At 35.6% G+C, this 115343-nt stretch carries 64 protein-coding genes (1 of these 64 only partly in view); 27 read left to right on the top strand and 37 right to left on the bottom strand.

Going from position 1 to position 115343, the window contains the following annotated elements; all coding sequences use genetic code 11:
* From ABID42_RS16875 to ABID42_RS16845, 7 genes are all read right to left on the bottom strand, one after another.
* Nucleotides 1–55 carry the beginning of a helix-turn-helix transcriptional regulator gene (locus tag ABID42_RS16875; RefSeq protein ID WP_367284675.1) on the bottom strand. It extends 170 nt beyond the left edge of the window, so 55 of the gene's 225 nt are visible here — the first part of the coding sequence; the start codon lies at nt 53–55; its stop codon lies off the left edge, out of view.
* Nucleotides 56–218: 163 nt separating this feature from the next.
* Nucleotides 219–1871: a RagB/SusD family nutrient uptake outer membrane protein gene (locus ABID42_RS16870; protein WP_367284674.1), complete on the bottom strand. Its 1653-nt coding sequence runs from the start codon at nt 1869–1871 to the stop codon at nt 219–221.
* Between the two features lie 20 nt (nt 1872–1891).
* A complete protein-coding gene (locus ABID42_RS16865; protein ID WP_367284673.1) occupies nt 1892–4915 on the bottom strand; it encodes a SusC/RagA family TonB-linked outer membrane protein in 3024 nt (1007 codons plus the stop codon).
* A gap of 35 nt (nt 4916–4950) precedes the next feature.
* On the bottom strand, nt 4951–6612 hold the full coding sequence (locus tag ABID42_RS16860; protein ID WP_367284672.1) for a RagB/SusD family nutrient uptake outer membrane protein: 1662 nt from the start codon (nt 6610–6612) through the stop codon (nt 4951–4953).
* 11 nt (nt 6613–6623) lie between these two features.
* The gene (locus ABID42_RS16855; RefSeq protein ID WP_367284671.1) at nt 6624–10055 is read right to left on the bottom strand and encodes a SusC/RagA family TonB-linked outer membrane protein; all 3432 of its coding nucleotides are present in this window, start codon (nt 10053–10055) and stop codon (nt 6624–6626) included.
* Between the two features lie 91 nt (nt 10056–10146).
* Nucleotides 10147–11142, bottom strand: coding sequence for a FecR family protein (locus ABID42_RS16850; protein ID WP_367284670.1), 996 nt, complete (start codon nt 11140–11142; stop codon nt 10147–10149).
* Nucleotides 11143–11201: 59 nt separating this feature from the next.
* Nucleotides 11202–11867, bottom strand: coding sequence for an RNA polymerase sigma-70 factor (locus tag ABID42_RS16845; protein WP_367284669.1), 666 nt, complete (start codon nt 11865–11867; stop codon nt 11202–11204).
* 906 nt (nt 11868–12773) lie between these two features.
* Here ABID42_RS16845 and ABID42_RS16840 point away from each other — a divergent pair.
* The 5 genes from ABID42_RS16840 (at nt 12774) to ABID42_RS16820 (ending at nt 21933) form a co-directional block, all read left to right on the top strand.
* The gene (locus tag ABID42_RS16840; protein WP_367284668.1) at nt 12774–13406 is read left to right on the top strand and encodes an RNA polymerase sigma factor; all 633 of its coding nucleotides are present in this window, start codon (nt 12774–12776) and stop codon (nt 13404–13406) included.
* A gap of 155 nt (nt 13407–13561) precedes the next feature.
* The gene (locus ABID42_RS16835) at nt 13562–14554 is read left to right on the top strand and encodes a FecR family protein (RefSeq protein WP_367284667.1); all 993 of its coding nucleotides are present in this window, start codon (nt 13562–13564) and stop codon (nt 14552–14554) included.
* A 221-nt stretch (nt 14555–14775) separates the two neighbouring features.
* Nucleotides 14776–18207, top strand: a complete 3432-nt coding sequence (locus ABID42_RS16830; protein WP_367284666.1) for a SusC/RagA family TonB-linked outer membrane protein — start codon at nt 14776–14778, stop codon at nt 18205–18207.
* A 32-nt stretch (nt 18208–18239) separates the two neighbouring features.
* Complete coding sequence (locus ABID42_RS16825; RefSeq protein WP_367284665.1) at nt 18240–19862, top strand: RagB/SusD family nutrient uptake outer membrane protein; 1623 nt, start codon at nt 18240–18242, stop codon at nt 19860–19862.
* 145 nt (nt 19863–20007) lie between these two features.
* Nucleotides 20008–21933 carry a heparinase II/III domain-containing protein gene (locus ABID42_RS16820; protein WP_367284664.1) on the top strand — a complete coding sequence of 642 codons (1926 nt, stop codon included), beginning with the start codon at nt 20008–20010 and terminating at the stop codon, nt 21931–21933.
* Nucleotides 21934–22790: 857 nt separating this feature from the next.
* Here ABID42_RS16820 and ABID42_RS16815 read toward each other — a convergent pair.
* From ABID42_RS16815 to ABID42_RS16800, 4 genes are read right to left on the bottom strand one after another with little or no spacing between them, the layout of a single operon-like run.
* A complete protein-coding gene (locus ABID42_RS16815) occupies nt 22791–24143 on the bottom strand; it encodes a DUF3526 domain-containing protein (RefSeq protein ID WP_367284663.1) in 1353 nt (450 codons plus the stop codon).
* 1 nt (nt 24144) lies between these two features.
* A complete protein-coding gene (locus ABID42_RS16810; protein WP_367284662.1) occupies nt 24145–25593 on the bottom strand; it encodes an ABC transporter permease in 1449 nt (482 codons plus the stop codon).
* 6 nt (nt 25594–25599) lie between these two features.
* Entirely contained in the window at nt 25600–28050 is a 2451-nt protein-coding gene (locus tag ABID42_RS16805) for a TonB-dependent receptor domain-containing protein (RefSeq protein WP_367284661.1), read from the bottom strand.
* A 20-nt stretch (nt 28051–28070) separates the two neighbouring features.
* A complete protein-coding gene (locus tag ABID42_RS16800) occupies nt 28071–28766 on the bottom strand; it encodes an ABC transporter ATP-binding protein (protein ID WP_367284660.1) in 696 nt (231 codons plus the stop codon).
* Nucleotides 28767–29199: 433 nt separating this feature from the next.
* Between ABID42_RS16800 and ABID42_RS16795 the strand changes: the two genes are divergently transcribed.
* The 3 genes from ABID42_RS16795 to ABID42_RS16785 all read left to right on the top strand — a co-directional run bounded on the left by ABID42_RS16795 (nt 29200) and on the right by ABID42_RS16785 (nt 33556).
* Nucleotides 29200–30699, top strand: a complete 1500-nt coding sequence (locus ABID42_RS16795) for an ankyrin repeat domain-containing protein (RefSeq protein ID WP_367284659.1) — start codon at nt 29200–29202, stop codon at nt 30697–30699.
* Between the two features lie 161 nt (nt 30700–30860).
* Nucleotides 30861–31352: a DUF2271 domain-containing protein gene (locus ABID42_RS16790; RefSeq protein WP_367284658.1), complete on the top strand. Its 492-nt coding sequence runs from the start codon at nt 30861–30863 to the stop codon at nt 31350–31352.
* Between the two features lie 14 nt (nt 31353–31366).
* A complete protein-coding gene (locus ABID42_RS16785) occupies nt 31367–33556 on the top strand; it encodes a PepSY domain-containing protein (protein ID WP_367284657.1) in 2190 nt (729 codons plus the stop codon).
* 348 nt (nt 33557–33904) lie between these two features.
* Here ABID42_RS16785 and ABID42_RS16780 read toward each other — a convergent pair whose 3' ends face one another.
* Entirely contained in the window at nt 33905–34894 is a 990-nt protein-coding gene (locus tag ABID42_RS16780; RefSeq protein WP_367284656.1) for an FAD:protein FMN transferase, read from the bottom strand.
* Nucleotides 34895–35142: 248 nt separating this feature from the next.
* Here ABID42_RS16780 and ABID42_RS16775 point away from each other — a divergent pair, with 248 nt between their 5' ends.
* Complete coding sequence (locus ABID42_RS16775) at nt 35143–36474, top strand: amidohydrolase (RefSeq protein WP_367284655.1); 1332 nt, start codon at nt 35143–35145, stop codon at nt 36472–36474.
* Nucleotides 36475–36574: 100 nt separating this feature from the next.
* Here ABID42_RS16775 and ABID42_RS16770 read toward each other — a convergent pair whose 3' ends face one another.
* From ABID42_RS16770 to ABID42_RS16745, 6 genes are all read right to left on the bottom strand, one after another.
* On the bottom strand, nt 36575–38077 hold the full coding sequence (locus ABID42_RS16770; RefSeq protein ID WP_367284654.1) for a SusD/RagB family nutrient-binding outer membrane lipoprotein: 1503 nt from the start codon (nt 38075–38077) through the stop codon (nt 36575–36577).
* An 11-nt stretch (nt 38078–38088) separates the two neighbouring features.
* Complete coding sequence (locus ABID42_RS16765) at nt 38089–41130, bottom strand: SusC/RagA family TonB-linked outer membrane protein (protein WP_367284653.1); 3042 nt, start codon at nt 41128–41130, stop codon at nt 38089–38091.
* A 340-nt stretch (nt 41131–41470) separates the two neighbouring features.
* Nucleotides 41471–41770, bottom strand: a complete 300-nt coding sequence (locus tag ABID42_RS16760) for an AtuA-related protein (protein WP_323689319.1) — start codon at nt 41768–41770, stop codon at nt 41471–41473.
* A complete protein-coding gene (locus ABID42_RS16755) occupies nt 41767–43098 on the bottom strand; it encodes an acyclic terpene utilization AtuA family protein (RefSeq protein WP_367284707.1) in 1332 nt (443 codons plus the stop codon). Before ABID42_RS16755 ends, ABID42_RS16760 begins: the two co-directional genes overlap by 4 nt.
* Nucleotides 43099–43100: 2 nt before the next feature.
* Nucleotides 43101–44396 carry a CitMHS family transporter gene (locus ABID42_RS16750; protein WP_367284706.1) on the bottom strand — a complete coding sequence of 432 codons (1296 nt, stop codon included), beginning with the start codon at nt 44394–44396 and terminating at the stop codon, nt 43101–43103.
* A 15-nt stretch (nt 44397–44411) separates the two neighbouring features.
* Nucleotides 44412–45440 (bottom strand): alpha/beta hydrolase, encoded by a 1029-nt coding sequence (locus ABID42_RS16745; protein ID WP_367284652.1) that lies wholly within the window; start codon nt 45438–45440, stop codon nt 44412–44414.
* A 396-nt stretch (nt 45441–45836) separates the two neighbouring features.
* On the opposite strand from ABID42_RS16745, the gene ABID42_RS16740 reads away from it, so the two are divergent.
* From ABID42_RS16740 to ABID42_RS16705, 8 genes are all read left to right on the top strand, one after another.
* Nucleotides 45837–46442, top strand: coding sequence for an RNA polymerase sigma factor (locus ABID42_RS16740; protein ID WP_367284651.1), 606 nt, complete (start codon nt 45837–45839; stop codon nt 46440–46442).
* A 290-nt stretch (nt 46443–46732) separates the two neighbouring features.
* The gene (locus tag ABID42_RS16735; protein ID WP_367284650.1) at nt 46733–47743 is read left to right on the top strand and encodes a FecR family protein; all 1011 of its coding nucleotides are present in this window, start codon (nt 46733–46735) and stop codon (nt 47741–47743) included.
* A gap of 6 nt (nt 47744–47749) precedes the next feature.
* A complete protein-coding gene (locus ABID42_RS16730) occupies nt 47750–51340 on the top strand; it encodes a SusC/RagA family TonB-linked outer membrane protein (RefSeq protein ID WP_367284649.1) in 3591 nt (1196 codons plus the stop codon).
* Nucleotides 51340–52737 (top strand): RagB/SusD family nutrient uptake outer membrane protein, encoded by a 1398-nt coding sequence (locus ABID42_RS16725; RefSeq protein ID WP_367284648.1) that lies wholly within the window; start codon nt 51340–51342, stop codon nt 52735–52737. The genes ABID42_RS16730 and ABID42_RS16725 overlap by 1 nt, the downstream gene beginning before the upstream one ends.
* Before the next feature lie 50 nt (nt 52738–52787).
* Nucleotides 52788–53987 (top strand): aspartyl protease family protein, encoded by a 1200-nt coding sequence (locus tag ABID42_RS16720; RefSeq protein ID WP_367284647.1) that lies wholly within the window; start codon nt 52788–52790, stop codon nt 53985–53987.
* 17 nt (nt 53988–54004) lie between these two features.
* Nucleotides 54005–55981 (top strand): TlpA family protein disulfide reductase, encoded by a 1977-nt coding sequence (locus ABID42_RS16715; protein ID WP_367284646.1) that lies wholly within the window; start codon nt 54005–54007, stop codon nt 55979–55981.
* Nucleotides 55982–55983: 2 nt separating this feature from the next.
* Nucleotides 55984–57066, top strand: a complete 1083-nt coding sequence (locus ABID42_RS16710) for an alpha/beta hydrolase family protein (RefSeq protein WP_367284645.1) — start codon at nt 55984–55986, stop codon at nt 57064–57066.
* A gap of 21 nt (nt 57067–57087) precedes the next feature.
* Complete coding sequence (locus ABID42_RS16705; protein WP_367284644.1) at nt 57088–59124, top strand: protein-disulfide reductase DsbD family protein; 2037 nt, start codon at nt 57088–57090, stop codon at nt 59122–59124.
* Nucleotides 59125–59219: 95 nt separating this feature from the next.
* Here the strand turns inward: ABID42_RS16705 and ABID42_RS16700 are convergent, their stop codons facing one another.
* The 4 genes from ABID42_RS16700 to ABID42_RS16685 form a co-directional block, all read right to left on the bottom strand.
* Nucleotides 59220–59873: a GDSL-type esterase/lipase family protein gene (locus ABID42_RS16700; RefSeq protein ID WP_367284643.1), complete on the bottom strand. Its 654-nt coding sequence runs from the start codon at nt 59871–59873 to the stop codon at nt 59220–59222.
* 36 nt (nt 59874–59909) lie between these two features.
* Nucleotides 59910–61352: a glycoside hydrolase family 30 protein gene (locus tag ABID42_RS16695; protein ID WP_367284642.1), complete on the bottom strand. Its 1443-nt coding sequence runs from the start codon at nt 61350–61352 to the stop codon at nt 59910–59912.
* A gap of 120 nt (nt 61353–61472) precedes the next feature.
* Complete coding sequence (locus tag ABID42_RS16690) at nt 61473–62981, bottom strand: RagB/SusD family nutrient uptake outer membrane protein (protein WP_367284641.1); 1509 nt, start codon at nt 62979–62981, stop codon at nt 61473–61475.
* 17 nt (nt 62982–62998) lie between these two features.
* Nucleotides 62999–66118, bottom strand: coding sequence for a SusC/RagA family TonB-linked outer membrane protein (locus ABID42_RS16685; RefSeq protein ID WP_367284640.1), 3120 nt, complete (start codon nt 66116–66118; stop codon nt 62999–63001).
* A gap of 314 nt (nt 66119–66432) precedes the next feature.
* Between ABID42_RS16685 and ABID42_RS16680 the strand changes: the two genes are divergently transcribed.
* Nucleotides 66433–69354: a triple tyrosine motif-containing protein gene (locus ABID42_RS16680; protein WP_367284639.1), complete on the top strand. Its 2922-nt coding sequence runs from the start codon at nt 66433–66435 to the stop codon at nt 69352–69354.
* Nucleotides 69355–69518: 164 nt separating this feature from the next.
* On the opposite strand, the gene ABID42_RS16675 is transcribed toward ABID42_RS16680, so the two are convergent.
* The 4 genes from ABID42_RS16675 to ABID42_RS16660 form a co-directional block, all read right to left on the bottom strand.
* On the bottom strand, nt 69519–71336 hold the full coding sequence (locus tag ABID42_RS16675) for a RagB/SusD family nutrient uptake outer membrane protein (protein WP_367284638.1): 1818 nt from the start codon (nt 71334–71336) through the stop codon (nt 69519–69521).
* A gap of 13 nt (nt 71337–71349) precedes the next feature.
* Complete coding sequence (locus ABID42_RS16670) at nt 71350–74700, bottom strand: TonB-dependent receptor (RefSeq protein WP_367284637.1); 3351 nt, start codon at nt 74698–74700, stop codon at nt 71350–71352.
* A 193-nt stretch (nt 74701–74893) separates the two neighbouring features.
* On the bottom strand, nt 74894–76000 hold the full coding sequence (locus tag ABID42_RS16665) for a FecR family protein (protein ID WP_367284636.1): 1107 nt from the start codon (nt 75998–76000) through the stop codon (nt 74894–74896).
* Nucleotides 76001–76094: 94 nt separating this feature from the next.
* The gene (locus ABID42_RS16660) at nt 76095–76682 is read right to left on the bottom strand and encodes an RNA polymerase sigma factor (protein ID WP_367284635.1); all 588 of its coding nucleotides are present in this window, start codon (nt 76680–76682) and stop codon (nt 76095–76097) included.
* A 346-nt stretch (nt 76683–77028) separates the two neighbouring features.
* Here ABID42_RS16660 and ABID42_RS16655 point away from each other — a divergent pair, with 346 nt between their 5' ends.
* From ABID42_RS16655 to ABID42_RS16635, 5 genes are all read left to right on the top strand, one after another.
* Nucleotides 77029–78684 carry a glycoside hydrolase family 28 protein gene (locus ABID42_RS16655; RefSeq protein WP_367284634.1) on the top strand — a complete coding sequence of 552 codons (1656 nt, stop codon included), beginning with the start codon at nt 77029–77031 and terminating at the stop codon, nt 78682–78684.
* Nucleotides 78685–78709: 25 nt separating this feature from the next.
* Complete coding sequence (locus ABID42_RS16650; RefSeq protein ID WP_367284633.1) at nt 78710–79735, top strand: pectinesterase family protein; 1026 nt, start codon at nt 78710–78712, stop codon at nt 79733–79735.
* A 90-nt stretch (nt 79736–79825) separates the two neighbouring features.
* A complete protein-coding gene (locus tag ABID42_RS16645; protein WP_435521479.1) occupies nt 79826–81469 on the top strand; it encodes a glycoside hydrolase family 43 protein in 1644 nt (547 codons plus the stop codon).
* 56 nt (nt 81470–81525) lie between these two features.
* Nucleotides 81526–82758 (top strand): glycoside hydrolase family 88/105 protein, encoded by a 1233-nt coding sequence (locus ABID42_RS16640; protein WP_367284632.1) that lies wholly within the window; start codon nt 81526–81528, stop codon nt 82756–82758.
* 293 nt (nt 82759–83051) lie between these two features.
* Nucleotides 83052–83744: a PAS domain-containing protein gene (locus ABID42_RS16635; RefSeq protein WP_367284631.1), complete on the top strand. Its 693-nt coding sequence runs from the start codon at nt 83052–83054 to the stop codon at nt 83742–83744.
* Between the two features lie 69 nt (nt 83745–83813).
* Here the strand turns inward: ABID42_RS16635 and ABID42_RS16630 are convergent, their stop codons facing one another.
* Complete coding sequence (locus ABID42_RS16630) at nt 83814–85112, bottom strand: ATP-binding protein (RefSeq protein WP_367284630.1); 1299 nt, start codon at nt 85110–85112, stop codon at nt 83814–83816.
* A 763-nt stretch (nt 85113–85875) separates the two neighbouring features.
* On the opposite strand from ABID42_RS16630, the gene ABID42_RS16625 reads away from it, so the two are divergent.
* The 4 genes from ABID42_RS16625 (at nt 85876) to ABID42_RS16610 (ending at nt 90279) form a co-directional block, all read left to right on the top strand.
* Nucleotides 85876–86565, top strand: a complete 690-nt coding sequence (locus tag ABID42_RS16625; protein WP_323689295.1) for a hydrolase — start codon at nt 85876–85878, stop codon at nt 86563–86565.
* 87 nt (nt 86566–86652) lie between these two features.
* On the top strand, nt 86653–88428 hold the full coding sequence (locus ABID42_RS16620; protein ID WP_367284629.1) for an amidohydrolase: 1776 nt from the start codon (nt 86653–86655) through the stop codon (nt 88426–88428).
* Between the two features lie 2 nt (nt 88429–88430).
* Nucleotides 88431–89801, top strand: coding sequence for an alginate export family protein (locus ABID42_RS16615; protein WP_367284628.1), 1371 nt, complete (start codon nt 88431–88433; stop codon nt 89799–89801).
* A gap of 34 nt (nt 89802–89835) precedes the next feature.
* Nucleotides 89836–90279 carry a DMT family transporter gene (locus tag ABID42_RS16610; protein ID WP_367284627.1) on the top strand — a complete coding sequence of 148 codons (444 nt, stop codon included), beginning with the start codon at nt 89836–89838 and terminating at the stop codon, nt 90277–90279.
* 5 nt (nt 90280–90284) lie between these two features.
* Here ABID42_RS16610 and ABID42_RS16605 read toward each other — a convergent pair whose 3' ends face one another.
* The 10 genes from ABID42_RS16605 to ABID42_RS16560 all read right to left on the bottom strand — a co-directional run bounded on the left by ABID42_RS16605 (nt 90285) and on the right by ABID42_RS16560 (nt 115191).
* Nucleotides 90285–91835 carry a glucuronyl esterase domain-containing protein gene (locus ABID42_RS16605; protein WP_367284626.1) on the bottom strand — a complete coding sequence of 517 codons (1551 nt, stop codon included), beginning with the start codon at nt 91833–91835 and terminating at the stop codon, nt 90285–90287.
* A 33-nt stretch (nt 91836–91868) separates the two neighbouring features.
* Nucleotides 91869–93785 (bottom strand): sialate O-acetylesterase, encoded by a 1917-nt coding sequence (locus tag ABID42_RS16600; protein ID WP_367284625.1) that lies wholly within the window; start codon nt 93783–93785, stop codon nt 91869–91871.
* A gap of 46 nt (nt 93786–93831) precedes the next feature.
* Complete coding sequence (locus ABID42_RS16595; protein WP_435521482.1) at nt 93832–96408, bottom strand: glycosyl hydrolase 115 family protein; 2577 nt, start codon at nt 96406–96408, stop codon at nt 93832–93834.
* Nucleotides 96409–96633: 225 nt separating this feature from the next.
* Nucleotides 96634–99366 carry a beta-galactosidase GalB gene (galB, locus tag ABID42_RS16590; protein ID WP_367284623.1) on the bottom strand — a complete coding sequence of 911 codons (2733 nt, stop codon included), beginning with the start codon at nt 99364–99366 and terminating at the stop codon, nt 96634–96636.
* Nucleotides 99367–99436: 70 nt separating this feature from the next.
* Nucleotides 99437–100738 (bottom strand): glycoside hydrolase, encoded by a 1302-nt coding sequence (locus ABID42_RS16585; protein WP_367284622.1) that lies wholly within the window; start codon nt 100736–100738, stop codon nt 99437–99439.
* A gap of 140 nt (nt 100739–100878) precedes the next feature.
* On the bottom strand, nt 100879–102564 hold the full coding sequence (locus tag ABID42_RS16580; protein ID WP_367284621.1) for a RagB/SusD family nutrient uptake outer membrane protein: 1686 nt from the start codon (nt 102562–102564) through the stop codon (nt 100879–100881).
* Between the two features lie 12 nt (nt 102565–102576).
* A complete protein-coding gene (locus ABID42_RS16575) occupies nt 102577–105570 on the bottom strand; it encodes a SusC/RagA family TonB-linked outer membrane protein (protein ID WP_367284620.1) in 2994 nt (997 codons plus the stop codon).
* 442 nt (nt 105571–106012) lie between these two features.
* Nucleotides 106013–110131, bottom strand: coding sequence for a hybrid sensor histidine kinase/response regulator transcription factor (locus ABID42_RS16570; RefSeq protein WP_367284619.1), 4119 nt, complete (start codon nt 110129–110131; stop codon nt 106013–106015).
* A gap of 296 nt (nt 110132–110427) precedes the next feature.
* Nucleotides 110428–111432: an RES family NAD+ phosphorylase gene (locus ABID42_RS16565; protein ID WP_367284618.1), complete on the bottom strand. Its 1005-nt coding sequence runs from the start codon at nt 111430–111432 to the stop codon at nt 110428–110430.
* A gap of 102 nt (nt 111433–111534) precedes the next feature.
* Nucleotides 111535–115191, bottom strand: coding sequence for a family 78 glycoside hydrolase catalytic domain (locus ABID42_RS16560; protein ID WP_367284617.1), 3657 nt, complete (start codon nt 115189–115191; stop codon nt 111535–111537).
* Nucleotides 115192–115343: the final 152 nt, after the last annotated feature.

The raw sequence follows: 115343 nt of genomic DNA, 5'->3' as shown, positions 1-115343 counted from the left end.
CTTGCCGAGTGAAATCTACATTCGGATAATTTTCTTCTAATGTTATGGGTTTCATAATTTGAAAGTTTAAAGTAAAATCTATGAATACTGAGTAAATGATTTTAGTTTAGAATAAGGACAATTGTTTCTCGCTACTGTTCACAAGAGTTCTATAACTATTATGTATATACGCAATCATTAAGAAAGAAGTCTTCTTTTTCTTCATCAAGAAACATTATTCAATATCCCACATTCTGAATTAAAGCAGGTTGACGGTTTATATCATTTTGAGAAAAAGGGAAAAGATAGTTTTTTTCAGTAAAAACTCTTTGTTCCACTTGGAAACGAGTATAAGTAAATGTCCCAGTATTTGTTTTGATGATGCTCATTCCTGTAACGGGTTTATTGAGCAAGTCACCTTGTTTCCATCGACGAATATCATAGAAACGATGTCCTTCAAAACATAATTCTACTCTCCGTTCATTTTGAATTCTATCACGCATTTGCTCTTTTGTCAATCCAGCTGGCAAGGCGGGCATTCCGATTCCCGTGCGCTGACGAACAAGGTTTACATATTTATACACATCAGCCACTGGCCCTTTCGATTCATTCAAAGCTTCAGCATAATTTAATAGTATTTCAGCATATCGAAAAACTACCCAAGGACGGCGGGCACTGGTATTCGTAGCTTGATTCCAAGTAACGGCTTCGCTCAAAAACTTACGCATATAATAACCCGTTTTGGTAGCATTAACGTTTTTATTCAATCCGTCTGCCCCATCTACAAAAGTTTCTACAGCTCGATTTTTAAATAAACGACCATTATAATTTACCACTAATGCCAGTCTTGGGTCACGCAAAGTATATGGATTATTAGGATTATAACCAGCAGTGGGATCTGTAATTGGTTTTCCGTTGGTCATTTCAAAAGCATCTACAAATTCTTGCGTGGGGTTTGTTCGTCCTTTTGCTCCATCAAAACTAATGGGAGCATTGTTAATTTCAATATCATTTCTATTAGATGCCTGTGTAGCGAAAATTACTTCATTATTATAAGCTGCCGCACCAAAATTAAAAATATTGATATAAGGAGTAATTAATGAATGACGGTTTGAATCAATAACTGCTTTGGCAGCATTGGCGGCTAAATCCCATTTATTGACATCGTTGTTCGTATTAAATAATGGACTCGCAGCATACAATAACAAACGAGACTTTAATGCTAATACGGCCATTTTTGTTGCCCTCCCACGGTTGGCGGCACTCCAAGACTGAGTCCAACTAGGTAGCATTACCGCAGCAGAGTCGCAGTCTTTAACTATTTGGTCAACACATTCTTGATAAGTATTACGAGGTAAATTTAAATCTTCTTCCCTAGAAAAAACTCTGGTTGCCAACGGAATGGCCCCAAAACGTCTCACTAATTCAAAATGAAACATGGCTCTTAAAAAGAACGCTTCTCCTCTTAATCTTTTTACATCATTCGCCAAAGTAAGACCATCTTGTGGAATAATAACAGCCGTTGGAGCTTTCACCAGAAATAGATTTACTTTTCTGAGTCCTTCGTACATTTCACTATAAACATTATTGATGGTTCGGGCAGCGCCCCAAGTACCATTATTAAAAATATTGATTGACGAATTGACATTAGAATTAACCGCTTCGTCGGAAGCTGCCGCAAGCATTGCCCCATCTCCATCTAAATCAAAACCCGATGGAATGGTAAAGTAAGCATTATTTAGAAATCCTCTGGCATAACTATCATTTCCCCAGACTTGGTCTTCGGTAATATTGCCCTCAGTGATACTTCCGTCTTGTAAAAAATCATTATTACAAGCCATAAGAATGGCTGAAAACAATAACAAACAGTATTTTAATATGATATTTTTCATTTTCTGATGACGTAAAATGGTTAAAAGTTTGCCGTTATTCCAGCCGAATAGGTTTTTAAATAAGGATAATTTGAACCATATCCTGACGTTGGAATTTCTGGGTCGATGGGTAAATTATCGACATCACTAAATGTTAGCAAATTGAAACCACTGATATAAAAACGACAAGATTTTAAGTGCATTTTTTGAGCTAAATTTGTCGGCAAAGTATAACCAATTTCAGCAGTTTTTAACCTGAGAAAATCTCCTGATTTTAACCAATACGTTGAACTAGCAGTGTTATTCCCTCTGTCTGCAATACTTAATCTTGGATAAAGAACATTGATATTCATGACATTCCAAGCATCTGGACTAAACTGATTAATATAACCTGTTGAAGCAGAACCAGCATTGACTAAATCATTGATTTGAATTGTTCTACCGTTAATACCTTGAAATTGCAAGGAAACATCAACGCCAGCACATGAAACAATCGCACCAAATCCATAATAAGCATTTGGTATATCTGAAAAATCTGTCATGGTAAAATCTAGGTTATCAATCACACCATCTTCATTAATATCTTTATAGCGAATATCACCCGGTTTTACTGTACCTGATAGTTTCTGTTTAGGTGCTACATCTATTTCAGCCTGATTTTGGAAAAGTCCATCAGCAATCAAAAATCTTCTGATAAAAGCACCACTTTGTAGTACTCCGCCAATGCTATAGCCCAACTGTTTTTGATAGTTTGGCAAACCGGCTTCTTCATTAATCGCCAAAATTTTACTTTGTGATTTTGTATAATTAGCATTCAATTTTACATTGACTTTACCGAAAGTTTTATTATATCCTACAGTCAATTCAAAACCTTTGTATTGTGCAATGCCATCGTTTACGCTCACGGTAGATTGCCCTAAAATATTGGGTAAAATTGCTGTTGTGAGTAAATCTGTTCTTTGTTCGCTGAAACAATCAAAAGATGCAAATAATGCTTTTTTAAACATTCTTGTATCAAAACCAATGCTCGTTTTTTTTGCTTTTTCCCAAGTTAAATTAGCATTGCCAAGCTCTACTTCAGTAGTGTTTGAAACGGCATTATAGCCCGTTCCGAAAACATATTGCGAACCACCTCTTGAAAAATAATCACGGTAAGCATATCGCCTAGCATTAAGTCCGTCATTTCCAACTACACCATAAGAAGCTCTAATTTTTAAATAATCTAAGAAAGTAAAATCTTTTAACAAATGTTCTTCCGAAATAATCCAACCTACAGAAAGCGCTGGAAACCAACCAAAACGTTTATTTGGAGCAAAATTTTGTGATCCAGCATAAGTGGCGACGAAATCGGCTAAATATCGTTGTTTATAACTGTAAGACAGCCTGTTGGCATAAGTAACTTTTGTATTATCCAAACGAGTCGGCTGTGCGCTTACTCCTCTTTGCATTCTTGAAGAAACTTTAAAATCATGTTCTCCAAAGCTACGATCGTAGTCTAAACCTGCCCATAATTCATTGTTTCTTAAATTGCCAGTAAAGGTTGTCGCTTTATAAGTAAGTGGTGCTTTGTTTCCAAATCGTGTTGATGTGCCAGTCGGTGAAAATTCATATACTTCATAAGCCTGACTAAAACCCGATTGAAACAATCCCGTAATATCATAAGTATAAAAAACATTAGCGGATAACCCTTTGGTGATTTTATCTAATTTCTGGCGAACACTCAAAGTAGCCAAAAGAGTACGATAAAGATCATTATTATTTCCTTCTTCATTTAACATCGCCAAAGGATTTGCTCTGAACAAGGAACTGCCACCATAAGTACCATCTGCATTTAGCAATGGAAAAGCATTAGAAGGTGTATTATAAATGGTAGAAAGAAATGTAGCATTTCCAGCAGTTGGATATTGTAAATTCTCTACTCTTCCACCAACATCTAAAGTAACATCTAGGGTTTTATTCAGGAGAATATTTAAGTTCGTTCTGAAATTATAACGTTTATAATTAGTGTTTGAATTATATTTTTCATTGTTAGCATTTTGGTACAATCCGTCTTGATTATAATAACTTAGCAAAGTAAAATATCTGACAAAAGCATTCCCACCGCTCACTGTCAGCACATATCGCTGAACTGGTGCTGATGGCTTGATAAATTGTTCTACAAAATTATTGTTCGGGTATCTGAATAAATCTGTACCTGCCTGATAACCATCTAAAGTGGCTTGATCGTATCGAGGAGATAAACCTTCATTACTCAGTGCCTGATTGTATAAAGTAGCATAATTGAACGAGTTCAATGGTTTGGTGATATGCTGAGGATTTTGAATGCCACCTTGCATATCAAAGGAAATTTTAGTGGCCGATGGACTTCCTCTTTTGGTCGTTACATAAACTACTCCGTTTGCTCCTTTCATACCATACCACGATAACGAGGCGGCATCTTTTAACACGCTAATGCCTTCAATTTCATTCAAATCCATGTTTACGAAATCACGCTCAACACCATCTACCAACACCAGAGGTTCTTGATTACTGTTGTACGAAGAACGCCCTCTTACCAAAAGTGTGGCATCATCTGTTCCGGGTCTTGTTCCTGTTTGTTTGATGTATAAACCAGCTAAACGCCCCGACAACACATTTGTTAAAGTTGACAAAGGTAATTGTGGTAATTCATTGCCTTTAATCGTGCTGATAGACGCTGAAATATTTCGCTTTTTTCTTACACCAAAAGGGATAAATACTTGGTCATTATCACCAGCATCAATTAAACTCAAATTCATTACGATACTTGCCCCAGTAAGTTCACTCGCATTTTTTTGGACTTCATTGAATCCTTCTTTCTTGAAGACAATGACATCATTTGAAGTACATTTAATCGAAAATTTACCTGCTGCATCCGTCATCACACCTAATCTTTTTTCTTGAACAAGAATAGTAACACCAGCAATCGGCTTATTTGCTTTATCTACCAGTACACCGCTTGCATCTATATCAATACTTTGTGTGTAGCTGATAAAACCCGCACAAACAAAGTAAATGAATACGATAATTGTATAATGTAATTTCATTTTGCTTTTCTTAAAATTAATATTTTGCTTAACACTTACCACCCACTATTTTGAATCAAAATGCCTTTACTTTTATAAATTTCAGAGCGAGGAATTGGGTAACGGTGCATATAATCTAAATACACTTTTTGCATACTTGCAGGCAATAGCTCACGAGTATATGTGAATGTTCCATTTGGATTTCGCACAACATTCATTCCGTACATGGGTTGAGCCACAATTTCAGGTCCAACTTTCCAACGCATAATATCGTACCATCTAAAATCTTCAAATGCTAATTCAACGGCTCTTTCATTTCTGATGCGTTGACGCATTTGGTCTTTTGTTAAACCTGTTGGCAAAGGAGGCATAGCGACGCTCGTCCTTGCCCTAATTTGGTTGATAGCTGCATAGACACTTGCATCAGGCCCTGTTGCCTCATTTTGTGCTTCGGCATAATTCAATAATATTTCGGCGTATCTGAAGAAAACAAAATTGAGGAGTGCTGTTCCTGTTACATTTCTAACATAAGGTTCTGGCCACATTTTGCGACAATAATACCTTGTAGCTGTATAAGTAACATTTCCTGACAAGTAATCTTTCCCACCACTCCACATTTCCATTTTCCTGCCTTGCCAAGGTAAATCATTATATAATACGTTGGCCGCCAAACGTGGGTCACGATTAGCATAAGGAAGTTGAGGGTTATAACCAGAAGTTGGGTCAGCAATTGGTTTTCCTGTCGTTTTCATTTCATATAAATCCACATGATTTTGTGTAGGATTTAATTGTCCTTGCGCACCACCCGAACCCGGAGACATGGCATAATCTAATAAAAAACCATCAATAGCTCTTGGACCACGCACTTTTATCATGATGTATTCTGGCGATGATGGTACATTCAAAATATCTGCATAGGTAGCTTGCAAAGAATAGGCATTTAAATCCATCACCGTTTTCGCTGCTACCGCTGCTTTTTGCCATTTTGTTAAATCGTTGGATTCATTATTTAGTTTACTTGCTGCAAATAATAGTAATCTTGAACGTAGTGCCATTGAAGCACCCAAAGTGGCACGACCAACATTTGAAAGGTTATATTCTGTAGGTAAAAGCTTATCTGCATTATCTAAATCCTTCAAAATGAAGTTTACACATTCTTCATAGGTATTTCTCGGAAAATCAATATTTTCATTTACATCGTAAACCCTATCTGCAATAGGAACTCCACCAAAGCGTTTTATCAATTCAAAATACAAAAATGCACGAATGAAGTACATTTCTCCTTTGATTCTTTCGGGGGATTGGTTGACAGTCCAAGGCACATTATCAATCACAGAAAGCATTTTATTGGTAACTCTAATACCCGCATAACTTCTTGCCCAAATATCACCAATATCATTTAGCGAAGCCCCTCCCCTTTCATAATGGTCATGATATGTCCCATTGGTTAATGTTCTGATTGATACTTCGTTATTTCCAGAAACTGCTTCGTCGGCTGCTTGTCCAGTAATACCTCTATGAGTATTAAAACGAGCATATTCATCTACCAAATGATTATAGGCATTATCGGCAAATTGCGCTGCTAAAATGGGGTCTGAAAAGATTTTTTCTTCAGTAAGGTTTACGCTGGGTGCTCTATCCAGAAAATCGTCGTTGCAAGAAACGAGTGTCAACATTCCTAAAATGAGTGTACAAATTTTATATCTTAAATCTTTCATGGCTAGTTTTTTTACAATTGGACGTTAACCCCAACATTGAAAATACGAGGTGTTGGATAGATAGATTGTTTCGAAAAATCTGTATTCGACAAGTTGATATTTTCGGGGTCGAGATACATTTTATATTTTGTCCATGTATAAAGGTTTTGTCCCGAAACAAACACTCTTAATCCACTTACTTTTTGCTTTAATATTGCCTGAGGAACATTCCACGAAAGTTCAATATTCCTTAGTTTCAAATAAGAGGCATCCTGTAAAATAAAATCGTTTAGTCGATAACTAATGTAGGCATTTCCTCTTGAATGTAAAGCTGGCCAAGTAGCAGTTGAAGCCGTTTCTGGCGTCCATCTTCCTTGTTGAAATTCATACATTTGCTGCCCATTATTTTGTTCAGATAAAATAACATCTGAACTCACATTACGTACTCCTTGCAATAAAATCGACAAAGTAATGCCTCTATAACCAATATTTGGAGCAAAACTATAAATGTACTCTGGCGTTCTTGAATAGCCAATCGGTGCCACATCATCAGCATCAATTTTACCATCGTTATTATAATCTTTATATTTTAAATCACCCGGAATTACCTTTCCTAAAGTATTGACTGGAGAATTACTGATGTCTTCTTGCGATTTATAAAAACCATCAGTTACAAAACCGAAAAACTGCCCAACAGGTTTTCCTTCTTGTTTTAAATAGTCAGGTCGTCCAGGAGGTTCATCACGACTAATAATTTTGTTGCGAGCAAAAGAAAGCTGAGTGATAAGCCCATAAGTTACTGGACCATTCCTGTGCTGATAATTCAATTCTATTTCATAACCTTTATTATACACTTTACCAATATTCAAAGCTGGATATGTAAGTCCATAGGTTTGTAAACCTGAAGAACGATTGGTTAAAATATCTACTCTGTTTTCATCAAAAATATCTACTGTAGCGTTCAAAGCATTATTAAATAAATTTGCTTCAAAACCAATATTTCTTTTTGTTCCCTTTTCCCAAGTAACATCTGGGTTTCCGAATGATGTTGGCACTACAACTTGATAATTTACCAAAGAAGTTGGCAAACCAAATTGTACACCCGTTCCCGGTCTGGAATATGCCGGATCTGTTGAAATTCCACCTGTGATTACCGAATAATTATTTAAGAATAAAAATCTTGAATTCAATTTATCATTCCCGACAACTCCATAAGAACCTCTGATTTTAAGGTTTGAAATCCATGATATATCTTTCAAAAAGTTTTCGTTACTTAATGTCCAACCTGCCGAAACAGCAGGGAAAAAACCATATTGTTTGCCAATAGCAAATTGTTCTGAACCATTGTAAGCTGCATTAAATTCAGCAAAGTATTTTCGATTATAATTATAGGTTATTCTACTAACTACACCTTGTGAGGCTCTGGGCGGAGCATTCAAGCCAGTGCCTTGTTCATTTATTACTTGACGAGTAAAAAGAGCAAGCCCAGTAACATTATGTTTATTGAAACTCCTATCATAATTTAAACCTGTTTGAAGATTTGAAGTAATTAATCCACTGTAAGACGTAATCAAACCGCTCAAAGGTTCATCCCTTGGTCTATCGGGCGACAATGATATTGCTTTCGTTTTTCTATCTACCACGTAAGCCGCCCAAGTAGCATTTCTTCTGACGATATTGGAGAAATAAGAATCATACCCAAATACGATTTTGATAGATAATCCCTTTGTAAGTGCATCTAATTTATAGTTTAAATTGAAAGTACTTTCAAGTGTATTACTTTCATCATCACGTGTTCCCCAGCGAGTAATTACTGCTAATGGATTCCAGATATTTGTTCCTACATTTGGGTTTTGTGCGATTTGCCCGTCGGGAGTCATTACTGGATATGCAAACGAAGGCGTTTGTAAAACCCTTGAAATCATAGCCTCGATATTATCGTAAGAAAATGAAGAAGAAGCTAATCCAGCAGGTTGGTAACGCTCTCCTAATTTTCCACCCAAACGTACACCTACTTGCAGATTTTTACTTAATGAAAAATCTATATTTGAACGAAAATTATAGCGTGAATAAGAAGGAGTTGAGCTAAAACCATAAGGAGAATCCAACTTTTTAAAAATACCATCTTCAAACAAATAACCCACAGAAACAAAGTACTTTACGATTTTAGTACCGCCACTAATATTGATATTGTGTTGCGTTTGTGAGTAAGATTTTCTCGTTAAATAATCGAACCAATTTATATCTGGATAACCATAAGGGTCTGAACCATCTTTGAATTTTTGTAATTCATCGGCTGTCCAAGTTTCGGCTAAGCCATCGTTTCGGTTAGCCTCATTTATCAAAAAGGCGTTATCATAGGCGTTCATTGCTTTAGGAATTCCAGTGTAAGTTTGTAAACTAATATTACCGCTATAGTTTATACGTGGCTTTCCTTCTTGACCACTTTTGGTCGTAATTACAATTACTCCGTTAGCTCCTTTTATCCCAAAAACAGCCGTTGAGGCAGCATCTTTCAATACCGAAATGGTTTCTATTTCGTTTGGGTCAATATCACCAAATCCTGAACGTTCTACGCCATCTACCACCACAATTGCTGCATTATTATTGTAAGTAGCTGAACCTCTAATCGTGATTAATGCTTCGTTATTCCCGGGCTGTCCACTTCTTTGAACAGCTGATAGGCCTGTCAGCCGACCCACTAAACTATTGGTAACGTTTGAATTGGGAGATTTAAGAATCTCTTTGCCTGTTACTGTTGTGATTGCTCCTGTTACTGATACTTTTTTTTGCGTTCCAAATCCAATCACAACAACTTCTTCCAAAGCTTTTGCACTTGACTGTAGCGTAACATTCAATTCAGAACGGCTACCAACAGAAACTTCACGCCTTTCATATCCTAAATAACTGAAAATCAATATTGTATTTTTTTCAGGAACGTTCAAAACATATTCTCCATTTGCATTCGTCATTGTTCCCTGTCTAGCGTTTTTTAGCATAATGTTTACGCCAAGTAAAGCCTCTCCCGTTTTTTCATCTGATACTTTTCCTTTCACCATTATTCCCGACTCAGTAGCATCAAGAATGTTATTTTTGGCGGGTGTGTTTACTGCTAGTTTTACTTCAACAGACGCATCTGTTTCGGTTGGAACAACGACACTTGAACTATTGATTTCTTTATTGATGGTATTAGTTTTTTCTACTTCATTTTGCGTTATTAAGTACGTATCTTTTCTTAGTTTTTTGAAACTTAATCCAGTTTTTTGTAAGACAATCGTTAAGTTTTTTTCAATTGATATTTTAGGGTTAAAAGGCTCTGCATTTTTGTTGGCAACGGCTTTGTCTTCAAATACAATTTCAACTTTATAATATTTTTGAAGCTCCAATAGAATACTTTTTAAGTTGGAAGGGGTCTTTTTATTAACTGCTGGTTGAGTCTGTACTTCATAAGCAAATACCTGCATAAATTTAGACAAAGGAAATAGCGATATCATAAAGACTATCACAGTCCATCGCTTAAAAAATAGTACTTTTATTTTCATTATCTTGAGATTATTATTTGTTTGTCAACACTTTCCCTTGTTCTGTTTCAATAATTTTCAGACTAAGTACTTCAGAGAAAACCTGTAGTAATTCGTCGGCAGATTGGGCTTTAAATGTTCCACTAATTGTTCTTGAGGCGATTTCTTCATTTAAAATAATGTATTCTACTCCAAAATTTTCGTTCAATAGCGCTACAATTTCTCTGACAGAAGTACCATTAAAAACAAAGCGTTGTGTTTTCCAAGCCGAGTAAGCTTGCGGTTCAGGCGTTTTCTCTAAGGCTATTTTACCTTGTTGATTAAGCGTCACTAAATCACCGGGTTTCATTAATAATTGTTCTATTTTTGAGCCAGAAGCATAATCTATTCTAATTTTACCTCTATTTAAAACTACTTTAGTGCCTCTTTTTCGGGCAAAAACAGAAAACTCTGTCCCTAATACTTCAATCTGAAATTGGTCTGACGTTTTCACGATAAAACGTTTATTATCAAACGTATGCGTCACTGAAAACTCTGCTTCACCTTGCAAGGTTACTTCTCTAACTCCATTATCAAAACCCCAACGTGGCACTTTTAAAATTGAATTGGCATTTAACGAAACATGACTCCCGTCTTCTAACAAAAAAGAAGACACTTCTGCATAATTTGTTTTGTAGGTTTTAAAAAGAATATAGTCTTTCATTAGCCAAACGCTTCCAATTATCACCAGTACCGATGCAGCAATGGCCAAAATACTACTGAAAGTATTTGTTTTACTTTGCTTAGAAGGAATAACCATTTGGCTATCATCCGATACCGAACTATCCATCTTATTAATAAGCTTATGAAATGCGCCCTGAGTATTTGGCGTAAACTGAGGTGAACGTAATTCCCATTCTAGTAGCCATTCGTGAAATATTTCAATATTTTCAGGAGTACAAAGCCATTCTTCCACTGCCTGATTTTCAAGTGCTGTGGCTCTCCCAGATAAATATTCAAAAACGATATACTTGGTAATTGATGTGTTCATAGTATTGATTTTTCAGATATTACGATTAAGACTTTTAAAATGAAAAAAGCCCTTATCGCTTAATAAAAAATAGGTATTAATACAGATAGTAGCCAATCTTTATGCAAAGCACTCCTTAAAAACTTAAGCGCTTTTGACATGTGAACCTCTACTGTACGAGGTGAAATATTAAGTTCATCTGCGATTTCTTGGTATCGTTTATTTTCAAATCTATTCAATAAAAATACCTTCTGACATTGGTTGGGCAATTGACCAATCACTTCGTTAACACGCATGAAAAGCTGATTAAAATGCACTTCGGCATCAGGAAGTGGCATACTATTTTTAAGCGTATTCTCTGTATTGGCATCCATCAAATCATTTTTGCCAAACTCTTTTTTAAGATGAGAAAACGCCTCATTTCTCACCGCTGTAAAAAGATAGCTTACAAAAGATGTTTTTATATTTAAATGAGCTTCTGTTTTATAGAACTGATAGAAAACCTCACTTACTAAATCTTCCGCTATTTGCTTTGAATACACAAATCGAACAGCATGACTACAAAGTGGGGCATAATATTTTTGAAAAAGAAGTTCAAACGCCTTTCGAGAGTCTTCCTCAAAAGCATTCCTTAACATGGTATCAAAACTGATGATTTTCATAGAATTATTACTTTCCTTCGAAAAAATCGGTTTTAATGCCTTTCTGTCTATTCCATTCTGCTTTATGAGTAAAGGTTTCGCCATTGATTTGTCTATAATAATTTTAATATTTTTTATTCTTTTGTTAAGACTATAATTAGTATTTTTCCCCTTACTCTAATTTTGTATTTTTTTAAAATTTATTTTATCTACCTTATTTTCATACAACTGTATGCTTATTTGTAACTATAATTATAATATTTATAAATATAGTTCAAACAACTATAAAAAAAGAATGTTCTGATGGAAGATACGATTCGCTTGGCAAAGCCCTTGATACAAAAAATAGCTAATTTAATAGATAACTATCTATAGATGAAGAAAGGATACGCTAGGGTTATAAATAGATGCTTTAACAAAAAGCTGGTTTAGAAGTTGCTCCTGCCAGAGGCAGAAAAGGTGGTCTTCGCCAAGGCATGGCTAAAGAAGCAGAACAAAAAAGCAATATTAGTCGAAACTTATTATAAAGAAGGCAAAATGCGTGTAAACCAATTTGACTTAGAAATCGGTGTTTATAAAATGACGCTTTATAAATATTTGAGATATCCGAAAGTGGAAATCAGCAGCTATGACAAAACTATTAATTTAGTTTGAAAAGTAAGATTTTCAGTAAAATCTTACAAGAACCTCTTGTTAAGTATTCGTTCCTTTTTTGATATTGTTCGATATAATAATTATATGTCAAAAAAACACATTATTTTTTTTGAAAACGGACATTTTTTGTAACTATTCTGAGAGAATAAAACAGAGATTCCAAATCTTTTTAAATCTTACTTTCAAGCTACTTTCTAAGTATTTTTATACTATTAATTATTTTTATACAGTATTTTTTAAAATAATCTTACTTTAGGTTCGTAAGCTGTTATTTTGAAGCTTCTTTTTGAAGATTATCGTGACAGAAAATAGTTTATTGTTAATACTTATCCAATTAGAATAAATAGGAAACTCTTCGTGACTAACGCAAGAATAAATATTACAAAAAATCAAAAGCTGACCAAAGAGCAAGAAACTTTGCTATGGAAAGACTTAATCAACGGAGATAAAAAAGCTTTTGAAAGTCTCTATAAGCATTTTTTTAAAGCGTTGATAAATTACGGCTATAGAATTACGCCAGATGAAAATCTGATTGAAGATTCTATCCAAGAAGTATTTATCTATCTTTGGAACAATAAATCTCGTCTTACTGAAGTAAATGAGGTAAAGTTCTATTTATTTCGTTCGCTGAAAAATAGAATTATTAGAGATTTGCAGAAAGACATTTTCGATAAATCCGAAAATATTGATACTTATCTTGATTTTTTAATAAGTCTTTCAGAAGAACAAAAAACCATTGATTCTGAAAATGACAATGCAGAATTAAATGCTTTGAAAAAAGCAATTGAACATCTTCCACAACGCCAGCAAGAAGTTATAAACTTAAAATATTATCATGATTTTAGTCTTGAGCAAATCGCTCAACTAATGGAAATGAATAGACAATCTGTCAGTAACCTTCTTTTCCGTTCTTATGCATCTTTAAGAGCAATTCTTAAAAACTGGGTAATGATGTTATTTTTTTTAAAATATTTTCTGTTAGGTGAGTAATTCATCTGCAACTTCGTATCTGTATTGATAAAGCACACTATAGCTATATCAAGATGGAATATAATTTTTTTCAGACCAAAGATTTCATACAAGAGGATTCATTTATTAAATGGGTGAAGTATGGTGAAAATGACTCATTTTGGCTTGAATTTCAGTTGAATTATCCTGAAAAATCTCAAATGATTGAAGAGGCTATTCGCTTTATTAGACAAGTTGATGAAGTTGAAAGCCAAAAATTTCCTAATATTGACCAATCAAAGGTATGGACAATCATCAATGAAAATATTGATGAACAAGAGCATTTCACGCATGAAGTTCCATCTCATAATATCTTCTTAAATTGGCGTATCCTCAATTGGGTAGCTGCGGCGCTTCTTGTTATTGGTTTAGGATTTGGCATTTGGTATCCAATCAATGATAAAGAAGTAAGTTATCAAGACTTAATTGCGACTGCTGAAAAACAAAATATTTTAATCGAAAAGATAAATCACTCTACAAATCCACTTGTAGTAAAGCTTGAAGATGGTAGCGTAATTACTTTAGCAAAGAATGCTAAATTGAGCTACCCTCAGCACTTTGATACACAAAAAAGACAAGTATTTTTAAGTGGGGAAGCTTTTTTTGAAATTACTAAAAACCCCAATAAACCCTTTTATGTTTATGCTAATGAAGTCGTAACCAAAGTATTAGGAACCAGCTTCATCATTAAAGCTTTTGAAAATGCTCCACGCATTTTTGTGACGGTGAAAACTGGACGAGTTTCAGTCTTTCATCAACATAAAATAAGCTTAACCGACCCAGAAGAAAAAGGATTAATTATTACACCAAATCAACAAGCTATTTTTTCAAGAAAAGAAGAACGCTTAGAAAAAACATTAAGCGAAAACCCTATTCTCATTCAAAATTTATCGGAAATAAGGGTTCAAAGCTTTGAAGACAGACCTGTCGCAGAAGTATTGAAGGTAATAGAAAAAGCTTATGGCATCACTATTATTTATGATGAGGAAGTCCTTTCACATTGTATCATCACGACTACTCTCACGGATGAATCTTTATTTAATAAACTAGACATCATGTGCAAAACGATTGGCGCCAGCTACAAAGTGGTTGATGCACAGGTGGTTATACAGTCTAATGGTTGTCAGTAATTTCAACAATAATTAGCTTAATTAAGAAATCTCTTTAACATTTTAAACACAAACTATGGTTTAAACCCAGCTTACTTAATGTAAAAATCGGGGAAAAGTGCGGCAACACCTAACCCCGATAATCTTAGCCATTGCAGGGAAAGCAATGGCATGCTAACGCTTTTAAAAAAACACTCAAAACTATGACAAAAAGTCGTACAAAACAAAAGATTTTCTCAATTATGAAAATCAACTTCATTCAACTGGTCATTGCAGGAATCTTAGCAGGAAATGCTTGTGCAACACCAGTAAAAGCCCAAGAACAATTACAAAAAAAAGTGACGCTCTCACTTAAAAAAAGTAATTTCCGTACATTACTAAAAACGATAGAGCGTCAAACGGACGTTTTCTTTTCGTTTCAAAAAGATTTATTATCTAATAATGAATTGATAACGGTAGAAATCAAGAATGAGAAACTGGAAGATGTACTCAAAAAAGTCTTGATTCCAAGAAGTATAGCTTACGAAACAGTGGGAGATCGACAAATTATCCTGACTCGAACCAAAAATACAGGCTATCAAGAAATACCGATGACTCAACCTCTAAAATTTCCTGAAGCTGAAAGTAATAACATACTTGGTGAAATATCAGTTTCAGGTGTTGTTACAGACGAAAATGGACAAGGCTTGCCAGGAGTTAATATTGCTATCAAAGGGACAAACAGAGGTGTTAATTCAACTGCCAATGGAAGTTTTAAAATTTCCGTACCAAATACAGATGCAGTTTTGATCTTTTCTTTTGTTGGTTATATTAGTCAAGAAATAGAGGTTGGAAGCAAAAATACCATTAATGTTTCTTTAAAAACTGATGATAGAGCTTTGGACGAAGTTGTGGTAGTTGGTTACGGAACCCAGAAAAAGGCAAATTTAACAGGTGCTGTTTCGACCATTGACTCTAAGTTAATTGAAAATAGACCCGTTTCTAATGTGGCAAATGCTTTACAAGGCGTAGCTTCTGGTTTAATAGTTACACGTGGTTCTGGTCAACCTGGAAACGAAGGTATTGGTATTCAGATTCGTGGTGCTACTTCTGCTAATGGTAACGTTGACCCTTTAATTTTAGTAGATGGGGTAACGGTATCAAGTTTTACTCTTCAAACATTAAACCCTAACGATATTGAAAGTATTAGTGTATTAAAAGATGCTGCTGCCGCTGCCATTTATGGTGCTCAAGCTGCTGGTGGAGTACTGTTAATTACTACAAAGAAAGGTAAATCAGGCAAAACAATTTTTGAATATTCTAATCAAATAGGTGTTGATTGGGCATTGAATGTACCAGAACGGCTATCACTTTTAGACGAAGCTGAGTATGCCAACCTTGCCAGAAAAAATGCTAAAACTGCTCCTGAATATACTGAAGAAGACCTTCAAAGAATAAGAGATGGCATTCCTTATGTAGTTAACCCATCCGACACAACAAGGTATATTTTTTACAATCAAGAAAATCAGATAAATAGTGTTGTAAGAAAATATACCCCAATGCAAACCCATAATTTTTCAGCAAAAGGTGGAACAGAAAAAACTAATTATTTAGTTTCTTTTGGCTATTATGGAAAACAAGGATTATTCAAAGTTGGTCCTGATAGACTAGACAGATATAATCTTCGTGTAAACTTAGGTTCTCAATTAACAAAACATATTTCATTAGATTCAAGAATTGCTTATTCTTTACAAAGCCAACAAGCGTCGTCTGTAGGAACTGATGGAGAAGGTTTGGTGTATCAAATTTATCGTTTGAGAACACGATTCCCAATTTTTACTCCAGAAGGCAGATTAAATGGTGGAGCAGGTTCTTCATCTAATAATTCTTATGCCTTGCTCAAAGAAGGAGGTTATAATAATGTTGATAGAAACTTCTTTGACGGAGTATTTACATTGGCAGCCAAAGAATTAGTTAAAGGATTGAATATTAGAACAGTACTGGGTCAACAATATCGCTTTAGTGATAGACGCCGTTTTGCTCGTCAAGTAGAACTTTGGGGACGCTTTGCTCCTATTTTCTACCTTAATAATCCTAATCAATATGCCATCACTTCTGAATTTACAAGAAATACCAATATTCAGTTTTTAACAGATTATGATTTAACGATTGGCAAAAGTAAATTTCACGTATTAGGGGGTTACCAATGGGAAGATAGCAGATTCACTTCTACTGCAACTACATCGAATTCATTGGTAAATAATGATCAACCAACGTTAAATCTTGGAGATGATAAAACAAAAGCGAATAGTGAAACGATTAACACTTTTGCTTTCCAGTCATTTTTTGGAAGATTCAACTATAATTATGATGATAAATACCTCTTTGAAGCAACATTCAGAATGGACGAGAGTTCACGCCTTGCACCGGGGCTAAGAAACAAGTTCTTCCCTTCAGCTTCTATAGGTTGGAACATGCAAAGAGAACCGTGGTTTAGTAAAGCGGTACCTTTATTTTCTGAATTTAAATTAAGGGGTTCGTGGGGACAACTAGGTAATGCACTTGGTATTGGCTACTACGACTACTTAAATCTCTTAAACAGGGGTTCAAACCTAGTATTAGGTGGCGTAGAATCAAGAACATCTTACTTTTCGCAAAGCGTAGTTCCATCTTCTGACCTTTCGTGGGAAACAATTGAAACGTCAAATTTTGGTTTAGATATGGGTCTTGTTAAGAACAAACTACAAATCAGTGGTGATTATTATATCAAATACAATCGCAATATGCTAACACCGCTTCAATTGCCAGCGACATTTGGAGTAGGTACTCCTAGAATTAACAATGGAGAGTTAAAGTCGTGGGGATGGGAAGTTGAAGTAAAATTCAGAGATAAAATCGGAGAAAGTTTTAATTATAATATAGGGCTGAATATATCAGACAACCAAAATAAATTGATTAGTTATGCTGGACGAAGAGTAGTAGGTGCAGGAACTGTGGCACTTTTAGAAGGCTATCCGCTCAATAGTATTTGGGGCTATAAAACTGCTGGTTATTTTCAAACAGATGATGAAGTAAAAGCAAGTGCTTTTCAAGACAGTAGAACTGGCGCTGGTGATGTTAGATTTGTCGATCAAAATGGAGATGCAAAAATAAATGTAGGAAAGGGTTCGCCAGACGATTCTGGAGATTTAGTCTATTTAGGTACAGACCAACCTCGTTATGTTTTTGGCTTTAATATTGGTTTTCAATACAAAGGTTTTGATTTCTCTGCCTTTATTCAAGGAGTAGGCAAACGTTCATTCTTGGCAAATAGCGAAGCTATTGAACCGCTCGCTCAAGCGTGGAAACAACCTTTAGCAATCCACAAAGATTATTGGACGCCTGAAAATCAAGATGCAACTTTCCCTCGCCCATATCTACAAGGGGGCTTCAGGTATTTACCGTCTGATAAATGGATGATAAATGGACAATACGCAAGGTTAAAAAATATTCAAATTGGGTATTCTTTACCTGAAAAATGGATAAAGAAAATTAAGGTTTCAAGAGCAAGAGTCTTTGTTTCTGGACAAGACATCCTGTCTTTTACTCGCTTAGGAGCCTTCAATAATTACTTTAATCCAGAACAACGAAATGGTGCTCAGAACGACTATCCATTCTTTGGAACAGCTACTGCTGGTTTGAATCTAAGTTTTTGATGTTATCAATTTGTTTATTTAAAAGAAAGAGCATGAAAAAGATTTTAAAATACATAATAGTTACTTCAACACTTTTGATGAGTGTTACAGCTTGCGATGTTGACAGAATTCCTGAAACACAGCTAAGTGACCCCGCCTTTTGGAAAACCGAAAGAGATTTACAAGGTGCAGCCAATTTTTTATATACTTTCCTTCCGGGATTGCCCAATACTGACGATAACTGGTCAGATAATACTTATGCAAGAGCCCCAAATACGATAAGCGACGGTAGCAGAATTGCACCAGCTACTGATGGAAATTATAACAGTCCTTACCAACTTATAAGGGCAGCAAATAATATCATTGAGAAAGCTCCAAGAGCACTTGCAAATGGAGTGTCTGCTAATGTGGTAGATCGTTATATCGCAGAAGCAAGGTTTTTTAGGGCTTGGGCTTACTTCTCTTTAGTACAAAAATATGGTAGTGTACCCCTAATTTTAGAAGTATTAGAAGAAACCTCAGCAGAATTGCAAGCAGCTGCTAGTCCAAGAGCTGCAATAATTGATGCAATTTATCAAGATTTGGATTTTGCAAGCCAAAAGCTTCAAACACCAACTCAGCTTGGAGTGACTAATTACGGTCGAATTTCAAAAACGGCAGCTTTAGCTTTCAAGGCAAGAGTAGCTTTGTACGAAGGAACACGTGCAAAATTCCATAGTGATGGTGATTTTAAAACACATCTAAATTTGGCTTTGGTGGCTTCAAAGGCAGTAATTGATAGTAAAGAACATAGTTTATACAGCGATTATTATGCTTTGTTCCAATTGGCAGGTGAAGGAAGGCAAAACCGAGAAAACATTCTAGTAAAACAATATGGCGTTAGTACTTCAGATATTGTTTTAACACACAATGCCGCTAGGACTTTAGAGAACGGCGGTGCTAGTCCGACGAAAAGCCTAGTGGATGATTATTTAATGACTGATGGATTGAGTATTACGAAATCTCCTTTGTACAAAGCACCTGTTTTATCAACCGATGTTTTTACAAACAGAGATGAAAGATTGGCAGCAACAATTATGAAAAAGGGAGATCCTTATATTGGAACACAACCTATTTTTAATGTAGCAATTTTGTCTTTCCAGTTGACAGGCTTCATGTCTCGCAAATATATCAATATTGATGATTGGGGCGTTCAGCGTTCTAATATTGATGGGATGTTGATACGCTATGCAGAAATTTTACTGACTTATGCAGAAGCAAAATATGAATTAGAAGATGGTATTTCTGATGCCGATTTAGATCTAACAATTAATTTATTGCGTACCAGAGCCAAAGTTGCCAAATTAACCAATGCTTTAGTTACTGCGAATGGACTAAGTATGCGCAATGAAATTCGTCGTGAAAGACGAGTCGAACTTGCTTTGGAAGGTTTTAGATACTGGGATTTAATCCGCTGGAAAACAGCAGAAATTGAATTGGTAAAGCCAGTTTTAGGAAATTACTTTTTCAAATCTGAATTCGGAACAGCAGCGGCTGTAAAGCTAACACCTGATAATTTCTTATTAGTTCAAGAGGCAACTTTCAGAAAATTCGACCCTGCAAAAGATTATCTATGGCCACTTCCTGTTAACGAAATTGGGCTAAATCCATCTCTCAAACAAAACCAAGGTTGGTAAAACCTATGTTTTATTCCCTTCCTAATATTCATTTAGGGAGGGCTTTTTTTTCTACATATTATTTCTGCATAGATTTTAGGTACAAATAAGAAAATAATCCCGAATATTAGCTCGTAAAAAGTTTATAAACTTTAAATCATTAACGATGAAAATTTTAAAACTAACAGTGATTTTGATGATACTCCATTATGGAATATTTGCCCAAATTACCCTCAGAAATATTTTTGAAAAACAATATTCGCTTGAGTATGTCAAGAAAAATCTTACTCCGCTTAGTGAATGGAATCCATATCCCAAAACGGCTAGCGAATGGAAAACTGCTGTGCCAGATTCTATTTTGACAATATTAGTAAAAGAAGGAGAAAAAGCTTTGACTTATAAATTTGAACCCATTTCAGCTTCTACTTCATTGGATTTTGTTCGTTCTGGAGATCGTGAAAGACATAGCAAAATTTCTTTTGGAAAGAGAAATATACTTATTCAACTCATTTTAGCCGAAAGTGTTGAAGACAAAGGCCGGTTTACGGAAGCTATTTTAAATGGTATTTGGTCTATTTGTGAAGAAAGTTATTGGGGTGTTCCTGCTCATATTGGTGGCACAGGTTTACCCAATGTTGAAAACCCTATTGTAGATTTATTCTCAGCAGAAACGGCTTCTGTATTAGGGATGGCAGATTATTTTATGGGTGAAAAGCTTGATAAAATAAACAAGCTGATTCGTAAACGCATTTATTATGAAACCGATAGACGTATTTTTACTCCTTTACAAAAAAATAGTGATAAATACGGTTGGATGAGTAAAACCAAGCCTGTGAATAATTGGAATCCTTGGATTATGTCGAATTGGATTTTAAGCAATCTTTTGTTAGAGAAAAATGAAACTCGCAGAGCAGAAATGCTTTATGGTGCAATGGTAGGTTTAGATGCTTACCTGAACAGTTTGGGCGAAGATGGTGGTTGTGACGAAGGACCAAGCTACTGGTTTGCAGCGGGTGGAAGCGTATATGATTGTTTGGAATTATTAGAGAAGTCAACGAACAATGCTGTCAAAATTTATCAAAATCAATTGATACAAAAAATGGCTTCCTATGTATATAAAACGCATATTAGTAAAGACTACTTTGTGAATTTTGCCGATGCAGACCCTAAACTTCGTCCAGATGGCTTAATGCTTTATCGATTTGGTAAAGCGTTGAATGATGATAAAATGATTCAATTTGGCAAATGGGCTTTTGATGCCTTTCCTAATTATAAAACAGATGGTTTTCAACGAATGAGGAGAGTGGAAAATTTACTAACGATTCAAAAAATTGACAAAAGCCCAAGTTCATATCAAGCGGTAAGAGATGCCTATGTAAGTGATATCCAAGTACTCACAGCCAGAGCAAGTAATGGTTTATTTTTGGCAACACATGGCGGTCATAATGAAGAAAGCCATAATCATAATGATGTCGGAGATTTTATTATTTATCTCAACGGACAGCCCATGATTGTGGATGCAGGAAGAGGAAACTATACTGCACGTACTTTCTCTAGTCATCGCTATGAGCTTTGGTTTACTCAGTCCGAATACCATAATTTACCCATTATTAATGGATTTGGTCAGAAAGCAGGAAGAGTATTTGAAGCTAAAAATGTTAAAAGTATTACGAATGAGAAAGAAGCCAGCTTATTCATGAACATCGCAACAGCTTATCCTTCAGAAGCAGGAGTGCTTAATTGGGAAAGAAATGTAAAACTAAACCGAGAAAAAAATCAGGTTGAGTTGACAGATGTTTATGAATTATCGGCACAGCCCAAATCTTTACAACAAGTATTTATGAGTATTTGCGAGGTAGATATTTCAGAAAAAGGAAAGGTGAAATTAACAGGAGAAAATAATGCTAAATTGACATTACAATACGATGCCTCACTTTGGACTGTCACTACAGATAAACCATCGACAGAAGGCATGGAATATGAAAGCTTTAAAACTAAATGGAATAATCATCAAGTAACTAGGGTTTTACTAACAAAAAAAGCTTTATCAAACAAAGGTAAATATCAATTCAATTTTGTTGTTGCTCATTAAATATTTTATTCCATCTAAATGCCTAAATTGGGCTTATTAAATCAAAACCCTATCCACTTTTACAGAAATGATAAAAATGGATAGGGTTTCAGGAATAACGTGAAGATACTTAAATCCTAATTCAGCTTCTCTTTACTGATATAATTATTTAATTATCAATAAAATAATCCCGAAAAAGTGTCAATATTGGCAATTTTAGAGGTTTTCTGTATTTTGTTTCTGCTAGAAAACCTTAAATACACTTAGAAAAAGTTAACTCTAAGGGATTTTCAGAGAAAGATGCAAAAGTATTTCAAACTATTAAAGTGGTTTATGAGCAACAGAAACATCTTTTTGAAGTACCTGTAGCAAAGATTAATGACCGCATAGTAAGCATCTTCAAATCTTATATTAGACCTAATTGTCAGAGAAAAGTAGAATAAACATCTAGAATACGGAATCAAGGTTCACATCAATCAAGTGGTAGGTATGAATATCATTGAATATGCAATTTATAACGCTTTTAATGAGTGTAAAAACTGAAAGATAGTGCAGTAAGAAACGAGATAATGATTGGAAAATGTACTCATGTAGCCACAGATGGGATTTATCCAATCAATGAAAAAAACCGTACCTTTTAAGAGAGCATAGTATCCAACATAATTTCTTTATAAAAGGTAGGGGAAAAGATGATATAGCAAACAAGCAAATGAAAGGTATCCTCAATAAAGAAAGACACGTCTGGAATCGGACCGCCTAAGCAGGAAGTTTTGGTACAGAGAAAGAACATTATTTACTTCGTAAAATAAATATTATGTGCCAAAAAATAATGAAATGACTCAATCACTGAATTACTTCAATCTAGTCATTCTGAACAACTATAATTTATTAATACTCTTCCTAAAATTTACCCAACCAAATCCTCCAAAAAGTAGGCTAAAAACTATTAATGACAGATACGTTTGTAAGCTTCCGTTTGTGCGTTGATTCTTGAAAGTTTCCACTTTAAATTTCCCCCAATTTTCACTATTTACTGGTACTTCACTGAATATTTTGGGATAAAAATACAACTTCATTTTTTCATGAAATTTGCTCGTTTCATCCAGAAATTGTATTTGGTTGCTCAAACCTGCTTGTGCAATCTCGTTAAGTTGCATTTGTGTATGAATTGTTGGAATAAACCGTGCAATGCTATTACTTGCATTATTACGTTCTATCAGTTTTTCTTTGAAAGCAGTAGCCTGAGTACTAGCGTCTTCGTCTCCCATTTGTTGCATGGCATAATACCACAACCAACTAAATTCTTTATCTGGCAAAGGAAACTTTTTAAACTGAGGATAGCGTGCGTAAAACTTGTTCATTGTCATCGTTTTGTCCATATCCCATTTTTCATGATAGCCTTTTCGTTGCTTTACTGTTGTTGCCAATGCTTCTGGAACTGGATATTTATTCACTAGATAATTATTGAGCGATGCAGGCAAAATAATGATAAGTGCAATCCAGATTGATAGTAAAATAACAGCATTTGCATTAGAGTTTTTCTGTAATGATGCTACCCAAAAGCTGACACCAAACCAAAAAAAGATGTACAAAATTGCCAGACCAACAAATGCCCAAAAGGTATTTGTGAGTGGGATATGCAAAAAAGGAATCGCTAAAAATAGTACGAGCAACAGTACGGAAATTACTGTTACAAATCGGACAAAAAATAGTTGGAAGACATATAAAAACAAGTTTTTGCTCTGAATAGCCACAATTCGCCAAGTGCCACTTTCTTTTTCTTCCGAAATAATATTGTAAGTAAAAGCAATGATTATTAATGGAAACAGGAAGATGAGTACAAAACTAAAGTCAATATTTCCCAACAAAAGATTCGTCGGATTATTCAAATCTGCATCATATTTCTGTGCTTCTAGTCCTCTGATGGTAAGGCTTTGAATAGATGAATTGACATCTCGCTGACCAATCGACAAACCATTGATGGGCAATGTTTCGTTAACGAAGGCAAACTTCAAATAATACAATAATAGCCCTATTTCATCTTTGTGATAATTGACATTTCTGGCAATGTATTCTTTTTGATACCTTGCTGTTTCAATAATATTTTGCTGTTGCTTTTCTATAAATTGTTTGCCCACAAAAAGGCTGACAATTCCTGCAATAAGTAAAAAGCTTAAACCAATTTTTACGCTATTTGACCGTATAAAATTCTTGAATGCTAAGACTATCATATTAAATTGCTTTTAGGGTTTTAGACAGTATTCTGATAAAAAATAATAGTAGCCCTATCCAAAAAATAAAGGCAAAAATGGAAATGATTTCATGGCTAAAAACCGTACTTACTCCCGAAGCTTGATATTCAAACTCGTGCATTTCTGCCCAATGTTTTTTATCAATGGTATGAGATTTTTCACCAACCGAAGGCTTTTTATTACTGATATATTTTATCTGTAATTCATTCATTTGTTGAGCCATTTCGTAACGATAATGCTCCGCTTGCTCCTGAAAATTGATGTATGAAGCAAAATCGGTACTTGTCAATGCCATCGACAAGTTTTTAATTGCCATAAATGGATTCAAAAATGCCATTGCCTTCGAAAAACTATTTTGTTTGTCGTAAATTTTTAGCAGTCCTTCTAAATGATGGTTATAAATATTGGCACTGATTTTTTCGCCTTCTGCCATCACAAAACCGCTGTAATTGAAGGGCAACTTTTGGACAGAATCAATTTTATAAACAGTTAAAAGTGAATCTTTCAAGCTTTTGTAATGTGGGTCATCAGGATTGTGACTATCGCCTTCTTTCAAAATGTCATTTTCAATTTCAGCATTGAATTTTGCTTTTGACGGAGCAGTATAAATGTAAGCTCCCAAAGCCTGCGAACCTCTTGGAATGACAATCGTCAACATCAACCAGATTCCAATCAATGAAGTAAGAGCCGTTTTTGAACTTTTACTAATGGCGGAAACCAAAACAGCGATGACACAAAAAATGACTAAATAGACAAAATAAACCAGTATAATCAAGAGTAAACGGATACTTTCGTCTATTGAAATATTCATATTTTGGAGTAACGACCAAAGTAGAATTGTAGCAATAATAATCGGAATAAAAAGTATCATTACTACGCTAATAATGCCAAGACTTTTGCCGATTATTAATGCTTTCCAGCTTACTCCTTGGCTCAATAGTATTTTGAGCGTTCCGTTTTCTCGTTCATAAGCAATACTGCTAAAGCCCAAAAAGAAAATCAGCAAAGGCAATAAAACCTGTAAAATCATCGCAATACTGATTTCACCAAATCGCAACATTCCTGTTGAAAAACCAGCTTCTGAGAAATTGACGGTGTTTTGTTTATGAGCTTCCAGAAAAATGGTATTGCCCAAGAAGCTTTCCATTCCAAAATCAAAAACACTCAGTGGAGCTTTTGGGCGAAAAGCAAAATGCCCGAAATGTGCCATTCGGTGGGGATGTTTGTCGGGATTACTCAACCAATCTTTTCGGGCTTGTTCTTGGTATTTTGCTCGTATTTCGTTTTGTTTTTGAAAATTTATCCAACCGGAAAAAGCCGCATAAATCAGCAGTAAACCTATAAAAACCGTCAGCATAAATACTGCCTTATTTCTGAAAGCAGTATTTCTAAAATGCTTGGCGATAAGAATTTCTGTATGTGAAAACATATTTTCTTAAAATTTGTACGTCAATGTAAGTGTCATATTTCTTGGTGCAGCAGGGAATAAACGCAAGTAATTTTGCGCTCCAAGCCAATAGGTTGTATCAAAAATATTCGCAATATTCAAGGCTACTTGTACATTGCTGTTGTTTGGCGTGTAATAAAGTGCTGCATCAAAAGTGGTAAAAGCAGGTACTTCAAATGCACGAGTAAACCACGGAATTTTACTGCTTTGATGTTGTATTCCCAGACCAATGCCAAGGTCTTTAAATGAAGAAATACTTTGGAAATTATAGCGAGTCCAGACATTAAAGCTGTTTTTTGGCGTATTTTGCTTTCTTGCTCCAATCAAAGATTCGTCATTGTCTTTCACAATAACGGCATCAATGTAACTATATGAGGCATTAATTTGCCAATTTGGCATAATATAGCCCGCAATGTCCCATTCAATTCCACGGCTTCTTTCAGCTCCACGAGTAACCAATAAATCTGGATTTGTTGCATCGTTGGCATTCATCAAAATATTTTTCTGATTGATTTCGTAGAAGGCAACATTCAATCTTACTCGATTATTGAACAAATCGGTTTTAATTCCCAACTCTTTTAAATCACTTTTAAGTGGGTCGAATTGGCTACCCGCAGGTAATGAACCCGTTTGTGGCATCAGCGTTACAGTATTAGATTGTGGCTGAAAACCTTCCAGATAAGTACCATAAACATTAATAGATTTATTGACAGAATAAGTCAAACCGACTCTAGGTAACAATACTGTTTTTTCTACCGTCAAAGGATTATTGGCTTTGTAATTGGTAATATCTTTAAACCATTCGTTTCGTAAACTGAAGAGTAAAGTAAATTTATTCCATTGTAATTGTTCTTGAATATAAATGGCATTGGTTGTGGTTAAAGCTGGAGGCAAAGCAGTACGAACGTTCAATGTATAATCTTCAACATTGCGAATGGTATAAGTTGGATTCGCCAAGTCGAAGTGATTTACGTTAGGTTTGGGCAATACTTTTCCACCAACTGTAATCGTCTGGTAATTGGCGGCATTGGCTAACACAAAGGAACTTGCCACAGAACCGTCTTTCAACAAATAACCACGAGCCGCATTTTGTCCGCCACCTTTCAATTTTTGCCAACTATTCAAATCGTAACCAACCAATAATTTATGACTGGCTTTTCCTGTTTTAAAATCAAAATTGAAATAACTATTTAGGTTGTCGATATTCCAATATTGCTGGCGCTGAATGAATTGCATTGCCGCCAAGCTTGTTACAGGCTGATTATTAATATCTACTGCAAAAGCGTTGGTAGTGCGGTGTTCTTGTAAATTTTCTGTCCAAGATTGTTTCATGTAAGAAGTATTGAAACCAATATTTTGGCTAAACTTATGTGCAATATTTCCCATAATAATTACTTCTTTAGATTTGAAAAAATCGTTTGGAGCACCCAAATTCAAGCTTGTTGGCGTACTGTTCAAATCCGTTTTACCAGCAGTTGCGCCAAAAATTGGCTGACCTCTGTCCAGATTTCCCGTCATATTACTAAAAATCAATTCAGCATTAATGGCGGTTTTGTTATTAGGAATATAACTGAATGAAGGAGAAACTAAGACCGACTTATTTCCGACCAAATCTCTGAAAGAACGAGCTTCCTGATAAGCTGCATTGACACGGTATAATAATGTTTTTGTATCATTCAATGGTCCCGTAAAGTCTAACGTTCCTCTGAAAGTACTAAAACTTCCTACACTCATGCTTACTTCTTTTCTATCAATTGACAAAGGTTTTTTGGTAACCAAATTGATGCTTCCACCCGGATCAACCGATGAAAACGTAGCACTGGCTGGCCCTTTAATTACTTCTACCCTTTCAATATTTGTCGTAAGTGGTTGTAAGAAATAATACTGACGAGTACGCATTCCGTTGATAATTTGTCCTTCTTCATTCTGACTAATTCCTCTAATAGAATATTGATTATAATAACTTGAAGGAATGACGCCACTCGCTATTTTTACTGCATCTGCCAAGTAAAAAGCTTGTCGGTCGGCAATGAGTTCTTTGGTAACTGTTGAAATAGATTGTGGAATGTCTTTATTCAAAGCAGATATTCTGGTAGCCGAAAAAGAGTATTCGCTGTTATAATCTTTGGCTACTCTTCCCAATACTTCTACGGTTTGTAATTCTTTGTTTTCTGGATTTAACTCAATTTTCAAAAAAGCACCATTTGCTTTTACTTGATAGCTTTTGTACCCAATCGAAGAAATTTTAAGTGTTCCTTTTCCTACAATTTCAAAATTTCCCTCAGCATCTGTTAAAGTGCCTTTGTTGGTATTTAGTAATTGGATATTTACTCCTTTTATTTTTTCTCCAGTCGTGGCGTCGCTTACTTTTCCTTTAGTGGTTTGAGCTTGTAAATAAATAGAGGTTAATACAGATAAGATGGTAAAAAAGTATTTCATAATATTTTGTGTGTTAGGTTTTATACCGTTTGCAAATACAATTGTTCTAATTCGTTGGCTGAAATATCTTTGGCATTAATCACCGAAACCAAATTGCCTTCTTTCATTATTCCGATGCGATGTGCTACTTCTTTGGCACGGAAAATATCATGCGTTGCCATCAAAATTGCCGTTCCGTTGTTAGAAAGTTCTTTCAAGATTTCTGAGAATTCGTTCGAAGCTTTTGGGTCTAAACCAGAAGTAGGTTCATCCAAGAGCAAAGCTTTAGCATTTTTGGCAATGGCGATTGCAATACCCACTTTTTGGCGCATTCCTTTTGAATATCCTCCTAAATTTTGCTGATGAGCAGTTTCTTGAAGCCCGGCTTTACTCAAAAAAGCACTGAGTTCCTTTTTTGAATAGGAAAAGCCTGCCAACGAACTAAAAAATTCAAGGTTTTCGATGCCTGTTAAGTTTGGATAAAGCATTACCGTTTCAGGTATATACGCTAAATATTGTTTGGTTTCAAGTACATTATCACTTACAGAAATATTATTGATGGAAACTGTTCCTTCACTTGGTTCTATAAAGCCCAAGAACAAATTAATGGTTGTAGTTTTACCCGCTCCGTTTTGTCCTAACAAGGCGAAAATTTCACCTTCATTAATAGTTAAATTCAAACAGTTGAGTGCTATTTGATTATCATATCTTTTTGTTAAATTTTTAGCTGTTAACATGTCTATTGACTTTTTTTATATTTGCAACAATATTGCAAATATAGGACAACCTGTTTTATTTGCAATGTTGTTGCAAATAAAATTTATTAAGATATTCCCAATACTGATTTAATTTTATCCAATATTTCAGTCTTTAAATCAGTTTAAGATTAGAGAGATTTTTAGCTATTCTTAGCTCCGTTTCAAGTATAATTTTAGCTCGTTGTAGGAAATTTGCATTAAGTCTGGACATTTTTAAAATTGTATGCAGATAATAGACTTATATCATTTTAATGTGATTCTTTTTCTATTTCAATTTTTTAATAAAAAGAAACTCACTACTTTTACGATAATTTATAATCAGTCTAAATAAATGACCTTGATTTTACTAATTAGATGCCAAGTAGTCTAAGTCATTTTAATTATCATTAAACAAGTATTTCAAAATATTATCATGAAAAAACTAATCATTGCATTATTTACAGTTGTTTCATTCACAGCGAAATCGCAACAAAATGTACTGTTGGATCAGTCATTTTGGAAAAACCAACCTAGCGTAAGTGCGATTAAGGCTGAAGTAGAGAAAGGTAATAATCCATCGCAACTCAATGCTATGTCTTTTGACCCAGTAGTGATGGCTATTAATGCACAAGCACCTAATGAGTCTATTAAATTTTTATTATCTCAGGCTGGAAATACAACCGATAAATTAACTCACGATGGTCGTACTTACTTACACTGGGCTGCTAGTAAAGGCAATGTGGAAATTATGGAGTTTTTAGTAGCGAAAGGTGCAAAAGCGAATGTAGAAGATAGCCACGGGTTTACGCCCTTAAACTTTGCTGCTACAGGCGGACAAACGAATACTCAAGTGTATGATATTTGCTTACGTAGTGGTGCTAATTTGAAAAAAGACCTTAACCATGATGGAGCCAATGCACTTTTATTGGCTGTGGCAAATGACAAAGACCTTGTATTGACCAATTATTTTGTATCGAAAGGACTTGATTTAAAAAGTACTGATGCCGAAGGAAACAACGCATTTGCTTATGTAGCCAGAAGTGGAAATATTGCTGCATTAAAGACTTTGTTAGAAAAAGGAGTAAGTGCTACTGACCAAGCCTTTGTTTTGGCTGCACAAGGTAGTCGTCGTGGGGCAAATACGATTGAAGTATATCAATTTCTTGAAAGTTTGAAATTAAAACCAACGGCTATCAGCAAAAGTGGAGAAAATGCACTTCATTTTATCGTGCGTAAACCTAAGCAAAATGATATTATCGCTTATTTCTTAGCAAAGGGTGTTGATGTGAACAAAGCTGATAATGATGGAAATACAGTATTGATGAATGCGGCTTCGTCAAGTCGTGATACAAGTGCTTTAGGCTTGTTACTTCCTCATGTAAAAAATATCAATCAAGGTAATTTAAAAGGAGTAACGGCTTTAGCGATGGCTGTTCGTAGTAATTCACCAGAAATTGTACAGTATTTGTTAAACAAAGGAGCTTCGATAAATGTAACGGATAACAATGGCGATAATCTTGCTGCTTATCTTGTTCAGTCGTACAGTAGCGGAGAAGGTCGCCAAGCATTTAATGGTCCAAAACCAGAAGACTTCGATACGAAATTAAAAGTACTTCAAGAAAAAGGTTTTAATGCGAAGACTCCACAAAAAAATGGCAACACATTGTTTCATTTAGCGATTGCTAAAAGTGATTTATCTTTGTTGAAGCGTGTTCAAGCAATGGGGGTTGATGTAAATGCTAAAAATAGCGAAGGACTTACCGCTTTGCACAGAGCTGCGATGATTGCCAAAGATGATGCCATCTTAAAATATCTTTTATCAATTGGTGCTCAGAAAGAATCTGTTACCAATTTCAAAGAAACAGCTTTTGATTTAGCAAGCGAAAACGAAACATTAGCTAAAAGTAAAGTATCTATCAATTTTTTAAAATAAAATTAGTGATTTAATGAATGAGTGAGTTGTGAATTAGTGATTAGTAAATAGTGATTGGTGATTAGTAATTTATTAATTATCAAACAATTACAACAATTCACTAACTCACAACTCACTCATTCACAACTAAATCACTCATTCACACATTCACTCAATAAATTATGCGTAATTTCTGTAAAATTGGCTTTTTTGTTATTCTATTAAGCCTTGTTCAATCTTTTACTTCATCAGCACAAACAGCTACTACCAAGTACAAATGTATGATTCAAATGACTAACTACATGGGTGAAGGGGCATACATCGTTGTATCTGTTGTAGATGCAAAAGGTGCTTATGACAAAACTTTGTATGTATTAGGTGCCGATAAAAAATGGTATAAAAGTTTAAAAGAATGGCATAAAGCATATTCTAAAAAACCAAGTAATATTAGTGCTATCACAGGAGCTTCTGCTGCTGGTGGCGATAGAAGTGTTATCGTTTTCGAAATTGAAAATTCAAAGCTTAATGCAAACTATAAATTGCGTTTTGAAAGTGCGGTAGAAGACAAACCATATTATGTTAAAGACCTTGAAGTTCCGTTAACGACGGAAGGACTTTCTGCTAAAAGCGAAGGTACAGGTTATATCCGCTATGTACGTTTTAGTACTAACTAACACATCATCCATCTATGACTATTTCAATCTGGAGATACAGCCACTTAATACTGGCTGTATCTTCTTTTTTATTCCTTACACTGGCTTCGATAACGGGTGTTATCCTTGCTTTTGAACCAATCGTCAACAACGTAAATGCTTATAAGGTAGATGATTTTAAAAACATTAATCTATCTCAGACACTTCCTAAACTCAGGGAAAAATATCCAGATATTAGTGAATTAAGTGTTAATGCCAATCATTCTGTTTTGATAAAAGCGAGTGATATAGACGGCAAAAATGCTTCTTTTTATGTCAATCCACTTGATGGTAAAGTTTTGGGTGTGCCTTCTCCGAAAAATGAGTTTTTTCAATGGACAACCGATTTACACCGCTCTCTTTTCATCCATGAAACGGGTCGTTTTTTTATTGGTTTAACGGCTTTTTTATTACTCCTGATTACCATTTCTGGAACGATACTTATCATTCAGCGACAAAGAGGCGTGAAACGTTTTTTTACCAAAATCGTCAAAGAGAATTTTGCGCAATATTACCATGTGGTTTTAGGACGTTTGTCATTAATTCCCATCTTCGTGATTGCTCTGACGGGAACGTATCTTTCTTTGGTCAGATTTGAGCTCATCAAAAGCGAAAAAGTATCCTTACAAGTAGATTTTGATGCGATAAAATCTTCGCCAGTACAAAAACCAGAAGACTTTACGATTTTTAAAAACACCAAACTATCAGAAGTAGAAAGCATAGAATTTCCTTTTTCAGAAGATGTAGAGGATTATTATACTTTTAAACTGAAAGATAGAGAACTTGCCGTCAACCAAATTACAGGAGAAATTCTTGCTGAAAAACAATATCCCCAAGCTCAATTATTGACCAATCTGAGTCTCGACCTGCATACTGGTAGAGTTAATTCACTTTGGGCAATTATTTTGGCAATTGCTTCTTGCAATATTCTGTTTTTCATCTATTCTGGCTTTGCGATTACTTTTAAAAGAAGAGCAAAAGGCATCAAAAACAAGTACAGTGCCGAAGAAAGTAAGTTTGTGATTTTGGTGGGTTCTGAAAACGGAAGTACTTTACAGTTTGCTTCGTCGGTTCATGAGCAGTTGATTCAAAACGGAGAAAAATCGTTTTTGGCTGAAATGAATCAATATCAAGTTTATCCAAAAGCTGAATATTTATTGGTGATGACCGCCACTTATGGCTTAGGCGATGCTCCGACCAATGCCCAAAAGTTTGCTTCATTGCTCGCAAAATATTCACAACCGAATCCAATTCGCTTTTCAGTTTTGGGCTTTGGTTCACATGCTTATCCAGATTTTTGTCAGTTTGCTTTTGAAGTAAATCAATTATTGAATCAGCAAAATTGGGCAAAACCTTTGGTGGGCATACATACTGTTGCCGACAAGTCGCCTGACGATTTTGGTTTATGGGCTGAAGCTTGGACACAGCAAACGAATTTGTCAATTTCCTTGAAAATTGAGCGTCCTAAAGTAGAAGAACTGAGTATTTTAAAAGTGCTTCAACATACAAAAGATACTTTTTCGGAAGATACTTTTATGCTTCGCCTCGCTCCACAAGAAAAAGTAAAAGTTACTTCTGGTGATTTATTGGCGATTTATCCAGCCAACGACCACCGAGAAAGATTGTATTCGATTGGATTGATTGACAAAGAAATTCAATTGAGCGTTAAACTTCACGCAAACGGTTTAGGCTCAAATTACTTATACAATTTGAATGCTGAGGAAACGATTTCTGCCAAAATCGTCAGAAATAAAGCTTTTCATTTTCCTAAAAAAGCGAGTTCTGTGATGATGATTTGTAACGGAACAGGTATTGCTCCTTTTCTGGGCATGATTAGTCAAAATAAAAAGCAGATTCCTTCACAGCTTTATTGCGGTTTCAGAGCTAATACTTCTTTAGAAATTTACCAAGCATCGCTCAAAGCATTTCAAGAAAATCAGCAATTACAAGGCTTGAATATCGCTTTATCGAGAGAAGGAACGAAACAATATGTAGGCGATTTAGTAAAACGAGATGCCGAACAATTTGCCGAAGTGTTACAGAACAAAGGCGTAATTATGATTTGTGGCTCGCTAGCCATGCAAAAAGATGTGGTTGAAGTACTGGATAATATTTGCCAAGAAAAAACCGGAAAAAGTGTAAGCTACTTCCAATCGCATGGACAGATTTTGATGGACTGTTATTAATGGTGAATTGTGAATGAGGGATTATCATTAATATTCATGGCATGACTGCTGAGTTATTTTGATTGCCGTTGCCCGTGTCACCACGGGCAACAATGCCCAGATATTGCTAAATTGCGGTTTTCTTCATATTTATACGGAAAATTGCGTAAAAAAGATAGGCAAACCTATCTCCGAGATAGAAAATCCTATCTTTTTCACGCAAAAAACCGCAAAAAATACCCGACAACCTATCATTTAGATAGCTCGTCCTATCAAAATGATAGGCTCTCCCATCTCAGAGATGGATTGATGATTCTTTTAGATAGATTGTACTCTCCTAAATACTCAAGGTATGACTTCCAAGTACTCCTACTTCACATGATACTTTGAAACATCAATATTGGGTGTAGAGAAGATTGTACCGTTGTCTGAAATCAAAATGGCTTGATAGTCTGGATATTTTTTGAGGAGTTTTAAACCTGCTTTTTTGCCCAAAACCATGATAGAAGTGCTAAAACCATTGGCAACTTCGGCACTTGGTCCTAATACGGTTACACTACAAAGCCCTGTGGCTGGGTAGCCCGTTACGGGGTTAATGATATGAGCATATCGCTTGCCATTGAAAACCACAAATTTTTCATAACTGCCAGACGTTACCACCGCACTTTGTACCAATGGAATGATGGCAAAAAGAGTATCTTTTTTCATCGGATTCGTAATGCCGACCGACCACGCATTGCCGTTTGGATTTTTCCCCCAAGTACTCATATCTCCCGAACCATTTACGATACCCGCTTTAATGCCTTTTGCCAACATCATATCTCGGCATCTGTCTGTTGCATAGCCTTCGCCTAATGCTCCAAAGCCAATTTTCATGCCTTTGCGTTTTAAGAAAATGGTAGAATTTTCTTTGTTCAATTCAATGTTTTCGTAACCCACTTTTTCCACCGATTTTTTGATAGCTTCGGGGCTTGGCATCTGTTTCATTGAGCCATCAAATTTCCAGATTCTATCCATTGCCGCAAAACTAATGTCAAAAGCACCGCCTGTTATTTTAGATAAATTGATTGCTCTTTCAGTCAGGGCAAAAACTTCAGCATCTACTCGTACTGGTTTTATGCCTGCATTTCTGTTTACTTCCGATACTTGCGTATCACTTTTCCAGTCGGAAATAAGGTTTTCAATTCTTGTAACTTCTGCAATTACACTATCAATATTATTTTCAGCCGACAAAGCATCATTGGCAACTATGCTAATATCAAAACGGCTTCCCATCAGTTTAACGGCTCTTTTACGAAGTACTTGAGCGGAAGTATTGAAACCAATTATCAGGAGTAAAAGGATAAATATTTTTTTCATTGTAAGGAAACAAGCATTGAGTGATTTTTTCAGAAATAGACAATACACAAGCGTCTTAATCATTTAGAGGGGTTTTAAATTAATAGTCAAATTTACTCATCAATCTTCAATAAAAGTATATATCATCACTTTTTGAAGTATTAGATTCTCTTAAAAGTTAAAAACGCTAATCGTTTTTGCCTATTAAGTATTACAATTCTTGTTGTTTCATTGGTACTTTTGTACAAATTCAAACAACAGACGATACGATGAACACTCAAGATAATATATCCCGTAAAGACTTTCTCAAAAACACTACTCTTGCGATGGCAGGGTTATCTGTTTCAAAAGGATTTTCAACTGAAAATCTTCCTTCAGAAAACATTATTCCTTCAATAAAAGATAAATTAAGCTTTAAAAATGTCCGTTTAGAAACAGGTTTTGACTACGAAGAAGGCGAAGTAATCGCTACAAAAACCGCTTTATTTTTGGTAGAAATTGAAAATGGCAAAATCACGAATATTGCTCCTAATCAACCCAATGCCAAAGCGATTGATGCCAAAGGACATTTGATGCTTCCTTCGTTTAGAGATATGCACATCCATTTAGATAAAACTTTTTATGGAGATAAATGGCAGGCTATTCGCAAAAGAACGAATGGCGTAAAGGGCATGATTGCCTTAGAACAGAAAATCTTGCCAGAGCTTTTAAAAACTTCTACTTACAAAGCCGAAAAGCTTATTGAATTGCTACAATCCAAAGGAACAGGTTTTGCCCGAAGCCATGTAAATATTGAACCTACTTCAAAATTACAATCGCTCAAAAACTTACAAAAAGCACTCGAAAACAAGAAAAATAGCTTTAGTACGGAATTAGTAGCTTTTCCACAACACGGTGTATTTTATACAGATTCTGTTCCGTACTTGAAAGATGCGGCACAAATGGACATTGATTTTATTGGTGGCGTTGACCCATTTACGATTGATGGAGCGATCGAAAAGACGATTGATTTTACTGTACAACTTGCTATAGACAACAACAAAGGGATTGATATTCACTTGCATGAATCTGGAGAATCGGGCTTAAAAACGGTGGAATATTTAATCGAAAAAGTCAATGAAAATCCAGTGCTGAAAGGAAAAACCTTTGTAAGTCATTGTTTTGTGTTGGGAAAATTAGAGAAAACCAAACAAGAAGAAATAGCTGAAAAATTGGGTGCATCTCAGATGGGTATTGCTTCGACAATCCCGATTGGTTCGTTAATCATGCCGATTCCTACTTTGTACAAATACAATGTGAAGGTAGTCACAGGAAACGATAGTATCATAGACCATTGGAATACTTACGGTACGGGTAGTGTTTTACAAAAAGCCAATTTGATGGCTCAATTGTATGGCTATAATACTGAATTTTCATTGTCAAGAAGTCTCAAAATTGCCACGGGCGACATCCTTCCTCTTGACGACAAAGGCAATCAACAATGGCCAAAAATTGGCGATAAAGCTAATCTGGCATTTTTAGATGCCAGTTGTTCTGCAGAAGCTGTCGCTAGAGTATCGCCAGTTACTTCGTTGTTGCATGATGGGAAAATTGTATTTTAAAAACAAGAATCATCCCGAATTGTAAAATCCTAAAAAGCTGTCGAAAAACTAATTTCGACAGCTTTTTAGGATTATTAGACAACGAATGAATTAGATTATTCTAATTAGCATCCCACCAAACACGGGCAGAAATCATATCATCACTTCCTTGTTTTGATGCTTCCACGTTGTTGGTTTGTCGTTCTGTTTCAGGATACATAAAACGTAGAGGTCTGTCATTGGGAGAAGCTGCATCCAACGAATTTGGAATGGCAGGAATTCCTAAACGTCTGAAATCGTTCCATGCTTCAATACTGTTTATGCTGTTGATTGCAAGCCATTTTTGTTCAATGATTCTTGAAATAGTTTCATTGAATGCCACATTGGTTTGAGCAATATAAGCGGGCAATTGCGTGGTAGCAACACCCGTATAAACAAATGATTCTGAGATGGCTTGTTCGTACAATGATTTTGCCGATTGGTTTAACCATCCTCGCTGTGCTGCTTCTGCTTGAAGAAATAAACTCTCAAAAGAACTCAACATGACAGAAGCCTGAGTTGCACTTTTGAAAAGACCTGCCGCACGGTTTATATTTTCTTGTGGTCCTTTAAAGGCAGAAGTAACATTTCTATTATATTGGCTTTCAGCATTTGGATTTCCAAACAATACTCCTTTGTACTCACCATTTACTGCTACATACAATTGCGCTATTCTAGGGTCATTGCGTAATTGATATTGTTGAAGAGCAAAGCTTGTCGGTCTAATATCGGTGTAATTGGCAGTAGTAACACCTTGCACGTTGCGATAATAATTTTCCCAGAAAGGATTCATTTTTCCAGCAGTTAATAAATAGCCCGGCTGAATGGTTGCGGATTCTCCAACACCTAAAAAGCCACTTCCTTCTTGCACAATTTTTTGCATTTCAGCAGTGATGTATGCCGCATTGTTCGCTTCACTTTGACGCAATAATGCCCGTAATTTAACTGTGTTGGCAAATTTCAACCATAATACTTTATTCCCTTTGAAAAGTATATCGTCAGCATTAGGCTGGCTACCAGCAGTGGCAGACTTTATATCAGTCATTCCTTCTGAAATTAAAGCAATAGACTTTTCATATACACTTTTCCCTGTTTCGTATTTTGGCGTTGGGAATTTAGTGCCTTGAAGTCCTTCGTCGAACGGAATGTTATTATAAAAATCGACTAATCTTAAGAAATGCCATGCCTGCATAATTTTTGCAATACCCGCATAAAATGATGCTTGTTCAGTTGTTGCTTGTTCTCTGATAAGCTGATAATAAAGGATATTCGTGTAGGCATTTTCCCAAACAGGAATACCATCTCTTTGGTGACGAATAGCTGGCCCATTATAATTTTTCATATCAGGAAAAAGGTTCACACCTTCGCTACTTGTTCCCCAATAACCACCCCAAAAAGCACCAATTTGGTTTATTTGAATAGTTTCCTGATTCACTGAACTGACCAAAGCAGCAGGTAATTTGGCACTCAAGCTTAAGTTTTCCGAAACAGGCGAGTTTGGATTATCATTTACATCCAAGAAATCACTGCATCCAGAGAGTGATACGGAGATAAACAGTAAAAATAATTTAAGTATATTTTTCATTTTCTTTTTAATTAGAATCCAATATTAAATGTGAAGCCATACGTTCTGTAAGGAGGTACTTGTCTGAAACTGATATAACCATCCGTCGTATTGTACAAGTATTCTGGATCACCATAATTATTATCTTTGTGTCTGATAATGAATAAGTTATTCGCTACAAAACCAATGGTTGCTTCCTTGAAAAAACGTCTATTTCCTAATACTTTAGATGGAATAGAGTAGCTAATATTCAACTCTCTAAGTTTGAAATAATCTGATTTAGCAGCCGTATTACTTTGAACTTCTCCTTGCTTTGTCCAATATGCTTTATCTCCTTTTGAATATACACTTGTATTTTCAGTATAAGTACCATCTGCATTTTGAATAACCGAGTTAGGATAAATAAATGGTTTTCTATCAAATTCTGCTGTTCTTGGATCTGTACCGGCGGTGTACATACGTGGTACAATTTCAGAATACAACCAACCTCCCATTCTCCAGTCGAATTGAGCATTCAAGGTAAAGTTTTTGAATTTAAGCATTGAATTGATACCCATTTGGTAAGGTGGTACCATTGTGCCAAGATGTACTGGGTCTGATGCAATCAAAGGTTCTCCAGTTGACGCATTGATTACTACACGTCCTTGTGGGTCACGCTGATAATCACTTACTTGAAGACTTGGATACGCTTGTCCGATGTTGGCATAAGATTGACGGAAGATATTAAACGAAGTAAGTCCTTCATATAATTCTTTTACCTGATTATTGATATGTGCAAAAGTGAATCCAGTATTCCAACGTAAATTTTTAGTACGGATAATATCTCCGCTTATCGTTAATTCAACGATGTCATTCGTCAAACGTCCAGCATTCACGAGCGCACTGCTATAGCCTGTAGCCCTAGAAGTGGTAGCATTAAAGATTTGTCCTCTTGAATCAGAATGAATATAACTTCCTTCAACATTAAGACGATTATTGAAAAATGCTAACTGAGCACCCACTTCTATAGATTTTACAAATTCTGGTTGAATGTTTGGATTCGGATAACGTGAACTAGGCGTGAAACCTACAAGGTTTCCAAAAGGGAATCCATTGATTTGACTATAAGCATTGTTAAGCGAATAAGGGTCTAAAGTAACGTTTCCTGTTCGGTTATACGAAGCAAAGAATTTCCCATAGCTTAAAGTATTTTGTTCTTTCAATGCAGCAATTGCATCAGTGAAGACAAACGAAGTACTTACCCCCGGATAGAAATAAGATCTGTTTTCTTTACTTAACACAGAAACCCATTCGTTTCTACCAGTAAGCGTAAGAAACAAGTAATTTTTATAGCCAGTTGTTAATTCTCCATAAGCAGCCATCGAACGATATTGCGTAATCCCAACGCTACCAGTAAGCTCGCCAATACGGCTTCCGGGATTGAACAAATCTGGTAAAGTTAAATTACTTGAGCCAACAGAAGTACTTTTTGTTTCATCTGCTCTTAGATTTTGCCCAACAATCATTCTTGTAGAAAAATCACCGATTTCTTTTTGAAAAGAAAGGATTAAATCATTATTAACACGACTGAAATTTTCGTTTCCATCTGTCACCGAACCATTCACATTTCTTCTACCCGATGCTTCAAATTTTGCTACAGTACTTCTTGTTTCTGCTGTACGAGTATATAAACCAACTCTTTCAATAATAGATAGCCAAGGCATGATTGGGTATTCAAACTCCAATTTCCCATTAAACGTCTTTTGTTTTACACTATTACGATAAGCATCTATTTGATGATAAGGATTTTTTTGAAGGTCGGTAAAGAAGTAAAGCGGATTTGCCATACTGTTTGCTTCTTGCCAATTTACCAAACTCTTATAATCAATATTGGCAGGTAATTGATAAGCCGTAATCCAAGGACCATCAGGAGTAGTTTCACTTGAAAAATCTGAATAACTGACATTATAAGATGTTTTTAGTTTTCCAAAACTACGTGTTCCGTTGAATCTACCATTGGTTCTTCGGCTTACATCTTCTGGAATAATCCCTTTAATATCAACATTTTGTAAAGAGAAGAAATAAGTAGATTTATCGTCGCCACCAGAGAATGAAACGTCATTTTGCATATTTACGCCTGTCTGAAATAAATCAAGTCTGTTATCTCTTGAAGGAGCGCCATAAGTAATCTGTGGAATTGTTCCGTCGGGAAGTGCTGTTCCAATCGGCTTTAAAGTACCGTCAAAACTTGGACCCCAAGATTCATATTGTGTCGGACTATAAACGCCATTAACGCCTTGCCCAAATTTAGTTTGTGCTGGAGGCAGCATGAATACTTGTGAGAACGTAGTTGTATGACCAAAAGTAACACGACCTTTTTCTTTAGAACCTGTTTTGGTAGTAATCATGATTGCACCATTTACACCTTCAGAACCATACAAAGCCGCTGCATTTGCACCTTTCAAGATTGTGATACTCTCAACATCGTTTGGATTTAATCTCCCAATTTCAGGTACAGGCACACCATCAACTACATAAATTGGAGCGTTTTTACTTCGGTTTAGCGAACGGCTTCCACGCATTACAATTTGTAGTTGAGGATCTACTTTACTATCGTACATGTTTATACGTAGCCCTGCTACTTTACTGTTTAGACCACTCAAAGGATTAACCGTTTTCCCTTGATTTAGGTACTCATTACTGACTACTTGCGCACCCCCACCAAATTCTCTGGATGCACGCTTTATTCCTAAAGCTCCTGTTACAACAACTTCTTCGAGTTGATTGACTTCACTAAGTAATTGAATCGTCAGTTTTTGAGTAAAATGTTTACTTTCAACCTGTATTTCTTTCTTTTGATACCCAACATACGAAACAATTAGCGTTTCTCCTACTTTAGCATCAAGCTTAAAGCTACCATCTTTATGAGAGCTTACTCCCCTATCTTTTCCTTTGATTTTAACGTTCGCACCTGCAAGTGCTTCTCCTGTTTCTGCTATTACAATGTTCCCCTTTAGTATTCTATCTTGTGCAAGTGTAGATTGAATTGATAAGAGTAACAGTAACAAGCTAAATAAATATACTTGTACTTTCATAATGTATGAGTTTTGTATGTGATTGGCAACTTAAACTTATTTGGACTAAGTTTAAATAGTGAGGCAAAGGTAGTATTGGAATTTTTAAAATACCAAGGGTTTTTTAAGAAAATTTAACATCATTTTTTTGACACATCATTGTACTTTAGTAAATTTTTATCAAAAAAATACAGCTAATTTTCTCGCTTTAGCATTGCATATAAAACCGTAGGAGAATCTTATTTTGAGAAAATTTTCTTTATGATAAATAAGTGTTTTATGGCATTCATGAAAAAAGAAAAAAGGGTCAAAATTGCCTTTAAAAGCACTTCTGACCCTTTTTTAACTTTTAAAAATTACTCTAAATCTCCATTTCTAGCAAAGCATAACTTAAAGCTTTTCCATGCGTATCCATTGCCAACGAGGTCGTGACCCCACTCATTAAAGCTCCGTAACAAACAAATAGCAAAGAGGAAACATTGGGCATTTCATAACGAATGATTTCGCCAACAACAATTTCCTGTAAATGACTCTTTACCTTTTCAACAGTTACTTCTTGGCATAACTTTTCGAAGTCTTTTTCATCAAAAGGAATCAGCGATAAAGTAGAGATATTGCCTTTATCTCCTGCTCGACTGTGGGCTATTTCATATAATTTCATGCTTCAAAAATGCTTGTTTGTGGTAAAATATCTTCTCGATTAATTAAAACAGAAATAATCCCTATTACTTCATTCACATACTTTCGCACGCCACCACCACCTGCTGGTCCATTGGTATAAAGTGCTTCTACTTCTTCTCCAATTAAAGTGGCTTCATCAATTGTTTTTGCCTTTCCTGCCACTCTCAAACGAATTTCAGGCATTGTGTTGGGAATTGAAATAGTATCAATACTTTGACGATGCACAGAATTTAAGCCTATATAATCTACTCTGAAATCATCAAATTGATTTTTCAAGCGTTTTTCAAGGGTGTTACCAGCCAATTCTGCTCTTTCAAAAGCACTTGACCCAGCATAAGAAATTTCTCCTTCGCCTAAGAAAAATGCTTTATATCCGACACTTACTTTATACGTATTTGGTCTTTGTTTCCCAGTTCCACCACTTACTTTCACTTGATTTTCAGCAATTTCTTGCAATTTCACCGTCGTAAAATCTGCAATGACATCGGGGGTAAAATATTCAAAAGGATTGATTACTTCATACAATAATTGCTCTTTGGCTGTTTGTAAATTTACCACTCCTCCTGTGCCTTCAACTTTACTAATAATGGCTGAACCATCTTGAAAAACATCCACAAAAGGATGACCAAGAATGTCCATATTTTCAACGGGTTTTTTAATCGGGTCGGCAAAATATCCGCCAGTAATATGTCCTGCGCATTCCATTAAATGTCCAATTACTGTTCCTTTTCCCATCAAATCATAATTATCTGTTGCCCAATTAAATTCATGAATCATCGGTGCTAGAAACAAAGAAGGATCGGCGACTCTGCCTGTAATGATAATATTGGCTTCGTTTTTCAAAGCTTCTAAAATTCCTTCTATACCCAAATAAGCATTGGCAGAAATCAATTCGCCCGAAGTAGTCAAAGGTTCATTCGTTTCTATCGCTAAGGCATTTTTATCTATTTTATCAAAAACATCATCGCCACTTACTGCAAATACTTTTACTTTTAAACCTAATTGCTGAGCGATTTCACTTACTTTTTTGGCGGCTTCTACAGGATTGGCGGCACCCATATTTGTAATCAAACAAATCTTGTTTTTTACTAAAATAGGTAAAAGTGATGTGATTCTACGTTCCAAAAGTGGGTCGTAACCTTTGCTTGGGTCTTGTAATTTACGTTTTTGGGCTAAAGCAATCGTTCTTTCTGCCAAGCATTCAAGTACCAAATAATCTAAATTTCCTTTTTCAGCAAGTACAATGGCAGGTTCAATTCTATCGCCCGCAAAGCCCGCACCACAACCAATTCTAATTTTTTGTTTCATCATTAAATATGGATTGAACCCGTTAAAAGTGCCACAATCGTCATTACAAGCGTCGTTCCGAAAGCCCATTTGAAAGTAAATCGCTGATGTTCGCCTAAATCAACTTCGGCTAAACCTACCAACAAAAAAGTTGAAGCCGTCAGCGGACTTATCGGAAAACCAACCGTCATTTGTCCAAGTAAAGCGGCTCTTCCTATTTCAAGTGAATCAATGCCAAACTGGTTTGCTGTTTGACTTAAAATTGGCACAACACCAAAATAATAGGCATCTGGTGTAAAAAGGATACTGGCTGGTAAGCTGGTTAAAGCGGTTAAAGTTGGCAATAAATTGGCATGTTGTTCAGGAATTAAACTGACCAAACTATTCGCCATCGCATCAATCATTTTTGAACCCGTCAAAATACCAGAAAAAATCCCTGCGGCAAAAATCATACTTGATACCAAGAAAATGTTTGTGCCATGTCCTTTCAATACTTTTTGTTGGTCGGCAATTTTGGGATAATTAATTAGCAGCGCAATCATACTTGCTGTAACAAACAATGCCGAAGCTGGAACCCAACCTTTGATAAGAATCGTAATTAACGAAACCGTTAATATCGCATTGAATATCAGTAATTTTGGTCTTCTTAAATGGCGTTGACTTTCGCTAAGTTCATCTTGATGATTGTATTCAAAATCAATAATTCCAAGTCGATTTCGTTCTTTTTTTCCGAAGTGATAAGCCACAAAAAGTACCCATAAAATCCCACCAATAATCGCAGGAATATTTGGATTGAAAATATGGACAGCATCGCTTTTAAGCGTAGAAATAGCTCTTGCAGAAGTACCCGACCAAGGTACTAAATGCAAAGGGCCAACGCTCAAAGCGACAATCGTTGTAAGTATTAAACGATTGATTTTTAGTTGTTTATAAATGGGTAAAAATGCCGAAAGTACAATCATAAAAGTGGCAGTTCCATCACCATCTAAATGTACAATCATCGTTAAAATAGCCGTTCCGACAATTACTTTTAGCGGGTCGCCTTTTACTGATTTGATGATAAAAGCAATCACGGGGTCAAATAAACCTGTGTCCAGCATCGTGGCAAAATACAGCACGGCAAACATCAATAAAATACCTGTGGGCGCTACTTGTTTGATACCATCCAAGCCAAATTTCCCTAATTCAGCAGGATTAAAACCTGCTATAAGCCCAAATATAATTGGCGTTAAAACCAAAGCTGTCATTACCGACATGCGTTTGGTCATGATTAAAACAAGAAAAACCGCAATCGTTGAAAATCCTAAAAGTGCGAGTATCATAAAAATGCTGGGTTAGTCAAATTTCAAATAATCATTAAAAAATGGCAGTAAATCATTTAACACACGCCCGTCGGTTGACCAAATTTTATTGCCGTGGTCGCCAATGTACTCTTCTGCAAAATGATTAATGCCTAAATTTTCTAATCGCTGACTCAACATTCCTATTTGAATTGGAAAACGTTGGGAATCATTTCGTCCCCAATCCAATTTTATCGCCGTCATTTTTCTAAGATTATCCGCATATTTATCCACCATATACACAGGCATATTGGCTTCCCATTTTTCTAAAACAGCTTGATTAATAATCATTTTATCGCCATCGTAACTAAATGGGAAATCACAATAAAATGGCGGATTATTTGGGTTGGGTGACCATGCTCTGGCTACTGCCACCAATACTTTTGGATAATACGTTTTCTTTAATTCTTCCTGCGTTTTAATTTTTTGAACTTCCTTGAAAGAAGTACTATTTGCGCCAAATTCTTTGACCATTGCCAACAAGCCCGGACTCATGGCATAAATGCTACTAAATACTTCTGGATGAAGCATTCCTATTTTAAAAGCACCATAACCGCCCATCGAATGCCCAGCAATTCCTCTATTTTCACGATTGGCTAAAGTCCTGAAATTTTTATCCATAAAGCCAACTAATTCCTTTGCCATGAACTCGTCCCAATTGCCCGTTAGCGAAGAATTACTATAAAAACTGCCTTCGTAAAGTGTATAATTATCAACTTGGACTAGAATAAACGGGCGAATTTTATGCTTACGAATGCCTTCGTCCAAAATGTTTTTCATATTGGCGTAAATGCTATCTTTTCCCATAAAGCCATGCAAATAGTAAATGACAGGGAAACGTTCCTTCGTATTTTCATAATTTGGAGGAAGATAAACCGAAATCTTGCGATTGGGATTTTCGCCACCTACATTTTGCAAAGCCTTCGATTCAATAATATGACTAACTATTTTTCCTACACTGTTTTGCGCATTTGAAAAATGGCATAAAAGAAGAATGACAATTAAAGTAATGAGTTTTTTCATCTATTCATAGTTTGGATAATACGCTGAATACTTCTGTAACAATATTTGTATTGTACAAATAATTCTCACAAAAATGAAACAAAGCAATCGAAAATAAAAGAAAGTATTTGAAAATATTTGAAGCTGTTGATGAAGGGCAACGCTCATAAATCTTTCTAATCAATTAAATTGTTTCATTCTTTAAATCATAAAAATCAAATTTTGAAAACGCTAGAGTGAAATAGAATTTTTCGGGTTTTGTGTGATATAATCTCCATAGCTTAGCGTTCAACCGACCTTTTTTTGAAAAAAAACATTAATTTGATAAGTAGAAGTAATCATTCTGCCTTTTCCACCTTAAAAATGAAGATAGATTTTATATAAATTTGTCAAACAACGATAACCACAATACAAAAAATGTTAATGCAAAGCGAGGATATAAATTTATGGGAGGCTTTTCTGTCTGGCGAGCGAGAAGCTTTCGAAAGCATTTATACTCGGCATTACAAATCGCTGTACGAGTACGGCATGCGAAAATTACAAAATGAGGAACTCGTTCGTGATTACGTCCATGATTTATTTGTAAAGCTTTGGATGAATCGTAAAACTACGGGCTCAACTGATAATATTCGCTATTACTTACTGGCTTCTTTTCGAAATTTTATCATCAATCAATCTACCAAAAAAAGTAATCTTAATTATGTTGATATGGAAGAAGCGGAAGTCTTTCAAATCAATTTTAATGCTGAAGCTGAGTCGGCGAGGTTAGACCAAGTTGACGAACAAGCTCAAAAAGTATTGCAAGCCCTGAATCAATTGAGTCCACGCCAAAAGGAAGTATTGTATCTGCGTTATTTCGAAGAATTAGAGTTTAAAGAAATAGCGGATATGATGGATATTTCTGTAAAAGGTGTTTATAAGCTCAATAGCAGAGCTTTGGAAACACTTCGTGGTATTTTAGATATGCCAAACTCAAGTATTATTAGCCTTATACTACTTCTTCGCTTCAAAGGAATTTTATAATTTCAGAAAGAAGTAAAACCCAAACCTTTCTTAATTATAAAGCATTTGTTAGCTATTTACGGCTTTAGCAATATGCTTTTATGCCTTATCCTTATTTTTTCTATTACTACCTTAATCTTATTTTCTTTTTTATAAATAGGCACAAAAACCTGTATTTCAACACTTTACATTCTTTGTAAAATATATTTTAAATAAATATTAAAAAAAAGTAAAAAAAGTTGGCTTCTGTGGGGTAATCCCAAAAATTATTCGGTTTGTATAAATAGAAGCCAAATTAATTGTGGCAATTGATGGAAAAGTACAATACATATTCGACTGAAGACTTTTTAAACGATAAAGATTTTATTCGTTGGATTAAAGAAGGAAATACAGAAGAGCGGAAGCGCTGGGAGGATTGGCAACAAAGTACTCCTGAAAATTTGGCTGCTTATCAGCAAGCAAGCCTTGTTTTAAGAATGGTTATGTCTGCCGAACGCATTGAGCCTTCAGCAATTTTTGGAGATAATCTTTTAAAAGACATCCAGTCGAGTATCGTTCAACAAGAGAAAAAACAGCGAGTGGTTCTTTGGCTACGCATTACTTCTGTTGCGGCGGCGGCAATACTTGCTGTAGCTGTAGGGATTAATTGGTATGCACAATCAATGATAACGATAAGTACCGACTATGCTCAACAAAAGACCATTACGTTACCAGATGAAAGTATTGTAAAGCTGAATGCAAATTCATCAATTAGTTATCATAGAGCTTGGTCATGGCAAAGTAAAAGGGAAGTTTGGGTAAGTGGAGAAGCATTTTTGAAAGTAACACATTTGAATACGAACCCTATAAAAATTAAACCTCAGGAGCAATTTAGTGTACATGCTTCCTCAGTGTTGATTAATGTATTGGGAACAGAATTTAACGTCAAGGAACGTCGCAAACAGGTACAAGTAGCATTGCTGAAAGGGAAGATTAGCGTACAAATTGAAAATCAACCTTATGCTATTATTATGAAACCGGGCGAGATTGTACGTTACAATGGAATTTTGCAAAAACAAACTCAACAACAGGTCATGAGTGTCCCTCAGGCTTGGTTGGAAGGAAATATGATTGTTAATGGACTCACCGCAAGGCAAATCATTGACAACTTTGAAGATACCTATGGGTACAAAGTCATTCTAGAGGACTCAACCCTAGCGTCTAAGCAAATTGATGGAACTATAGCCTTCAATAGCGAAGAGACTATTCTTTACACTCTATCCAACATCTTAAACGTAAATATCTATAAAGAAGGAAGAATTATTTATTTAAGATCCCGGTAAACCAACATGAAACATACGATTTCCCGATTATTCGGTACCTGCCTGCTGCTGGTACTCCTGAACTGTATTGCTTTGGGTCAGCAGAAAACGATTCCTCTTAAAGAGGCAATCTCACTCATAGAAAAGAAATTCAAAACGAAATTTGCTTATGAGCATAATTTACTTAGCGGAAAATATACAAAAGCATCAGCCCTCAATAATAATTCTGTAGAGGAAATTCTGAAGGATGTATTATACCCTAATAATCTATTGTTTTTGTACGTAAGTGGCAATTCGTACAGTATTGTGGCTCGTGATGCTCGATTTTTTCAAACGCCCGAAACACCACAACCACTAAGAGTTGAAACTGCTACCAGTACTTTGCTAAACGATGATGATCTTATCGTAAGAGGAGTAATTAGCAATACTGATGGCAATGCTTTGCCTTGGTCAAATGTTTGGGTAAAAGGTACACGCAAAGGAACAACAGCCAACGAACGTGGAGAATACAATTTATCAGGCATGAAAGCTGGCGATAGATTACTGGTAACTTATGTCGGTTACAAAGATCGTGAAGTCATCCTCAGCGCAATAGGTACTGTAAATATTGTACTTGAAGCAGATGCAGGAACGATGATTAATGAAGTTTCCGTCGTAAGTACAGGTTATCAAGCTTTACCAAAAGAAAGAGCCACTGGTGCTTTTGGTAGTATTAATGCCAAAGAATTGGAGAAAATCCCTGTTCCAAATGTTATTCAGCGACTAGAAGGACAAGTACCCGGACTTGATGTGCAACTAACATCTGATAATGCCTTTACTTACAATAATACTCGTTTCGCTATCAACAGTGGCACCCGTACTATTGGAGCGTCCGATTATAACTTGGTTATCAGAGGAGTAAGCACTAATTCAGGCGAAAAAATGCCTTTAATTGTAGTAGATGGAGCGATTACAGATTTGGATTTAAAAACCTTTAATCCAAGAGACATCGAAAATATTACGATTCTTAAAGATGCTGCTGCCGCTTCTATTTGGGGTTCAAGAGCTGCTAATGGAGTAATTGTAGTAACAACCAAGAAAGGGTCACTTAACCAAGCACCACGCTTAAGTTTTTCAACGGATTTTATGACTACGACGAGTCCACGATTAAATTACCTTCGTCTGATGTCAACCGATCAAACGATTGAATATGAACAAGAAATGGTGAATAAAGGACTCATCATCAATCCTTTAACTACAACATTTTTCCCGCAGGCAGTTAGTCGGGCAACAGATTTAACGCTACAATTCAATGCAGGAAGAATCTCGCAAGCAGATTATAACACAGCGTTGAATGATTTACGTGCTAGAGGAAGTAGTTTAGACCAAATTGCTCAATACATCATCAAACCAGCTACAAATCAGCAATATAATTTATCGTTAGCAGGCGGAAGTAATGCAGCAAGTTATTACTACGGACTATCGTATAGTCGTGAACAAACATCTACAAAAGGGAATGAAGGAAAACGCTTAACCTTGACCTTGAACAATACTTTTAAAGTATTCAACAAGGTTACTATTGCAACAAACTTAAAAGCTTCTCTTTTTAATTATAGACAAGGGGCTATCGGCTTAAACACATTGCTGAACCCAAGTGCTAATACTTTTATGCCTTACGACCAATTTGTAGATGCTAATGGCAACAGAGTATCATATTCTCGTACTTATTATAGCACTTATTTGAGTGGACTTGAAGCCAAAGGATATTTGCCGTGGCGATACAATCATCTTGATGAACAAGATATGTATGACAACACAGCATTCGATAATAATTACTTAGCCACTGTTAATGTAAATGTTCCGTTACTAAAGGGTTTATCTGCCATTGGTTTCTTTAGTACTGAACGTGCATTTTCGCAAAGCCGACTATTTAATGCTGTTGAGACTTATTTCACTCGTGACTTGATTAATAATTCCACTACGGCAAATTCAGCTGGTCAATTGGTTTCGGCTATTCCAAAAGGAGGAGTACTACAGCAAGCAAACACACAAATCAATAATTACAGTTTGCGTGGACAGCTCGCTTATAACGAAAGTTTCGGAACGGCACATCAAGTAAATGTGATTGCTGGGGCTGAAATACGCCAAACATCAGCAAGTCAGGGTTCTGCAACAATGTATGGCTACAATATGCAAACGGGTATTTCGCAAAGTGTAAATTATGCAAGTACTTATACGACAGCTGTTGGAGGGATTTCTTCAATTAGCGGAGCGCCAAATCAACAAGATAAAACTCGTCGATATTTATCGTACTACGCTAATGGTTCTTATACATTCAACAATAAATATGTACTTTCTGGAAGTGCAAGATATGATGATTATAACAACTTTGGTTTAGATCGCTCATTTCGTGCCACACCGTTATGGTCAACAGGTTTGAAGTGGAATATGGATCAAGAAGATTTTATGAAAGGTATATCTTGGGTGAATTCATTAGGACTACGAGCAACTTATGGCGTGAACGGAAACATTGCTACAGACATGTATCCTTTTACAAGTATTTATCTGGCGGGTTCTGATTTTATCACGACTAATCCTTATGGTGATATTTTAAACCCAGCCAACCCTACACTTCGTTGGGAAAACACTTATGTATTCAATCTTGGTCTTGATTTTGGTTTGTTTAACAGACGTTTGAATGGGAATTTAGATTTCTATAACAAAGAAGGAAGAGACATTATTTATGAGTTCCCAATCAACCCAACTTATGGCACTAACACTTTAAAAAGAAACTCTACTTCACTTTCTGGAAAAGGAATTGATTTTGGTTTGAGATGCGAAATCATCCAACATAAAGATTGGGGATTACAAGCCGGTATCACCTTTTCATACAATACCAATCTTGTTACGGATACTCGTTTTGTGCCTAATTCGGCTTTGTTATCGAACCCGATTACACAAACTTGGCTAAAAGGTTATACCACAGATAAAGTGATGGTATATCGTTTTGCAGGATTAGACGCCAATGGTATGACTCAAATCTATAATGAAAAAGGCGAAAAAGTAGCAGCAAATCAGTCGATTACTTCCATTGATGCACTAAAACATGTAGGACGTTTAACCGCACCATTTTTTGGTGGACTTAACCTTACACTTCGTTACAAAGCATTCTCACTTTATACTTTGATGACTTATAGTTTTGGAAATGTTTTTATGAAACCTACTGTCAACAATTACCCAGGTACAGGACGTAACGCAGGTTTGAAATATGATTTAAGTGCAGATGTTGCCAAACGTTGGAGAAAAGCTGGCGATGAACTCACCACCAATGTTCCCGGCATGGCAGGAATTTATTCATCATTGAGTCTTTTCCGTTATCAATTTTCAGATATCAATGTATTACCGGGCGATTATATCCGTCTTCGTGAAGTAGCCTTAACATATAAAGTTCCACAAATGTTACTTGATAAAGTGGGCGTTAAAAATGCTTCTTTGGGTGTGACGAGCCGTAACCTTGGTTTGATTTGGACAAAAAATAAAGAAGGTTTCGATCCATCGTTTGCTAATTCACTGACAAGTACAACCTTGGGATTACCACCTTCTCCGTCTTATACATTTTCACTTAATGTAAACTTCTAATGAAAAAAGTTGTGAAAAAGATAGCCATACTCTTTTGCCTTGTAAACCTAGGAATGTTTACAAGTAGCTGTGAAAAATTTGTGGAATACCAAACACAAGGAAGTTTGGTACCCAAAGATGTCGCCAACTATCGTTATTTATTGAATAATACCAGTGCTTATGAAACAGGTATTATTTTGGGTGACCTTGCCAGTGACGACATCGCCTTGGAAGATGCTAGTCAACAAACATCGTTGAACTTTGCTTCTTATTCGTACTATAAAAATACCTATACTTGGCAGGATGATATTTTCCCACTCAATACGAGTTATGAAAATGATACAGATTGGAATTTGATGTACGCTCGTATTTTTAGAACCAACACCATCATCGGTGAATTACCAAGCAGTACAGGAACGACGTCTGAAAAAGCGAAACTAAGAGCTGAAGCATTGGTTCATAGAGCAGATGCTTACCTGACGCTGATTAATCAGTACGCCAAACCATACAGTGCTACTTCGGCTACTGATTTAGGAGTACCTTTGTTGCTTACTCAAACAGTTTCGCAACAATTAGATAGAGCCAACGTAGAAACTGTTTATCAGCAAATTATCAGTGATTTAAAACAGGCCACACCCAATTTGCCTTTAACGCAACTGTATAATACTTTGCCATCGAAACCTTCGGCTTATGGTTTATTGTCACGTACTTATTTGTACATGAACAATTATGCTTTGGCAGAAGCTTATGCTGATAGCGCTTTAGCGTTGCGGTTTACTCTGAATAATTTAGCGAGCATGACCGACGTAACGAAACATCCAAAGCGCATCAGTGACCCTGAGATTTTACTATCGAAAATTGTTACTTATGGAACAAGTGCTTATTCTCCAACGGCGATGCGTATGAGTTCTGATTTGGTTGCTTTGTTTGATGCCAATGACCAACGATACAATTTCTTTACTGTACCAGCTTCAAGAATTTCTTCTACTTATACCGGACGTTACTTTTATCGTGAATTAGCCCTTGGCGAAAACCGAAATATTGGTCCATCTGTTCCTGAAATGATGCTTATCAAAGCTGAATGTCAGGCAAGAACTGGACAAACAGCCCAAGCGATGAACTTAGTAAATACTTTGCGTAAAAACAGAGTTTTAGCTACGGCTTTTGTTCCACAAGAAGCATCATCCGCCAATGATGCGCTTGTAAAAGTAATCAATGAACGTCGCCGTGAATTCTGTTTCCGTATGCTTCGTTGGTGGGATATGCGCCGTTTGAAAAATGATCCATTATTTCAAAAAACGATTACTCGTACATTTAATGGCGTTACTTACACGCTTGCTCCCGACAGTAAACGTTATGTATTGCCTATTGCACAGTATTTAATCAAATTGAATCCAGAGATTATTCCTAACCCTTAAATGATTGCTCCGTCTGGATGTTGATAAAACAACATCCAGACTTTAAAAATATGCTACGTAAAATTATTGGCTTATTGGCTATAACAGCTTTAAGCCCACTTTATGCCCAAACTATTCCAGCAAGAGTAGATACGCTCATTGCTGCAATCAACACTAAAAATGTACCACGTTTATTACAATTGTTAGATGATAGTTGTACAATTGCAAATTTACCCAAAGGACAAAATGCTTTGATTATTCCGGCAATCTTACAAAAATACATTCCGATTGAAAGCTACCAAATTGTTAATCAGCAAGTAACGGGCAATCTGACAAAAGTGCAATTGAAAGTAAAGTATCAAGACCAAAAAGAAGGGCATCCATATTTTGTGTTTGGCTCGAATAAAGTAAAAGAATTAGGTATTATCAAACCTATTGTTCGTCAAGAACCAGCTTTGCCAACTTTAACAGGCATTTTTCCGAAAAAGCTAAGTTTGCCTTTTAATATGAAAAGTGGACTCATTTATATTGAAGCTACTTTGAACGGACAAAAAGGGTATTTTATGCTCGATAGTGGTTGTCCTGTTATTTTACTTAATCGGAAATATGCTACTAAAACAGAAGGAAATACTTTTGAATCATTTTCGGGGCTGAATGGAGCGATGAAAGATGTTCGATTGTCGGAAGTAACAAAGCTACAAATTGGTTCGATTGAAATTAACAGTACTAAGCTTGTTTCAAGCCCGATGCAAGATTTGGAATTCCCTTTCTTGGGTTTAATTGGCTATGATTTACTGAAGGAATACGTCGTAACTTTTGATTATCCCAATCGTTTATTGACTTTAGAAAAAAACCCGAATTTATCAAAACCATTATTAAGTATTCCATTTAAACAGGAACGCCACATCCCAATTATCACGTTGATTATTCAACAGAAAACATATCAATTGGGTATTGATTGCGGTGCTAATGCCAATGTAATGTATCAACCCTATGCTTCGGAAATAAGTACCTTGCTGACCGATGTAATGAAAGAATCGGTCAATGGTGCAGAAGGAAATACTCAAGAAAGCATAACAGGCTATCTGCCTGAAGCACAGATAAATACTTTACCTTTTAAAGATATGTTTACGGCTTTAACAGAGAATAAAATCAGGATGGATGCGAGTCATCAATTACCGATACAAGGTTTATTAGGAACACCCTTTCTACAACTTTATAAAACAGTCATCAACTTTCCAGCAAAAACTATCGCTTTTTATCACAATTAAAATACTTTATTCAATCCATGAAAAAGTTAATCTGCGGCTTAATGTTGCTTTTCTCTCAAGTACTTTTAGCTCAACAACCTCAATCAAGAGTCATTTTTGAACCTGTCCGTGCTCAACCAGGGCAAGATTTATCCATTACTTATAATCCATCTGGTTCGCCACTTGCTGGCAAAAAAGACATAAAAGGAATTGTGTACACCTATGAAAATTTTGTATGGCATGCCAACGATTTATCGCTCAAAGAAGAGAATAATAGTTGGAAAGCTAACATTAAATTGGCGAAAGACTGTGGACTGGTTGCGGTAAAATACACAAGTGGCGATTTGGTGGATAATAATGATGACCAAACATTTGCGCAAATGTTAATTGATGAATCAGGTAAATTTGCCGTAGGTGCTTATGCTGGTTGGGGACTTTTAAGAGCGCCTAATTACGGTTATAGCGTACAACAATACTTGAGAAATGCGAATATTAGTGATTCGGCAGTGTATTTTTGGTTGAATCAAGAAATTAGTTTTCATCCTAAAGAAGCCAGTGAAGTAATGTCGGTGCCGTTCTGTCAAGCACTATTCAAGATGCAAGGATTATCGTCTATTCCACGAATCAATCGTGTAGTAGCATTTTTGAGTAAAAACTCTTCAGAAGAAAACATGTTAAAAATTTTGTCGATTTTTCGTTATCCTCTACAAAATAAAACTTCGGAGGATTCTTTGACGAAAGTGATTTTAACAAACTACCCAACGGGGAATTTAGCTCGTTTGAAGGCTTTCCAACAAGTAAATTTAGAACCTAATTTTGATAAGAAAGCTGAACAGGCTACAGCTTTTTTAAAGCAATTTCCCTACAAAGAATCAGATTTTGAGTACAACGAAAACAATAGAATCAATTATACAAATGTCTATTTGATGGTTGCTTTACAGGCTTTGATGCAAAAAAATTATGCAAAATTGACAACTTTAGCTTCAGAATTACCATTTTCAACCATTCCAACGATTTATTATAAGTGTATTGACATTGCTCACAAAAGAAAAGATTTGGACGACCAAACTTTATTTGCCCCTTCGCAAGCGTTGATGCAACGCATGGAAAGTTTTAAAAATCAGCGCCCTGCACAGTATTTGTACTTGTCGCCTTCAGAATGGACAAAAGAATATGAAAGACTTTTTATCCAGACATTTGGCTTGATACAAACCAATATTTATCGCAATACTGGGCATTGGGATGAAGCCATGACTTTGGCAAATAGAGTACAACAAACACTTCAATTCAAATCGGCTGAATTGAATAATGAGCAAGCATTATTACTTGAACACTTCAAACAGTACAATCAATTACAAGAAGTATTGGTGAAAAGTATGCACGAAAATCAGAGTTCGCCAGAAATGATTGAATTACTGAAAAGAGATTATCAACGTGTAAAGGGAAATGTTGAAGGTTTTGATGATTATGTTTCTGGTTTAAAAAATCCAGCATTGGCAAGTAAAGAATTGGAAGAGTTAAAATCAATCATGATTAAAAAATCAATGCCTGATTGGACAATGAAAGATGGAAATGGCAAAACCGTAAAATTTAGCGAATTGAGAGGTAAAACCATTATCATGGATTTTTGGGCAACTTGGTGCGTGCCTTGCAAAGCATCGTTTCCGGGAATGAAATTAGCAGTAGAAAAGTATAAAAATGACCCAAATGTAGTATTTTTCTTTGTGGATACCGAAGAACGTAGCCCCAACTACAAACAAGAAATTATGCAGTATATCAAAGAAAACAATTATCCATTTACGATACTTTTCGATAATAAATTACCAAATCAAAAAGCGAATGATGAAGTATTTAATCGTATTTGTAAAGCCTTTACGATTTCAGGAATTCCGCAAAAATTAATCATTGATAAAAATGGAAAGTTACGTTTTATCACGGTTGGTTTTAAAGGAAGTGCCACTGGTTTAGCAGACGAAATTTCAGCGATGATTGAGTTAACGAAAAAAGCAGAATAAAGATGAAAAGTACAATCATTGGAATATTATTAGCCTTTTGTGCAAATTATCAACTTAAGGCAAATCCGTTTAAGACGGATAGTCTTACTTACACCAAAGGTAAAATTACCTATGGTGCTACGCTTTCGTATCCTCAAAAAACTGGAAAAGTACCGGCTATTATTTTAATTTCTGGTACCGGGCCTCAGAATCGGGATGGAGAAATGGCGAAGTTTAAATTTTTCAAAGAAATCGCTGATTACTTTAATAGCAAAGGAATAGCAGTATTAAGAGTAGATGACCGTGGTGTTGGAAAAACCACAGGTAATTATTTTCAAGCTACTACAGAAGATTTTGCTCAAGATGTGGAAGCTAGTTTAGATTTTCTGGAAAAACAACAAGGAATTGACCCTAAAAAAATTGGGTTGTTAGGTCATAGCGAAGGCGGAGCAGTAAGTTTTATTGTGGCGTCAAGGCGTAGTGATGTGGCTTTTGTTATCAGCATGGCAGGTTTAGCCACCAAAGGAATTGATGCTTTAAGAAAACAAAATGCCGATTTAGTAGCCACTGCCAAAATACCTGAGCATGATAAAAAACGCTATAATGAAATCAATGAATTGATGTTTCAAACGGTTTATGATAATGTTCCGAAAGATTCATTAAGTTTAGCCAAAGCGATGCAAACAACCTATGATACTTGGAAAAAGAAAGATAATGAGTATGTAGCTTCTTTGGGAATTCAGCCAGACCATGACCATTTTCGTTTTCCTATTTATTCTTATACCATGCAGGCAACTGGAGCTTGGTATCGTTATCATATTATGTTTGACCCTGCCTTGTTTTTACCAAAAGTAAAAGTCCCCGTTTTAGCATTAAATGGCGACAAAGATTTATTTGTTTCCTATAAAGAAAACTTAGAAAACATAGAGCGCTTACTAAAACAAGGAGGAAATAAAGATGTAACGACAAAAGTAATCACGGGCGTAAACCATTTGTTTTTGGCTTGCCAGTTGTGTACGACCGAAGAATATAATAAACTCCATAAGCAATTTCCAACATCTGTACTTAGTACGATGGGAGACTGGGTTCTCAATCATACCAAGTAATTATTTAACATTTTTCAAACCATGAAAAAACTCTTTTTCGTGTTATTTTGTAGCCTGTCTTTTTTAGGACAGGCTCAGATTTTTACTCCTGTTTCTTGGAAATTTTCAGCAAAAAGCCTTGAAAAGGGAGAAGTTGAAGTGATTCTAACTGCAAAGATTGATGCAGGCTGGCATATTTATTCGCAACATGTAAAAGCAGGAGGACCAGTGCCTACTTCTTTTACATTTACTCCTTCTAAAGATTTTTCACCTATTGGCGAAGTTGAAGAACAGACTAAATTGATGGAAGGTTTTGAAAAGACCTTTAACATGAACATTAGTTGGTTTGAAAATCAAGCCGTGTTTAGTCAAAAATTTAAACTAAAAAAGCCCACAGCAACGATTAAAGGCACTTTAGAATACATGGTTTGCGACGACCAACGTTGTTTACCTCCCGAAGAAGTAGCCTTTAAAATTCCTGTAAAAGCCGTAGGTTTAGAAGAGGTTTTACAAAAAGAGGATATTGCAAAAACACAGAATGCGAAAAAGGATTCAGCTGTTGCCTCAAAAAAAGATAATCCAGAGAAGAATGCAGTTACTAAATTCAAAGCAAAAACTATTGCTCTACCAAGCACTTCTAGCGAAGAAAGCTCTCTTTGGTTGACTTTCTTAGCAGGTTTGTTAGGTGGACTGGCTGCCGTTTTTATGCCTTGTATTTTCCCTTTACTTCCTATGACGGTCAGCTTTTTTACCAAACAGGCAGAAAATCGAACTTCGGGTATTAAAGATTCTTTAATTTATGGTTTTTCGATTGTAGTTATTTATGTTTCTTTAGGCTTGCTCATTACCGTTTTATTTGGTGCAGATGCTCTTAATAGTCTTTCTACAAATGGTATTTTCAATTTCTTTTTCTTTCTACTTTTGGTTGTTTTCGCTGCTTCATTTTTAGGAGCTTTCGAAATAATGTTACCAAGTAGCTGGGCAAATAAATTAGACCAAAAAGCTGATAAAGGAGGTTATTGGGGTATTTTCTTTATGGCTTCTACCCTTTCGCTGGTTTCTTTTTCTTGTACAGGACCAATTATTGGAACACTCTTAGTACAAGCCGCTACCACAGGCGCTTTACTTGGTCCAGCCGTAGGAATGTTGGGTTTTGCTATTTCTTTGGCTTTACCTTTTACTTTGTTTTCGTTGTTTCCATCATGGTTGAATTCTTTGCCAAAATCTGGAAGTTGGCTTAATTCCGTGAAAGTTACTTTAGGCTTTTTAGAATTGGCTTTATCCTTGAAATTTCTTTCTAATGTAGATTTAGCCTATCACTGGGAATGGTTCGATAGAGAAATTTTTCTGGTACTTTGGATTATCCTTTTCGCATTATTAGGTTTTTATTTATTGGGTAAAATTCGCTTTGCACACGATTCTGAATTAAAAACCATTACCGTACCTCGTTTCTTTTTGGCTGTTATTTCTTTGAGTTTTTCATTGTATATGATTCCGGGATTATGGGGCGCACCGTTGAAAGCGATTGCCGCTTTTCTACCACCACAACAAACGCAAGACTTTGATTTATCGGCTCGTTCACTTGAAAGTACTTCCCCACCGAATACTTCAACACATAAATATGGAGAACTTTTTCATGCTCCTTTAGGACTAGATGCTTTTTTCGATTATGAAGAAGGAATGGCTTATGCTCGTAAAGTAAACAAACCCGTATTAATAGATTTTACGGGACATTCTTGTGTGAATTGTCGGAAGATGGAAGCCACCGTTTGGCCAGAACCAGCTGTTTTGAAGCAGATTAAAGAAGATTATGTGTTGATTCAATTATATGTTGATGACAAAACAGCATTGCCACTGGCTGAACAAGAAGAGATAGAAGGGAAACAAATAAAAACGCTTGGAAAAAAATGGAGTTTCTTGCAAACAACACGCTTTAAAGCAAATTCTCAACCTTATTATGTTTTGTTAGATTCCAAAAATGAACAAGTATTGCAAACCCCACAAGGTGCAAACTTTGACATAAATGCTTTTGCAAATTTCCTCAATAAAGGGCTTGTGCAATATCGACAAAGGAATTAATACTAACAGATTTCTCCTTTTCAAACTCACTTATTTGCTATTATTCGCCTTGTTGTAGTGGAACAAGGCGAACATAGCAATATCTAATTTATTACTTACCGATACTCTTTTCTCAGAAATTTACGAGTTACCTCTGCCCAAATGCCATAGCCTTTGGCATTCAAATGAAGTTTATCTGCTACAAAAATATCAGACATTAATTCGCCATTGGGCAAGTAAAAATCTTTCTGAATATCAAGGAAATAAACGTTTTTAGTTTTCTTACAATATTTTTCTACCTGTTGGTTTAAATCTTTTTCTTTTGCAATAATATGTGTTCTTGCTAAACTTGGACGCACGGAACAAAAGCCAACGACAGTATTGGGTAACTGTTTCTTTACTTTCTGAACAAATTCTTTAAACTCTCTGAAAATAGAATCTGGACTTTCGCCTGCATTCAAATCGTTCCCTCCTTCATAAACTAAAATTACTTTGGGTTGATATTTTGTCACGATTCTTTCAAAAAAGAAATTCAAATCGCTCATCTGAGAACCGCCAAAACCACGATTGATAACTGGAAAATCTTTCAAATCCTCTTTGAAAGTTGTCCAAAGACGAAAGGTTGAACTGCCTACTAAAAGAATCTTCCCAGAAGCTGGCATATCAATCGAATCCTTGGCTTCAAAAGCTTGAATTTCAGATAAATATTTTTGTGAAAAAGCGTAAAAAGTACTGATTTGTAATATGGTAAGGATTAATATTTTTTTCATGATTATCTTATTTTTGGATAATTTTCGGCGAGTTTCTTACCAAACAATCGTTGCAACAGCTCCAGCTGGTAATGATACTGTTGCTAATTTGTCCGACTGTTTTACGTTAATATCAACATTTGTACTTTTATCATTTTCGATAATCAGCACTTTTTTTCCCGCAGGTGTCATAAAAGCAACATTGGGCAAATTACTATTGGTAATACTTTGAATTCTTTTTGAACCCATAGGAACAAATTTTGAAGCGTGTCCAACAATATAATAACTAACATTTCGAGTAATACTTGAGCCTGAAATCGTTAATGCACCTTTGCATTCTGTACAACCTCCGGGCGTGTGTGGCTGAAAACTAGCATCATTTGCCAAATTCCATTCTAGGGCAACTTTACTCCAATTTCTTACCGAACCAATGATAACATTTTTAATATGCCATTGTAAATCTCCTGCAAAAGCTCCTTTTGAAGATGTCCATTGTTCTGTAAAATAGAGATTTTTATTTGGATGAAGCGTATGTACTTTTGACAATGCACTAATATCACCCGCATACAAGTGAAATGCCGAACCATCAATGTATTGATTCGCATCATTATCATTTAAAACATTGATGGGATAATCTGGATTATCACAGTTATGATCCCAAACAACAATTTTGGTTTTGATATTTTCATTACGAAAAAGTGGGCCTAAATTATTCTTGACAAAATTCGCTTGGTCAGTAAAACTCATGACCATACTTGGATTATTCCCACCATGCTGAGGTTCATTTTGTAGCGTTATCGCATCAATCGTTATTCCTTCTTTTTGCATTTCAGAAATGTATTTTGCCAGATACTTTGCATAAACTGAATAGTATTCTAGGGCTAAATTTCCGCCAATTGATTTTCCGTTAGTTTTCATCCAAACAGGTGCCGACCAAGGACTCCCCATGATTTTAATACTTGGATTAATTTTGAGAATCTCTTTTAAGATTGGAATAAGATATTCTTTGTCGGGAGCTAAACTGAATTTAGCTAGATTTTCATCTTTCTGTCCGCTCTCTAAATCGTTATAACTAAATACTTTTTCGTCTAAATCAGAAGCCCCAATACTGATTCTTAAATAACTGATTCCGATTGATTGAGTCTCTTTTCCGAATAATTCGTTCAATAAATTACTTCTTTCAGTTGCACTTAAAAGCCCAATTAATTTGGCACTTCCTCCTGTTAAAGTAAAGCCAAATCCATCGATACTCTGAAATTCTTGTGTTGAATCAACTTCAATTGTCGGGTTAGTGCTGATACTTTTTAAGAAAGAAACATCTTGTTGTTTTTGTAATAAAATAGATTGGTCTGAAGTAGTTAGCCAATAACTCAAGGTTGGATTATTAGGCGAAACGGGCGTAGTAACGACAGGTTGTTGAGGTGAAATATTGGTATTGATAGATTTACCATCGCAAGCCCAAATTAAAAATAAAATAATTGTTTGAATAACAGAGCGCATATTTGTAGGATAAATCGTCTAAGAAAGACAAGTGAAGATTTACGATAAGTAAAAATTGAGATTAAAACCTATAAGGATTTAGACATTTAATCTGAATCCTTATAGGATGTTCAATTTTATTTAGTAGTTAGGATTTTGTTTGATTTTAGTATTTTCTAATTCTTTGAAAGGAATCGGAAATACTTCGTTTTTACCAGCTTTAAAACCTCTGCTTGCTAAAACAGTAGCCGCTTTTCCAGTTCTTACCAAATCAAACCAGCGATGTCCTTCGCAAGCAAGTTCCAAACGACGTTCATTGGCAATGGCATTTAATGAAACTGGAATAGAAGGCAAACCAACTCTTGAGCGAACTGCATCTAGTAAAGCTTGCGCTCTTGCACCTGTTCCGCCCAATGCTTCTGCTTCCATCAAATAAGTATCTGCCAATCTGATAAGGTAAGAATTTTGTCTAAAATTCAATTCAATGTTTCCTAAACCAGTAGAAACATCAGCTTGCTTCGGCATGAATTTATTGATAAAATAGCCTGTGTCTTGGTAAGCAGAAATATAATTAACTTGTTTCGCTGCTTTCAAAGTTTTAGCATCTAAAATAGTTGCTGAAAATCTTGGGTCATCTTTTAAAGCATCGTATAAATCTTGTGTGATAGGATTAAACGCCCAACCTCCAGAGTAATATGCTGGTGCGGTAGAACCCGCTGGTCTAGTTAATGTTCTTGGTCCAACCATTTGTACCACGGTATTTCCTTCATCAGTACCAGAACCCCAGTTTCCCCAACCTGCATTACTTGCACTTGTATGTGCTACTTCTAAAATACCTTCACTGTTAAACTTGTTGGCAAAAACCCATAAATCAGCAAAATTACTTAGCAATTTATATCCATAAGGGTTTGCTCCTCCCGGCGTTCCGTTAACGATGGCAAGTTGAGCAGCCGCTTCCGACAATTTTTTATCATACAAATACACTTTGCCAAGTAATGCTTGTGCAGCACCTTTGGTTAGTCGTCCAGCGTCAGCCGCAGGAACTGTATTGGGTAAAACAGGAATTGCTTCATTTAAATCTTTTTCAATTTGTGCATAAATTGCCGAAGGATCAGCCTGAACAACATTGTAGATTTCTGATGAAGGAAGCGGACTTGTAATAAGTGGAATATTCTTGAACAACCTTACCAAATTGAAATAATATAAAGCCCTTAATGCCTGTGCTTCTCCCGCATAACGTGCTTTCAAAGAAGCATCCATTGAAATGGCGGGCAATTTTGACAATAAGAAATTAGCTCTAAAAACACCTTGGTAATGATCGCCCCAATAACTTGCTGGCACTGTCGTCGGACTAAGTGTATAATTTGAAAAAGTCTGTAAACCAACGCCATCAGTCGCACCGCCACCGCCAGCTACATGGTCGTCTGAACCAGCATTAAGCATGGTGACCATGTTTTCAAAACCACCAGAATTTTTTCTCATTACATCATATACAGCCACCAAACCTGCGAAAGCTTCAGATTGGTTGGTATAATAACTTGCCTCTAAACTACTTCCTTTCGGGAGTACTTCTAAGTAGCTTGAACTACAAGAAGTAAGAATAGATGTTGCTAATGCGATTACAGAATATTTGAATGTATTACGTTTCATCTTTTATAATTTTTTCCTTAAAATTTTAAATTAACACCAAACTGAATTGAACGAGCTTGAGGATAATAACCTCTGTCGATTCCAAAAACATTACCTCCAATTTCTGGGTCATAACCAGTGTATTTTGTAATCGTCAGGAGGTTTTCTGCTGTTAAGAACAATCTTAATTTACTTGCTCCAATTTTGCTAACTATATTATTGGGAAGCGTATAACCTAATTGAATGATTTTAAATCTTACAAAATCGCCATCTTCTAAGTAGAAATCAGATGCTTTTCCAAAATTTCCGTTTGTATCATTATTGGTTAATCTTGGATAGTCGTTTGAAGTACCTTCTCCCGTCCAGCGATTCAATACTTTTGTTTGATAGTTTGCATTCAAAATATCTAGGCGACGAAGTCCTTGGAAAATTTTGTTCCCACCAGAAGCTTGAGCGAAAATCATACAATCAAAGTTTTTATAATCCATATTGATATTCAAACCGATTGTATATTTTGGTAAGCCATTACCAAGAAATGTCTTGTCATTATCATTAATGGTTCCGTTTCCATCAGTATCAACCCATTTGAAATCACCCGGTTTTGCATTAGGTTGAATAACATTTCCTTCTGCTGTTTTGTAGGCAGCTACTTCTGCGGCATTTTGGAAAATTCCAGCGTTTTGAAATCCAAAGAAAGCGTTATAAGGTTGCCCCACTTGTGTTCTGGTAATTGAACCCATTGATTGAAAACCAGCAGCACCAGAAGTAATAAACGATATACCATTTCCTAAAAATGTTACTTCGTTTTTCAAGAAAGAGACGTTTCCATTTGTTGAGAAATTGAAGTCACCAAAACGTTTTCTATAGCCCAATTCAATTTCAACACCTCTATTTTCCATATCAGCAACATTGCCTACTGGACTACTCGTTGCGCCAACATATCCCGGTAAAGTAATCGTCTGTAAAATTCCAGAAGTTTTTTTGCGATAAACTTCCAAAGTCAAGGTCAAGTTATTGAATAAAGTAGCATCAATACCAATGTTGGTTTGGGCTGTTTCTTCCCATTTCAAATCAGGATTTGAGGGCGCACTTGGACTAAAACCTGTTGAAATATCTACGCCACCAGTTCCATAAGTATAATTTCTTCCGCCCACAATCGTCGATAAATACCCAAAATTCAGGATGGCATCATTACCAGTCACACCGTATCCACTTCTGATTTTCAACGATTTAACGATGTTATTTTCTTTCCAGAAGTTTTCATTTGAAACAATCCAACCCGCTGAGAATGAAGGGAAAATACCGAATTTGTTATTGCCTCCAAATCTTGAAGAACCATCTCTACGGATAATCCCTGTGAACAAATACTTTTCATTAAAATCGTATGTTAAACGGCTGAATAATGAAGTTACACGATGTTCAGTTCCAGTATAAGCGCTACCTGTTCTTTGTGCCGCAGGAAGTGAAAAGTTGAAAGAAGCGTCTTCATAAGTATTAACAGGCAAATCTGAATAAGTAATATTTGTTCCGCTAGTGATATTGTCAATATAAAGTCCTTGCCCTAATAAAATACCCACATTATGCTTATTGAATTTTTTATTATACAAAACGGTATTTTCGATATTCCACCCCAAACCTGTGTTTGAACCTCTGCTAAAAGTATTTTTAGCTGCTCCAGAAGTAGCACTTAAATAATATTTAGGCGTAAAGAAGTCGCCGCCCCAATATGAAAGCTTTGCCCCAATTGTACTTTTAAATTTTAAGTTTGAAATCGGTGATACTTCTAGGAAAGCATTCCCAACAAAATCATCTGCCCAATCAAAGTTGCCTAATCTTATTTTTTGATAAGCAATTGGGTTCGTCATTTCTTGCCCAACAATAGAAGATATTCCATAAGGTCTTCCTTCGCTATCTCTCAGAACAGGATTACTTGTATAGATTGTCGAAGCCGCCGCAGTTGGGTCAGTTACTACCAATGGAGTAGTTGGGTCTAAGTTAATCGCCGAACTTAAAGGTCCACCAAATTCACTATTGGTATTTCCTAAACCAACTGTTTTTTGATGAGAATACGCCAAGGTTTGTCCAATCGTAATGTACTTTGAAAGTTTATGCGTCGAATTCAAACGAAGGTTATCTCTGCGATAAGACGAAATGTCTTTTAAAACAATGCCTTCTTGACTTTGTGTTCCAGCCGAAAGAAAGAAACTCGAAACATCATTTCCCCCACTAATACTCAATTCATGGTTTGTTCTTTTCGCATTGTTATTGAAAATAGCTGCTTGCCAATCTGTTCCAGCACCTAATGAAGATGGATTTGGAAAAAGCACCGCACCACCAGCCGCTTGCGATTTTTCATTCATGATAAGTCCATACTCCGAAGCATTCAATAAATCTAACTGTTTGGCTGGTGCTGACGAACCCACAAAACCTGTGTAATTCACATTTAGTTTACCTGACTTTCCTTTTTTAGTCGATACTAAAATTACGCCAGAGGCTGCTCTAGCCCCATAAATTGCCAAAGAGGCTGCATCTTTCAATACTTCAATTGATTCGATGTCTGACTGGTTGATAAAACCAATTCCACCATTATCAATAATTACTCCATCAATAACCCAAAGCGGATTATTCCCTCCATAAGTATCAAAAGTAGTAAGACCACGTACACGAACAGTTGAAGCCGAACCCGGTTGACCAGCATTAGCAGCAATCGTTACCCCTGAAACACGTCCTTGAAGAGCAGTTTCTATACGACCGCTTGGGATCTTTTCAAGGTCTTTGGCTTTTATGCTTGAAATTGCACCCGTCACCACACTTTTCTTTTGTGTACCGTAACCAATCACCACTACTTCATCTAGTCCTTTGATGTCTTCTTCCAAAGTAACATTTATTAAAGTAGTTTTTCCTACTGCTTTTTCAATGGATTTGTAACCAATAAAAGTGAAAACCAACACATCATTTGGTGTTGCACTTATCTGGTACTCTCCAGCCGAATTGGTTGTTGCCCCTCTTGTAGTGTTTTTAACCGTAATCGAGACGCCAGAAATAGGCCCATTCAAATTCGCATCAATCACTTTTCCTCGTACTTCAACCGACTGCCCAAAAACAGAAAGTGTACTCATACTCAGTAATAACAAACACAAGTAGTTTTTAAATTTCATAAAATTTTAAGATTAAAAATTTGGAATAAATAATGAGTTTAGCAATCAACTCAATAGAAAGAATCAATAAAACTTAATTCTTGAGTTGCTCAAAAACCGAGGGCAATATTAAAGGCGAGTGCATGCTTTACAGAAAAAAACGCATACACTTCAATTACGTTTGACGCTAAAAATCAATACTTTACTATTACACTTATATATGTATCTATTTAATTATCAATATTTTAGCAGAACTATTTAATATAAATATTTACATATATAATTGTATATTTGTAGATATTAAGATGATGAATCCAATTAACAAGTAGCAAACTATGAAAAAATTATCCTCAATTTTTAGAGGCATAACAATCCTATATTTTCAAATTATTTGTAATGCTGATGTATTATCTCAATCAAAACAGGCATTCAATCAAGATAATTTTGCAAATGCTAAACCTGCTATTTTAAGTTTTGCCAAGAGTGACTTTAAAAGTGATTCTCATTTTAGTATCGGATGTGAGGCGAATGATGGTACCATGTTTTTCGGTAATTATGAAGGCGCTATTAGTTATGATGGCAACAATTGGAGAAAAATATTTTTACCTAATAATTCTTCTATTTATAGTTTAGTAAAAACCCAAAATGGAGAAATCTATGCAGGAGGTTACAATGATTTTGGCGTATTGAAAAAAGATATTTATGGAAAATATGTCTTCCATTCGATGGTTAACCAATTGAAATTATCGAATCGAAATTTTGAGAATATATGGAGAGCAAATAGTATCGGAGAACACATCATTTTGATGTCTTATAACGAACTTATTGTTATTTTTAAAAATGTAGCAACGATTATTAGTGCGCCAAAAACCTTTGTTTATGGTAATCAGATTGGAGAAAATTACTTTATCCAAGATTTTGAAAAAGGCTTTCTTTCTTTAAATCTATCTAGCAAAAAATTAGAACCTGTTTTTCCTGCAAGCTATTTTAAAGATGAGGTTACTACTGCTATTTTGCCAACCAACGTAACGCATGAAATACTGATTCTGACCCGTAGCGGAAAGATTTTTTTAGGCAATGTTCAAACTAAAAAAATAACAATTATTAAAGAAGTATTCTCTGCCAATGACAATGACCAGCTAAATTGTGGCATCCAGAAAAGTGGTGATTTATATTTATTAGGAACGCTCAGTTCTAAGCTGTTGTGGTATAATTACAAGAACAATACACTTTCATACAATACTGAATTTCAAGATGTTATCAAAAATAATCCGATTATCAATCTTTTTGTAACATCCAAAGGAGATATTTGGGTTTTAAAAAATAATGGATTGAATTTTTTAACCTACAATTCATCTTATCAGAATATTTTTGATAAAGCTTCTATTTATGACATTCTGGTCAAAAACAAAAAAGTGTATTTGGCAACTAACCAAGGGATATTCTACGCTACTCTTCCAAACAATAATTTAAGTAATCACTATGATTTTAAGGCTATTCCTACATTAAAAGGACAGACATGGACAATCCAAAGTTTTGGCGACGATATTATCGCTTCACATAATATTGGCATCCTAAAAATTACGGATAATGGTTATAAAAAGATTTCAAACCCATCAGGGTTTTGGAAACTTACTCCGATTCCGAATAAAGCTGGTTGGTATTTGGGTTCAAATTATAATGGTTTGTATCTGGTAAAAAACAAAAATAATGACTGGTTTATCGAAAATAAAATTGAAGGTTTTAACGAATCTACTCGTGATATTTCTCCCGATAAAAACCCCAATACTTATTGGGTTTGTCATGGTTACAAAGGCGTTTTTCGCATCAGAATCGACAATGATTATCAACGAGTAGAATCCGTTGAGAACTATACAAATACCAATGGTTTTACTTCTCCTTTTAACATCAATGTTCATAATTATCAAGGAAGACCCATTTTCACAACGAATACAGGCATCTACCAATTTGACGAAAATACTAATTCTTTTATCACACACAGTACGCTGAACAAAGTCCTAAATCCACAAAAAAACACTAGAAAAATCTTTGAAACAAAAGATAAAACTTGGGCGATTGAAGACGATGAATTAGGATATTTTACTGAAAAAGGTTTAGTCTTCGAGAAAAACCTTTTCCTTAACCTGAAAGGAACATTCAATAAAGGAATGGAAAGTATATTGCCTCTTGACGCTGAAAAAGTATTGGTAGGCACGCATAACGGGCTTTTTTTATATGATACCAAAGTGCCAAAGCTCAAAACCCAGCCCCTTACTCAGATTAGTAGAATGTGTTACTTAATCAGTCAGACAGAAAATGAATTGCCAATCAATAATCCTAAAAATGAATTACTCATTCCGAATGGTGCAGAAGTAGTGAGGATTGAATTTGCAGTGCCACAATTAATCTCGAATATTGGCGTACAGTATAGTTATAAGCTTACCAATACAGATAAAGAATGGTCAAATTGGACGACAAATCCATTCAAAGAATATACAACCTTAAGTCCGGGGAATTATGTTTTTTTAGTAAAATCAAGAAATCTTTTGGGCGTAGAAGCGAAAGAAGCGAGAATGGTTTTCACGATAAAACCCAAATGGTATCAAACTACTTTAGCGTACTTCATTTACATTATTTTAACGGTTATTGTTTTAAGATATATCTACTTATCTATTAAAAAAAGACTAGAAAACGAACATCTTAAAACCAGAAATGAAATAGAAAAATCTAAAAAACTGATTGAATTAGAACTAGAACAATTGAAGCTTAAAGAAGATAAAGCGCAGGTTGATAAATATACTGAAGAGTTGGACAGAGACATTATTGTAAAAAGTAAAGAACTAGCGAACTATACATTGATGCTGAGTCAGAAATCTGAAATTTTTCAAGAAATAAAAACCGATTTGCAAGAACTAAAAACGTTGCTAAAAAGCGATGAGTCGAAAAAGAAGCTATTTGAGATTTATAAAAAGTTAAACTCACAGAAAATCGGCAATGATTTTATAGAAATTTTTGACGTTAATTTTGAAAAAGTAAACCATGATTTCTTCAAAAAACTCAAAAGTATCAATCCAGAATTATCTCAAAGAGAATTACGACTTTGTGCTTTCGTAAAAATGGATTTTAGCAATAAACAAATCTCCCCACTTTTAAATATTTCAGCAAGAGGTGTAGAAACTGCAAGACTAAAAATTCGTAAAAAACTACAAGTGCCACATGAAGAAAGTCTAAGTGTTTTTCTTGAAAAAATTGTTTGAAATGAGTCTGAAAATAAATTCACCTTCTCATAATTTCTTTCGAGAAGGTGAATGATTGAATTAATATTAAATAGGTTTAGGTTTGACTTATCTCACAATTTAAAATATTCAAAGCAAACATTTATCTTAAAACATATCTTTGAAACCCAGCATTAACACTTTCATTAATAACCAGGATTCTGATAATATGTTCCTCCTTCCTGAAGAGCATTTAAGAAACTAGACGGAATAGGTTTTACTTCATTTATGCCATTTCTAAAAAACTGTCCTACATCTGGATTTGTATCCGATAAATAGGTTTTACTTAATTTTTTAGTACGTTTTAAGTCATAGTATCGTACATATTCTCCGCATAATTCACGGGCTCTTTCATCCAAAACAGTTTGAACTGTTACTGAACTAGTGAGTGGACTTGCGCCAGCTCTTGTGCGTACTTTATTGATATAAGTAATAGCATTAGTTCCACCGTTGGCATAAATGGCAGCTTCGGCAGCAATTAAATATACTTCAGACATACGCATCATGAATGTTGCATTCAAGTTTCCGTATCTATTACTTGTTGCATTGTTCACGTAATAATTGCTACTGTTATGCTTTATTAAAGATGGATAAAAACCTAAAAATGGATTTGTTACCGTTGCAGGTTCTCTATTAATCCTATTATAAGTCATTTTCACCGTTTTATTCGCAACGTCATAAACATCGTTATAATCTACTACAAGATGTTTTTGATTTAGCTTAGTAGCCACTTTTGTTGCATAATCAGTATCATTAGGATGAATAAAGTCGATACTTGTATTTCCTGCAACAACATTATCTGTGTTTTTAACTGTTGAACTACGGTCAAAGGTTCTTAAATTGGCATCAGACCAAGTAAAAGAAGGTCTATTAACCGTCCAAGTAGTCTGAAACGATTTATGATAACGTGGATCTAAAGTACCATTACTTTGTACAAAAAGGTCTAGTAAATATTGACTAGGCATAAATGAGCCTGACGACCTTCTACCCCAAGTAGTATAATCTTCCAAAGTAAATTTCATTGCTGGAAAATCAGTAACAGCACAGTAAAATAGTTCGTTGTTCATGTTCATTACCCAACCATTATTACTTACTCCACCCACCACAAAACGATGCGCCCACAAAGCTTCTTTATTCTGTAAATTATTCGTTTCAAGAAATACTTCATCAAAAGTAGGATACATATAAGTATTGTATTGCCCCCCTCCTGATTCACAATCATCAATCAACGTTTTTGCAACTTCTAAGGCTTTAGGTGCAAACGCCTTTGAATCATCATATTCAACTGTTTGCAAATATGCTCTGGCTAAAAAACCCATTGCCGATTTCTTCGAAGGAATAGTAATGACGCTTGTCGTTGGTAACCATTTTGACGCAAATTCAAGGTCTGGAATAATGATCGTTTTATATATTTCAAGCGGAGTTATTCTTTCTGGACGAGTATTCACCGTTGCAATTGGTTGGGTTGGAGCGGTTACTCCTCCAAAATGTTCAACTAGGTTGTAATAATACATCGCTCTCATAAAGTAGGCTTGTGCTACTGTAGCATTCTTTTCTTCAGCCGTTTTGAAAGGTGCCATTTCAGCATATTTTATGGCAAGATTACAATAACCAATACCATCGTAACAAACATTCCATACTGTATTTAAAGTATTGGTTGGAATGTTTGATGTTCCGCCCCATTTGAAGAAATTAATATTAGAAGTAGGGCTATTTTTGGCATTTGTCCAGATGTCTGTTCCTGCTTCGCTAAACATCATCCATTGATTAAAACCATACAATTGACGCTCCATTCCGAAATAACAATTATTCAGTAATTTTTTATATCCGTCAACTGAAGAAGAAGCTAGGGCATCTAAGGTAAAACCAGATAGGTTTTCCTCTTCTAAAGTACAAGAGCTTAATCCCCCTGTTCCTATAAGTACAGGTATTAATAATATTTTTATAAACTTTTGAAGTTTCATGACTTTACGCTAATTAGAAGGAAACATTGAGACCTAACACAAAAGTGGCAAACAGAGGGAAAGTATCAGAGCCATTTGTCTCTGGGTCGGTATCTCTGATTGATTTTTCTTTTGTAAATACTAAGGGATTATAAACTGTAGCATAAACTCTGGCTTTATTCATTAAAGCTAGTTTTCTTGCTTTTTCAGGAAGTGTATAACCTAAAGTAACTGTTTTAAGTTTTACGAAAGAACCATCTACATAGGTTAATGAAGCAATTCCTGTAGTACTTCCAACACCCGGACGTGGGAAATAAGCGCCTTGATTTTCGGGTGTCCAATAATCAATGCCAGCAGGTTGTCCTTCATCATTGCCACGATACCAACCTAAAAGCTTGCTTTGAATTGTTTGTCCCCAACGAACCATCACAAAAGTACCCAAATCGAAGCCTTTGTAGTTAAAACTATTATTAAGTCCCAATAACCACTTTGGTGCTGTTGTTCCTAATATCATTCTATCAGAATCTGCATAAGTATGTACACCACCGTCACTTACGCCATTCACAATTCTTTCATTCGTTGCTACTTTTACATAGCCCGGTTTTGCACCATATTTTGCGGCTTCTTCCTGTTCTTCAGTTGACCATATTCCTAAGTATTTAAAATCATAAAGTGCTCTAACGGGGTATCCTTCGAATAGCCTTTCAGCAATTACATCGCCATCTGGCAAATCAACAATTTTCTCTTGATTTCTGGTAAACGAGAAATTTGAAATCCATTTAAATTTTGAATTACTAATATTAATCGTTCTTAAACTAATCTCAAATCCTTTGTTATTCGTCACCCCAATATTCTGCCATGTTTGGAGCGGTGAACCCCAAGCAGTTATGGCAGCAGTAATTGGCAATGTTCTTCTAAACAAAAGTCCTTTGGTATCTGTATTGTAAAAATCTAGGGATAAATCTATGCGGTTTTTAAAGAGTGATAAATCTAATCCAAGATTTAGGTTATAGCTTCTTTCCCATGAAATTTCAGGATTAGAAAAAGTACCAACATTCTGAACGTGTGATACGAGTGCTCCATTAAGTGAGACAGCCTGATAAGTGATGGCTTGCGTTTGAGAAGAATAAGCATCCATTCCTCCTGAATTTCCAGTAACACCATATCCCGCTCTTAGTTTTAAATCATTGATAACTCTTTTGGTTCCAGCCATAAATCCTTCATCAGAGATACGCCATGCACCAGCTACAGCAGGGAAATTACTCCATTTATGTCCTTTTGCTAAATGTGAAACTCCGTCCCATCTATTGGTGAATGTTAGTAAATATTTCCCTCTGTATGAGTAATTTACTCTTCCTGCAAAAGACAACCTTGTTTTCTTTTGATAAGAAGAACCTATGCCAAATTTTTGGGTTCCATTACCAATATTATAGAACAAATAGCTGTCTAAATCCTGACCTTGTCCTAATGAATTATTATTTTCAGATCTGCTATCTGCCCATGATGTGATTCCTGTAATGGTAAAATTATGGTCATCAAGAAATGTTTTATTGTATGTTGCTGTATTTTCCCAAATATATCCGTAGCCGTTAGAGTCATTAAGAGTAGCCAATGGTAAGGTATAACCAGAAGGCGGTAATGCCGAAGACTGTTTCCCAATGTATCTACCTTGTCGGCTACTATTTAATGTTAATCCAATGTTTGAACGAAAGATTAAACCTTTTACAGGAGTTAATTCCAAATAACTGTTCAATACTCCGTATGTTGAACGAGTATTATCAGCGTATTGATTTGGAATTTCATCACCAAGTGGTGTTAGCTCTCCATCGATAAATTCTGCATTGATATTTCCAAATTCGTCTCTAGGTTTTCCGAGTGGAAAAGCAGGAAGTGATTTTGTGAAAATATTATTATTTCTAGCATTTCGTACGGTATAATTTAAGTTAAGATTCGTCCCAACTTTTGCCCAAGGACTGAAAGTATGGTCTAAATTTAACCTTACTCCTCCCCTAGACTGATTCTCTCTTGGCAACAAACCTCCTTCTCTTGTATATAAAAACGAAGTATAAACTTTTGTTTTAGGTCCCGCTGTAGTGAACGATAAATTATACTTCTCCTGAGTCGCTGAGTTATTAACCAATTCGTCTGTCCAATCTATCCATTGCCCTTCATTGTAAGCATTTAAAATATTGACATTGGTAAAAATCTGAGACATATCGTCAGGATATGCACCGTTGGTAGTTCTATAAAGTTCTCTTCTGTAGTTAGCATATTCTTCTCCAATCATACTATGAGTATAATGTGGCTTGCCACTTACTCCGTAAAAAGAATCAAAATCAATAGACGTTTTTCCTTCTTTTCCTCTTTTCGTTGTGATAATAATTACCCCATTTGCACCAGCCGAACCATAAATTGCCGTTGAAGAAGCATCTTTTAAGACATCAATGGTAGCAATATCTGAAGGATTTATTTGCGAATAACTCGCCTGAATACCATCAACAATATATAAAGGAGAGTTATCTCCATAAACAGAACGATTTCCTCTAAGCAATACATCTGCATCTGTTCCAACCGCCCCCGACAGTCTGTTAATATCAGCTCCCGCAATTTTTCCTTGCAAAGCTTCCATTACATTATTTACTGGAGTCGCCGTTATATCTGCTTCACGGATAGAAACCACAGAACCAGTTAAGTCTCTTTTTTTAGCTGTTCCGTATCCAATAACCACTACTTCATCCAAAGCGTTATTTTCTACTGATAATTGAACGTTGAGTACAGATTGATTTCCAACGTTTTTCTCTATGGATTTATAGCCCACAAAACTGAAAACCAACGTAACATCTTTGTCGGAAACAGAAAGTTTATAATTTCCCTCTCCATCTGTGGTCGTTCCCGTGTTTGTCCCTTTTACAACAACATTTACGCCAGGAATACCAACACCACTCTCATCGGTTACTTTACCCGAAACTTGAAAAATAGAAGCAACTGTAACCTCTTTAAGTTCTGAAAGCCTTAGCATACTTATCGCATTATCCAGCACTATCTGTCGTCCCGAAACTTCATATTTTAATTTGATAGATGTGAGTACTTTATCTAGTACTTCTTTTACTGTTGAATTACTAAGATTAACCGTAATTTTTTGTTCGCTGTCTATCAAACGGGAGCTATATACGAAATGAATATTTGAGTTCTTTTCGATGATGCGTAATACTTCTTTTACACGCTGGTTATTTACCTTTAGTGTTATCGTTTGGCTCAAGACATCCTGCCCTTTCAATGAAGTAGCAAACGAAAGGTTCATAAAAACGGTAATCAGGCAAAGTTGGTAAAAAGTTAACTTCATTGTTTGCCAAATAAAATTGTAAATCTTTAGATTTTTTTTCATACATTAGTACGTTAAAAATGGAACATTTTGACATAGACATCCTGTAATTCCGCCCAAGGAATTGGATGTTACTGAGCCGATAAACGTAGGACTTTATCGGCTCATCCTTTAAATAATACTTTGGTTTGGCTTGTTACATAGGCAATTGCATTGTTATATTTCCTTATTATTCTATCAATATTTATGGCAAAGTTTATCTGCAACCAGTACCTGTTACAAGTATTTTATCATCGCTAGTTTTTCGATAATCTGCATGAACTGCTTTACAAATAAGTTTTAATTTTTCAGTCAAGGGTTCATCCGTCAATGAAGCAGTAATGGGACAAGAACCCAATACAGCATCATCATAAATAATGTCTATTTGATAGGCTTTTTCAATGTGTTTAAAAATATCTCTGACATTTGTTTCTTCAAATTCAAATGACATTTGCTCTATAGGTGCTTCAATTTGAGTTTTAACAAATGCTTCGGTTGGATTTACTTGTGTAATCTGATTTTTTTCAAAAACAGCTTTTTCTCCTTTCTCAAGTACAATTCCAGTAAGTTCTTTATGTTGTTCTTGTTCGGTTGCTTCTTCCGTTCCAGTTTTGAAGATGGCGACCTTTCCCGTTTTTACAGATACTACAATCTTTTGTGTTGGATAAGCACTTATGTTAAAACTTGTTCCAAGTACTTTAGTCGTGATTTGGTTGGCATGAACATAAAATGGCTTATTAGCATCTTTGGCTATTTCAAAAAACGCTTCGCCTGTCAAATACACTTCTCGCTTTTTTTCTGAAAAATTACTTGGATACGAAAGCTTTGTTCCTTCTTTCAACAAAATCGAACTCCCATCAGGTAAGTTGACTAGTTTTAATGAAGTTGAAATATTTTCTACTTCTACCAATTCATATTGTTTGGAAGCCGATACAATTTGGTTTTCGTAAGAATTGATTGATTTTGAAGAATTTTGAAGAAAATAGGACGATAAAAAAAACGCCAAACCAGCAACAGCGGCGGCTGAAGCCCAATACCAAATTTTGTAAGATTTAACAGTAATTGTTTGCTCTATTTGTTCTATTCTTTCAAAAATAGATTCTTTAAGTGCTTTAATTTCTGTATTTGATACATCTGTTTCAACTACTTGATTCGCCAACATCACAAGTTGAATGGCTACTTCAAGGTCTTCTCTTTTAGATGGATTTGTACTTAGCCAATTTTGCCAAAAATTTTCTGAAGATGAATTAGGCGTAGTTACCCATTGGATGAAAAAATCATCCTTAGCAAATTCTTCTGGGGAGTAATGTAAGTAACTTCTCATTTAGTATTAATTCTAGGAATTATTGTCCTTTATAAGTACAGAGAAGTTTTTTTGATTTTACTACCAAAAGAAATGTAATTTTTTTTTGATTTTTTTAAATAAATATAATCCAGATGAGCAAAACAATCATGATAGATAGTTTTTTACGAAGTTTACCAAGCGCATTTTGAAGGGTATTGGCTACAGTTTGTTCTTTTAAATCTAGGAGTTCAGCGATTTCCCTGATTTTGAGATTCGAATAATATTTGAGCGTAATAATTTCACGTTCTCTTTCAGATAATGCTTTCAGAGATTCTTGAATCTGTACTTGTTGATGATTTTCTGTTTCAAGGTCACAAAAAGCGGTTTCTGGTGAAATCTCTGCATCGAACGAATAAGCATCATCTAAATTTTCTCCTGTAGAAAGTTCCTCTTTCATCAACCTAACCACTGTTCTTCTCAAAGAACGATACAGATAAAATCGTACTTGAACATCTTCGGTAAGGTTATTTCTATATTGCCAAATATCAACAAATACATCCTGAACAGCATCTTTAGCCAAAGATTTATCTAAAGAAATTTTGTAAGCATAAGTAATCAATTCTCGGCTAAGTGCATCAAACAATGCTCCTAAGGCACTTTTATCCCCTTTGATAATTTCTTGCCAAAGTGCTTCTAGTGAGGGCAAATCATTCTTCTCCATTTAGATATTGAATTGGTACAATTTATACTTTGTTTAATTATAAAGGTTAAAAAGCAAGGATTATACTTAAATCACTTTTCCAAATTTAATTTTCTTACTGTTTTACATTTAAATGCAAAAGAACAATTTTTTCTGGCTAAGCTACTATTTCTTAGATTTTTACTTCACGAATTCGTTTCGGCAACGTTGCCGGCAACGATTGCACAAAAAAAGATAAAATTTTGTTTGCTAAATCCAATATACCGACTGAATATTGAAGCTTGCTAAGCTAAAAATCTCACTAATTCTTACCTTTCCACTTCCTGAAAATTTGATTATTTGTATAAGTATCGTAAAATATAACATCATGAAAAAAAGAATCTCTTTGTTAATTGCCATTTCATCGGCAATGTTTTGTAATAGCCTTGTAGCGCAAAAAACGCCTACTTATAGTTGGAAAAATCTTCCAAAAATAGTCCAACCAACTTTTGCAAAAGATACTTTTAATGTCACCAAATTTGGAGCAAAACCCGACGGTATTACTTTAAATACTCAGGCAATTAATGATGCCATTACTGCTTGTAGCAAGAAAGGTGGTGGTGTAGTACTTGTGCCAAATGGCATGTGGTTGACAGGACCAATTGTGCTAAAAAGTAATGTAAACTTACACATCAGGAAAGCCGCAACGCTCTTATTTACGGAAGATAAAAGTCAGTATCCATTGGTTGAAGGAAGCTATGAAGGTAAAAGTGCAGCAAGAAATCAATCCCCAATTTCTGCGACCAATCAAGAAAATATAGCCATTACTGGACAAGGAATTATAGATGGAAGTGGTGATGTTTGGCGTGCAGTAAATAAAGCGCAATTGACTGAATCAGAATGGAATGCAAAAAAAGCATCAGGTGGAGTTTTAAAAGCAAATGGACTTACGTGGTATCCTAGCGAACAATTCATGAAAGCTAGTGTAGAAAACAGAAGTATGCTGTTGAAAGATGGCGTATCGCTTCAAAGTTTTGCCGATATGAAAGATTTCCTTCGTCCTAATTTGTTGGTAATCACTAAATGCAAAAAAGTATTACTTGAAGGCGTTACTTTCCAAAATTCACCTGCTTGGTGTTTGCATCCATTGATGTCCGAAAATCTTACACTTCGTAATTTAACCATCAAAAATCCAGAATATGCCCATAATGGCGACGGAATGGATATTGAATCTTGTAAAAACTTTTTGGTAGATGGTTGTACAATTGATGTTGGCGACGATGCCATTTGTATTAAATCGGGGAAAGACGAAGAAGGTCGTAAAAGAGGGATGCCTACAGAAAACGGAATCATCAGAAATTGTATCGTTTACAATGGTCACGGAGGTTTTGTTGTTGGAAGTGAGATGAGTGGCGGAGCAAGAAATATTTTTGTCTATGACTGTACTTTTGCTGGCACAGACAAGGGTTTACGTTTCAAATCAGTAAGAGGAAGAGGTGGCATTGTTGAAAATATTTATGCTAAAAATATCTTTATGAAAGACATTGCCCAAGAAGCCATTTTCTTTGATATGTACTATTTTGTAAAATTCGCAACCGACAGCCCACGTGACGAACGACCTGTCGTAAATGAAGGAACGCCAATTTTCAGAAATATGAAATTTGAAAACATTGTTTGTAAAGGAGCAAATAAAGGCATTTTTGTACGTGGATTATCTGAAATGCCTATTCAGAATATTCAAATGAGTAATATTGTTTTAGACACTAAAATCGGTGCAGAATTCATAGATGCAAGTAATATTACTCTTGAAAAAGTTACACTAATTTCAGAAAACACAAAACCTGTTATTTCAGTTAATAACAGTGATGGTTTAACTTTCAATACGATACAATATAAAGCCAATGCTGAATTGCTTTTTGCTATCGCTGGCGAGCGTAGCAAGGCTATTCAAATCCTACAAACTGATAGCAGTAAAGCTCAAAAACAAATTGAATTTACAGAAGGTGCTACCAAAGAGGCGATTACTGTAAGCACAGGAAAATAACGCAATTTGTCTTTAATCTATCATCATGAAAATCCTTATTTATTTAGGTATGCTATTGAGTACTATCGGAGTATTTGCCCAAAACAAAGCGGCAAATACTCCTAAGTATCCAACTTCTTTTACCGTTGCCAAAGATGGAAGCGGCGACTTCAAAAGTATTCAAGAGGCTGTTAATAGCTTCCGAGACCATTCGCAAGTACGAGTAAAACTGTATATTAAAAATGGTATTTATGAAGAAAAAGTGGTCATTCCATCATGGAAACCCAATATTCATATCATTGGCGAAAGTAAAGATGGCGTAATCATTACTGGCAATGATTTTTCTGGAAAGCCATATCCAAATGGTTTAAAAGACGCTACTGGAAAAGATAAATTCAGTACTTATACTTCACACACAGTACTGGTTGATGCACCAGATATTATTATTGAAAACCTGACGATTCAAAATACAGCTGGACGTGTAGGACAAGCGGTAGCACTTCATGTAGAAGGCGACCGATTTGTCTGTAAAAATTGTATTTTGCTAGGCAATCAAGATACGCTTTATGTTGCCAGAGAAGGCACAAAACAGTATTTCCAGGATTGTCATATTGAAGGAACGGTAGATTATATTTTTGGTAAATCTACTGCTGTTTTTCAATCATGTACGCTAAAAAGTTTATCAAATTCCTATTTAACGGCTGCGGCTACTCCACCCTATCAAGCTTTTGGTTTTGTGTTTTTTGATTGTAAGTTGATTGCTGATTCAACTGCCCAAAAAGTATATCTTGGTCGTCCGTGGCGACCACATGCTAAAACCGTTTTTATCAGAACAGCGATGGACAAACATATTGCTCCCGCTGGATGGGATAATTGGGGAAATAGCGAAAATGAAAAAACTGTTATTTATGCTGAATATCAATCTACTGGCGAAGGCGCAAAACCAGAACAAAGAGTCGCTTGGTCTAAACAATTCAACAATAAAATCTTAAAACAGTATTCTCTAGCAAACATTTTTGCGAACGATAATCCTGAAAAACCTGAGTCGAGCAATTGGTTTATCATTCAATAAATCTGTTGAAGATAAACTATAAGTATTTTCAGTTAAATTCTTAGTATTAATCAATTATACGAATACTTATCTCTCAAAATTAAAAGAACTATGAAGTTAAAAATTGCAACAATCCTAGCGTTAAATCTGGGAATGGGCATCAGCCATATTAATGCACAGACAAAAAATACTGTTTCTAAAGTTTGGGTGGCTGATTTAGGAAATGGGAAATACAAAAATCCTGTCATCGATGCCGATTATTCCGACCCTGACGCTTGTCGGGTTGGTTCAGATTTTTATATGGTTGCCTCAAGTTTTGATGCCGTGCCGGGTTTACCGATTTTACATTCTAAAGATTTGGTCAATTGGACGATTATTGGTCACGCACTAAAACGTCAACCTCCTTACGAACATTTTTCTAAAACTCAACACGGCAATGGTGTTTGGGCGCCTGCCATTCGCTATCATAATGGCGAATTTATGATTTATTATCCAGACCCTGATTTCGGTATTTATTTAACCAAAAGTAAAAATCCAACTGGTCCTTGGTCAGAACCACTTTTAATAGAAGGAGGAAAAGGACTTATCGACCCATGTCCATTTTGGGATGATAATGGCGAAGCTTACTTAGCACATGGTTGGGCTGGAAGCCGTGCGGGTATCAAAAGTATTTTAACCATCAAAAAATTAAGTGCAGATGGCACAAAAGTATTAGATGAAGGTACAATCGTTTATGACGGACACGAAACTGACCCAACTATTGAAGGTCCAAAAATGTACAAACGCAATGGCTATTACTACATCTTTGCTCCTGCTGGTGGCGTTTCTACGGGTTGGCAATTGGTATTACGTTCAAAAAATGTCTATGGTCCTTATGAACGTAAAGTAGTGATGGATCAAGGTTCATCGCCAATTAATGGTCCCCATCAAGGTGCATGGGTAAATACTCCGCAAGGTGAAGATTGGTTTCTTCATTTTCAAGACAAAGGCGTTTATGGCAGAGTAGTGCATTTACAACCGATGAAATGGCTGAACGACTGGCCAGTAATTGGCATCGACAAAGATGGCGACGGAACAGGCGAGCCTGTTTTGACCTATCAAAAGCCCAATGTTGGAAAAACCTATCCAATAAGTACTCCCGCAGAATCAGATGAATTTGATGAATCTACGTTGGGTTTGCAGTGGCAATGGCAGGCTAATCCCAAAGGGATTTGGCATACCACTAGTAAGCAAGGCTTTTTAAGATTGTATTCTTATCAAGCACCTAGCGAAGCAAAAAATTGTTGGGAAATACCCAATATCTTATTACAGAAATTCCCGACAGAGGAATTCATGGTAACAACCAAACTGAATTTTAAACCTAATCCTAAAATTGATTCTGAAAAAGTAGCCTTGATTATTTTAGGTAAAAACTACGCAAATTTAGGTTTAAGAAGTAGCAAAGAAGGCATCAATTTAGTATTGGGAGAATGTATTAAAGCCATAGATAAAGCGCCAGAAACGGAAAAAATCATTACTCGTATCGAGCAGAATAAAGCTATTTATTTGCGTGTAAAAGTAAACAAAGGAGCTATTTGTCAATTTAGTTATAGCCTTGATGGACAAACATTTATCAATGCTGGCAATGAATTTAAAGCAGAAGTTGGTCATTGGATTGGCGCAAAAATGGGAATTTATTGTACAAGAAATAATCAAACGAATGATGCTGGCTATGCCGATTTCGATTGGTTTAGAGTAACACCAATTGCTAATTAGAAGTGATTATTTTCTGTAACTGATTGATTATTAGAATATTTAATTAGAAAAATAACATGTCCAGCATCAAAAGAAGAACGCTTATTAAAACAGCCCTTACTTTAGGACTGACTTCATTTTTTCGTCAGCATACTTTTGCGCAAGGAACATTATTCGCCAAAAAAATTGAACCTTGGTCAGTTCGTATGGCGAATGCTGATATACTCCGAAATCCAGAAGGCTGGATGTTAGATTTTTCCAAAGAACCTCGTTGGGGATATTGCAACGGCTTGGTTTGTAGCGCACTTGAACAATTATGGAAACAAAACGGCGATGAAAAGTACTTTCTTTACATTAAAAAATACGCTGATGATTTGATTATTAATCCAGATGGGAGCATCAAAAGCTATAAATTAGATGCCTATAATATTGATGCGCTGAATGCAGGAAAATTCCTATTTGCCTTGTACGAAAAAACGCATGATGAAAAATACAAGAAGGCTATTCAACTTTTACGTAGCCAAATGAATACGCATCCACGTACTTCTGAAGGTGGTTTCTGGCATAAAAAACATTATCCACACCAAATGTGGCTTGATGGTTTGTATATGGCTTCGCCATTTTTGGCGCAATATGCAAAGACATTCAATGAACCAGCACTTTTTTCGGATGTCGCCAATCAAATTATTTTAATAGACAAGCATAATAAAAATTCCCAAACAGGGCTATATCATCATGGTTGGGATGAAAGTAAAGAACAACGTTGGGCGGATAAAGAAACAGGGAAATCGCCACACGTTTGGGGACGTGGCATGGGTTGGTACGCCATGACATTGGTTGATGTCCTTGATTATTTTCCGAAAGAACATCCTCAATATCAAGCCATTTTAAAGATTACTCAATCAATGGCAGAAACCTTGCAAAAGTACCAAGACGAACAAACTGGACTGTGGTATCAAGTAATGGATGTGGGCAAAAAAGAAGGTAATTATTTAGAATCTTCGGGTTCAACAATGTTTGTTTACTTTCTGATTAAAGCTGCCAAACGAGGTTTAATTGATAAAAAATATATTCCGGTTGCTCAAAAGGGATATGATGGTATTTTAAAACATTTTATCCGTTTAGAAACTGACAATATTATTTCTATCACAGATGCTTGTGCTGGCGCAGGATTAGGCGGAAATCCTTATCGGGATGGCACTTATGAGTATTATTGTAAAGAAGTAAAACGTGATAATGACCCAAAATCTGTTGGTCCTTTTATCATGTTGGCATTAGAATTTGAAGCAATTGAGAAGAGGAAACGCTAGAATTTAAGAACATTATTATGCTATTTCATCTATTAGCAATCAGTACATTTATTTGTAATGGTTGCTATTTTTTTTTTATGCACTCCCATTTTTATCAAAAGTGATACATTTGTAGCTTTAGCGTTAATAGCATTTGAAAAACTGTAGCCGTCGCAGTGATAACATCCAAGAAAATGTTACTAATTTGTATTTCCAGTTATTTTAAAATAAACATTTCTCATTATTAGGACATTAATCACCTAAGAATTCTCTAACATTCATCGTAAACTTATTTTAATACAAAAGAAAAGCCCATGACTCACACACCCTTTTCCAAGCTAGAAACCGACATTCGTAGTAAAATTACTAGGCATTTACTCTACGATACTCCTTTATCTATTTACTTATTTGACATAGAACAAAGACGTAATGTATTTATGAATGAGCGGTATTATAAAGCTATTGGATATACTGCTCAGGAATTTGAATCACTTGGAAATAATTTCTTGGAAGCAATGATTCCTCCAGATGATTTCGAAAATCTCTACAGATTCTTAGATGAATTAACCAACTCTCCGAACGACGATTCCCATATTCTAGTGCACAGGTGTGTCTGCAAAGATGGAAGCTACAAATGGTTTAAAAATTATGTTACTGTTTTTGAAAGAGAGCCTTCTGGCGTTCCAAAACTTGTTTTGGGTATTGGCATTGAAGTAACGTTTCAGGTAGAAGCAAGACAAAAACTTTTTGAACAAATCAAAAATATTGAAAAAGTATCCTTTACACTATCACATGAACTTCGCCATGAGCATAGTAAAATATTAAGTATTCTTCAGTTTTCGAAAGATAATAAAGATATGATTGAGGTAGATGACCTACAATGGCTTGCTAATTCGCTTTACGAAAGTGCAGAAAGTATTGATAAATCTATCTATAGCATTTCACAACAATTGAACTCCATAAAATCAGAATTCATAACCCTAAATTCCACTTCAATAGAAGTGTAGTTTCCTGAATGCTGCATTATTTTGAAATCCTTTGAAAGCACATCGTTGAGCTTTCAAAGGATTTCATTTTTAAGCTAATGGAAATTCTAATCTTCCTGCCCAATAAATTGGAATGAAGTTTAATTTCCCTTGAACGCCAAATGGTGCATTTGAAAAAATAATCGCTTGAGCAATATGAGGATAATGCTCTAACAAATAATGTAAACTTTTTAATGACCCACTTTTTCCAGATTTCACTTCTATTGGTATAATTTGTCCTTCTCTTACCACAACAAAATCAACCTCTGCACTACTTCCTGGGCTGGTTCTTGCCCAATAAGTTAATTCTTCTTTTTGCGAAGCAATAAGTTGTTGTGCTACAAATTGTTCCGCCAACATTCCATTGAAAGCAGCGGTAAGACTCTTTTTCAAGTAAATGTCCAGAAAAGACAGTTTACTTTTTCTTAACAACAAACCAATATCAAGATGAAATAATTTGAACTGTTTTCCTGAAGGAGAAAGTGGTAAGCCCGAAATCGATACATTCTGAACTGCATTCAACAATCTGGCTGTTCTTAACACTTCCACTCCTTTTTTAATAGTGGGACTTGAAAAACGTTCTGATAAATGGGTATAAATAATTTGATTGCTAATCAATAAGGCACTTTTTTCTAAAATATCGTTTAGTGCATCTCCATCAACTGTGGGTTTATACTTTTTAAAATCTTGTTCATAGGAATACAGCAAATTATCTTGAATTTCCTGTACTTCTTTAAAGTTCTGATTGCTGACAAAACTTTGTACACACTCAGGCATTCCACCTACGATAAAGTAATTGTTGACTTCTTCATTCAGTATCGTTGTTACAACTTCTGGTAAAACTGTAGGCTTTTCATTTAAAATATTGGCAACTGCATCCTTTTTTCTAGCCAATAAAAACTCATAAAATGTCATAGGATGAAGATTCATAATATCTACTCGACCAACAGGAAAAGGTTGGTTTCTAAACTCAAAGTCTAATAATGACCCTGCGGCAATAAGGTGTAACTCTTTTTTATCTTCAAAAAAATATCTCAAACTGCCCAAAGCATCGGCACAGGCTTGAATTTCATCAAAGAAAAGTAAATCATTGGCTACATCAATCTTGATATTTAAAGCAAATTCAAGTTCTAGGAGAATCCTGTTTACATCAAAATTGGTTTTAAAGATGATATGTAAGTCTTTTCTTTTCTCAAAATTGATAGTGATTACTTTCTTGTCAAAATATTCTTCCCCGAATTTTTGAACTAGCCAAGATTTACCCACTTGTCTCGCTCCATTTAGCACAAGTGGTTTTCTTGTTGGCTTTATTTTCCAAGCCGCTAACTCATTTATTTTTTCTCTGAACATAAAATGTACTATTTTGTCAATGCTAAATAATAGGAACAAATATAAAGACAAAACAGCTAAGTTTAACATTATGGTTATTATTTTAAATTATTTATTTAAAATAATAACCATAATGTTAAACGCATTTGTAAATATCATCATTCGAATGAAGTTCTTTCATTCTTGTCTTAGTTCAATGAAAAGTAAAAATTGAAGTGCTAATTTTGAATCATCAAACGTGATAAAACAAAGTTAGAAACGAACAAAATAAGTAATTCCCTTTCTTGTTCTAGTTCAATGAAAAGTAAAAATTGAAGTACTAATTTTGAATCATCAAACGTGATAAAACAAAGTTAGAAACGAACAAAATAAGTAATTTCCTTTCTTGTTCTAGTTCAATGAAAAGCAAAAATTGAAGTACTAATTTTGAAGCATCAAACGAGGTAAATCAAAATTATGAATGAACAAAATAACTAATTTCCTTTCTTGTTCTAGTTCAATGAAAAGCAAAAATTGAAGTACTAATTTTGAAGCATCAAACGTGATAAAGCAAAATTAAAAACGAACAAAATAAGTAATTTCCTTTCTTGTTCTAGTTCAATGGAAAGTAAAAATTGAAGTACTAATTTTGAATCGTTAAGTTAATAATCACAATATTTTTATCCAGTAAATAATCGGTCTTAACATTACTTCTTCAAATAAGAGGGTTACTGTTTACGTCCAAATTTTTCAAAAAAATCAATTTTCAAAACACATACAAATAATTTTAAACTAAACAAAAATCATGAAAAAGACTATTCTTACTCTCGCATTCGCTGTAGCATCATTTGTTGGATTCGCTCAAAAACCTTCTCCAATGTTGCTTAACCCAACCAACCACGCTTTAGTATTAATCGACCATGAATCACAAATGGGATTTGCGACAAAAAGCATCGAAATGACTGATTTACGTAACAATACAGCCATCGTAGCAGGAGCTTCTAAAATCTTTAAAGTACCAACAGTTGTAACTACAGTAGCAGAGAAGTCATTTAGCGGTCCAGTTTTTCCAGAAGTTTCAGAATTTTATCCAGTTGCTACTTCAAATTATATCGACCGCACAACCATGAATACTTGGGAAGATGTAAACGCACACAAAGCGATTGTAGATAAAGGCAAGAAAAAAATCGTTTTAGCAGGCTTGTGGACTAGCGTTTGTATTGTAGGACCAGCTTTGTCAGCTATCAGTGAAGGCTATGACGTATATGTAATAACGGACGCAAGTGGGGACGTTTCAAAAGAAGCCCATGAACAAGCCGTAACTCGTATGGTTCAAGCGGGAGCACACCCAATTACTGCTATCCAATATTTATTAGAATTGCAACGTGACTGGGCTCGTAGCGAAACTTACGTACCAGTAACTAACCTTGTGAAAAAATACGGTGGTGCTTACGGTATCGGTATCCAATACGCTCACGAAATGTTGAAACACTAATCGATAATTATCTAAAGACTTTAGGTTACTGATTAACCTAAAGTCTTATTACAAAATTCTTTCCTCAATACCCTTCTTCTTACAAATATGAAAACTTTATCCTCCCTCGCATTTTTACTTTTTGTTTTGATTGGCAAGACCTTCGCTCAACAAAAAGCAGACATGATTATCATCAACGGAAAAGTAAATACGCTCGACGACACTCATCAAAAAGCCGAAGCTGTGGCAATTGCTGGCAATAAAATCTTAGCCGTTGGAACGAACAAAGAGCTGTTAAAATTGAAAAATGCCAAGACTAAAATTGTAGATGCTCAACAAAAAACCGTGATTCCGGGTTTGTTTGATAGTCATTTGCACGTAATTCGTGGTGGACGTTTTTACAATACTGAATTGCGTTGGGACGGTGTAAAAAGCCTAAAACGTGCCTTGGAGATGTTAAAAGAACAAGCCCAAAGAACTCCAGAAGGACAATGGGTAAGAGTAGTTGGTGGCTGGAATGAATATCAATTTGAAGAAAAACGTTTACCAACTATTCAGGAAATCAACGAAGCTACTGGCAATACGCCTACTTTTATTTTGTACTTGTATGGTAAAGCGTGGCTAAATCAGGCGGGAATCAAAAAGTTAAATATTACTGGAGAAACTGCGAATCCTGTAGGAGGTTTAATCGAAAAAGATAGCAACGGAAACCCAACAGGCTTATTAATTGCAGAACCGAATGCCTTTATTTTGTACTCTACTTTAGCAAAACTTCCAGAATTAAATAACGAAGAAAAAATCAATTCTACGCTACAATATATGACCGAACTCAATCGCTTGGGCGTTACGGCTGTTATGGATGCAGGAGGTGGATTTCAGAATTTTCCTGATGATTATAACATTACTGACTCGCTCAATAAAGCAGGCAAAATTACTGTCAGACTTCCCTATTATCTTTTTGCTCAGAAAAAAGGAACAGAGTTGAAAGATTATACTCGCTGGACTGGAATGGTTGACCTTGAGCATCAGCATGGAAATGGCATCAACGAAATTGATTATCACGTAGAAGGTGGTGGCGAAAACTTGGTAGCCGATGCCGCAGATTTTGAAAACTTCCTTTTCCCTCGCCCAGAATTGCCAAATTCGATGGAAAGTTCATTAAAACCCGTTTTGCAATTATTGGTAAAAAATCGTTGGCCATTTCGTTTACACGCTACTTACAACGAAAGTATTTCAAGAGATTTGGCGGTGATTGAAGAAGTAAACAAAGAAACACCATTGAACGGATTAGTTTGGTTTTTTGACCATGCCGAAACCATCAGCGAAGAAAATATGCAACGCATCAAAGCATTAGGTGGTGGCATTGCAGTACAACACCGCATGGCTTATCAGGGAGAAAGTTTTATTCGTCGCTATGGAAAAAATGCAGCATTGGCGAGCCCGCCCGTAAAAAGAATGCTTGAATTAGGGATTCCTGTAGGTTTGGGTACAGATGGTACTCGTGTAGCTTCTTACAATCCTTGGGTTTCGCTGTATTGGATTACTTCAGGAAAAACCATTGGTGGCACACAAGTAATGGCAAAAGAAAATACTTTGGATAGAAATACCGCTTTGAAATTGATTACTGCTGGTGGTTACAATCTTATCAAAGAACAAAACAAAGGTAAAATTCAAGCAGGATATTTGGCTGATTTGATTATTCTGAGCGATGATTATTTTGAAGTAGCTGAAGAAAAAATCAAAGATATTACTTCTGAATTGACCATTGTTGATGGTAAAGTAGTATTTGGTACAGGTACTTTTCAAAGTGTAGCTCCACAAGCTTTACCTGTTATTCCAAGTTGGAGTCCAGTGAAATATTATGGTGGTTTTCAAACCAAATAAGTATGAAAAAGCTGCTGTGGCTATTGGGTATTTTAAGTTGGAATACTTTAGCATTTGCTCAAAATCCAGTTTTCAAAATGTTGAGATATGATGAAAATTGGACTTCGTTTAAAAAAGATACAGGTAATAACTGGTATAATCATTTGAAATATAGTTCAATAAAAAATTCAAACAAAAGTTATATTTCAGTTGGTGGCGAAGTAAGATTTCAATACTTCGCCATTAAAAACGAAGATTGGGGCGATACTCCTGCCGACAACGACGGTTATGTTTTAACTCGTTATTTAGCGCATATCGATTATCATATTAACCCGACTTTCAGAGCCTTTTTTCAATTACAAAGTAGCCTTGCCAATAGTAGAATCAATCCGAATCCAGTAGAAAAGAATCCTTTAGAAATTCATCAAGCTTTTGTAGATGGTTTTTTATATCAACAAAAAGGGAAATCAGTTTTATTGAGAGTAGGTCGTCAAGAATTAATGTATGGTTCGCAAAGATTGATTGCAGTACGAGAAGCACCGAACAACCGCATGGCTTTTGATGGTTTGAAGTTTATTTTTCAACAAAAAAATCTTAAATCAGATGTCTTTTATACGCATCCCATTGCCAACAAAACAGGCATTTTTGACGACACTTTTAATAAGAATACTCAATTTTGGGGCTTTTATTCGGTCATTAATCATGCTCCTTTATTGAATAATATCGACTTATATTATTTGGGTATTCACAAAAAACAAGCTACTTACGATGCTGGAAAAGGAGAAGAAATCAGGCATTCGATAGGCACAAGAATCTGGAAAAATAAAGGTGATTGGCAGTATGATTTTGAAGGAGTTTTCCAGTTCGGGACATTTGCACAGCAAAACATTTCAGCTTGGACTTTGTCATCAAACACTACTTATCAATTTAGTAAAACGATTTTAAAACCTACTATTGGTTTAAAAACAGAAGCGATTTCGGGTGATAATAATTTGGGCGATAATCGTTTACAAACCTTTAATCCGCTTTATCCTAAAGGAGCATATTTTGGTTTAGCTGCTTTGATTGGACCAGCCAATTTATTCGATATTCACCCATCTATTGATTTAGAATTGAATAAACAATTAGCATTTGGTATCGACTATGATATTTTTTGGCGACTCAGCCGAAAAGATGGCATTTATGCCCCAAATATGTCGCTGATTTATTCAGGAAAAAATAGCAATGAGCAATTTATTGGCAAGCAATTATCCACAAATTTGAATTATCAATTAAACCCTTTTGTATTTTTTAAAATAGAAGGAACTTGGTTTAAATCAGGCGCATACCTGAAAGAAGTAAGTGCTGGAAAAGATATTTTTTTCACTGCTTTCACCACACAATTAAAGTTTTAGCATTAAGAGTATTCATCTTTAAACAAACAATATCATGTCTAAATTTATATGGATTTTCTTGGTAGTATTAGCAGGCTCATTACTCCCAATTCAAGCAGGACTCAATACTAAAATGGGCAAAGCAATTGATAGTCCCGTTTGGGCATCACTTATTTCATTTGCTGTTGGTACGCTAGCCATGTTAATATATGCTGGTGTTACGAAACAAGGTTTTAGCATTTCAGAATTACGTAACGTTCCAGCACATACTTGGCTTGCGGGTGTGTTAGGCGCATTTTATGTAACTACCATTGTATTGGCATTTCCACGTTTAGGACCTGCGCTTACTTTTGGACTTGTGGTAGCAGGTCAATTATTTATTTCTCTTTTACTCGACCATTTTAATATTTTGGTACAAGTTCAACATGGTGTTAATATTTTCCGGATCATCGGTATGCTTTTAATTATCGCTGGCGTCGTGATTATTCGCTCATTTTAAATTGATTATTTAGCCACTCGTTCATATTTGAGTAGCTTACTTGCCCAAGGAATGAAAAACTGAAAATTTGGCGCATCTGTATGTCCTCCATTATGTTGTCGCCAAGCTAATTCGCCATCAAGTAATCCAGCAAGTACTGGTGGCATTTTTTCATTATGATAGTCGTTACTTAGACCCAAATCTTTAGCACCTAATAACTTAAATACTGTTCCTGCGGCAATAGTGGCTTTATAACTGCCCACTTGGTCAAGCCATTTGGCATCGCCTTTTTCTGGAATTCCATAACTAATAAATGTAGGACGGGGTGCACAAAGTGCCAATAATTCATGCGAATCTATGGGAAGGTCGCAACCCGTTTTACTTCCAAAAGACGATTCTGCGGCAGCATATTTTAGATAATTTCCTGCCATCCAATGAAATTCACCACTACTGGCAAGGCTTTCAACGGCTTCGCCAAAAACTCGTCGTTGCAAGGTTGTTCCACCTTTCCCAGAAGAACCAATCAATCCAAAAGCAAAACGTTGGTCAAAAGCCATTGTTACCAAAGCAGCTTTTCCGTATCTTGAAACACCTTCAATGCCTACTTGTTTGGTATTGACCAATGGCTCAGTTGCCAAATAATCTAATGCTTTCGATGCGCCCCAAGCCCATGCTCTTAATGCTCCCCAATCTTCAGGTTTTCTAGCCTGACCTTTGTTTACTAAACCAATTACTCCTCTTGTCAAACCCGCTCCATTATCTGCTTGAATGCTATTGGCTTCTAAAGTACAATAACCCCAACCCGCAGCGAGTAATTGTTCCGTTGGGGCTGAATCGCCCGTAACGGGTGGTGCAAAAAAACCTGCACTTGGCAATCTTGTAATGGGTGCATAAGCGGGATAACGCTCAAAAATCTCTTTCATTTCAGGATTACTCTTTATCATCATTTCCTTAAATGCGATATTGATTTTTTCCATATCAGCAGGATTGGGCTGTGCAGGCGATGGCAAAGCGGGAAATCCGAACATCATCAGTACTGGAACAGGTCCTTTTACATTAGCTGGCAAAACCAATACCATATTGATGTTGACGTTTATCAACGGATACTCGCTATTATCTACATGACCGATGATTTGCTTCGCAACCACAGGAATACGTCCAACTAATTCATTGTCAGTTACTTTTATCGTCCAAGTTACTTTAGGTGCATTTGTGGGGACTTTCCCATACATTTCTTTTTCAAAATCTGCAATGATTTCGGGGCGACGTAAATTCCACCATTGTTCAGGAGTAGTTACTTTTTTGCCATTTTTAGTTATCAGCGCATCAGGCAATTCTGGACAAGGATTCGCCAGATTTTCATCATAATTTGCATGGTTTGGGTCAGCTTCATTGCCACTTGGTCCAGACCTTAGTTTTTTAATCCCCAACTGTTGCATCATATTGGCTTGATCTTGTTGCGCCGTAAATGTGGTGAGTGGTGGGTATTTGTTACTATCAACAACCACAGATTGCTGTGCCAAAGTCCAATGGCTAAAACTCAAAGAGCTTATAATGATGACGAAGTATTTTTTCATGAAAGACATAGTTTTTTAGTTTAATATCAATGATTACTTATCCGTTCTAAACGGTGAAGCTGGTAATCCTTCTTTATTATAAAGGTTTGGATTGACAGGGTTATCAGCCCAAGCGTATCTTACATAAAGTGGTTTTGTTACTTCATCGCTCCAAACAATTACTTTATCGCCTGCTATTGTAGCTTTAGCCCAAACGAATTTTTTATCTTCGCCAGCGATGGCAAAATCACTTAATACTTCGCCATCATGACTGACCAAGCCTGAACCAATATTGGAAAAAAGAAGTGTAATTTTATTTTCTTCAATGTTTGAAGATTGAAAAATTGGACCAGATGAAGTAATATTTTCTTGATAAGCAAGCTTCATCGCTGACAATGAAAGGCGTTCGCCAACGTCTTTTTTATTATCTGGATGAATATCGTTCCATTCTCCTAAGTCAATCGCAACGGTCATTTCAGTGTTGGGAACAGACAAAGTATTCAACTGTGCTTCTCTAACAATTGCCATATTACTTTCGGAAGGCAAATAGTTATAATCCATAAAACCAGGCAATTGAATATACAAAAAAGGCAATAAATCTTGTTTCCATTGATTTCGCCAGTCGTTTATCAAAGCAGGTAACAATTTTGCATATTCATGAGGACGCCCAGTATTACTTTCGCCTTGATACCAACAAAAACCTTTAACCGCAAAATTAATAACAGGGGAAACCATCGCATTAAACAAAGCCGTCGGCTGATTTTGTGCACTGATTCCCATGTTTCCGATCATAATACTTGGCTTAAAAACAAGACCAACTTTATATTGCCAAGTGCCTTTCAGGTCAACACTATCCGTTTCTGAAAAAATACAATAAGGTTTATCAGGTACAAAACCTCCTTTGCCAGCGTTATTTGTTACTCTTACCACAAAGATGTTTTTCCCTGCTTTCAAGACATCGGCAGGCACTTTATATCGCCTTTGCGGATATAAATAGGTGGTATTGCCAATCTTTTTGCCATTGATATACAGTTCGTCGGCATCTACAATTCTACCTAAAAACACTTTTACTGATTTACCAACCATCGTAGCAGGAATCTCGATTTCCTTTCTGTACCAAACTACGCCATTGAGGTCTTTTATTCCTTGGTCTTCCCAATATCCCGGAATATTAATATTTCGCCAGTTTTTCGGTGTGTAAGCTGTCTCAAACCATTTTGTATTTTTTAATCCTTCGTCAATTGCTTGTGGAGTATTATTGGGAATCGCTTTTCGGTTCAAACTATTCACATAAGATGTATCTTTATTTTTTTCGATAATGGCTTTTTGCATGGCAAAATCCTTAAAACCTTGCTCGCTTATCCATGCTTCGATGGGTGTACCGCCCACACTTGCGTTAATAATCCCGACGGGAACTTGATATTTTTCATGTATTTTTTTGGCAAAAAAATAAGCTACCGCCGAAAATGGACGCACATCTTCACCCACCGCCGATTTCCATTGTCCATTCGGAAAATCATTTTGTGGCGACTGCAAATTGGTAAGCGTAGGAATCCAAAATTGTCTGATTTGAGGATTATTAGCTTCCGCAATTTCTTTAGCATAAGTAACATCGTGAATATTCAACTGATGAACCATATTACTTTGTCCGCTACAAAACCATACTTCACCAATCAAAATATCTTTTACTTCAACACGAGTATTGCCCAAAATTTCCATCGTAAAAGGTCCACCCGCTTCCATTGCTGGTAAATTTACTTGCCAATCGCCTTTTACATCTGTAATCGTTTTATAACTTTTACCCTTAAATTTCAATGTGATTTTTTCCTTCGGCTTCGCCCATCCCCATATTTTAAGATTTGTATTACGTTGAAGTACCATTCCATCACTGATAAGTTTTGGCAAACGTAATTGTGCTTGTGTAATGATACTTATCGTAAAGAATAAGCAACTAAATAGTAATTTTTTCATCTTGTTTTTGTACTCCATAGTTTTAATTTCTTTATCAAATTGGACTTTATTTACTGATATTAAGTGTCTCTACTGAACCAAGGTAGTTTTGTTCTGTCATTCCAAAATCCAAGACTAATTTCTGTAAAACAACGCCAGTAGTTACCATCCAATATTTTACAGTATGTTTGCCTTTTCCAACAAGTGAGTGTTTACTTGTTTTGATAATGATATTTTCGGAAGCCCATTTGTTCCAAATACCTTTATCACTTGTTTTATCTTCTTTGTTCAAACTGATGATTTGAGGCTCTCCATCATCTACAGAAATAGCATATTGCAAACCATTTTCTGTTCCGTAGAAATTCAAACTTGGTGAAAAGTAAGCTTGAATCGTAACATCACCTTCACTAAAAGTATAAATTTCATATTCCAGATGCGAAGCGTTTCCTTCGGGTTTTTGCTCTTTAGCGGTAACAGGAAAAGTAGTAATCGCCGAACCAGTTCTACCGTGGTCGGGCAAGATTTTCCATGCTATACCATTAGTGTTAATCGCTTTAGTAAAATGGTTTGCCTCAATGACAACCCCATTTTGTTCGTCTTGATAAAAGACATTTCCTTTTGTATTGTTTGGATTCTCGGCTCTTTTTACTGGCTGAATTGCTATTTCTTTTTTCTCAATAACAGCCTCATCGCTAAGATACTTTACTGCTGGCATCTTCTGTTTTTCGGGCTGTTGCCAATAAGTATAACCAATATGCGTTTGGCTCATCAGATGATTCCATTTGCCATTATTCAATTGATGATACTCGCTTGTAATGACAGAATCCTTAGCAAAAAACTGTTTTACTTTATCGGCATAAGTATTGGTTTCTTTCCATTTGTTCTCAAAAGCTTCCTTGTTCAAAGCCACATTGTAATACATTTCATTGAGATTTGCACAGGCTTTAATGGGATGTAAAACCAGTTGAAAATAGGCATCTTGATAGACTGGAGATAAATATTTTTTGATGCTCTCGGCTTTTTGCAGCAAATTATTATAGTCTGTCACTACGGTTTTCCATTCGCCAGTTTTCAGGTTGTAAGTATTTGCATCTAATAATTCAGGCTTCCGTCTTCCATTGTATTTACTGTATTGATTCAGCAAAAAGGCTATTTCTTTGGCATATTTATCGCCAAATTGCTTGCTTGCCCATTGTTCGCTATACTGTTGTAAATCATTAGCTTGAATCTTTTCAGGATTCCAAGCATAGTCTAAAAAGAAAGAAATTGGAAATTCCATCGGTTTAATATCGCCCACATTTACAATCCAAATATCTTTCACATGGTGTTCCCAAGCCAAGTGCATTTGTTCCCAAATTCGGGGAAGCGGATTCGTATTCAACCATTTGTAATTACGTGGACCGCCTACATAATCAAAATGATAATAAATTCCATAACCGCCTTTGCGTGGTTTGGCATCGGGCTTAGGAAGTTTACGAAGATTTCCCCAGTTGTCATCACAAAGTAGAAGCGTTACATCGTCAGGTACAGTCATTCCTTTATCGTAATAATCTTGAACTTCTTTGTACAATGCCCATAATTGTGGGGTTTCGCTAGCTGGTTTGCCCGTTACTTCGCTAATAATATCACGTTGGTCTTTTACGATTTTTTCTAATAAAGCCGTTGCCGTTTCTCTTGACATTGGTTCGTCGCCATCACCTCTCATACCAACGCTTACAATTTTTTCATTGGTGGCTCGCTTCATGCCTTCTCGCCAAAATGCCTGTAGTTTTGTCGGATTACTCTCATAATTCCATACGCCACCTTTTTCTCTTCGCCATTCATCATGGGCACGCATCAAAGGTTCATGATGCGACGTTCCAATCACAATGCCATACTCATCGGCTGTTTTGATATTCTCTGCATCGTCGGCATAAAAAGCACTTCCCCACATGGCTGGCCAAATGTAGTTTGCTTTTAAACGAAGTAATAATTCAAATACTTTCCCATAAAATTTGTGGTTAAAACCACCAAATTTTTCTTTACTCCAACTTGATAAAGCAGGCGCTTCATCATTGATAAAAATGCCACGATATTTCACTTTTGGACTTCCTTCTGAATAGCGACCATTCAAAACATAAATTTCATCGTGTTTTGGCACAGGGACATCAGCCCAAAAATACCAAGGCGAAACACCTATTTGTTTAGATAAATCATAAATGCCATAAATTGCTCCTCGCCTATCTGAACCAACAATCACCAATGCTTTTTTGACATGAGGAAAAGGATTTTCAATCGTTTGAATCACAAATGTTTCCCATTTTCCTTGAAGGCTTTTTACATCTATTTTCTTTTGAGCCACCAATGCGTCAATCCATTGATTTTTTCCTAAAGTACCCACAATAATAATTTCATTGTGCTTGCTAAGTTCCTTGATAATATTATTTTTTCTGCCTGTTACTCGTTCAACGTCCATTTGCAAATCATTCGTAGCACGAATGACGGCTTGGTCATCTTCTTTTGAAATCAAAATGGGAGCTATTTTACTTTTTGAAGCAAGACAAAAAGCTTTTTCTTTTGATTGAAATACAATGTAATGATTGGGATTTATGCAAAAACCAGATAGTGGCAATAGTAATAAGAGTACTTTAAAAATGTGCTTCATCATTATTTATTTTTTGAGCTATGTTTTTGAACATATTCAGACAATATTAATCTTTCAATTAGGATACACGATAGGTATTCCTGATTGAAAGACTAAAACTTTTGATTACATTTCAAGTGTGGATTTTTTTGGAGGCGTAAAGTAAATAGAAATGGTAAAAATTGAATGTCACAGAACACTAAATCTCTATTCCATTTGTTCAGAGAACAGATAATTCTATGAGTATTATTGTATTTTACTTGATAACTCAATACTTGTTGCCTCTAAGCCATCGGCTTTGATATGTAATTTCATTTTGCCAACTTTCCCTTTTTTTGCTCGAATAATTACCAAAGCCAAGCCATTAAATGCCTGACGTTCGTGCGATGAAAAGGAAACCAAATCAGCAGGATTTCCATTATCCGTTGCTACAATTTCGCCCATACCTTCTATACTGAAATATACTTTATGATTAGCATCTGGCACTGTCAAACCATTTTTATCAGTAATTTTTACCGTGATAAAAGCAAGGTCTTCACCATCTGCTTTGATGATAGAACGGTCTGCCGAAGCTTGTATTTTTGACGCTTTTTCGGTTGTTTTTACAACTTCCTCAGCCCAAATTTTATCATTTTTATAAGCAATTACTTTTAATACTCCCGCTTGGTATTTTACTTCATCCCAACGAAGACGATATTCAAATGCAGCTTTCTTTTTTCTTCCTTGCGATTGTCCATTTAAAAATAATTCTACTTCATCACCCGAAGTAAATACATGCACTGGCGTAATTTCTCCAACACGATTAGCCCAATTCCAATGCGGTAAAATGTGAGCGATGGGCAATTCTGGTCGCCAACGAGCCTGATATAAATAGTATCTATCTTTTTTGAAACCCGCTAAATCAATCATACCAGAATATGAACTACGAGCGGAATAATAAGGCGTTGGCTCTCCAATATAATCCCAACCAGTCCACACAAATTCGCCTGCTACATAAGGATGTCGGTCTTGTGTAGCAAAAACTTTATCGGGCGATGCTCCAAATTGAGCTGTGTAAAGTTCATAAGCACTTACTTCTTTGGTAACAGGATTTCCTCCTACGCCATCGCTCACGGGAGCAGAGTTTTCTGTTGCGACAGGAAAAACATAAGATCCACGAGTACTTAATGCCGATGCTGTTTCGCTACTGACAATCATTTTATCAGGAAACGCTTTTTGAAAAGCTGGATACAATGGAGATGTTCTGATGCCTCCTTTTAAATGTAAATAAGCGGGTGCGTCTCGGATGCCTTCGCCTTGATAATTCAAACTCATAAAATCCATTTCTTTAGAAAATGGCATATCTGGTTTGGCAAAATTTTGTGAAGCAGAAGCTGGACGAGTAGGGTCTTCTTCATGAACAATATCGTGTAATTTTTTAGCAATTTTAGCTCCTTCTACATCGGTATATTGTTCGCCTACTTCATTGCCAAAACTCCAAGCAATAATAGATGGATGATTGCGGTCACGACGAATAAAAGAGCGAGTATCAGGCTCGTGCCAATCTGGAAAAATCAAATGAAAATCGTGCGGTGTTTTCTTCCGTTCCCAACTATCAAATATTTCATCTATGACTAAAAAGCCCATTTTATCCGTTAAATCAAGTAATTCAGGAGCAGGCGGATTGTGTGCCATACGGATAGCATTACAGCCCAGTTCTCGAAGCATTTCAAGTTGGCGTTCGGCTGCTCTAACATTAAAAGCGGCTCCTAAAGCACCCAAATCGTGATGTTGATTTACTCCTTGTATTTTTATTTTTTCACCATTGACCAATAATCCTTTGGTTGGATGAAACTCAATTTTACGAATACCGAATTGCGTATCGTATTGGTCAATTACTTTTCCATTACTAAAAAGACGAGTACGAGCGAGATAAAGATTTGGCTGTTGGGTTGTATAAGCTCCCCAAAGTTTTGGATTTTTAAGTTTTAATGTCTTCCCTTGTTCATAGTTTTCTCCTGCTTTGATACTGATACTTTCTGTTGGAAAACTGGCTACAGCCTTTCCAATTAGTTTTAAAGATTTATCTAAAACATAGATTTCAGTTTTTACTTCAACTTTTTGTGAAGTATTGGCTTTATTGGTGATTTGCAATGACAAATTAATCGTAGCTTCTGTCGCCGAAATTTCTGGGGTAGTGATAAATGTTCCCCACTGAGCTACATGCACTGGAGCTACTTTACTTAACCAAACATTGCGATAAATGCCACCGCCCGGATACCATCTTGCTGAGTGATTTGGATTATCAATTCTAATAGCCAATTGATTATCGTTCCCAACTTCCAAGTATGGCGTTAAATCTAATCTGTAAGAATTATAGCCATAAGGCCAACCGCCAATTAAATGTCCATTCAACCAAACCATGCTGTAGGACATTGCACCGTCGATATCTAAATAAATAATTTTCGTTTTGTCTGTCGCTGAAATATTCAGTTTTTTACGGTACCAAGCTACGCCTTGGCTAGGCAATCTTCCCATACCACCGCCTACTTCTGGTTTATCCCCTTCGTAAAATGCTTGATTAATCGCCCAATCGTGCGGTAAGCTTATTCTTTCCCAAGTATTATCAGTAAAATCACTTTTTATAAAAGGAAAATCTGCCACTGGATTTCCAGCAGGGGGAACGTGTTTTTGAGAAGGGTCTTTGATAAAATCGTTGGCTGTGGGAAGAATCCACGCTTTCAGTACTTGTTCTTTTGCTTCAATTTTTACAGCTTCATCAGGTTTAGCGTCAGCTACTTTACTATCATTTACTTCTTTTATTTCAGGACGAACGTCATAAATAAGTTTGTCGGCATTTGCTTTGTATCGCATAAACCGCCAACCTTCGTTGAGTTTAATTTTTGTCCGCTGTCCGCTAATATTACCAGCGGTGATTGCTATTAGAAAAACAAAAAAAATGGTTTTGTAAAAGTATTTCATTAATAAATTAGTCTGCATTCAATTATTATTTAGCACTAAAGTATGATTTTTTATAACTTAATAACTATAAAAATCAACAAATTAAGTATTAATTATTAAACACGATCGTAGTGGCACTACTTGCTGGAATATCCATTTCTACCGTTTTATCAGTAATTGTCAGATTTTTCTTGGTTAATGAGGTTGTTTCAGTAGTACTGTAGGCAATTGCTGAACTTGGCACCAAACCGTTCAATTGAACACTTTTTACTGTAAATGTCTCTGGATTAATAATCACCACAACAGTCTGTGATTCTTTTTTATAAGCTGTAATTTTTAAATAATTATTAGCAGGAACATCAACACCAACTCTTACAAAACCCGGACGTATAAATTTTGAAAAATGTGAAAAAGCATAACCACGCTTAAGTACTTCGCCATTGGCTGTATTTTGCTCGCCATCACCAATAAAAGAATAATACCGTTGTAGATACCACCAAATGTAGGCGTTCCAGTTGTTAGTCATCGCATTATGAATCGTGGTTAACATTGTGATAGATTCAGCCCATTTAGCTGTTTCAGAATAGGTTTTCCACTCGGCTGCCCCAGTGTTTCCTGTGTTCAAATTCAGTAAATACTCTGTCATCCAGATTTCCTTTTTCTTTTGTTCTGCCAAAGGAAATTTTGCCAATCCACCTCCGTAGATATGCCCAGCTACGATGTCAATTTTTTGTGCAGCTTCATCATCAGAAAGTACTGCATTTGTCAAGTTTTGATTAAAGTTTAAGGATTCTGGTGCAGCAAGTTTAGCCCCAACAATTTGTCCAGGTGCTTTTAAAAAATTGATAAAATCATCCGCTGTATAATCGCATGATTCATAATTTGGCTTCCAGTCTGGTTCATTTTGAATTGATACAACATCAATTTTTGCTCCATTTTGAGCCATATAAGCAATAAATTCATTGATATAGTCTTTGAACGCTTTATAATTTTCGGGTAATAAATATCCTCTGATATCACTATTATTACTCTTTAAGGCAGCAGGTGGCGACCACGGACAAGCCAATACTTTTACTCCATACTTATTTGCTTCTTTGACGGCTTCAATAATAATGGGCCATTCATTTTTATTAGACGATATTCTTACTCTGAAAATACTAAGTCCTAATTCGTTGTCATTCAAGCCAAAAGCTTTAACCGCTTCACTTGGTTTTAAAGATTGTGTCCCCCACATTCTGTTTGCGCCTCCAAAACCAGAAATCGTTTGATAAGTAGTAAGTGGTGTAATCGTTACTTTGAAAGGATTTGTTTTAACCACTACGGGTGTATTTGCTTCTTCAGATGTTTTACAAGAAAAACTGGAAACAAAGGAGAAAATTAAAAGTAAGATTGTTTTTAAGATTTGTTTCATTTCAATCGTTAGTGTTTTAGAGGATTTACTTCAATAGAATCCTGTACTTTAATTAATTCAAAAAGAAATAGAAGAGATAAAACGTGTTATCCCTACTATTTCTTAAGTGATTAGCAGTTAGCTTCTATACTGAAGCTTAATTATAAATATCCTGGATTTTGTTCCAATTTGGCACTTCTGTTTCTTTCGATTTCTCCTTGTGGAATTGCCCAAAGATTGAAGTTTGGTTTCATGTTTACTCCGTAGAATGAATTATACTTTGTTACTCTTTCGTATAATTTACCCATACGCATCAAAGTAAGCATGCGTTTTTCTTCTACACCAAGCTCACGTAATCTTTCATCAAGAATATAATCTAAAGTTACATCGCTTGCCAACACTGGAGATGCCTTCGCTCTTGAACGAACTACGTTAATATCAGTTGCTGCAGCCGCTTGATTTCCCAAACCAACATAAGCTTCTGCTCTCAGTAAATATGTTTCAGCCAATCTGAACATGTATTGGTCGGTATAAGTCCCTCCTGCTGATGCTTTTAACTCATATTTCTTGATTGGGTCTGATGAACCCGGATTCACATACAAACCTGCTGGGTGATTAAATGGCGTCGTTGCTTTTGACTGATAAGGATAAAAAACACGTGAAGGATAAGTAATTCCTGCTCCTGCTGGTGGATTTTTTGTCGAAACTACTTTACCGTAAAAAGGACTCGCTGGGTTTGTTGCCACTACTTCTCTCACGAAATTATGATTGGCATTTCTAATGTCGTTATTGAAATCACTTTTCCAAACACTATCCGCAAAATATCTTGAAGGCTGTAAAAAACCTACTCCTCTACCTCCCGTATAATCTCCAACTGGCCATTGAAAAAGCGCTACACCATTTACTCGCATATCACGATAAAGAGGCACGTGTACTCTTTCTAGTTGATAAGCTCCAGCCATAGCTGTTGAAATAGAACCACCACCTTGAACGTCTGTCTCGAACTGAATCACCCAAAGACCTTCTCTGTTTCCTGCTGTTTTTCTATTTTGATTATTCGCTTGAAACAAATCCCAATACACATCGCCGGGCGTAACTGTAGCACGAGAACCAAATCTGTTTTGCATCAAATCTGTGGCTGCATCGTCAATAACGACTGTTGCTGCATCGGCCGCATTTTTAAATTGACCATCAGCAAGATATACTTCTGATAATAAATGTTGTGCTACAAGATTTGAAACCTCTCCGTCTTTCACCGTTGCAATTGCTGGAAGGTTGGCTGCTGCAAACTTTAAATCTTCTATAACCAATGTCAACACTTCTTTCTTAGTTGCTCTTACAAAATTGGTTTTTTCGGCAATTACTTCTTCAGTAATTAATGGCACTCCACCCCACAAATAAGCCATCGTTCTATAAGCGAATGCTCTGAAGAATTTTGCCTTTGCTTCAAATACAATTTTGTCTTTATCATTCATCGACGAACTAGGAATACGACTAATAATAGTATTTGCATCGGCCACAATCTTATAAATTTGCGTCCAGTGATTATTAGAAAGCGTACCCGACGGGCCAAATTCTGATGATAAATTTGGATTCGTTCCTACAGTTACTTCTATGCCTAAATCTGTTCTGTACAGATAGTGCATTGGTTGCCAGTCACTTCTTGTATAAAACTCGGCTCTTACAGAATTGTAAAGACTGTTAATTGAAGCATTAAAGTCATCCGCCGACTTAAAAGCATTGCTTGTACTTAAGAATGAAAGCGGTGTTTCATTCAGAAAATTATCCCCGCATGATGTGCTGAATAAAAGAAGAACTAATAATGATAATATATTTAATTTTTTCATTTTCTATCTTGATTAATAAACTATGTTTAAACCTACAGTAAAGGCTCTTAATACAGGTCGTCCTCCATTATTCAAACCATTCACAGGGTTGCCATCGGTATCATTATCATTTACTTCTGGGTCCCAACCTTCCCACTTGGTCCAAGTATAAAGGTTTTTACCACTGATATAAAGGTTGATAGATTGTGCCTTCGTTGATTTCAACAAATTGCCTAAGTTGTAAGAAAGCGAGATGTCTTGTAATCTGATAAAACTTCTGCTTTGATACATATTCGGTTCGATTTTAGCTCTACTTCCCGAAATATTTCTTGGATATTTACCTGTAGGATTAGTTGGCGACCAAAAATCAATTCCTTGAATGTAGTTTACTCTAATACTATTGTCATCTCGGAAATATGATGGATTATTGTTTCTCAAATAACCATCTTTACCGCCTTGAATTGAGTTAATTAAAACACTTAGATTAAAGCCTTTGTATTCAAAATTATTCGATAAACTTACACGATAAGCGGGTTCTGCTCTACCCAAAAATACTCTGTCCATTAAAGGAGTAATATCTTTATCGCCATTTTGATCTACAATTCTTACTGAACCAACAGGGAAACCCGCTAATCTTTCATCTGAAAGTTGATAGATTCCGTTTAACTGATAGTTATAAATCGTTCCGATTGATTTTCCGATAAATAAATTACTTGAAATAAGGTCATCTTCTACTCCATCTCCATTAGCATCTACGCCCGTAAGTGATACAATTTTGTTATTGTTAGCAGAGAAATTTACAGTTGACGACCATTTAAAACCGCCTTTATCGACTATTTTTCCCGTAATCGAAGCTTCAAAACCCGTATTATTGATTTGTCCTAAGTTTGTGCTGATACTTCCAAATCCAGTTACGGCAGGAATCGCTACGCTATACAATAAGTCTTTTGTTTTGTTATTATAATATTCAAGTGAACCACTTAATTTACTGTTGAACAAGGTAAAATCAAGCCCTAAATTTAAACCCGTTGTACGTTCCCATTTTAGGTTATCGTTTCCTAAAGAAGTTACTTGTTGACCAAAAGCGGTAGTTCCCCCATCTCCATATACGTAAGAGTATGTATTACCTGTAGAAACCCTAGCAACAGAAGTATAACGAGAAGTTTGGTTTCCGATAGTTCCGTAACCTGCACGTAATTTCAAGAAATCAACTGGTTTTACATTCTTCATGAAGTTTTCTTCTGAAAGCACCCAACCTAAAGCCGCTACAGGAAAAACCCCATATTTGTTATTTTTGGCAAAACCAGAAAATCCATCACGACGAACGGTCGCTGTTAAAAGATATTTGTTCTTGAATTTATAATTGACTCTTGCCATTTGGTAATTCAAGGCTTCGTCCCAAGCATCCGATTCTACAAACTTCGTCGTTCCCAATGATAGGTTATTATAACTTAACGATAGTCTGGTAAAACCTTCGGCTCTTGCATTTACTGAACTGAATTTTCTTTCTACCGCTCCGTACAAAAATGTACCTGTTACTTCATGTTCGCCAAAGGCTTTGTTATAAGTAAGGATATTATCGAAAGTATAATCGTAATAATCTTGCGTGTTTTTATAAGCTGAACCCGTTTGACCAGCCCCATAAATACTTGAATTATATCTTTGAGAAAGACGGTAATTATTCCCAAAGTTCATCCGATACTTCAATCCTTTAAGAAATGGAAAGTCTATTTCTGTGTAAATGTTAGCAAAAAGGTATTTATTTCTATCATAGTCATCAACTTCATACGTAGTAAAAGGACTTGGTTCTAAAGTATTGGTAGGAAAAGGAATCAATTTGCCATTCGCATCATAAGGAACTAACAATGGCGAAATGCGCAAAAGGCTACTGAAAGAAGGTTCTTGTCCGTCTTGATTCACAAAAGAACCCGATGAAACCAAACCCACTTTTAACCAGTCTAAAGGCAGTATTTCAATGTTAGCACGGATTGATTGTCTTTTGAAAACATCATTTACAATAAACCCTTTTTGATTGACCAAAGAACCCGACAACAAATAAGTAACACGCTCTGAACCACCAGAAATACTTAAATTATTCTCAAAAATTGACCCAGTGTTTGTTCCTTCTTGAAACCAATTATAATTGTTTGGCAATAAGTTTCCAGCACCATCACGCATCGCAGCATCAGCAAAATCAGATACTTTAAAATTTGGATTTGGTTCTGTATAGTTGGGTGCTAAATAGGCTTTATCATAAAAAGATTCTGTTAATTGTTTGATAAAACCATCACGCTCATAAGGTTTCAAATTTCCAATGGTAGGCGTTTGCGAAGTATAGGCACTTGAAAATGAAATACGAGGTTTTTGATTGTACTTCCCTTTTCTTGAAGTAATCAAAATTACACCGTTTGCCGCCTGAGCACCATAAACCGCTGTTGAACTAGCATCTTTCAAAACATCAATCGAAGCAATATCGTCTGGATTGATAGATGATAATGAACCTGTGTACTGAATACCATCCAGAATAATTAATACACTTTGGCTACCATTCAATGTTACTTGTCCTCTAATAGAAATTGGAGGAGTTCCGCCTGCACTGGTTGAAAGTCCAACGTTCAAACCGGGAACAGTTCCTTGTAAATACTGACCAATGTTGGTATTGGGCGCATTACGCATTGTTTCAAGATTAACACTGGCAACAGCACCTGTTAAATCAGATTTTTTCTGTGTACCATAACCAACCACCACTACTTCATTTAAAGCCGATAAGTCTTCATCCAACACAATATTGATGGTTGTTTTACTGCCCACCAAAATCTCTTGTGTTTTATAACCAACCGAGCTTAATACTAACGTTTCTGTTGGCGCACAAGTAATAGAAAAGCTTCCTTCATTGTTGGTCGTCGTTCCTCTTGTTGTTCCTTTTATTCTTACAGAAACACCCGTAAGAGCCTGCTCGGTTTTCGATTTAATAGTCCCTTTTACGGTTTGTGCCTTTACCGTAAAGCCAGAAATAAGTAATAGCAAGACACATAATACATTAAAGTATTTCTGATGTTGCCGTTGAAAATTGAGAGAGTTGAGTTTTTTCATAAGACTGACAAATATGATTGTTTTAATAAATTATTTAATCCTCCTTATACAAGAAGGCTTTTTTGATGGCGTAAAGTAAGTGGATGGTAAAAAAACAGGATAGCACATATCGTCAATTATATGTACCATTTGTTCAAAAGACGTGGAATCGTTAAATTAAGGCATTTAATATTACAAAAATGAGGCGCTGACATATGTGCTTGGACTATAAAGCAAAAAACCGCAGCCACAAATAGTCGCTACGGTTTGTATAAGCATTGTATATTTATATCATTTAAATATTTAGAAGTATTTAGTTAAACCTGTAAGAATTTACATGATTGTCTAATAATGAGAATCTTAATTTCAAATCCTTACAGGTTTATATTCTTAATATTTATTCAGAAAAAGATACATTCTTTGAGGCATCTTTTTTTAAGAGAATATATTCTGAAGGCGAAACATTATACTTTGCTCTGAACGCTCTGGCAAAGTAATTTGGATTTGAAAAACCGACTTCATAGCCAATCTGCGAAATTTTCAAATCACTTTTTTCTAAAAGCATGGCTGCTTTTTTGAGTTTTATTGAGCGAACAAACTCTACAGGTTTTTCTCCCGTTAAATGAAGTACTCGGCTATAAAGTGTTCCTCTGCTCATATTCATTTCTTTACTGAGTTCCTCAATTGAAAGGTCGGCTTCACTGATATTTTCTTCAATATGTCGAATGATTTTCATCAAAAATTTTTCATCTTCGGTTTCTATGTCGATTTCAGCAGTTCCAAGATTGATTTGCTTGCTATAAGTATCTTTTAAGCTACTGTTCAGGTTAAGTAAATTATTAATTTTCATGTTCAATAACTGAAAACTAAATGGTTTGGTGAGATAATCGTTCGCACCCGTTTCAAGCCCTTTCAACTGGTCAATTTCTTCTGCCAGTACCGTCAACAAAATGACAGGAATATGTTTGGTTCGGTTATCGTTTTTTAGTTTTTTAACCAATGCTATGCCATCCATATTAGGCATATTAATATCACTTACAATAATTGCAGGATGCGAAGCAAGTGCTTTTTGCCAACCATGCTTTCCATCAGAAGCTTCTACAACTTTGTATCTTTCTTTTAAACTTTCCTTCAGATACGTTCTGAGGTCTTCGCTATCATCCACCAAAAGCAAAACAGGTTTATCAATTTTGTTCGTTTCTTTACTCGCTATTTCATGGGTAAAAGACGTATTGGTTAGTTCTTCTAGCTGAATGACTTTATTGACACTTTGTGTTCGAGTCATTTCCAATAAAGGCAAATAAACCGTAAAAACACTTCCCATCTCTTCTTCGCTTTCCACTTTGATATTTCCTCCGTGGAGTTTCACAAATTCTTGCGTGATAGAAAGCCCAATGCCACTACCTTGATTTAGAATATTCGCAGGATTATTGATTTGATAGAATCTATCAAAGATTTTCTCTAGCATATCATTGGGCAAGCCGATGCCAGTATCGCCAATAATCAGTTTTATGCCATTTTTTGTATCTGCTTCGATATGAAAATAGACATTGCCGTTTTCGTTCGTAAACTTAATGGCATTAGAAAGTAAATTGAGCAAAATACGTTCAACCTTATCTTTATCAAAAACGGTGTAATATTCAGTGATAGAACTTTCGAAATCAAGCTGAATATTTTTTCGTTCAGAAATGTATTTGAATGAATCAAAAATTTCTTTGGCTACCAAAATCAAATCATTTTCGCTCAGGTTCAGCTTTAGCTCATTATCTTCAATTTTCCTGAAATCAAGTAATTGATTCACCAGATTCAGTAATCTTTTGGCATTTCTATTGATTAAATTCAGCGTATCTGCCTTTTCTCTATTTTCTTCTTTGAATAATAAATTTTCAATCGGATTCAGCACAAGGGTTAAGGGCGTTTTTAACTCATGACTCAAATTGGTGAGGAATTTAATTTTTAGCTTTTCCAATTCCATTTTTCGTTCCGCTTCTGTTCTTTCTTTTTCGATTAAATGTTTTACTTCTAGGCGTTCTTGTGCCAAAGCAAATTCATTTCTCAGTTTTTGTATGGCTCTTCTTCTGAGCGACCAAAAAGTAATGGCTAAAATCAACACATAACTAAAATAAGCATAATAAGTACGCCAAAAAGGCGGATTGACGATAATCTCAATTACCTTTTCAGGAGTATGCCAAGAACCATCTTCACTTTTTGCTTTCAACCTAAATCTGTAATGACCGGGGTCAATATTGGTATAAACTGCCGTTGTAACAGAACCTACATTATTCCATTCTTTATCGAAACCCTCTAGCATATACGTATATTGACTTTCGTGTGGGGCAGTATAATTTAAGGCTACGAAATCTAACGAGAAATTCTGTTTGTAACTCAATTCTATTTTTTTAGCAACAGCAATCGGTTCAGTAATTTCAGAGTTATCGACGGGGTTTACACTTTTATTCCCAATTTTCAAGTCCGTCATCACAAGCGAAGGCGTATTTCTATTGTGATTCAGGGCATTGGGATTAAAAAAATTAAAGCCATCTAAACCTCCAAAATACATTTCGCCCGAACTTGTTTTTAAGCCTGCTCCCACATTAAAAGTACTTTGTTGAATTCCATTATGATAAGTATAATTTTTGAAAATTCTTTTTTTAGCATCGAATGTGCTAATTCCTTTATTGGTACTCACCCATAATTTCCCAGATTCATCTTCCAAAATCTTATAAATTACATCGTTAGAAAGTAAATGATTCTCGCCATATTGAATGAATTTTTTGGTTTTTGCATCATACAATGACAATCCACCGCCCAATACTCCAACCCATATTTGTCCCAATTTATCGCAGTAGATACTCAAAACCCTGTCTATTGGCAAATTACTATTTCCATGATTAAGAATATCAAGTGTATTTTGTTGAGGGTTATACTTTGCAAGTCCAGAACCATTTGCTCCAAACCATAAATTTCCTTGTTTATCTTCTTCAATAGCAGTGATGTAGCCATTTAGCGATAAATTCCGAATACCTTTTTGGCTTAACACTTCACTAAAATGAAGCATTTTATTTTCTTCTATACTGTACTTATAAATCCCATTTCCATTAGTCCCAATCCAGATATCTCCTTGTTTATCAGCCTTTAAGCAGTTGATTGGAATATTAGAAAAATCAGTTTTACTTTTATGAATGCTAATATTTTTGACGGCATTTGTTCCTATATTGATAACATAAAGTCCATCCAGATAAGTACCCACCCAAAGTTCATTTCCTAGACGTTCTAATGCCAAAATGGTTTTAGCTTTACCATTTGTGCCATTTAATAAAAAGTGTTTGGTCAATCCTGTTTTTTTATAGAACACATTTAGTCCACCGCCATCAGTACCAATATAAATCTCGCCAGATGGTCCTTCTTCAAAAGCATTAATTACCCCAGCACTCAAGCCATTGGCATCTAAAGGATTAAATTGTTTATGATTGAAAAACGCCAGATTGCTATCATATTTATTGACACCATTTTGAAGCGTACTAATCCAAGCAATACCACATTTATCTAAGTAAATTTCTCTGGTAGAATGCCCAATAAAACTTCCCATTCCACTGTATTTGCTAGATGATGAGTTTTCTATCCGTAACACTTTGCCATTACTTGGGTCAAAGATATTTAACCCTTCTTCTGTACCTATCCAGAGTTTCCCTAAAGTATCAAATGAAATTTTATACACTCTATTACTACTAAGCGATGAAACATCAGTGGTTACGTGCTTAAAATACTTAAATGTTTGGGTTCTTAGTTCCATCACATTCAGTCCGCCCTCATCAGTTCCAAGCCAAATATTGCCATTTTTGTCTTCCGCTATCGTTCTTACTACATTATCTGAAATACTAAATTGGTTGCCTTCTTGATGCAAGAATCGCTTAAAGTTGCCTTTTTTTCTATTGAATAAATGTAAACCCCCATTTGTGCCGACCCAAATATTTTTTTTACTATCTTCAAATACGCATAAAATAACATCCGAATTCAATTTATCCTTTTGTGCAAGATTGACCTTATAGGCAATTACTTTTCTAGTTTTAGGATTAAAATAATATAAGCCTGTGTAAGTTCCAACCCAAATATTACCAAGGTAATCTGCTCTTAAACTCCGAATCCAACCCAGTTGACTAAAATCGAAATTAGTGAAATTATTTAAACTTCGATTGTATAAGGATAAAGTAATATTCGTTCCTACCCATAAATTACCATCTTTATCTTCTTGCAAAGCCATTACCGTTCCTCTTCCAATAGTGGAAGAATCTGTTTCTCGATGTCGATAAAGCGTAAAATTGAGTCCGTCAAATTTATTTAACCCATTTTCTGTACCAAACCACATAAAGCCATACTTATCCTTTAAAATGGCATTGATAGTATTAGAAGCCAATCCATTTTTGGTATTGAAATTAATAAAATTATAGTCTTTTTGCTGTCCAATAGCTTGTTGACACATCAAAAGTAAAACAATTATAAAGTATTTATTTTTCATTCCTAATTAATATTATGCGCTATTTCAGAGACGAATATCGGCATTTTATTTCCACTAGTCGAAGCTATCCATCATTTAAAATATCATGTAGGTTTAGTTAAACGATTCTGTGAACGTTAATAGTGAAAAATAGGCTTAGGTTTGAATGATTTAAGAAGGAGTGGGAATGCTAAAAGTAAATTTATCAACACGGAATCGCTCTAAAAGAATTCTTTATTTTGAACTTTAAACACTCACAGAACGTTATTATCTATCCTTATGCTTAACTTGCAGAACAAAGAGAATGATAAATTTTCTTATATTTCAATTTTAAATAAATCAAATTGGTTAATGTCTTCTTTTCTTAAAAAAATCTCAATGCAAGGCTTCCCAATAGGTTTTAAACTTATTTTTTCAGGATAAAATAAAACCAAGTTAAACTCCTTCTTCTCTTTAGCTGAATTATACTTTATTCCATTATAGCCAAGGTCTTTTGCACAATCCATAATGAATCTTGTTAAATAATAATCAGGCCTCCATAATTCATTATTCCTATCTGTCCTTCCTATTGAATTAAATAATTTCAATGATAGCAATAAAATTGAAGTTGAAGGAGTCAGATGCTCCCACTGAAAAGATAGGTCTAAAATATTATTAATTTTATTTTCTATTTTAAATTCTTGGCACCAAACTAATGAAGCATCCTCATTTGAAACAACTTCTTTTATAGATGCATTTTTATCACTTGCTAGATACAAGTGACTTTGACCTGAATGGTTAAATCTACCTTCTTTTGATTTCCCTTTAGGAGGATGATGCATTTTGTCAGAATTTAAAACCTCAGAGGTTTCAACAGGTCTAGATCTATAAAAGTTACCATCTATTGATAATATAGGTAATTTTTTTTCATGTAATTCTTTGAAAATCTTTTTTGCAAATTTATGCTTGTATGCAAGTAAAGGGTACTTTTCTATATATTGCTCAAACTCTTTGATTACTGTTCCATAAACACGATGTACTTTAGCAAGATGTTTTTCAATCTCTTCATCAAACTTTGTTTTCGTTCCGATACTTAAAGTAAGGTCAATACAGTCATGTCCACAATTTGGACAATGTAAATGTTGAACAATTTTATTCCAATATTTTTCAGCTATATTACACTGTAAAAATAATTCTTCTAATTCAACCCTATCGCCATAAATCCACACGACATCACTTTCATCATAAGGTTGACAATATGAACAGAATTCAATTAAGCGTTGAATATTATTTTTGTAGCGTACTTCTTTGGGGGTTAAATTTAGTTTGGGAGCTTGAAACATAATTGTGTGTTTTAAATTAAAGTTTAGTGCAATTCTTATTAAACTCATAAAAAAGGTCTAAACAGCAGACGCTATTCAGACCTTTTTATAAATGCTTGATGACTATTTCACTTCAAATTCATAAGTTCCTGAACTCAAAGTCATTTTTACTTGCTGGTTTTCAAGGCTTACCTGACTAATTCCTTGTGTTTGCGTCAGGGCTTTGCCACTTTCTTTTACTTGATTAATGCTGTTGGCTGGCAAATAAAGTGTCGCACTGCTGTTGGCTGGAATCGTGGTTTTATAAACAAAAGTATTGCCTACATAACGCCATTCGCTACTGATTTTTCCATATACCGAATCGTAATATCCTTTTGCCCAAGTCATTACTTTATCAGGGTCAGGTGTTGGTTTTAGGATGATGGCTTTGAAGGCAGCCTTTTCTGGACTTCTCTGAATGCCCAAAGAGTAATTATTCATCCAAGCTGCTACTGCTCCGAAAGAGTAATGATTGAAAGAGTTCATGCTATTATTGCCACCAAAGCCATTTTCTACAGTATAAGAATTAAGTCTTTCCCAAATAGAAGTAGCTCCGTTTACGACTGAGTACAACCATGACGGATACTTGGTTTGTTGTAAAAGTCTGTAAGCGTTGGCTGAACTTCCATTTTCAGAAAGTGCTTCTGAAATAGAAGCGGTTCCGATAAAACCTGTCATCAACGAATATTCAGGGCGTTCTACGCCAAGGTCGTCTTTGTTTTTCCTTTGAATACTTTCATTCAGATTTTGAACGGCATAAGCTTTGTTGGTTTCATCGAAAACACCCAAATCCAAAGGAATGGCGTAAGATGCCTGCGTATCAATCAATGTACCTTTATCAGATTTTCCACGAGTATCCGCTTCGTTTGGAGCAGGAATAAAACCCGTTTTTACACCTGATTTAACGGTTTTATGAGAATTTTTATCGACATACACTTCATTGAAAATTTTCTTTACTTCTTCATAACGTGTTTTGAAAGCTGTTGCTTCTTCTGTTTTTTGAAGAATCGTCGCTACTTTATTCATAATTTCTAAATCATAAGCAAAGTACGCCATCCAAAACAAAGTATTATCGTTTTTATTTCCTTCTGGACTCAACCAGTCGCCCAATGGACCTTCGTTCAAAATACCTGTTTTCTTGTCAACTTTAGTTTCTAAAAACTGAATGTAGCGTTTCATGGCGTCGTAGTGTTCCTTCAATAATTGTACATCGCCATATTGTTGATAGGTTTCCCAAGCGACCACAAGCCCAGCACTTCCCCAAAGTGTACCGCCAAAACCGCCACCCATCGGAGCAACGTCGGTGAATCTACCACTTTCAGCTTGTACATCACGCATTGCCAAAAGGTGTCTTCTTAAAAATAAATCTGAGTTGGTAAGGTAGGTAGCACTTTTCGAGAACACTGAAATATCACCGCTCCAGCCCATACGTTCGTTACGAGCAGGTGTATCCGTTGGAATTGAAAGGAAATTACTTCTCAGCGACCAAGTAATATTTCTCCAAAGTTTATTCACCAAATCGTTAGATGTTTCATAGGCTGAACTCAATTCTTTCACAGAACTAATCACCAAGCCTTTTACATCGGCTACTGCAATGGCTTCGTCAACACCTGTTACTTCTACATAACGATAACCGTGGAAAGTAAATCTTGGTTGAATGATTTCGTCACCGCCTTTTAAGATATACATATCTTGTGTCAATGCAGCTCTGATGTTTTCCATCATTACCATTCCTTCATTGCCTTTGTAATCAGGCAGACTTGGGTATTTTACTTCGGCATAACGTAGTGTTATTGCTTGTCCTTTTTTTCCGTTTTTAATCAAGATTTGCGGAAAGCCTACCATATTTTGACCCATGTCATAAACAAATACTTTCGGACGAACTTCTTCTACACTTTGGGCAATCATTGTTTTTACAATGCTGGCATTATCGCCCATCTGACCCACAATTTTACAATCTTGATAATCAAAAGTAGATTTTCTACCCATAAAATCCGTGAAAGTTCCCTTGTATGCTGTTCCTTCTAATGCTACTTCAACCGAAGCTTTCCAAGCATTATCGTTGTAATTGGCACTTGTCCAATCTTTGATAAGTTCCTCTTTATTAGCGTCATAGACTTCTCCTTGAAAATAACTTCCATAACGAACTGGGCCGTCGTTGAAAAACTTCCATTCTTTCGGATTTGAAGTAATTACTTGCTCTGAACCATCTGAATAGGTAATGACCAATTTTGTCAAAACCGATTGGCGGTCACCAAAATAATTCCAGCTTTCACCGCTGTAAGTAATGTTTCCACTCCACCAACCTTCACTTAGCCAAGCACCTATCGCATTTTTTTCGCCTTGTTTCAATGCCGAAGTAACATCGTAAGTTTGGTACAAATGGTGTTTATTGTACTGTGTAAGTCCGGGATTAAAGTAATCGTTACTAACTCTTTTCCCATTCAAATACATTTCATAAATACCTCTTGCAGTTACGTACAAACGAGCATTTTTGATGGCTTTAGCTTGTGTGGCAAAAGTACTTCTAAGCATCGGAGCGGCATTTTTACTTGGATTTGCTAAAATCAAGGCTCCACCCGAAATAGCGTAAGTACTGTTTTCAATACTTAATTTTTCAGATTTAAAAATCCCAGAATAATTACTATTCGTCAACTTTTCAGTAAAAAGTGTATTAGAAGGAAAACGAAAATTCTTGATTTCAAGCTCTGAAAAATAAGCTTTTTGATTCTCGTTCGTCTGAAAACCAATATCCGACAACATCGGAAAACTGATAAAGTTATTACCACTTCCAACAGGATTTAAGTTGAAACCTCTTTGTGCAAAAGGCGAAGTCGGAGCAGCACTTTTATCTTTTAGTAAATTTTCTACTTTGTTTCCATCCACAAAAAACTCAAATACTCCAAAATTACATTCTGCAAAAATCTTATGTTTTTCATATTTATTGGCTTGGTTGATAAGGGTTTGTGGTATTTCAAAAGATTTAAAAACTTTGTCTTTTGAATCACTTTTATCATAACCAACTCTGTAAATATTCAATTTAGCTAATCCGTCTGTCGCTTCTGAAACATTAGAAATATCTAATTCCAAAGCGATATAACTTTGGTTTTGAGTATTTTGCATAGTCATTAAATTCAAGTTTTTATCCATCAAACGAGGGTCATTTCCACCGAAAGTAAAGGCTGCTTTTGTTGAATTAGAAGCTTTGTCGAGCTGGATAGCATATTGAAATTTATAGACAGAAAGATAATGTGCATACAAAACCAAATCTTCATCGCCACCGCCAATCCATTTTGCACCAGACCATGCCGATAAATCTGGATTGGGGTTCATCAAGCCTGTTTCAAACCATGAAGTATTGCTACTCATTTGGTTGAAATTATCCCAAACGTTTACTTTCCAAGTATAGCGAGTGGTGGCTTTTAGGGGTGTTCCGACGTACTCAATGCCATGCGAAAGGTCGGAATTTACTTTTTTAGAATCCCAAACGATTTGATTTTGGGCATCCGAAACGATGATTTGATAAGCTTTTTGAATGTATCCCCTTTTAGGAGATTGCCCTTTTTTGACTTCCGAAACCTGCATTTGCCAAGCAAAATGAGGGTTTAAAATGTCAATTCCTAGAGGATTTGATTGATAATCTACCGTTAAATTTCCGACAGAAACATTCGCAAATACGTTTCCAAAGAATAAAGTAAAGAAGAAAAAGGTAAGCCAATAAGCCTTTTGTTTAAGCATCATATTTAATATTTATTAAGATTGTTTAATAGATATTACAATATATAGATATTTTATAAACTAACCTTTATGTAATCACCTGTTAGGTGGCGAGGCGATAGCAGAAGTAGGTGCTATTTCAAAGAAGAAAATAATGCTGATTTAGCTGAAATGTA

This window comes from Arcicella rosea, assembly GCF_040543805.1.
GTDB lineage: Bacteria > Bacteroidota > Bacteroidia > Cytophagales > Spirosomataceae > Arcicella > Arcicella rosea.
The sequence above is the reverse complement of the archived record's forward strand: the minus strand, read 5'-3'. Positions and strand labels throughout refer to the sequence as shown.

Excerpts from the sequence above, each read along its gene's own strand:
- ABID42_RS16870 (WP_367284674.1), bottom strand. The coding sequence starts at position 1,871 with ATGAAAAATATCATATTAAAATACTGTTTGTTATTGTTTTCAGCCATT.
- ABID42_RS16865 (WP_367284673.1), bottom strand. The coding sequence starts at position 4,915 with ATGAAATTACATTATACAATTATCGTATTCATTTACTTTGTTTGTGCG.
- ABID42_RS16860 (WP_367284672.1), bottom strand. The coding sequence starts at position 6,612 with ATGAAAGATTTAAGATATAAAATTTGTACACTCATTTTAGGAATGTTG.
- ABID42_RS16855 (WP_367284671.1), bottom strand. The coding sequence starts at position 10,055 with ATGCAGGTATTTGCTTATGAAGTACAGACTCAACCAGCAGTTAATAAA.
- ABID42_RS16850 (WP_367284670.1), bottom strand. The coding sequence starts at position 11,142 with ATGAACACATCAATTACCAAGTATATCGTTTTTGAATATTTATCTGGG.
- ABID42_RS16845 (WP_367284669.1), bottom strand. The coding sequence starts at position 11,867 with ATGGCGAAACCTTTACTCATAAAGCAGAATGGAATAGACAGAAAGGCA.
- ABID42_RS16830 (WP_367284666.1), top strand. The coding sequence starts at position 14,776 with ATGAAAATCAACTTCATTCAACTGGTCATTGCAGGAATCTTAGCAGGA.
- ABID42_RS16825 (WP_367284665.1), top strand. The coding sequence starts at position 18,240 with ATGAAAAAGATTTTAAAATACATAATAGTTACTTCAACACTTTTGATG.
- ABID42_RS16820 (WP_367284664.1), top strand. The coding sequence starts at position 20,008 with ATGAAAATTTTAAAACTAACAGTGATTTTGATGATACTCCATTATGGA.
- ABID42_RS16815 (WP_367284663.1), bottom strand. The coding sequence starts at position 24,143 with ATGATAGTCTTAGCATTCAAGAATTTTATACGGTCAAATAGCGTAAAA.
- ABID42_RS16810 (WP_367284662.1), bottom strand. The coding sequence starts at position 25,593 with ATGTTTTCACATACAGAAATTCTTATCGCCAAGCATTTTAGAAATACT.
- ABID42_RS16805 (WP_367284661.1), bottom strand. The coding sequence starts at position 28,050 with ATGAAATACTTTTTTACCATCTTATCTGTATTAACCTCTATTTATTTA.
- ABID42_RS16800 (WP_367284660.1), bottom strand. The coding sequence starts at position 28,766 with ATGTTAACAGCTAAAAATTTAACAAAAAGATATGATAATCAAATAGCA.
- ABID42_RS16795 (WP_367284659.1), top strand. The coding sequence starts at position 29,200 with ATGAAAAAACTAATCATTGCATTATTTACAGTTGTTTCATTCACAGCG.
- ABID42_RS16790 (WP_367284658.1), top strand. The coding sequence starts at position 30,861 with ATGCGTAATTTCTGTAAAATTGGCTTTTTTGTTATTCTATTAAGCCTT.
- ABID42_RS16785 (WP_367284657.1), top strand. The coding sequence starts at position 31,367 with ATGACTATTTCAATCTGGAGATACAGCCACTTAATACTGGCTGTATCT.
- ABID42_RS16780 (WP_367284656.1), bottom strand. The coding sequence starts at position 34,894 with ATGAAAAAAATATTTATCCTTTTACTCCTGATAATTGGTTTCAATACT.
- ABID42_RS16775 (WP_367284655.1), top strand. The coding sequence starts at position 35,143 with ATGAACACTCAAGATAATATATCCCGTAAAGACTTTCTCAAAAACACT.
- ABID42_RS16770 (WP_367284654.1), bottom strand. The coding sequence starts at position 38,077 with ATGAAAAATATACTTAAATTATTTTTACTGTTTATCTCCGTATCACTC.
- ABID42_RS16765 (WP_367284653.1), bottom strand. The coding sequence starts at position 41,130 with ATGAAAGTACAAGTATATTTATTTAGCTTGTTACTGTTACTCTTATCA.
- ABID42_RS16760 (WP_323689319.1), bottom strand. The coding sequence starts at position 41,770 with ATGAAATTATATGAAATAGCCCACAGTCGAGCAGGAGATAAAGGCAAT.
- ABID42_RS16755 (WP_367284707.1), bottom strand. The coding sequence starts at position 43,098 with ATGAAACAAAAAATTAGAATTGGTTGTGGTGCGGGCTTTGCGGGCGAT.
- ABID42_RS16745 (WP_367284652.1), bottom strand. The coding sequence starts at position 45,440 with ATGAAAAAACTCATTACTTTAATTGTCATTCTTCTTTTATGCCATTTT.
- ABID42_RS16740 (WP_367284651.1), top strand. The coding sequence starts at position 45,837 with ATGTTAATGCAAAGCGAGGATATAAATTTATGGGAGGCTTTTCTGTCT.
- ABID42_RS16735 (WP_367284650.1), top strand. The coding sequence starts at position 46,733 with ATGGAAAAGTACAATACATATTCGACTGAAGACTTTTTAAACGATAAA.
- ABID42_RS16730 (WP_367284649.1), top strand. The coding sequence starts at position 47,750 with ATGAAACATACGATTTCCCGATTATTCGGTACCTGCCTGCTGCTGGTA.
- ABID42_RS16725 (WP_367284648.1), top strand. The coding sequence starts at position 51,340 with ATGAAAAAAGTTGTGAAAAAGATAGCCATACTCTTTTGCCTTGTAAAC.
- ABID42_RS16720 (WP_367284647.1), top strand. The coding sequence starts at position 52,788 with ATGCTACGTAAAATTATTGGCTTATTGGCTATAACAGCTTTAAGCCCA.
- ABID42_RS16715 (WP_367284646.1), top strand. The coding sequence starts at position 54,005 with ATGAAAAAGTTAATCTGCGGCTTAATGTTGCTTTTCTCTCAAGTACTT.
- ABID42_RS16710 (WP_367284645.1), top strand. The coding sequence starts at position 55,984 with ATGAAAAGTACAATCATTGGAATATTATTAGCCTTTTGTGCAAATTAT.
- ABID42_RS16705 (WP_367284644.1), top strand. The coding sequence starts at position 57,088 with ATGAAAAAACTCTTTTTCGTGTTATTTTGTAGCCTGTCTTTTTTAGGA.
- ABID42_RS16700 (WP_367284643.1), bottom strand. The coding sequence starts at position 59,873 with ATGAAAAAAATATTAATCCTTACCATATTACAAATCAGTACTTTTTAC.
- ABID42_RS16695 (WP_367284642.1), bottom strand. The coding sequence starts at position 61,352 with ATGCGCTCTGTTATTCAAACAATTATTTTATTTTTAATTTGGGCTTGC.
- ABID42_RS16690 (WP_367284641.1), bottom strand. The coding sequence starts at position 62,981 with ATGAAACGTAATACATTCAAATATTCTGTAATCGCATTAGCAACATCT.
- ABID42_RS16685 (WP_367284640.1), bottom strand. The coding sequence starts at position 66,118 with ATGAAATTTAAAAACTACTTGTGTTTGTTATTACTGAGTATGAGTACA.
- ABID42_RS16680 (WP_367284639.1), top strand. The coding sequence starts at position 66,433 with ATGAAAAAATTATCCTCAATTTTTAGAGGCATAACAATCCTATATTTT.
- ABID42_RS16675 (WP_367284638.1), bottom strand. The coding sequence starts at position 71,336 with ATGAAACTTCAAAAGTTTATAAAAATATTATTAATACCTGTACTTATA.
- ABID42_RS16670 (WP_367284637.1), bottom strand. The coding sequence starts at position 74,700 with ATGAAAAAAAATCTAAAGATTTACAATTTTATTTGGCAAACAATGAAG.
- ABID42_RS16665 (WP_367284636.1), bottom strand. The coding sequence starts at position 76,000 with ATGAGAAGTTACTTACATTACTCCCCAGAAGAATTTGCTAAGGATGAT.
- ABID42_RS16660 (WP_367284635.1), bottom strand. The coding sequence starts at position 76,682 with ATGGAGAAGAATGATTTGCCCTCACTAGAAGCACTTTGGCAAGAAATT.
- ABID42_RS16655 (WP_367284634.1), top strand. The coding sequence starts at position 77,029 with ATGAAAAAAAGAATCTCTTTGTTAATTGCCATTTCATCGGCAATGTTT.
- ABID42_RS16650 (WP_367284633.1), top strand. The coding sequence starts at position 78,710 with ATGAAAATCCTTATTTATTTAGGTATGCTATTGAGTACTATCGGAGTA.
- ABID42_RS16645 (WP_435521479.1), top strand. The coding sequence starts at position 79,826 with ATGAAGTTAAAAATTGCAACAATCCTAGCGTTAAATCTGGGAATGGGC.
- ABID42_RS16640 (WP_367284632.1), top strand. The coding sequence starts at position 81,526 with ATGTCCAGCATCAAAAGAAGAACGCTTATTAAAACAGCCCTTACTTTA.
- ABID42_RS16635 (WP_367284631.1), top strand. The coding sequence starts at position 83,052 with ATGACTCACACACCCTTTTCCAAGCTAGAAACCGACATTCGTAGTAAA.
- ABID42_RS16630 (WP_367284630.1), bottom strand. The coding sequence starts at position 85,112 with ATGTTCAGAGAAAAAATAAATGAGTTAGCGGCTTGGAAAATAAAGCCA.
- ABID42_RS16625 (WP_323689295.1), top strand. The coding sequence starts at position 85,876 with ATGAAAAAGACTATTCTTACTCTCGCATTCGCTGTAGCATCATTTGTT.
- ABID42_RS16620 (WP_367284629.1), top strand. The coding sequence starts at position 86,653 with ATGAAAACTTTATCCTCCCTCGCATTTTTACTTTTTGTTTTGATTGGC.
- ABID42_RS16615 (WP_367284628.1), top strand. The coding sequence starts at position 88,431 with ATGAAAAAGCTGCTGTGGCTATTGGGTATTTTAAGTTGGAATACTTTA.
- ABID42_RS16610 (WP_367284627.1), top strand. The coding sequence starts at position 89,836 with ATGTCTAAATTTATATGGATTTTCTTGGTAGTATTAGCAGGCTCATTA.
- ABID42_RS16605 (WP_367284626.1), bottom strand. The coding sequence starts at position 91,835 with ATGAAAAAATACTTCGTCATCATTATAAGCTCTTTGAGTTTTAGCCAT.
- ABID42_RS16600 (WP_367284625.1), bottom strand. The coding sequence starts at position 93,785 with ATGAAAAAATTACTATTTAGTTGCTTATTCTTTACGATAAGTATCATT.
- ABID42_RS16595 (WP_435521482.1), bottom strand. The coding sequence starts at position 96,408 with ATGAAGCACATTTTTAAAGTACTCTTATTACTATTGCCACTATCTGGT.
- galB (WP_367284623.1), bottom strand. The coding sequence starts at position 99,366 with ATGCAGACTAATTTATTAATGAAATACTTTTACAAAACCATTTTTTTT.
- ABID42_RS16585 (WP_367284622.1), bottom strand. The coding sequence starts at position 100,738 with ATGAAACAAATCTTAAAAACAATCTTACTTTTAATTTTCTCCTTTGTT.
- ABID42_RS16580 (WP_367284621.1), bottom strand. The coding sequence starts at position 102,564 with ATGAAAAAATTAAATATATTATCATTATTAGTTCTTCTTTTATTCAGC.
- ABID42_RS16570 (WP_367284619.1), bottom strand. The coding sequence starts at position 110,131 with ATGAAAAATAAATACTTTATAATTGTTTTACTTTTGATGTGTCAACAA.
- ABID42_RS16565 (WP_367284618.1), bottom strand. The coding sequence starts at position 111,432 with ATGTTTCAAGCTCCCAAACTAAATTTAACCCCCAAAGAAGTACGCTAC.
- ABID42_RS16560 (WP_367284617.1), bottom strand. The coding sequence starts at position 115,191 with ATGATGCTTAAACAAAAGGCTTATTGGCTTACCTTTTTCTTCTTTACT.